This is a genomic window from Haloferax denitrificans ATCC 35960, from assembly GCF_000337795.1.
GTDB classification, from domain to species: Archaea; Halobacteriota; Halobacteria; order Halobacteriales; family Haloferacaceae; genus Haloferax; species Haloferax denitrificans.
Window position 1 is genome coordinate 1 of sequence record NZ_AOLP01000009.1, and the last position, 111,804, is coordinate 111,804.

Consider the following 111,804-nt stretch of genomic DNA (forward strand, 5'->3'; position numbering starts at 1 on the left):
CACGGTTACATAAAAGACCGTCGAACCGATGGCGCTTCGTCATGCGGTTTCATGGCGGGATTACTCATAAGATGATGACAGACTGTCGGCGATGAACGATGACTCTCGGAGGAACAGGTATCGCGCGACTGGAGGCCGGTCGGTCATCCCGCGCGTCGTACGTTCGGTCTGACCGGGTGTCGGTCGCGCAAGCAGACGCTGGTGGCGCTGTTTGAAAGGCGTATCGACTGCTCTACGACCCGTAGTGCTACGCGTGCGTACGCACGCTGAGAATAATGGCGCATGGCGCCGGTCGCGCTACTCGTCGAGGTGCTCGATACCCCTCTTTGAGACGTTCCCCTTGGTGATTTTCCCCTCCATCCAGCCGGGCTTGTCCTCGGGGGCACTGCTGTTCCACGCCCACGCATCGAAGATGTGGACCTTGTCGGTCCCCTTCTCGCGGAGTCGAATCTCGACCGCGTCCGACTTCGCCTCGTCCTCGGACCCGGCGGGGTCGAGTCGTCGGGCCGCCTTGAGCGCCGCTTGCCTCGGCATACTGCCCGAAAACACACTCGTCTCTGTACCGTCCTCCTCTCGGAGCACGAAGTTTCGCTTACCGTCCTCGCGTACCATGATTTTCCACCTCTATGCCAATGAACCACATGGCACATGATAAATATATCGACGAATTTCGACCGACGACGCCGTGTTGCTTATAAACTCGACCGATTTGTCGGGGTGCCAACCCTCACCGAAGTCGCGACGGGTTTCCCTGCGAGACGGTCCGGTTGCGGCGAAAATCACCACTCCACGGGGAGACGGAGACAACACTTATGTATTCCCTGCGGCGAACCAACGGATAGACCCCCAGATGGTCCGGAAAAAGAAGCTCAGTCCGAGTGGCGCCAAAGACGAGAACGGCGAGTACCACAACGTCCACGTCAACCTCCACGAAGACGAACTCGCGGTCGCCGGGATGGAGATCGGCGACGAGGTGTTCGTCCGCGTGCGGGACGGCAAAATCATCATCCAGAAAGCGGACCCAGACCAGGTCGAACACGACTTCTAAGCGCGTGACCCGCATCGTCTCGAACCGACTCACCCCCAGCGGAAGGCCCGACAGACAGCAATGAATCCCTACCGACTCGCCAAGCCGCTCCTGTTTTCGCTCCCACCCGAGACCGCTCACCGGACCATCCACGGACTGCTCGCGGCCGCTCGCGGCACGCCCGTCGAACCGCTCTTGGAGCGGCGCTACCGCGTCGAGGACCCCCGGCTCGCCACGCGCGCGTTCGGCCTCGACTTCCCGAACCCGGTCGGCGTCGCCGCCGGGTTCGACAAGAACGCCGAGATACCGACCGTCCTCTCGGCGCTCGGCTTCGGTCACGTCGAGGTCGGCGGCGTCACCGCGGAGCCCCAGCCCGGAAACCCGCGGCCGCGCATGTTCCGCCTCCCGGAAGACGAGGCGCTCATCAACCGCATGGGCCTCAACAACGAGGGCGCGGACGCGGTCGGAGAGCGCCTCGCCGCCGGACCGCACCCGGACATCCCGGTCGGCGTCAACCTCGCGCTCTCGGAGGTGACGCCCGCCGAGGAGGCCCCAGCGGACTACCGCTACACCTACGAGCGCGTCGCCGACGGCGCGGACTACTTCGTCGTCAACGTCTCGTGTCCCAACAGCGAGGGCTTCCGCGACCTGCAGAACCGCGACTCCCTCGAAGCGATTCTCGGGACGCTCGTCGACGCCGGTGCCGACCCGCTTCTCGTGAAACTCTCCCCGGACCTCCCGGACCCCGCCGTGGAGGACGCGCTCGAAGTCGTCGACGACCTCGGGCTCGACGGCATCATCGCCAGCAACACGACCACCTCGCGGCCCGACACCTTGCGGAACCCGAACCGCGCCGAGCGCGGCGGCCTCTCCGGCAAGCCCATCGAGGCCGAGGCAACCAACATGATTCGCTTCATCGCCGAGCGGACCGACGTGCCCGTCGTGGGCGTCGGCGGCGTCTCGGACGCCGAAAGCGCCTACCGGAAGATTCGCGCCGGGGCCGAGATGGTCCAGCTCTACACGGGCATGGTGTACGAGGGCCCGTCCATCTCCCGCGACATCAACCGCGGCCTCCTCGACCTGCTCGACCGCGACGGCTTCGACGACGTGGCCGACGCCGTCGGGTCGGGGCTGTAGCGTCGCCCGCGACGACCACTCACCGCGATAACCGACCGCCCGCGTATCGGTGTCGAACCGAAGACTGATTTTTCGGCCAATCACTTGACAAGGCGTGCGCCCGCCCTCTACTCGTGACTCCGGCGTGCTCGCGGTCCTCGTCTCGAACGCCGTCGCGCCGGTCGGCGTCCTGTTCCTCGGTTGGGCACCGGCCGCGCTCTTCGGCGTGTTCGTCGCCGAAATCGCCGCCGTGCTGTGCTGGACGCTCGTGAAGATACCCTTCGCGGCCAAGCGCCCCAACAACACCATCGGCGACGATGACCGGCTGTTCGGCCCGTTGCAGGCCAAGCGAGGGTCGGTTTCGCTCTCCGGTCCCCTCCCGGAGTGCTACCCGCGGAACGTCCCGACGCTCCTCATCGCGGCGTTCCTGCTCGTCCCGCTCGAACTCGCCGTCGCCTTCGTCGCGTTCGGCCTGACCGACCCGGTCGTCACCGACGAAGTCGCCGGGCAAATCCTGCTGGGCGGCGTGGGCGTGTTCGTCGGACGGGGCGTCGAAACGCTCACCAGCTACTTCGCGGCGGGCGGCTACCGCGACCACTCCGCGCGGTCGGTGTTGCTTCCCCCGTTCAAGCTCCTGTTCGCCGTCGGACTGCTGATGTTCGTCTTCGGCCCGTTCGCCGTCGAACTCGAAAACGACGTGTTCCTCGTGGTCCTCGTCGGCCTGAAACTCCTCTACGACCTCCGCGCGCTCCAACTCGAACGGAGCGAAAAGCGGGGCGTCTTCTACCGCCTCTACGGGAGCGAGGAGACCGAGATAGAACCGGTTCCGGTCGAGGAGCCGAAAAGAGCGCCGACCTATCGAACCACGCCCGCCCGCGCGGTCGCCATCACCGATGCGGCCTACCAAAGCCTCCGGTACACGGTCACCAGCGGCGTGCTGTGGTGCTACGGCGTCGCCGCCGCGCTCGTCTTCTTCGGCGCGTGGGCGTTCGCGCTCGCACCGCTCGCCCTCGCCGCCGCGTTCGGGACCCTCCGGGGAGCCTCGCGCTATCTGGCCTCCGGTCCCGTCGAGTTCCGGAGCTACGGTGACGTACTCGTCGTCCACGACGCGCTGTTGGACGAACCCCAAGCCCGCCTCGAACGCGACGCGGTCACCGACGTCAGCGTGTCCACAGACGCCGTCGACCGTCTGTTCGGCACGGAGACGGTGCGGTTCGAGACCGGCGTGGACACGAGTCCGGACGTGCAACTCACCGTCCCCGACCCCGAGGAGGTTCGCGACGACGACGCGAACGCGAACCACCCGATGACGGTTCCCCACGTCGAAGACGCGGCCGCGATGCTGGCCGCCTTCGACGGCGGCGGTGAGACCGAGGCTGAAACTGCGCCGGAGACCGAGGCTGAAACTGCGCCGGAGACCGAGACGGAAGCTGGGACCGAGGCCGGGAGCGAGACACCAGTGCCGAGCCGCAACGGCTGAGCCGCGGGCTGGGCGACCGAATACCGAGAAAAGAACGCGAACGAAAGCGACCGGGCGGCCGCCTCAGTCGGCGTGCTGGACGATGACGATGGCGTCGCCGGCTTCGAGCATGTCGCCGTCGCCGACGTACTCGCGGGACTCCTCGATGGTGAACATCTCGGGGTCGAGTTCGACGCCCGCGACGTGCATCACGCCGTCTTCGACCTCGTAGTCGTCGTTTTCGAGGGCGGCCTCGATGTCCGGGACCTGCGCGCCGTACTCGGGGCCGACGAGCGAGTAGTCGAGGTCGACGCCGGTGACGACCGACTCGATTTCGGGCTCCTCGTCGAGCAGTTCGAGCTCCTCGATGTGCATGACGCCGCTCACGTCCTCCTCGAAGCCGTGGATGTCGCCGTACACCTGTACGAGGTCGACCGGGGCGTTCATCGAGAGCTGGTTGTCGCTTTTGTACTTCCGGAGCGCGCCGACGACGGCCATCGCCGTCTCGCCGGCCGCGACGTCGGCGTCGAGGCCGAGCGGTTCGGGCCACGACTGGTCGTGGACGCTCGCCTCGTCGTACATGTCGCGCCACAGCTCCTCCGTGACGTGCGCGAGGATGGGCGCGAAGCAGGTCAGGAACCGCTTGTGGGCGGTCTGGAGCGTGTACGCCGCCGAGGGGTCGTCGCCCTCGCGGACGCGCTGTTTGGCGATTTCGAGGTAGTCGTCGCAGAACGTGTGCCAGAAGAAACTCCGCAGGCGGTCGCGCGCCTTCGAGAACTCGCGGTTCTCCAGTTTCTCCGTGACGAACCCGAGCTCGCGGTCGAGCGAGGCCAGAAGCCAGCGGTCGATGGCCTTCAGGTCGTCGTGGTCGAACTCGGCGGGCGCGTCCTCGGTGAGGCTCTCGACGAGCTTCGAGGCGTTCCAGAGCTTCCGCATGAGCTTCTCGCCCGCGACGAGACCCTTCTCCTGATACGGCAGGTCGTCGCCGACGGCGCTCCCGGCGGCCCAGTAGCGGGCGGCGTCGACCGGGAACTTCTCTAAGACCTCGTCGGGCGAGACGACGTTACCGACGGACTTCGACATCTTCTCGCGGTTCTCGTCGAGGACCATCCCGTTTATCATCACGCTGTCGAACGGGACCTCGCCGGTGTGCTCGTAGCACTTGACGACCGTGTGGAACAGCCAAAAGGAGATGATGTCGTGGCCCTGCGGGCGCATGTCGAACGGGTAGAGTTCGGGCCGGTCGAGTTCCATCGCCTCCGTCTCGGGGTTCCAGTCCCAGCCGCCGTTGATGAGCGGCGTGAGCGACGAGGTCGCCCACGTGTCGAACACGTCGTCCTCGGCGGCGAACTCGTCGTGGCCGCACTCGGGACAGGCGTCGACCGGCGGGTCGTCCGAGAGCGGGTCGACCGGCAGGTCCTCGCGGTCGGCGACGACGACGTGCTCGCAGTCCTCGCAGTACCAGACGGGGAACGGAATCCCCGAGGAGCGCTGTCGGGAGATGGCCCAGTCCCACTGGAGGCCTTCTATCCAGTTTTTGTACCGCGTGAACATCTTCTCGGGGTACCAGTCCATCTGCTCGCCGGCTTCGAGGTACTCCTCGCGCTTGTCGAGCAGTTTGATGTACCACTGGTCTTTGACGAGGAACTCGACGCTCGTGCCGCACCGCTCGTGGACGTTGACCGTGTGCGTGATGGCGCGCTTGTCGAGGAGCGCCCCGGCGTCGTCGAGGTCGGAGACGATGGCCTCCCGCGCCTCGTCGGCGGAGAGCCCGGCGTAGTCGTCGGCCTCCTCGGTCATCGTGCCGGACTCGTCGATGGCGACGCGGAGCGGCAGGTCGTGGGCCTGATACCACTCGATGTCCGTCTGGTCGCCGAAGGTACAGCACATGACGAGGCCCGTCCCCGTTTCGAGGTCGACGCGCTCGTCTTCGAGGATGGGCACCCGCTGACCGAACAGCGGGACCTCGGCTTCCTGCCCGACGAGGTGCGCGTTGTCGTCGTCGTCCGGGTGGACGAAGACGGCGACGCAGGCGGGGAGCAGTTCGGGTCGCGTCGTGGAGATGACGAACGACTCCTCGGAATCGGCCACGCCGAACTCGATGTCGTGGAAGTGCGAGGCCTGCTCGTCGTCTTCGGTCTCGACCTGCGAGATGGCGGTCTCACACTCGGGACACCAGATGGCGGGCGCGCGCTGGCGGTACTGCCGGCCCTTGTCGTAGAGGTCGACGAAAGAGAGCTGAGAGACGCGCTGGACCTCGGGCGAAATAGTCTGGTACGTCTGGTCCCAGTCGATTGAGATGCCGAGGTTCTGCATCTTCTCCGTGAACTCGCCTTCGTACTCCGCGGTGACCTCGCGGCAGAGCTTCTGGAACTCGCGTCGCTCGTAGTCCTGGTGTTTGATGCCGAGTTCGTCCTCGGTCAGGAGCTCCGAGGCGATGCCGTTGTCGTCGTAGCCGAACGGGAAGTAGACCTCGTCGCCGCGCATCCGGTTGAACCGGGCGACGAAGTCCTGGAGGGTGAAGCCGTAGACGTGGCCCCAATGCAAGCTTCCGGACACCGTCGGCGGCGGTGAGTCGATAGAGAAGACGGTGTCGGGGTCTACCGCACGCTCCGGGTACGCGTACAGGTCTTCGTCGACCCACCTCTCTTGCCACTTCGCCTCGACGGTTTCCGGATCGTATTCTCCGCTCGGCATTGCGTTGGCGTACCTACAGCCGGGCGGACTGTTAAACGCCTCGGTTAAGTGCCCGAGGGAACGGAATTCGGGCGCGAGAGCCGTGACTACCTACAGCACAGAAAGCGCCGACGCGAGGTCCGAACGCAGGTCGTCGACGTGCTCGACGCCCACCGACAGCCGCAACAGCGAGTCCGAGATGCCGAGCGCGTCGCGTTCGGTCTGCGAGAGCGGCGAGTGGGTCATCGTCGCCGGGTGCTCGATGAGGCTCTCGACGCCGCCGAGGCTGACCGCCAGCGGGAACTCCCGGAGTTCGCCGAGGAACTCGGCGGTCCCGTCGAGGTCGGTGTCGAGTTCGAACGACAGCACGCCGCCGAAGCCCGACTGCTGACGGGCCGCGAGGTCGTGTTGCGGATGGGACTCCAACCCCGGATACAGCACCCGCGTCACGGCCTCGTGGGAGTCGAGGAACTCGGCGATTTCCATCGCGTTGGCCTCGTGCTGGCGCATCCGTAGCGGGAGCGTCTTGATGCCACGGAGCGTCAGATAGGAGTCGAACGGCGAGAGCATCGACCCCATGCCGACGCGCTGGAGGAAGGTAATCTCCTCCAGTACGTCCTCGCGGTCGGTGACGACCGCGCCGCCGATGGAGTCGGAGTGGCCGTTGAGGTACTTCGTGGTGCTGTGGACGACCACGTCGGCCCCGAGCGAAAGCGGGTTCTGGAACTGCGGGCTGAGGAAGGTGTTGTCAACGCCGAAGACCGCGTCGCCCTCGTCGGCGACGGCCGCGATGGCCTCGATGTCGCAGAGGTGCATGAGCGGGTTCGTCGGCGTCTCCATCCAGACGAGCGCCGTCTCCTCGCGCATCGCGGCCGCGACGTTGTCGGGGTCGGTGGCGTCGACGAACGACACGTCCACGTTCAGTCGGTCGGCGAACAGCCGGTTGAGCATCGTCTTCGTCCCGCCGTAGAGGTCCTCGAACGCGACGATGTGGTCGCCCGGCCGGACCACCGCGGTCATCGTCGCCGCGATGGCCGCCGTGCCGGAGACGAACGCCAGCGCGTGGTCCGCGCCTTCGAGCGCCGCGAGCCGGTGTTCCAGCGCGTTCCGCGTCGGGTTCGACAGCCGCGAGTAGAGGTACTCGCCCGCGTCGGGGTCGAGCGTCTCCAAGTCCGCGTCGGGGTCGATGCTCGGCACCGCGTAGGTCGAAGAGAGGTGAACCGGAACGACGACGTCCTCGACGCCCGGGGCCGGACCCTGCCCGCGTTCGCCGTGGGTCACCGCCAGCGTCTCGCGACGTACATCATTATCGTTCATACAAGAAATCCGGCGACTCGCGTCCTAAAGGTTTCTATCGCGTTCTGACCAAATGCACGAAAAGAATTACTTCTGGTGTGAAATTACCCGTAGTTATCCGGATTCGGTTCGTGGACCCTCAAAAATCTGCCCCGACTCTTGTGTCAACGCCGACAATTGATGTCCCTGCCTTCTTCAGCGACTCGCGCCGCTCGCCCGAGAGAATCTGTGGCGGCTGACGATGGGCGGTGACCTCGCCGGCGACGACCCCACGATGAAGTGCGGTCCCCCGATTCTTTTTATACGAAGTTGGCATACTCAGTAAGTGGAGGCTTTGCCTCCGAAGGCACCGACCGATGCGGTTGGAAATTAAGCCATAGATGCTCCGATTTGCTTCCGGGTGCCTTCTGCGGTAAACGACACGAGAGTCGTGACTTCGAGCACGAATTCTACTCAGAGATAACCGTCCGAAACCCTACGCCAGCGACGACAGGTCGAATCTCCCACCTTTTTCCCCGACTCGCACCGCTCGTCGCGCAAAAATCTGGACCAAAAACCACCGCCCGAAGTCTACGCCAGCGACGACAGGTCGAACTCGAACGCCGCGACCGGCAGTTCGAGGTCGTGGTCGACGATGACCTTCGGATGGAGTTCGCCGACGACGCCGACTTCCTCGCCGTCGATGACGACCGCGGCGGTGCGGCCGTCGATGAACGACGGGTGATCGGTCGCGGGCGTCTCCAGTTCAACGTCGAAGTCGCGGCAGAGCGCCGCGAGGCGGGCCTTCGCGTCCTCGTAGGTCGCGTCGTGGCGCGCGAGGACGGCCGCGACGTGGCGGGCCTCGGCGACCCGGGTGTTCTCGTCGTCGTCGCGGTGGGCCACGTGGCCGATTTCCGCGAGGTCCTGCGGGTACGCCCGGTGGGTGTTGTTCTCCAGCACCATCGTCAGCGAGGGGAGCACCCACGTCCGAAGCATGGTGTAGTCCTCGCTGTACGGTTCGGTGATGGAGGCGGGCTCGCCGCCGCCGAGATACTCGGAACCGACCTCGACGTCCATGCGCTCGTAGTTCTCGCCCTCCGAAATCATGTGGAAGTTGAGCAGGTCCTCGAAGCCGAGGCCGACGAGCGAGGTGCGGACCGCGTCTTCGAGTCGGGAGCGCTCGTGGCGCTGGCCGACCGTCCCCACGTCGGGGTAGCGCGGTTCGAGGTCGTTGAAGCCGTAGGCGCGGCCCACGTCGTCAACGAGGTCGAGGGGGTGGAGCACGTCCACGCGGTACGGCGGAATCGAGACCTCGTAGACGGTTTCTTCGCCCAGTTCGGCGTTCGCGTCGAGGCCGGAGCGCTCGAACAGGTCGATGACCTCGTCCAGCTCCAACTCGACGCCGAGGACCGTCTCGATGCGGTCGTGAGAGACGTGTTTCGTCTCGACTTCGAAGTCGGGCTTCGTGACGGTGCCCGTCTCGTACTGGACCTCGACGTCCTCGATGGTCGCCCCGCGAGCGGCCAGCGCGTAGCAGATGATGTTGCACATCCGGTCGATGGTCCACTGGTCGGTGCCGGTGAGTTCGACGAGCAGGTCGCGGGAGTCCGTCGAGACCTCGGTCCGGCGGCCGTTGATGACCGGCGGGAACGAGAACAGGCCGATTTCGTCGTAGATGGCCGGGTAGCGGTCGTACTCGCTCACGAGGTCGGCGTACTTCCGGCCCGTCGCGTGCTGTTCGAGCACCTCGGCGGGCGTGAGTTCGTCGTTGGAGTCGAGCGCGACGAACGTGTCGCCGTCGGGTTCGATACCCGTGTACGTGATGGAGTTGCCGGAGGCGTTCTCCGAGAGCACGTCGCCTTTCAGCATCGTCAGGTCGTGGATGCCGATGGCTCCCTTGGCGCGCTTTCGGCCCATCGTCGCGTGGAGCTTCTCCTGCAACTGGATGAGCGAGTCGAGCGCCGCGTCGTCCAAATCGACCCCGCGGACGACCGCACCCGTGACGTAGGGGCGCTCGTCTGGCACGTCGTCGTCGACGACGAAGGTCCAGTCGGGGTCGTTCGTGTTCGGCACGGAGACGCCGCGGGCGTCGCCGTACTGGTAGCGAAGCGAGCGGGCGACGCCCTCGACCGACAGGCGGTCGAGGCGGTCGGGGCCGAACTCGAGTTGGAACGCCCCGTCGTCGGTGACGCCCTCGAACTCCAGTCCGAGCGCGAACAGGTCGTCTTTGAACTCCTCGTCGGACTTGTCTTCGTGGCCGGTCAGGCGGCGCAGTTCGTCGGGTTGAACGTCGACTACGGGCATTACTTGAGCACCTCCGTCTCGCGGAGCAGGTCGAGGTCACACATCGTTCCGTGCACGTCGCGGATGTCGTCGAAGCCGTACATGAGCATCAGCAGGCGCTCTAAGGCGAGGCCCCACGCCATCACGTCGCACTCGACGCCGAGGGGGCGAAGCACCTCTTCGCGGAACATCCCCGAATTCCCTATCTCGATGAGTTCGCCCGTCTCTGGGTGTCGGCCGAACAGCTCGAACGACGGCTCCGTGTAGGGGTTGTAGTGCGGCTTGAACTGGATGTCCGTGATGCCGAAGTGCGAGTAGAACTCCTCGAAGGTGCCCATCAGGTCGCGCACCGAGAGGTCCTCGGCCATCACCCAGCCCTCGATCTGGTAGAACTCCAGGAGGTGCGTCGGGTCGAGCGTGTCGTTGCGGTACACCTTCTCGACCGAGAAGTACCGTTGCGGCGGCTCTAACTCCCCGACCTCGTGACCGGAGAGATAGCGCATCGACAGCGACGTGGTGTGGCCGCGGAGCGCGATGGCCCGCGCGAAGTCCTCGGACCACGGCGAGTGGTAGCCGTCGCCGTCCTCGCCGACGCCGTTGAGGTGGGCGTCTCGGACGTTGTCGATGAGGTCCTCGGGGATGTCCTCCATCGGCGGCACGTCGAGGGCGAAGCGGTCCCAGTGGGTGCGCGCCGGGTGGTCCTGTGGCATGAACAGGCAGTCGTTAATCCAGAAGTCCGCGTCGGCGTGCGGGCCCTCCATCTCGGCGAAGCCCATGCCGGTGAGCACGTCCTTCACGCGGTCGGCGGTCTGCCGGAGGATGTGCTTTTTGCCGCCGCGCGCCTCGGGCGCGTCGGCCTCGACGTTGTACTCCGTGAACTCGACGTCCTCCCACTCGCCGGAGGTGAGCATCTCGGGGGTGAGGCGGTCGACCGTCTCCGCCGCCTCGACGCCCTCCATCAGCGCCGTGACGCCCTCGTCGGTGAGGGTGACCGCGCGGATGGTGCGCTCGTGGCGGACCACGAGGTTCCGCGATTCGAGCTGGTCGAGCACGTCGCCGTCGACGGACTCGCCCAATTCGAGGGCCGCGAGCGCGGCGGCCTCCTCGTCGGCGTCGGGGTCGGCGTCCGCGTCGGGCGCGAGTTCGCCCGAGTCGATGTGTCCGTAGCCCTTGCGCGCGAAGTTCGACAGCGCGATATCGACCTGCGGGCCGCCGAGGGAGGACGCGCCGATGACCTGTCCCATCGGGACCGCGTCGCCGTCGCCCGCGTCGAGCGCGGCGCGGTAGAGACGCACCTCGGGGAGGCCCTCACCGGCGTACTCGACGCCCTCGTCTGTCAGTTCGACGGACTCCTCTGTGGTCTCGGTGACCGAGACGAGTCCCTCATCGCGGAGGTCGAAGACCGCGCCCGTGACCGTCTCGGGCTTCTGGTCCGTCGCCTCCGCGAGCTGTGCAATCGTTCGTTCGTCCGTGGCGCTCGCGGCGTTCAACACCGCGACCTGTGATTCCGGAAGTCGCATCTGGTTCGTTGTGGCGTTAGCCGTCTGGTGGTCGGTTAGCAGTTTCGAAGCCTCGCCGCGCTGGCGGGGCTGACCGGCGGGGTCGGTTTCGTCCGGCGGGCGCGGTGACGCCCGGCCGGAGTCCGCCGACCTCAGGCGGTCAGAAAGAAAAATCCGAACCCGTCGGTGGTCGGTTCGCTCGCTCGCGCCCCGCGTTTGGGTTCGGATGCCATATCCGACCGATTGTGAGTGCCGAGTAAAAACGTTGCGCGTCCACGCCGAGTCAATCCGAGCGCAGATACGTTCTTGGTACCGGCCGACGGAGAGACGGCGAAGACGAATGCGAGACCTAGACGCGACCCTCTCGGCGATTCGCCTCGGCCACGAGGCGTCGCTCATCGTCAAACCCCCGCACCGCCCGGACGACAGAGACGACGTCGAGGCCGTCCTCGTCCGGGCCGCGCCGCCCTACGAGTTCGACGACGGCGAACTGACCTACCGCGTCGTCGAAGACAGAGGCGAGGGCGAGCGCGCGGGCGACACCGGCTTTCGCGTCCTCGCGTCGCGCGACGTGGCCGACCCCGTCCGCGAACTCGGCGAACTCCGCGCCGTGGTCGACATGAGCGCGTAACGCGGCGGCGGCTTCTCTCGGTCCCTCTCAGGCCACGTTCCGCTCGCGGAGCGTCTCGCCCGACTCGAACCGGTCGAGCGACAGCGCCGACACGTCCACCTCGCAGGCGTCCTCGCCGAGACACAGGTCGGCGACGGCCTCGCCGGTCGCGGGCGCGTGCTGGAAGCCGTGGCCCGAGAAGCCGGCGGCGACGACGAGGCCGGGTTCCACTGCGTCCAGAATCGCGTGGTGGTCGGGCGTCACGGCGTACAGCCCGGCCCAGCCATTTCGAATCCGCGTCTCCGGGCCGAAGTAGGCCGCGGCGTCGTCGGCCCGCTCGGTCGCCTCGACCGCCCACTCCACGTCCATCGACTCGTCGAATCGGTCGGGGTCCACGTCGGGGTCCGTCTCCGAGAAGTGCCCGCCGACGACGGCGGTCCCCTCCCGCTCCGGGCGGAAGTACGCCCCCGTGTCGAGGTCGATGGTGAGCGGGGCGTCCGCGGGGAGGTCCCCCTCGGGCTCCACGACGGCTATCTGCCGGCGGCGCGGCGCGATTGGGAGGTCGACGCCGGCGAGCGAAGCGACCCGGCCGGACCACGCGCCCGCCGCGACGACCACGGCGTCGGCGTCGATAGAACCGTCCGGCGTCTCGGCGCGCCAGCCGCCGGCGTCGGGAGTGGCCACCGCATCGGCCGAGCCGTCGTCGGAACTATCGTCGTCGGAACCGCCGTCGGAGCCGCCGTCGGAGCCGCCGTCGCCGACGCGAGCGAGGTCGGTCACCGGCGTCTTCGTCCGGATATCGACGCCGGCGGCGCGGGCCGCGTCCGCGTAGCCCTGTACCGCGGAATGCGGGTCGGCGACGCCGTCCGCGGCCGAGAACGTCGCCGCGACGAACGACTCGGTTCGGAGTTCCGGGAGGTACTCGGCGGCCTCCGCGGGCGAGAGGACGCGACTCGGCGCACCGGCCTCGGTCTGCATGGCGACGTTCTCCCGGAACGCCGCGGCGGTCTCCTCGGTCCGGGCGAGAAAGAGGTAGCCGGAGCGCCGGTAGTCGATATCGACGCCGAAGTCGTCCGCGAACGACTCCCAGACGGGGACGCTGGCGAGCGAGAGTTCGACGTTCACGCGCGTCGAGAACTGCGTTCGGATGCCGCCCGCCGCGCGACCCGTACTGCCGCCGCCGAGCGTCCCCGCCTCGCAGACGGTGACCTCGGCACCGCGGCCGGCCAGCGCGTGGGCGCAGGCGAGTCCGACGACCCCGCCGCCGACGATGAGGACGTGCATGGTCTCGTCTGATTCGCCACCGACATGAGTGTGTCTGTCACATACTGTCGAGGAACAATGTTTTCACGCGGCCGCGGAGAGTAGTCAGGGTATGGTCCGTATTCTCTCCGCTGACGCTGTCGGCGAGTTACTCTCGCTCGCGGAGCTGTTTCCGGTCGTCGAGGAGGCGTTCGTCAAGCAGGGCCGCGGCGAGGTCGAACGCCCCCCGCGACCGCACTTTCCGGTCGGCATCGACATCGACAGGGTTCGGGACGGGACCGGCGGCGAGGGAGTCACAGGCTCGGGAGAGGAACCGATAGAGCGGGACGGCCCGCTCGGCACCGGCCTCACCATGCCGGCGTACATCCACGGCCGCGAGGTGTACGCGACGAAGCTCGCCGCCGTCCACCCGGAGAACGCCGCCCGCGGCCTCCCGACGGTGAACGCGCAGGTCGCCCTCACCGACGCGACGACCGGCCTCCCGCTCGCGCTCCTCGACGGGACCACGGTCACCAGCGCCCGGACGGGCTGTATCGGCGGCCTCGCCGCGGAGTACCTCGCGGCCGACCCGATTCGGCTCGGCGTCCTCGGCGCGGGCGCGCAGGCCCGCTGGCAGAGCCGCGCCATCGCCGTCGGCTCCGCGGTCGAGTCGGTCGCGGTCTACTCCCCCAGCGACTCCCGCGAGGCGTGCGCCGCCGACCTCCGCGAGGACGGCCTCCCCGCCGAGGCCGTCGATTCCCCCGAGGCGGCCGTCGCCGGCGCGAACGTCGTCGTCACCGCGACGACCAGCGAGACGCCGGTGTTCGACGGCTCGTGGCTCGCCCCCGGAACGCTCGTCGTCGCCGTCGGTGCTTACACGCCCGAGATGCGGGAACTCGACGCCGAGACGTTCGAGCGGGCCGCGCGGGTGTTCGCCGACGTGCCCGAGGAGGTCGCCGAGATTGGCGACGTGCGCGGGGCCGACCTCGACGAGTCCGACCTGATTCCGCTCTCGGCCGTCTTCGAGGGCGACGCCGGCCGCGACGACGCCGACGAGATTCTGGTCGTCGAGAGCGTCGGGTCGGCGGTGCTCGACGCCGCGGCCGCCGAGTACCTCTACGAGAAGTCGAGCGCGCGCGGCGTCGGAGAAGAAGTGGGGTTGTGAGCGGTCGTGCGGCCGCGGGTGCGGTCGCAGTCGGGGGCGGGGGCGGGGGCGGCGGCCGCCGCTAGTGCTCGGCGGCAACGCCGTGTCGTCTTTCAGCCGCCACGAACTGCCGCCTCACTAATGTTCGGCGGCAACGCCGCGCCGCTCGGTCTCTAAGTCGATGTCCAGCGAGTCGAGGATTTCCTCGGCCTCCTCGCGTTTTTCGTGGTGGTCTTCGAGGAACTCCCGCATCATCGTCGCCGCCTGCTCCTTACAGCCGCCGCAGAGGCGCTCGCCGCCGACGCACTCGTCGTAGACCTCCTTGGCGAGTTCGTCGTCGTCGCCCGTCAGCAGGTAGGCGTACAGCTCGTACACCGGACACTTGTCGGCCTCGCCGCCGAGTTCGCGCTGTTCTTCGGCGGTGTCGCGGCCGCCGGTCGTCGCCGACTTCACCTTGTCGTAGCCCTCCTCGGGCGCGTCGAGAAGCGAGATGTGGCTCGCCGGAATCGACGACGACATCTTGCCGCCGGTGAGGCCGGTCATGAAGCGGTGGTAGATAGAGGACGGCGGGATGAAGCCGTAGCCGCCGTGGTGGGCCTCGACCTCGCGGGCGAGGTCTTCGGCCTCGTCGACGCCCATGTCGAACGCGTCGATGTGCTGGTCGTACCGGCGTTTCTCGCCCTCGATGTCCTCGATGAGCGCCTCGAACGCCTCGTCGGTCGCCTGCCGGGCGAAGAAGCGAATCCGCGGGCGGAGCGGTTCCATCCCGGCGTTTTCGAGCTTCTCGACCGCCGACTCGCGGACCGACTCGGAGACGAGCACGCCGGCCGCGTCGAGGTCGGCGTCGGCGAGCCACTCGGCCGCCTCGCCGCACCGCGGCACGTCGGCGTCCTCGGCGTACGCCTCGCGGGCGTCGTGGGCGGCCGCGACGAGCGGGCGCTCGGCGTCGGCGAGTTCGAAGCTCGCGAACGCTTCTGTCACCTTGAAGAATCGCATCCGAGTGGCGAGGTCGCGGGCGAACCGGACGTGGGGGTCCTGGTCGGGACCGACCGGGATGACCGTCGGCTTGGGGTCGTCCAACTGCGGGTAGAGGATGTCGGCCATCTGCGTGACGACAGACTGCATGTGCGAGACGTTGGTCTCGCCGTCGAAGCCGTAGATGGACTGGAACTCCGAGAAGTTGGCCTTCCCGCCGAGTTCGAACGCGAGCCGCTGGAGGCGGTCGTTGTCGGACTGTCGGTAGAGTTCGCCCTCCTCGGGGTCGAATCCGAGCGCGATGAGCGACAGCAGGTAGTCGCGGCTGTGCTCGTTGATTTCGTCCCACGGGATGCCGCGGGCGGAGTGGGCCTCCATGTCCGCGATGAGGCCGTAGGCGTCGCCGCCCTGCTGTTGATGCCAGATTATCTCGTCGAAGACGAGCTTGTGGCCGATGTGGGGGTCGCCCGTCGGCATGAACCCCGAGAGGACGGCGAAGTCGTCGCCGTCTCGCATGGCGTCGAGCACCGGCCGGTAGTCGCGGTGGCCGAAGATGACGCCGCGGCGCATCAGGTAGTGCGGGTTCGGCACCTCGTCGAGCACCTCGTCGAACTCCTCGATGCCGAACTCCTCGAACAGCTTCCGGTAGTCGGAGACGGTCGACGAGCCCCACGGGTCGAGGGCGACGTCATCTGCTCCCTCTGCTGTGCCTCCATCGGTGCGGATGCGCTCCGCGGGTTCGTCGTCTGTCATGGCGTGAGCCGACTGACCGAAAGCCAGTCTATCTCTCCGTTGTCGTCGGTCAGCGCAAAAACCATTCGCTTGCGGACACCGCCGGCGAGGCGCACGTCGAGCGAGAGGTCCCGCGGGACGAACGTGTGGTCGGGCGCGACCACGCGCACGAGGAACTCGGAGTGCGAGAGGTCCGACACCGACTCGAACTCCGTGTAGACGCGGAAGTCGGAACCGAACTTGAAGCCGCTCTTGGGGACGGTGTTTGCCCCCCGGAGCGCGGCGTACACCGCGAGTCGGCGGTCGAACCGGTCGCCCTCCACGTCGCGGCCGCGGGAGAGCACGTCGGCCTCGTCGATGGCGAGCGCGTCTGCGCGGGCGAGGTAGGCGGCTTCGAGGAGCGACAGCTGGAGCGGGCCGCTGTCGGCGTTTCTGCCGTACAGGCGCTGGCCGAAGAAGCCGCGCTGGTAGAGGCGGTCGACGCCGTCCCAGACGAGCGCGCGGTCCGAGAGGAGCTCCGCGTCGAGGTCGGTCGGGAGGTCCTCCGCGGCCGTTCCCTCGGGGGAGTCGCCCTCGGTGTCGAAGTAGGTCAGGTCGCCGTCCTCGTCGACGATGGCGAGAACCACGTCCCCGAGCGACGAGACGGGGATGCTCTCGCGCTCGCCGACGACGCGGACGCGGTGTTCGACTTCGCCGTCCCACGGGCCTTTTCCGCGGGGGTAGACGAGGAAGTCAGCGCCCGCGGCGTCGTCGACGCCGGGCCAGCCCTCGCGGGCGGGCGAGAGGTAGAACCCGCGGTCGCGGAGGTCTTTGTAGACGACGAAGTCGAGGGTGGTCCCGGTGCGCGCGAGGAGTTCGCGCAGGCCCATCCCGTCCACGCCGTCGATGTCGTCCCGCGAGAGCAGGTGGGCGGCCTCGACGGGCGCGACCTCCAAGTCGTCGCCGCCGGTGGGTCTCCCGTAGCCGCGGGAGTCGTGGAACCGCTGTCGAGCGTCGCCCGGGAGGTGGACGACGCCGTCTTCGAGGCGTCCTTGCATACCCGAATCGGGGCGCGGCGACGACAAAGGGTCTGCGATGCGGGCGGCGGGTCGGCGCGCGAACCGACCGGGCGGGTCGCCACCGCCGTCTACTCGTCGCGGCCGCGTCCGCGGATGCGCCCCGCTCGGCCGGCCGTGTCGCCAGCGACGGGGCCACGCCCGCCGCCCTTCGTTTCGGCTCCGAGGGGCCTCACCTCGGTGCCGCCGCGGGTCGTCGCGGCTCATCGGCCCTCGCAGGTCGAGTCGAGACACCGCCGACCGCGACTCGTCTCGAACGTGGGCAGGCCGCAGTCGCAGTCGTCGACGACGACGCCCGCGGGGAGCGAAAAGGCCGTCTCGCACTCGGGGTAGGCGTCACAGCCGGCGAGCAGGCGACCGCTCCGCCGGATGATTCGGAGCGGCGACCCGCAGTCCGGACACGACCACTCGCCGTCGAGCCGAGCTTTGACGTGGTCGTCAAGCGGGTCGCACTGACGGTCGATACAGACCTCGAACGACGCGCCGCGCTCGACGCGCATCAACGGCAGGCCGCAGTCGCCACAGGTCTCGTCGAGGACGGTCGCACCCGCCGGCAGGCGGTACTCGGTCCCCGAGTCGAGGGCGACGACGGACCCGTTCGTCCTGACGAGCGGGTCGCCGGTGTCGGGATGTGAGCCGACCGGGACGCCCGCGTCGCTCGCGGGGTACTCGGCGCGGCCGGTCACGTCGTTCGACTCGACGGTGAGGGTCTGGTCGCCCGCGCGGGCCAGGAGGCCGAACGACCCCGGCCCGGACTCGACGGTCAGCGAGTCGGCGCGGGTCAGCCACGCGACGGGCTGGTAGCCCCCGGCGTCGTGGACGAGGACGGTTCTGTCGGGCTTGGCCACGACGACGACCCGGCCGCGCTGGGTGCGGTCGCGGGAGCCTTCGAAGCTGACGGTGCAGTCGCCGGCGAAGACGCGTATCGAATCCATGCGGCGGGGTGGTCGCTGGTTCCGATTTGAACCTACGTGCGAGGGTTCACTGGCCATGCCGCGGCACGAAGCTCTTTGGTCGGGCAGGGCCGAGGGCGAACCATGGACGCGAACGTCGTGCTGTTCGACATGGACGGAGTGTTGGTCGATTCCGAGCAGTACTGGCACGCCTTCGAGGACGAGTGGGTGTTCGCCGACGCCATCGAGTCCGGCGACCCCGACCACGAGGAGATAACGGGGATGAACTTCCGCGAGATATACGACTACCTCGACGCGACGTACGGGACGACCGTCACGAAAGACGAGTTCATCGCGGCGTACCACGAGAACTCGGAGAGCGTCTACGGCGAGCACGTCGTCCTGATGGACGGCGCAGAAGAGCTGTTTTCGGACCTCCGCGCGGCGGGCAAGAAGCTGGCAATCGTCTCGTCGGCCCCGCAGGACTGGATTTCGACCGTCCGCGAGCGGTTCGACCTCGACCCCCTCGACCTCGTGCTCTCGGCCGAGGACATCGACGACCCCGGCAAGCCCGAACCCCACATCTACGAGCACGCCGCCGCCGAGTTCGGCGTCGACCCCGAAGAGTGCGTCGTCATCGAGGACTCGATAAACGGCATCGAAGCGGCCGTGCGGTCCGGCGCGTACACCATCGCCTACCGCGGCGGGGAGAACGCCGACCTCGACCTCTCGCGGGCGGACGAAATCGTGAACGGACCAGTGGAGTTGCGGGCGGCGTTGCTCGGCGAGGAGTAGACGAAACGCGACCAGAAATCGGCCGTCCGCGCGGGTTCTGTTATTCGACCCGAACCGTCCGCGACTCCCGAATCGGAAGTAGCGGCAGGTCGGGGAACGTGACTTCGACGACGAACTCCAGTTCGTCGTCCGTCGCGCCGAAGACGCCGACGGGGACGGTCACCTCGTCGGAGAGGTAGCACGTCTTCGCCGACATCTCCACGTCGTTGACGGTGACGCGGATGCCGACCGAGCCGCCGCCACCGTCGTTCCGCACGCGGATGTCGTGCATGTCGCTTTCGCCGCGGGCGACCGACTCGGGGAACTCGCCCCAGTCGACGTCGGGCGCGGGGAGGTCCTTCGCGCTCTCGATGACGCGCTCGGCGACGCCCTGCGAGAGGCCCGCGCGGGTGAGTTCCTTCACGCCGGCGTCGACCACGTCGGCCGGGGTCGAGAGGCCGCCGGTGGCGAGCTTTCGCGCGCGGCCGGGGCCGATGCCGTCGACGGCCGTGAGCGCCGCGGCGTCACTGCTGACGCCGTTGTCGACGCGGGCCTCGACGCGCCTCGCGAGGTTGGCCGCGCGGGCGTCCGCGAAGGTGTCGAGGAACTCGCGGAGCGCAGAGAGGAGACGGAGCGCGTTCTGCTTGATGACCCACGCGTCGCTCCGGAGTTCGCTCGGCGTCGAGTTCGCCATGCTAGCGTGGAGGATAGCGAGCACCTTCTTCGGGCCGTCTTCGAGCGTGGTCGAGACGCCCGTCAGCACCGAGTCGACGGCGTCCACCTCGGACTGGCGCGCGGACACCTGTCGGAAGTCGGCCGCGCCCGCGACGGTTTCGAGGATGTCGTCGGCGGTGATGCGGTCGCGTTGCGCGAGGTCGGCGAAGCGCGAGGCGGTTCCGAGCCGGAGGTAGTACTTCGAGGTGAGTCGCCCGAGCGGGGTCGCGTCGATGGAGAGGTCGTCGTCCATCTCGACGAAGCCGCGGGAGACGAGGCGGTCGAGCACGTCGCGGACGCGCGAGCGGAGGTCTTCGAAGTCGTAGGCCGCCGGGTTCGACTGGGCGCGGCGGTAGTAGAACGTCGTCTCCAGCCACGACATCACGTCGTCGAGGTCGCGGATGGTCCCCATGGCGATTTCGGCGTTGAGGTGCGAATCGAGGTCTTCTGCGAGGCGCGACTCGATTTCCTTGCCCTCGCGGAGCAGGCGGCGGTACTTGTTCTGGTCCGAGCGGTCGCAGACGACCCAGCCGTAGCCCACGTCGTCGTAGCCGGGGCGGCCCGCGCGGCCGAGCATCTGGAGGATGTCGAGCGGCGAGATGTCCACCTCGCCTTCGAGCGGGTCGTGGTGTTTCGTGTCGCGGATGACGACACAGCGGGCGGGGAGGTTCACGCCCCACGCGAGCGTCGAGGTCGAAAACAGGAGCTGAATCTTGCCCTCCTTGAACCACTCCTCGACGGCCTCGCGGTCGTCCCGCGAGAGGCCGGCGTGGTGGAAGCCGACGCCGTCCAAGACGCCCTTGGCGAGCGAGTCGTTGCTCAGTTCCTTGGCCTCGTTGTGGAAGTCGTAGTCGCCGCGCGCGCCGATGGGCACGTCGCGCTTTGCGAGTTCGTCGCGGGCCTTGGCGGCCGCGCGGACGGCGTCCTGCCGCGAGGAGACGAACACGAGCGACTGGCCGCCGTCGCGGATGTGCGGTTCCGCGAGGTCGAACGCCCGGTAGAGCCGGCGGTACTTGTCGGCGAAGGAGTTCTCGCCGTGGGTGTAGGTCTTGACGCCCGCGTGGAGGTCGACGGGCCGGTAGTCGTCGCCGAACTCGAAGGTCGTCTCGGCGGGCGCGTCGAGCCACGCCGCCACGTCGTCGATGTTGGGCATGGTCGCCGACAGCGCGACGATTCGGGGGTCGCAGATGCGGCGCATCCGCGAGACGGTGACTTCGAGGACGCCGCCGCGGGTCTCCGAGTCCAGCAGGTGGACCTCGTCGATGACGACGCAGTCCACGTCCTCGATGAAGGAGTAGCGCGCCGAGTCGTGTTTCCGGGTCGCGGAGTCGGTCTTCTCGGGCGTCATCACGAGGATGTCGGCGCGGGCGGCCCGCCGGGGGTTCAGGTCGCGCTCGCCGGTGACGACGTACACCGAGTAGCCGAGGTCCTCGAAGCGCTCCCACTCGGTCTCCTTCTCGGTGGTGAGCGCGCGGAGCGGGGCGATGAAAAGCGCCGTCCCCTCGTCGCGGAGCGTCCGACAGATGGCGAGTTCGGCGAGCGCCGTCTTCCCGCTGGCGGTGGGCGCGGAGGCGACGACGTTGTGGTCGGTGTCGAGGATGGCGGGGAGCGCCTCGCGTTGCATCCGGTTGAACTCCTCGAACCCGAAGGCGTCTGCGAACTCGGGGACCGCCTCGGCGACTTTCACTGGGCGCACCTCCGGGTGCGCGCTGGCGTCGGGGACGAGACGAAGACGAGCGTCATACACGAAGCCGAGTCGTCCGTGGGGAAAGGCGTTTCTCCATCCGACGCGGCGGCTCGCGGGCGTCGAACGAGCGGAAAACGGAGGGGCTGAGGTTGGTGGGTGGTAGGGGGGATTGATTGGGGGACCGAGGCGCAGGCCCGCTTACGCGGCGCCGGCGAGCGCGGCGATGAACGACCAGTTCGTCCCCGCGGTGGCCTCGTGCTTCTTCGATTCGGCCTTCGTCATGTCGCGGCGGTGTTTCCAGTTCATACTCGATAGAAGTCTTTACTCGAATATAAGTTTTTCAGTTAAGTGATATATCTAGCACGGTCGTACATGCTGTTTGATGGAAAGTCGTGATGTATTCGAGGTGGACGTTTCGTTTTCCGTGATAGAACTGTTCGTTTGAACGATTCTGAACAACGTGTGCTAACGTGGAACGTGGTTCGGCCGAACGGTGTCGTGGCGACGCTGATTCGGTCGCCTCGGGCGAGCGATTGTGCCGCCAACCCGACAGACGGCGGACCAATCCTCACGTTTTTGCCCGTCGCCCCGCAAGAACTGCCTATGCGCACGCGGCGGAAGCCAGACTGGTTGAAGATGCGACCGCCATCGGGCCGGCGTTTCACCGATATCAAATCGACGCTCCGGGACCGGAACCTCAACACCGTCTGCGAGGAGGCGAACTGCCCGAACCTCGGTGAGTGTTGGAGCGGCCGCGACGGCCCCGGCACGGCCACGTTCATGCTCATGGGCGACCGGTGCTCGCGCGGGTGTAACTTCTGCGACGTGACGACCGGCGGGATGGAGCCGCTGGACCCCGACGAGCCGGCGAACGTCGCCGACGCGGTGACCGAAATCGGCCTCGACTACGTCGTGTTGACCTCCGTGGACCGCGACGACCTGCCGGACCAGGGCGCGGCCCACTTCGCCGAGACCATCCGCGAAATCAAGCGCCGCGACCCCGAGGTGCTCGTCGAGGTGCTGATTCCCGACTTCCAGGGCGACCCCGAGCACGTCCGGAAGATAATCGACGCCGGCCCCGACGTCATCGCCCACAACATCGAGACCGTCGAGCGCCTCCAGTGGCCGATTCGGGACCGCCGCGCCGGCTACGAGCAGTCGCTTTCGGTGCTCCGGCAGGTGACAGACGAGTCCGACATCCACACGAAGACCTCCGTCATGCTCGGCCTCGGCGAGCACGCCCACGAGGTCTACCAGACGCTTTCCGACCTCCGCGAGGCCGACGTGGACATCGTCACGTTCGGCCAGTACCTCCAGCCCTCCCGGAGCCACCTCGACGTGTTCGAGTACGTCCACCCCGACGCCTTCGAGACGTGGCGGCGCGTCGCGGAGGACGAACTGGGCTTCCTCTACTGCGCGTCCGGCCCGATGGTCCGGTCGTCGTACAAGGCCGGCGAACTGTTCGTGGACGCGCTCCTCCGCGAGGGGTCGAGCGTCGAGGAGGCGCGGCAGGCCGCCCGCGCGGCCGCCGGACAGTAGGTCGCGGTCGCCGCACCACCGCGTCCGCGCGACTCAACCATCCGGGTCCGACATCCGGGTCCGACCCCGCGCCCGCCCCGAACCGGTCCTGCAATGCTGTCGATATTTCCGATTATTTCTCGGTGATGTGTGGGTTCACACTAATGAACGTCAGGAAGAATCGTTTAGAAGCGAAAATGTCCAATTTTACCCCGCGTGAGTTTACATAGCACGACGCGAGCCGCAATATTCCGAGCCAAAGTAAATTATATACGAAAACAATATAACGCCGGCGGGTGTCGATTTTGCCATGAACAGGAGGGTTCTCCCGTGAGCGTGCTTCAACGCGACCCGCAGGACCAGGTACGAGTGCTCGACGAGGACGGGACCGTCGTCGGCGAGGTCCCCGACGTCGACGACGAGACGCTCGTCGACATGTACCGCTACATGCGTCTCGCCCGACATTTCGACACGCGGGCGGTGAGTCTCCAGCGACAGGGGCGGATGGGGACGTATCCGCCGCTGTCGGGACAGGAGGGCGCACAGATCGGGAGCGCGCTCGCGCTCGACGAACAGGACTGGATGGTTCCGAGCTATCGCGAACACGGCGCGTCGTTGCTCCGGGGGCTTCCGCTGAAGCAGACGCTCCTGTACTGGATGGGCCACGAGAAGGGCAACGAGATGCCCGAGGGCGTGAACCTCTTTCCGCCCGCGGTCCCCATCGCCTCGCAGATTCCGCACGCGACCGGCGCGGCGTGGGCGAAGAAGCTCCGCGGTGAGGACGACACGGCCGTCATCTGTTACTTCGGCGACGGCGCGACCTCCGAGGGCGACTTCCACGAGGGGCTGAACTTCGCGGGCGTCTTCGACACCCCGAACGTCTTCTTCTGTAACAACAACCAGTGGGCCATCTCGGTGCCGCGGGAGCGACAGACCGCCGCCGAGACGCTGGCGCAGAAGGCGACCGCCTACGGCATCGACGGCGTGCAGGTCGACGGGATGGACCCGCTCGCGGTCTACTCCGTGACGAAGGCGGCGCTCGACAAGGCGAAGAACCCCGGCGAGGGCGAGGGCCGCCCGACGCTCATCGAGGCGGTCCAGTACCGCTTCGGCGCGCACACGACCGCCGACGACCCCACCGTCTACCGCGACGACGACGAGGTCGAAAAGTGGAAGGCGAAAGACCCCATCCCGCGGCTGGAGGCGTTCCTCCGCGAGACGGGCCGCATCGACGACGAGGCCGTCGAGGCCATCGAGGAAGACGTGAAACAGCGGGTCGCGGACGCCATCGAGGCGGCCGAGTCCGACCCGCGTCCGGACCCGAGCGACATGTTCGACTACGCCTACGCCGAGCGGACCCCGGAGATTCAGGCACAGTACGAGGAGTTCGAAGCGCTCCGCGAGAAGTTCGGCGACGAAGGATTCCTCAGAGAATGAGCAGTCAGAACCTCACCATCGTGCAGGCGGTACGGGACGGTCTCTACACCGAGATGAACCTCGACGACGAGGTGCTCGTCATGGGCGAGGACGTCGGCAAGAACGGCGGCGTCTTCCGGGCCACCGAGGGCCTGTGGGACGAGTTCGGCGACGACCGCGTCATCGACACGCCGCTGGCCGAATCGGGCATCGTCGGCACGGCCGTCGGCATGGCCGCGATGGGGCTGAAGCCGGTCCCCGAGATTCAGTTCTCCGGCTTCATGTACCCCGGCTTCGACCAAATCGTGAGCCACATGTCGCGGTTCCGCAACCGAACCCGCGGCCGCTACACGCTCCCCATGGTGCTCCGCGCGCCCTACGGCGGCGGCATCCGCGCCCCCGAGTCGCACTCGGAATCCAAGGAGATGTTCTACGCGCACGAGGCCGGCCTGAAGGTCGTCATCCCCTCGACGCCGTACGACACGAAGGGACTGCTCATCTCCGCCATCCGCGACCCCGACCCGGTCATCTTCATGGAGCCGAAGCTCATCTACCGGGCGTTCCGCGGCGAGGTCCCCGAGGAGGACTACACGGTCCCCATCGGCGAGGCCGCGGTCCGCCGCGAGGGCACGGACGTGTCCGTGTTCACCTTCGGCGCGATGACGCGCCCGACGCTCGAAGCCGTCGAGAACCTCGAAGACGAGGGCATCGACGCCGAGGTCGTGGACATCCGCACCATCTCGCCGCTCGACCGCGAGACCATCGTCGAGTCGTTCAAGAAGACCGGCCGCGCGGTGGTCGTCCACGAGGCCCCGAAGAACGGCGGTCTCGGAGCCGAAATCACGGCGACGATTCAGGAGGAAGCGCTCCTCTATCAGGAAGCGCCGGTCAAGCGCGTCGCGGGCTACGACGTGCCGTACCCGCTGTACGCGCTGGAGGACTACTACCTCCCCTCGGTCGCCCGCGTCGAAGAAGGTATTCGTGAGGCGGTGAACTTCTGAACGATGGCGCTCAAGGAATTCAAACTCCCCGACGTCGGCGAAGGCGTCGCGGAAGGCGAACTCGTAACGTGGCACGTCGCGCCGGGCGACGAGGTAATCGAAGACCAGGTGCTCGCGGAGGTCGAGACCGACAAGGCGCTCGTCGACGTGCCCTCGCCGTTCAACGGGACGGTCGAGGAACTCCTCGCCGAGGAGGGCGAGGTCGTCCCCGTCGGCAACGTCATCATCACCATTCAGGAAGATGGCGACGACGACGAGGCCGCGGCAGACGCCGAGGCCGCCGACGCGGACGCCGAAACGGCCGATTCCGAGACGGCCGAGAGCGACGACGCCGGCGATGCTGGCGACGCTGGCGACGACGGCTCCGGTTCCGGCGGGCGCGTGTTCGCCCCGCCGAGCGTCCGCCGCCTCGCCCGCGAACTCGGCGTCAGTCTCGACTCCGTCGACGGGAGCGGCCCGAGCGGCCGCGTGACCGAGGGCGACGTTCGCGCCGCCGCGGAAGACGACGGCGACGGCGACGACGAGTCCAGCGGCCCGCGGACCGTCCAGACCAACGGGAAGTCCGCGACCGCGAAGCGCGACGAGGGAACGTCGGCGTCGGCGACCGCGTCCGCCGCGTCGGCCGAGAGCGCCGACCGCGAGCAGACGCTCGCCGCGCCCGCGACCCGCGCGCTGGCCAGGAGAAGGGCGTCGACATCGACGCCGTGCCCGCGACCGAGATGCGCGAGGGCGAGGCGTTCGTCTCGCCCGAGGCCGTCGAGGAGTACGCGCAGGCCCAGCGCGAGGCGCAGGCCGCGGACGCCGAGGCGGTGGCCGCCGAGGCCGACGCCGGAACCGCGACCGCCGAGGCGACGAGCGGGTCGCCGGCCGCCGAGAGCGCCGAGGTCGAACCCGGTGCCGGCGAGCGCGTCCCCTACAAGGGCGTCCGCAAGGCCATCGGCGACCAGATGCAACGGTCGAAGTACACCGCGCCGCACGTCACCCACCACGACGAGGTGGACGTGACGGAGCTCGTCGAACTGCGCGAACAGCTCAAGCCCGTGGCCGAAGAGCGCGGCTCGCGGCTGACCTACATGCCGTTCGTGATGAAGGCGGTCGTCGCGGCGCTGAAGGACTTCCCGTATCTCAACTCGCAACTCGACGAGGAGAACGAGGAAATCGTCCTGCGCGACGAGTACAACATCGGCGTCGCGGCCGCGACCGACGCCGGCCTGCTCGTCCCCGTCGTCCACGACGCGGACCGCAAGGGTATGCTCGAACTCGCCGACGAGATGAACGAGAAGGTCGAGAAGGCCCGCAACCGCAAAATCGCGCCCGAGGAGATGCGCGGCGGCACCTTCACCATCACCAACATCGGCGGCATCGGCGGCGAGTACGCGACGCCCATCGTCAACTACCCCGAGGTTGCGATTCTCGCGCTCGGAGCCATCAAAGACAAGCCGCGGGTCGTCGACGGTGAGGTCGTGCCGCGAAAGGTCCTCACCCTCTCGCTGTCGTTCGACCACCGCATCGTCGACGGCGCGCAGGGCGCTCGATTCACGAACCGCGTCAAGGAACTGCTCGAAGACCCCAAACTGCTGGTGTTAGAATAATGGTCGTCGGAGACATCGCAACCGGAACCGAACTGCTCGTCATCGGCGCGGGACCGGGCGGCTACGTCGCCGCCATCCGCGCCGCACAGAACGGCATCGACACGACGCTCGTCGAGAAGGACGCCTACGGGGGCACCTGCCTCAACTACGGCTGTATCCCCTCGAAGGCGCTCATCACGGGCGCGAACCTCGCCCACGAGGCGGGCAACGCCGAGGAGATGGGCATCCACGCCGACCCCGTCGTCGACATGTCGCAACTGCGCGACTGGAAAAGCGGCGTCGTGGACCAACTCACAGGCGGCGTCGAGAAGCTCTGTAAGGCAAACGGCGTCAACCTCGTCGAGGGGACCGCCCGCTTCAAGGACGAGAACGCCGTCCGCATCGCCCACGGCGGCGAGGGGCAGGGCTCGGAGACCATCGAGTTCGAACACTGCATCATCGCCACCGGCTCGCGCGTCATCCAGATACCCGGCTTCGACTTCGGCGACGAGCCGGTGTGGTCGTCCCGCGACGCCCTCGAAGCCGACACCGTCCCGGAGCGACTGGTCGTCGTCGGCGGCGGCTACATCGGGATGGAGCTGTCCACGACGTTCGCCAAGCTCGGCGCGGACGTGACCGTCGTCGAGATGCTCGACGACATCCTGCCGGGCTACGAGTCCGACGTGGCCCGCGTCGTCCGCAAGCGCGCCGAGGACCTCGGCATCGACATGCACTTCGGTGAGGGAGCAAGCGGCTGGCGCGACGAGGACGACGGCATCATGGTGACCACCGAGACCGAAGACGGCGAGGAAAACGAGTACCGCGCCGACAAGGTGCTCGTCGCCGTCGGGCGCTCGCCCGTCACCGACACGATGGACATCGAGAGCGCCGGCCTCGAAGCCGACGACCGCGGGTTCCTCTCGGTCGACGAGTGCCGCCGCACCGACGTGGAGCACATCTACGCCGTCGGCGACGTGGTCGAGGACACGCCGATGCTCGCCCACGTCGCCTCGAAGGAGGGCATCGTCGCCGCCGAGCACGTCGCCGGCGAACCCGTCGCCTTCGACAGTCAGGCCGTCCCCGCGGCCGTCTTCACCGACCCCGAAATCGGCACGGTCGGCATGACCGAGGCCGACGCCGAGGAAGCCGGCTTCACGCCCGTCGTCGGGCAGATGCCCTTCCGGGCGTCCGGCCGCGCGCTGACGACGAACCACGCCGACGGCTTCGTCCGCGTCGTCGCCGACGAGGAGTCCGGCTTCGTCCTCGGGGCGCAAATCGTCGGCCCCGAGGCCTCGGAGCTAATCGCCGAACTCGCGTTCGCCATCGAGATGGGCGCGACGCTCGAAGACGTGGCGTCGACCATCCACACCCACCCGACGCTCGCGGAAGCGGTCATGGAGGCCGCCGAGAACGCGCTCGGACAGGCGATTCACACGCTGAATCGATAGCGCCACAGGACCGGACCGACTTTTTCACCCGTCGTCGAACCACCACAGCGCAAGCATCGTCCCCACGACTGCCACGGCCGCGGGAATCGACTCGTCGACGCCGAGTGTGCGGACGTCGAAGAGGACGACGCCCTCGGACAGGGCGGCGAGCGCGAGGACCACGAAGGCGAAGCCCGCCACCCAGATTTCGGGCGTGTTGACGTCGCTGATTGACATGCGCGGCGCTACGGCCCCGAATATGATAAGTGTTAGCAGACCCCAATCAGTCTACTCGTCGGCGTCGAGAATCCCGTGGCTCTCGAAGAGCTTTCCGAGTCGGTCCATGGAGGCGACGACGGCGTCGCAGGCCGGGCGGACCGCGTCCTTGGGGACGAAGCCGACCGAGAGGCCGGCGACTTCGAGCATCGGCAGGTCGTTCGCGCCGTCGCCGACCGCGACCGTTCGGTCCATGGGCACGTCGTGTTCGGCGGCGTGATTCTCCAGCGCCGTGTCCTTCGTGCCCTCGATGAGCGACCCCTCCACGTCGCCGGTGAGTCGGCCGCCCTTCACGGGCAGGCGGTTCGAGACGATGTCGTCGACCTCGACGCCCTCCTTTTCGAGCGCGCGCTCGACGCCGCGTTCGAACCCGCCGGTGAAGATGGCGACGTGGTGGCCGTAGTCGCGGAGTCGCCGGATGAGGTCGGCCGCGCCGGGGCGGAGTTCGACCTCGCCGTAGGCCTCCTCGGCGAGTTCCTCTTCGAGCCCTTCGAGGAGGCGGGCGCGCGACCGGAGGCTCTCCGCGTAGCTCATCTCGTCGTTCATGGCCCGCTCGGTGATGTCGGCCATCTCGTCGGCCGTGCCGTTCTTCTTGCCGAGGAGGACCGTCATCTCGGAGTCCGAGAGCGTGCCGTCGAAGTCGAAGGCGATGATGCGCATATCTGCCCGTCGTCGCCGCGGGGTTTCAAAGCTTCCGCGTCGGCAGTTATGCGGCGAGGGAGGGACGCTGGCGAGTCGACCGGTCGACCACCGGCGGGACACAGGGGGAGACCGCGCACAGCTATTTACCCGTCGTCTCCTTGACAAGCACGTATGGACGACCTCCACGACGCCGAACACGAGACGCTCAGCGACGTCGAAGCGGACCTGACCGACGACTTCGGCGACGAGGGCGACAGCCCGCTCCGACAGTTCGTCCGAAGCCTGCGCGACCTCGACGAGGCCGACGTGCGCGCGGTCGGCCAGTACGACGGCGAGGCGTTCGAACTGCTCTACCTCCGCGACGATATCGACGAGGCGCTCGGACCCGAGGAGCGCGGCGAGCGCGTGAAGACGCTCGTGATGAAGGCGCTCGGCGAGCCCGTCAACGAACCCGAACTCGACGGGTACGGGGATTTGAACGCCGTCATCAGGTGGTTCGACGAGGTCGTCGTCGCCATCTATCCGCACGACGAGTGGTCGGGGGCCATCGCGACGTTCGACCGGGCGAACTCGCCGCTGGTCGACCTCGCGGTGACGCATCTATCGTAAATCTGTCCTAAAAGTCCCGCTCGTGAAAACGTCCGCGGGGCGGCCGCGACGCCCGGTCAGATTCGAAGCGGCGTCCACGACCGCGGGCCGTCGTCGAGGCCGCGGACCCGGAACTCGGGGTCGCCGTCGGTGTCGCGCGTCTCGACGAAGCCGTCGAACGGCTGTTTGAGGAGCGCGAGTTCGCGCTCGTCGACGAAGCCGGTGTCGAGCGTGAACACGCCCGAGAAGTCCGCCGCCGAGATGCGACCCGTGATGACGTGCAGGAACTGGAACAGCCGCTTGAGGTCGGTGTACATCACGAGCGTCGAGAGGACGTGCAGGCCGACGCGGGCCGACCGGCTCGCCTCGTAGTGCTCCCGGAGGGACTCGGTCAGGTGGATGCCGATGCCGGTCAGGTCGCCGGGGCTGGAGACGTACCGGAGGTTCCCCCCGTCGGGGCGGTCGCCGAGGAGGTCGGCGACGCTCGTCGTGTCGATGACCTCGAACTGCTCCGGGGGCGACCCGCTGATGTACGACAGCTCCTGTGCGATGCTCGGGGCGGGCTTTTTCGTCGTCACGACGACCGTCCCCGCGTCGTCGCGCTCGCCGGGCGCGAGCATCGAGAGCATGAGCCGCCGCTTCCGCGTCATCGTCGGGCCGGCGATGAGCACGGACCCGGAATCCGGAAGCGACACCTCAGGCGATTGCATCGCCGGCGAAGCGTTCTCGGGACGGAAGACCATCTACCGAACCTATCGGACTCGGGCAGATAATACTAGTGGGCGAGCACGTCGCTCCCCCAAACCGTGCGAGACAGTCTCAATGTCACGATATCGGCCGTTGTGACAACCCTTAACCCGCGCGGGTCTGACCCTACGCGCATGAAGGTACTCGTCACGGACCCGATCGCCGACGCGGGTCTGGACCGGTTACGCGAGGCCGGTTACGAGGTAGAGACCGCGTACGATGTCGAAGGTGACGCGCTACTCGAAGCCGTCTCCGACGCGAACGGACTCATCGTCCGCTCCGGAACGCAGGTGACCGCCGAGGTGTTCGAGGCGGCACCCGACCTCGTCATCGTCGGACGCGCCGGCATCGGCGTCGACAACATCGACATCGACGCCGCGACCCAACACGGCGTCATCGTCGCCAACGCGCCCGAGGGGAACGTCCGCGCCGCCGCCGAGCACACGGTCGCGATGGGCTTCGCCGCCGCGCGCTCCATCCCGCAGGCCCACGCCCGCCTGAAGGACGGCGAGTGGGCCAAGTCCGACTACCTCGGCAACGAAGTCAACGGCAAGACCCTCGGCGTCGTCGGCCTCGGCCGCGTCGGCCAAGAGGTCGCAAAGAAGTTCTCGTCGCTCGGGATGGACATCGTCGCCTACGACCCCTACATCGGCGAGGAGCGCGCCGACCAGCTCGGCGCGGAACTCGTCGGGTTCGACGCCTGTCTCTCCCGCGCCGACTTCCTCACCGTCCACACGCCGCTGACCCCCGAGACGGAGGGGCTCATCTCCACCGACGAACTCGAAACGATGGGGAGCGGCTACCTCATCAACTGCGCCCGCGGCGGCGTCGTCGACGAGGCCGCCCTCGCCGAGGCCGTCGACGCCGACGTCATCGACGGGGCCGCAGTGGACGTGTTCGCCGACGAACCCGTCTCGCCCGACAACCCGCTTCTCTCGGTCGACGACGTGGTCGTCACGCCGCACCTCGGCGCGTCCACGTCGGCCGCACAGGAGAACGTCGCCGTCTCGACGGCCGACCAAATCGTCGCCGCGTTCCGCGACGAGCCGGTCATCAACGCGCTCAACGCGCCCTCGGTCGACGAGAGCGCCTTCCCGCGCATCCAGCCGTACATCGGTCTCGCCGAGACCGCCGGGAAAATCGCCGCCCAACTGCTCGACGGTCGCCTCGGCGAAGTCGAAGTCACGTACACCGGCGACATCGCGGGCGAGGACGTCGAACTCGTCACGGCCTCCGCGCTGAAGGGCGTCTTCGCGCCGCTCGAATGGCAGGTCAACGCCGTCAACGCCCCGCAGGTCGCAAAGGAGCGCGGCATCGAGGTCGTCGAGTCGAAGTCCCGCCAGTCGGACGACTTCCAGAGCCTCGTGACCGTCACCGTCCGCAACGGCGACGAGGAGATGACCGTCTCCGGGACGCTGTTCACCGGCGAGGACCCGCGCATCGTCCGCATCAACGGCTACCGTCTCGACGCCATCCCGTACGGCCAGATGCTCGTCGCCCGCAACTACGACAAGCCGGGCGTCATCGGCTTCATCGGGACCGTCCTCGGCGAGAACGACGTGAACATCGCCGGGATGTTCAACGCCCGCCGCGCGAAGGCCGGCGGCGAGGCGCTGACCGTCTACAACCTCGACGACGACGTGCCGGACAGCGTCCGCGAGAAGCTCCTCGCCGACGACCGCATCATCGACGTCGACCTCATCACGCTCTGAAGCGAGCGACCCGCGCCTCTTTCTAAACGAACGCCCGCACCGCCCGCACTACCGTCGGCCGAGCGCCGACGCGACCCGGTCGACCACGCGACCGACGGCGGTCCGCACCGCGTCGGCCGCGCTCGATTCGCTCCCGGAGCGGCGGGACCGGTCGTTCCGCCGGCCCGAGCGACTGTGGGCCCGCGTTCGACCGCGACCGCGGCTCTCGGCCAACAGCCGTTCGTAGCGGTCGATTACCTTCTGTCGGTCCGCGTCGGCGCTGTCGAGACGGGCACTGAGCCGGGCGTTCGCGCGGCGGAGCGCCTCGTTCTCGCGCCGGAGAGCGTCTCGGCCCCGCGCGTCGGCGGGAGGCGACTGACGGCTGTGGGGCGGCGATTGACGACCGCGAGGCGGCGCGGACGCGGATGGAGACGCGGACGTGGGTGAAGACGTGGACGCGGGTGAGGACGCGGACGAAGTCGAGGACGCGGCTGGCGACGAGGCCGCGGCCGTGGACGACCCGGTTTCGGTTCCGTCCGGGGGGTACGTTCTCGACCCGGCCCCGTCCCGACTGACGGTTCCGGTCGGCATGCTACTGAGCGACATCGTGTGGCACGACGTACCACAGAACGAAAAGAATGTGTCAGACGCGCACCCGACGCGCGTCATCGTCCGCGGTCTGACGGCTCCGCCCGTCGTCGGTCGCGGCCGTCGGCGACGGTCGATACCGGGTCGGTCGCCCTACTCGGCGAGGTGTTCGAGGACCGCCTCGGTGTCGTTCGGGACGGGTTCGGGGTCGTCGCCCGCCTCGAACGCCGCGTCGGGGTCCTTCAGGAGGTGGCCCGTCGTGAGACAGACGACCTGTTCGTCCGCGTCGACGACGCCCTCGGCGCGGAGCTTTCGGAGGCCGGCGACGGAGGCGGCGGAGGCGGGTTCGACGCCGACGCCCTCGCCGGCGAGGTCGCGCTGTGCCTCGGTGATTTCCTCGTCGGAGACGGCGACGGCCGTGCCGTTCGTCTCGCGGATGCCGGGGAGCGCCTTCGGCGCGTTGACCGGGTTGCCGATGCGGATTGCGGTCGCGCGCGTCTCGACCTCGTCCCAGCGGCGAGTCTCGTCCCAGCCGTTCTCGATGGCCTCGACCATCGGGGCCGCGCCCTCGGCCTGCACGCCGGTCAGCTTCGGCACGTCGTCGACGTCGAGCGCGCCCGACTGGACGAGTTCGCGGAACGCCTTGTAGAGCGCCGAGGTGTTGCCCGCGTTGCCGACGGGGAGGACGATGCGGTCCGGGTAGGAGCCGTAGTCCTCGTGGAACTCCTCTAAGATTTCGAGGCCGATGGTCTTCTGGCCCTCCAGCCGGAAGGGGTTCAGCGAGTTGAGGAGGTACGCCTCGCCGCGGGCGGCGAGGTCCTGGACGATGTCGAGACAGGAGTCGAAGTTGCCGTCGACTTCGAGGATGCGCGCGTCGTGGAGCGACGCCTGCGCGATTTTCCCGGCGGCGACCTTCCCGGCGGGGAGGAGCACGAGCGTCTCCATCCCGCCGCGCGCGCCGTAGGCGGCGAGCGCGGCCGAGGTGTTCCCGGTCGAGGCGCAGGCGAGGCGGCCGACGCCGAGTTCCTTCGCCACGCGGACGCCGACGGTCATGCCGCGGTCCTTGAACGAGCCGGTGGGGTTCATCCCCTCGTGTTTGACGCGGAGGGTCTCGACGCCCACGTCGGCTTCGAGGCGCGGGACCTCGTGGAGCGGCGTCGCGCCCTCGGGGAGCGAGACGCCCTCCTCGAAGGGGAGCGCGGCGTTGTAGCGCCAGACGCCGCGGCCCTCGAAGTCGTCCCACGTCGGCGGGGACGCGTAGCGGACTTCGAGGAGGCCGTCGCAGTCGTCGCAGGTGTACCGAACGTCCTCGAACGGCGCGAACTGCGCGCCGCACGCGATACATTCGAGCCAGGTGCCGTCGTCGGCGACGGATGGCTCCTCGGGGGCGGGTGCCGTGAGTTCGAGGCTCATTGCTCGGGCGGTGGCACCAGAGGGACAAAAGCGGGCGGGTTTGGGCGGCACCTGCCGGGCGACGGACTCGCCGGGAGCGCGGTCGACCGAGAGCTTACGACTCGCCGAAGGCGTCGATGCGGGCGTGAACGTCCTCCGCCCACTCGTCGAGGGAGGCGTGCATCATCTCCTTGGCCTCCGGGAGCGGCGTCGCCGTGTACTGGTAGACGTAGCCGCCGGGGTCGAGCAGGCGGCGCTTGCGCTCGGTGAGGCCCTTGTCGAGGAGCGTCGTCAGAGAGCGGTTGACGTTGCTCCGGTCGCGGTCGAGCACCTCAGCCAGTTCGGCGACGGTGCTTCCGGGGTTGTCGAGTAGTGCGAGATACGTCCGGCTCTCGTGGCTCTGGATGCCGAAGACGCACGCGAGGACCTGTCCGAAGTTCGGGTCCTCGGTCTCCATCAGTTCGCCCATGTCCGGTGCGTCGGCCATGCACACCTGTTCGCCGTGCGTCGGATTAAACCCTCACCTACAGGCGAGCGGGCGGCCGCCGCGACCGGGCCGCCGCGCCGACACGACGCTACTCCGCTTTCGCGTAGCCCATCTTCAGCACGCAGGCTCGCATCCCGTCTTCGTCCTCGTGTTTGTGGAGCGTCGTCGGCGTGTCGCAGTAGAAGACCGTCCCGTCGTGGCGGAGCGTCACCTCGTGGACGCCGCCGAGCAGTTCCGCTCGGACGACGACGCGGCGGCCATCGCGGAGCGCGTCGAGGATTTCGTCTGCGGTCAGTTCGCCGGACTCGACTCGGAGCGGCTCGGGCATACCGGAGGGTCGCGGGCGAGCGCTATCAGTATTGTCGATGGCGGTGAGTGCCGACAAAAGCGCGTGCCGGCGGCGGGCGACGAGCCGAAACAGAAGCCGGCTCAGTTCGTCGTCCAGTTAGACCGGTGTTCCTCGTCGGTCGTCGGCACCTCCACGCCCTCGACGGCCTCCGCGACCTCGGTCTCCTTCGGCGTGTCGATGTGCCAGCGGTCGATTTCGTCTTCGAAGCCCCGCAACGTCTCCGACACCATCGACTTCAGCTCGTCGTCGTTGACGTTCACCTCGAAGACGAACCGCTCGTCGCCGGTGCCGCGGCCGACCCGCTGGATGTTCGCGCTCACGAGTTCGTTGTCGAAGTAGTACGGGGCCAACTGGGTCATCACGTTGCGGTAGACCGTGTCCTCGACCTTCCGGAGCGCCTTCCGGCCGGCGGAGTCGGCCGCGCGAGCGACGTAGTTGATGGAGTCCTGCCACGACTCGACGGCCCCCTCGTTGTCGCCCTCCTCGACCCGCTCGTAAGAGCGAGAGAGCTTCTCTCCCGCCGTCTTGAGGTCGTCGTTGGGGGTCTTGCCCGCCTTCTCGCCTTCGCCCTCGCCGACGCTGGCCTGCTGGGCCGTCTTCTCGTTTACGTCCTCGCCGAGCCGCTCGTGGGACTTCGGCCGCCACTCGTCCCAGTCGTCGAAGGCGGCGCCGTCGACGTCGGCGTCGCGGAGCGCGCGGGTGATTCGCTCACCGTGTTCGACGACCTCGTCCCAGGTGCCGCGGCGTTTGAACCCGGAGATGCTCTCTTCCATTGTCGTTGACGGGAATACGCGCCAGACGGTATAAACTCTACGAGGGGACAGGTTCGCACACGGGTGAGAACGTCTAGCGCTCCCCGTAGACGAAGCGCTCGGCGGCCGCGTCGAGGCGAGACGACAGCCGACCGAGCCACGCCGCCGGCGACGCGGCCCGGAGCGCCGACGCGTCGAGTTCGATTCGGTCGTCGCCGAACGGGTCGCGGTCCTCGCTCGCGGCGGCGTCCACGACGGTCGTCATCGAACACCGGCCGCACGCCTCGCGGGGCGAGTCTGCCATGCGCCGCGCTTCGAAACCATCACGAATAAACCTTGGTTTCCGGGCGGGTCGCGACGGGCTTATACGCTCGAACGTGTTGCTCCGTCTCATGGGATATCGCGTCGTGGACGCCACCGCCGTCGAACCCGCCGAGGACCGCCCGTGCGAACTCCGCCGCATCGGCGGCGAGGGGGGCTTAGAGACCGTCGCGCTCAACCGCTTCCGGGCCGCACCCGGCGAGCAGGTGCCGCTTTCCTATCACTACCACACCGAACAGGAGGAGGCGTTCTACGTCCTCTCGGGCACGCTGTTCGTCGAGACGCCGGACGAGACGTTCGAAGTCGGCGCTGACGGCCTGTTCGTCGCCGACCCCGAGAGCCCACACCGGGCGTACAACCCCGAGGACGCGGACGAGGCCGTCGAACTGCTCGCGCTCGGCTCGCCGGCCGTGTCGGGCGACGCCGTGCCCTACGACCCCGACGAGGAATGAGGAGCGTCGAACCCGAGGACGCTGGGGGAGCCGGAGACCCGGACGGGGCGGACGGGGCGAGCGACCCGGACGCATCGACAGCCGGTCCCGCCCTCGACCGCCCCGAATGGGACGACGAGTACCTCGACCGGGTCGCCGAACGGCTCATGTACAACTACGACTTGGAGCGGGCGTACGCCGTTCGCGGCGAGCGGTTCGACCTGTTCGGCTCGATGCGGATGGAGAGCCAAAAGCAGTTCCTCCACCAGTCTATCAACTACGCCAACCACCACGCGATGGAGTACATGTTCGCGCGGCGGGTCGAGTCGGCGACGGTCGCCGAACTCGAACGGCTCGTCGAACTGGGCCACGCGCTCGCCGACGAGTGGATAGACCCCGACGAGGAGCACTACGGGACGGACTTCACCTTCGTGCTCGTCGCCGACGCGGTGCCGGAGGAAGTCCGGGCGTTCGTGTCCGACTTCGCCGACCGGACGCTCCTGAAGTTCGGCTACTACGGCCACTACGAGGTGAACCTCGCCGTCGTCGCGCCGGCCGACGAGGACGCCGTGGCGAGCCGCAACGCCGACTCGGTCGCCGCGTTCACGCTCTGGAGCGACGGCTCCCCGGCGGTCGAAGACGGGCTGTTAGCCCGGCTCCTCGGGAAGTTGCGTCGGTAAGAAAAAACGGAGGTCGGTGGTCGGTGGTCGGAAGTCGAACGGCGAACCACCGCGTGTCAGTCGTCGCTCGGTCGCGGGCGACCGCCGCTACCGCCACTGCCGCCCGAACTCCGGGCGTCTTTGATGTTGTCGTAGCCGATTTTCGCCAGTGACAGCGCCAGATAGACGAGCACCAGCGCGAGGACGATCTGGACGACCGCCGACACCATCGCGAAGGTGCCCGCCGAGTCCAGCCAGTCGGGGTTCATGAACTTCGCGTAGATGTTGTCGTGGAACGCGAGCCACAGCAGGCCGAGCGACGTGATGGTCGTCATGAGCGCCATCGGCAGGCCCGTGCTGAGAAGCTGTTTGGAGTCGTCCCAGTTGGCCAGCCAGACGGTCGCGGTCAGGAGCGCCAGCGCGGCGAGAAGCTGGTTCGCGCCGCCGAACAGTTGCCAGAGCGTCAGCCACGAGCCGCTGGTGATGAGGATGTACGCCGGGAGCGACTGCACGAACGCGTTGCCGTAGCGGTTAGTCGCGAACTCCTCGACCGGCGTCTCGGGCGTCCCGACGATTTCCTCCATCATGTAGCGACCGAGGCGAACCGCGGTGTCGGTCGACGTGAGGAGGAAACTGACCAGCACGAGGGCCATGAACGGCCCGCCGAAGGAGGTCGGGATACCGAAGCTCGACAGGATGACGCCGCCGCCCGCCGCGAACGTCGGCAGGGCGAGGCCGATGCCGCCGCCCACGTCGGGCGCGATGATGGCGACCGTCGCCAGCGCGACGGTGGCGAGGAGGCCCTCGCCGAGCATGCCGCCGTAGCCGATGACGCGCGCGTCGGACTCCTTGTTCAACTGCTTCGAGGTCGTGCCCGACGAGACGAGCGAGTGGAACCCGCTGATGGTCCCGCAGGCGATGGTGATGAACAGAAGCGGGAACAGCGGCGCGCCGGAGCGGCCGATAAAGCCGTAGTACGGTTCGAGGTTCGTCACGAGCGGTTGCGTCGGGGTCGTGAAGAGCGTGCCCACGACGATGGCGACGAGCGCGCCGCCGACGCCCGCGTACAGCAGGAACGACGAGAGGTAGTCGCGCGGTTGCAGAAGCACCCACACCGGGAGGGCGCTGGCGACCGCCCCGTAGACGAGGATGAGCGGCACCCACGCCGCGGTATTCCCGTTGAACGAACTCGCGCCGGGAAGCCACGCGCCGGAGCCGGAGAACAGGACGAACGTCTCGGCGGGCGCGCGGGCCGCGGGTTCGAACAGCGCAACCGGGAACTGAATCCCCGCGTAGACGCCGACGAACATCGCGATGACGAACGCGGCGGTCCCCGGCAGGAACGGGAGGTTCAGCTGGTAGAGGTAGACGCCGAACAGCACCGCGAGGACGATGTACACCAGACTCGCCGTGGCCGCCTCCGGATAGGCGTTGAACACGATGGCCACCACGAGGGCGAACACCGCGACGACGAGGACGATGGTGAGAAACGCGAACCACAACAGCATGTTCTTGCCGCGCTCGCCGACGTACTCGCCGATGATGTAGCCGATGGACTTCCCGTCGTGTCGCAGACTGCTCGACAGCGACACGAAGTCGTGGACGCTCCCGAGAAGCGGATTCCCGATGGCGATCCACGCGAGCGCGGGGGCCCAGCCCCACACCACGCCCGCCGTAATCGGCCCGACAATCGGCGCGCCGCCCGCGATGCTCGAATAGTGATGCCCCAGTAACACCGGCTTTTTCGCCGGAACGTATTCTTGACCGTCTTCGTATTTGTGCGCTGGCGTCTCACGACTGTCGTCGAGTTCGACGAACTGCGCGAGGTATCGGGAGTAGCCGAGATACCCGACGGTAAACAACGCAAACACCGTGACGACCATCCAAATGACTTGTACCATGGTACGCTGCCCCATTGGAAGACACGAAAATGCCCACCTTAACGATAACGATAGATAGGCATCTATCGTGTTCGAACGACAGGTTCGTTCGGAGGGGTGCGTCGAAAACTCACGCCGTACGGCTCGTTGTGACAGCTCACTGAGTATCCAGCGCGGTGTCGATGTCGAGTTCGGCCGCGACCTCGCCGAGGAAGTCGCCTTTGACCTCGGCGACCCGCGTCTCGACGGCGGCGACAAGCGGCGGTGAAAAATTCTCGCGGAGGTCGGCGAGTCGTTCGCGCTCTGTCTTGACTCGCCCGCGCAAGAACGTCGCGCCCCGGCCCGACTCGTCGGGGTCGGGTTCGGGCGTGAGGCGGTTGACCGCGAGACCGCGCACGTCGAGGCCGTAGGAGTCGAGTTGGTCGATGGCGCGCTCCGTCTCGCGGAGCGACAGTTCGTCGGGGTTCACGACGAGGAAGAACGCGGCGTCGTCCTGTAGCGTCGCCTTGGCGAACGAGAAGTCGTCGCGGCGCTGTTCGAGGCGGGCGATGATGGGGTCGCCGTCCATCATGCGCCGGGGTTCGTTGTTGCCGATAGCGGCGCGTTCGAACAGTTTGACCGACTCCTTGCGCTTGTGGAGGAGCCGCTGAATCCAGCCGTCGAGGTACTCCGGCAGGGAGAGCAGTCGGAGCGTCCCGCCGGTCGGCGAGGTGTCGAAGACGACCCGGTCGTAGTCGTCCGCCGAGCGCATCACGTCGATGAAGCGGTCGAACAGCGCCGACTCGTACGCGCCGGGCGTCTGGTGGGCCATCTCTATCTGCCGGTCTATCTCGTTGACCATCGCCGGACTCACTTGGTCGCCCATCGCCCGCTTCGTCTCCATGAGATGTTCGCGGACCTCGGTCTCGGGGTCGATTTCCATCGCGTCGAGGTTCGGCTCGCCGGCGACGGCCGCGGGCTCGTCGGTAAAGGACTGGTCGAACACGTCGCTCGTGCTGTGGGCCGGGTCGGTCGAGACGAGGAGCGTCCGGACGCCGTCGCGGGCGCACTTGACCGCGTAGGCGCTGGACATCGTCGTCTTGCCCACGCCGCCTTTGCCGCCGAAGAAGACGAATTTGCGCATGTTAGAAGTGATATTGGTGGCCCTTGCGTTCGAGGAGCGACCCGCGGTCCCACATCCGCCGCTCCCACGCCTCGAACTCGTCTTCGAGGTAGGGGAGCAGTTCGGCGGTGTAGTACGAGATGGGCGAGGGGATGCCGAACGCGTCGGGGAAGCACGCGAGCATGAACGCGTCCTCGTCGTCCTCGGCCTGCTTTTCTATCTTCTCGTAGGCGGGATGCGAAATCATCCCGTGGTAGAGGCCGCGGAGCCACTCTTCGACGAGTTCGCGGAAGGATTCGATGCGCGCGGCGAGCGTCATCAGTTTACACACTCACCCGTTTTCGGACAAAAGGGTATCGTTCACGAACGTCCGCGCTGGATACCTGCGATTTCATATGTGCGGACCCGGTAGGCCCGCTCATGAACGCGGGGGAGACGATTCCGGTGACGGTGCTCGGCGGGAGTCTCGGGGCGGGGAAGACGACGCTTCTCAACCACCTGTTGACGCACGCCGGCGACCGCGACATCGCCGTGCTCGTCAACGACATGGGCTCCGTGAACGTCGACGCCGAACTGGTCGCCGAGGAGTCCGACCTCGCGGTCGGAAACGGCGTGACCGAGCTCTCGAACGGCTGTATCTGCTGTGAGCTACAGGACGACCTCGAAACCGCGGTCGTCCGCCTCGCGCGAGAGCGGTCGTTCGACCATCTCGTCGTGGAGGCGTCGGGCGTCTCGGAGCCGGGTCCGGTCGCCCGGCTGTTCGTCACCTCGCGGGCGGCCGCCCGCTACGACGTGGCCGGTCTCGCCACCGTCGTCGACTCGCGGCTGTTCGCGGACACCTTCGGCGGCGGCGACCCCGACCGAACCGTCGCCGAGGAGGGTGACGGCTCGGTGCGCCCGCTGTCGGACCTCCTCGTCGAGCAGGTCGAGAGCGCCGACCTCGTCGTCCTCAACAAACGGGACCTCGTCTCCGACGCGGAACTCGCGGCGGTCCGCGACGCGGTCGAGGCGCTCCGGCCCGGCGCGACCGTGGTGGAGACGGCCCACGGCGACGTGGACGTGGACCTGCTCCTGTCGGACCTTCACGACCCCGACGCCCCCGTCGGCTGGCGGGCCGCGTTGGAGGACGGGACGGGCGACGGCGGGGGCGAAGACGACCACGCCGAGCACGCGGACGCAGACCGCGACGACCGCGATGACCACGGGCACGGGCACAGCGACCACAGCGACCACGACCACGACCACGACGAAACACCCCACGCCGAGGCGACCTACGGCGTCACGTCGTTCGTCTACCGCCGCCGGGCACCGCTCGACCCCGACGGCGCGGCCGCGGTCCTCGGAGACCTCCCCGACTCGGTCGTCCGCGCCAAGGGCTCGCTGTGGGTCGCCGGGGCCGAGGACGTCCACTACACCTACAGTCAGGCCGGCCCGTCGGCGTACGTCGCCGCCGCCGGCCCGTGGGTCGCCTCCCGGCCCGAGTTCGAACAGGACACCTACCGCCGCAACCACCCCGAACTCGACTGGCACGACGACCACGGCGACCGGCGGACCGAACTGGTGTTCATCGGCCGCGGGATGGACGAAGCCGCGCTCGCGGCCGCGCTCGACGCCCACCTGCTCGACCCCGGCGCGTCCGCGGACGCCGGCGACTACCCGACCGAACCCGGCGCGGAAGTCGCGCTCGCGGAGCCGACCCGGGAGCGCGAGTCGGTCCCGACCGCGGGCGCGGCCTCGGAGAGCGGACGATGAGCGGCGAGTCTGAGCGGGCCGGCGACGACGAGGGCCGCGGGAGCGATACCGAGGAGCGCGAAGCGGAGATAGAGTGGGGCGAGGGCGACCCGCGGGTGCTTTTCGTCATGAACCTCGTCCTCTCGACGGCGTTCGCGGCGGTGGTCGTCTACGGCCTGTCGTACCTCGACCTCGCGGCCTTCTCGGTCGTCAACGTCGCGTCCGCGGCGCTCGTGCTCACGGCGGTCACGTACCTCGTGACGAACTGAAACCGCCGGATGGGTCACCGACCCATTCTACGCGTGAACTACCCGCAGGCGACCGCTGGCGGCCGATAGCCGCATTTATGTCCTTCGGGAAACCGCCTTCTCAGTAAGATGCCCATCGAAGACCGAGACGACGCGTACCTCATCACGCACGCGCTGGCGAAGGACACGCTCTCGCGCCTCCGAGACGTGGAGACGACGCAGGTCGCCTTCCGGAAAGGCCTCGTCAAACTCGGCCGCATCTGTGGCTACGAGATAATCGACGGCGCGATGGAGACCGAGTACGTCACCATCCAGACCCCGCTGGCCGAGACGACCGGCGAGCGCGTGAAGGGCCTCGACAACGTCGTCATCATCAACGTGCTCCGCGCCGCGACGCCGTTCGTGGAGGGACTGCTCAAGGCGTTCCCGCGGGCGAAGCAGGGCGTCATCTCCGCCGGCCGCGACGAGGAGGCGGGGATGGACGACGACGGCGGCTTCCCCATCACCATCGACTACGTGAAGCTCCCCGAAATCACGGAGAAAGACACGGTCATCGTGGCCGACCCGATGCTCGCGACCGGTTCGACGATGTGCTCGGTCCTCGACCACATCCTCGAGAACGCGGGCGTCGACCCCGAGAAGCTGTTCGTCCTCTCGGCGGTCTCCGCGCCCGACGGCCTGCTCCGCGTCGACAACGAGTTCCCCGAGGTCGACCTGCTGACGGTCGCCATCGACGACTACCTCGACGACGACGGCTACATCGTCCCCGGACTGGGCGACGCCGGCGACCGCGCGTTCCGAACGACGTAACTCGGTCTCGCCTCACCTCGCCTCGCCTCGCCTCGCCTCGCCTCGCTTCGACGCGCGGGAGTCGCCGACGGCCGCCTCGGCCGCCGCCCCGGATTCGGGTAACGACTAAGTTACCGCCCGCGCACCTCCGACGCATGGACGAACCTCGCGCCGCCGGAGGGTGCCGACGATGAGCGACCCGTGCGACGGCTGTGGGCGGGCGGTCGAAGACGCCCTCGCCCGCGCGGTCCAGTTGCAGGTCGACGGCTCGACCGTGGACGACCAGCGGCTCTGTCCGACCTGTTTCGCCGACTGGATAACCAAGTACGAAGAACAGATGTCGCCCAAGCAGTCGTCGGGCGACTCGACGGACTCCGAGATAATCGTCGACTGACGGCACCGATTCGGGGTCGCGTCCACGATGCCTGACGGCCGGGGGCCGCGAACCGCCGTCCGAACCCCCTCTCTTCGGGTCGAAAACAGGCTTCCGGCGGCCGGTCTTTCGTTCGAGTCGAACGTCCCGAACCGCACCCCCGTAGACTACTGTGAGAGGCTGTTACAAGGGGTGCGGCGGGGTCGACACCCGACTCGCCGAACCCCTTCGTTTCGGGTCGAAGCCCCCGAGAACGGGGCGAATTCAAGGCGAGCGCGGAGAGACCGTCGCGTCGAGACCCGACCGAATCGAACCGACAGCCCGAGACTTCGGTTCCCTTTCGACCGACCAGTTCAGGGATGCACCCCGTTATCGAATTACTATTCAAAAATCGGTAATCATCTGGCAGTATCGACGGGAAATACGGGATATGCTGGCCGTTGACATGAACAGCCATAAGTACGTCTCGTGTCGAATGGGACTGTATGACTCGGAAGCTTGACCGCCGACAGTTTATCGCCGCGACAGGTGCCGTTGGCCTCGCCGGCCTCGCCGGCTGTTCCGGCGGCGGCGGCGAAGAGACGACGACGACGACCGAATCCGGTGGCGAGGAGACGACCACCGCCGCCGAGGAGACGACCACGGAATCCGGCGGTAACGGTGGCACGGAGACCCGACTCTCGTGGCACGCCGGCGGGACGGGCGGCACGTACTACCCCCTCTCGAACGAGTTCAAGTCGGTCGTCGAGGCGCAGACCGACTTCACGCTTCAGGTGCAGTCCACCGGCGCGTCCGTCGAGAACGTCGGGAGCCTCGCCCGCGGCGACGCGGACTTCGCGCTGATTCAGAACGACGTGGCCTACTTCGCCCGCAACGGCGAGGGCATCGAGGCGTTCCAGGGCAACGCCGTCGAGAACCTCCGCGGCGTCGCCACGCTCTACCCCGAGACGATTCACCTCGTCACGCTCGCCGACACGGGCATCGAGACGCCGTCGGACCTCTCCGGCGCGACCATCAACACCGGTGACCTCGGCTCCGGGACGCAGGTCAACGCCAACCAGATTCTGGAGGCGCTCGGCGTCTCCGACTACAGCGAGCAGAACACCGGCTTCTCGCAGGCCTCCGACCAGCTGAAGAACGGCGACATCGACGCCGCGTTCGTCGTCGGCGGCTGGCCGGTCGGCGCTATCGAGGAGCTCGCCGCGACCGAGGACGTCCGCATCGTCCCCATCGAGGGCGACAACCGGCAGGCCGTCAAGGACGCCGCGCCGTTCTACGCCGACGACGAGGTCCCGTCGGGCACCTACGGTCTGGAGAACCCCGCCCCGACCGTCTCGGTCAAGGCCATGATTGCGACGAACGCCGAACAGCCCGAATCGACCGTCGAAGCGGTCACGAGCGCCATCTTCGAGAACGTCGACGACCTCACCATCAAGACGGACTTCATCTCCAAGGAGAGCGCGCAAGAGGGCATGTCCATCGAGCTTCACCCCGGCGCGCAGGCCTACTTCGGCTAAGCCCGGGCGCTTCGCTCCACTTTCGAACAGCGGATTCCTACCCACCTTTCGATGCTTAATTCGACTCCCACACGTCTCCTCGTCGTAGTCGCGGTGCTGGCGGTCGCCGTCGGCGGGAGCGCCGCCGTCCCGGCCGGACAGGCGCTCGTCGTCGAAGACGCCGAGACCGGCGAGCGACTACAGACGATTCCGGTCGAAGAGAACACGACCGTCGCGCTCGAATACACCCACAGCGTCGAGAAGACGCGCGTCCTCGACGCCTACGCTGTGCAGGACGGCGAGCTCGTCATGACCAGAATGGAGTTCAAGTCCTACGGCGCGGGCCTCCCCGCTCGGGCGAACGTGACGACCGAAAACGGCTCGTTCGTCTTCGACCCCGAGGGGAGCTACGAGGACCTGTACGTCAAACCCGGCCGCATCGCCGGCCACAAGCTACACGTCGGTGAGCAGACCTACGACCTCGTGGCGCTGTCCGACGCGCGCTCGGTCCGCCTGTACGTCACGCACCGCACCGTCCTCGACGCCGCCCTCCACTGACCAACGATGAACCGAACACACGACGAGGGTCGACCCGACGACCCCGACGACGAAGACGCCTCCCGGTCCGCACCGGAGTCCGACGCGGCACCGGCCGACCCGCCGGTTCGAACCGACGGCGGCGAGCCGCCCGCGGACGACGACCGCGAGGCCGCGAGTACCGACGAAGAACTATCCGAAGAAGAGGCACAGGAGATGCTGGAGGGCATCGACCGGAAGCGGACGCTCTCGGGCTGGGCGGCGATTCTCACGTCGTTCGTGGCCATCGCGTTTTCCGTCTTCCAGTCGTGGCTGGCCGCCCGCGGCTTCGAGTTCGCCGCGACGCTCCCGCTCGTCGGCGAGGTGTCGCTCGGCGCGCTCCAACTCCTGCAGGTGAACTCGATTCACGTCGCCTTCGCGCTCGTGTTGGCGTTCGTCCTCTTCCCGCCGACGACCGGCCACGGCAGGTTCGCCACGGCGCTCGGTCGCGTGGTCCCGAGCCTCGCGTCGAGCCTCGGTGAGGACCACCCGGTCACCCGCGTTGCCGCGGGGGTCCGCCGGTACGTCCGGTGGCTCGCGGTTGACCCGGACCGCGAGCGCGTGACGCCGCTCGACGCGTTCTGCATCGTGCTCGCCGTCGCCACGGCGGCCTACATGGTGTTCGAGTGGGGCGAGATTCAGCAACTCCGCGTGTTCGGTCTCGAAGCCGGTCGGACGGTCGCCGAGTACCTCGGCGCACCGTTCGTCTGGTTGGGCGACGCGCTCGGCCCGCTCGGCTTCCTCGCCGACGCGGTCGTCGCGGTCATCGGCGTGCTCCCCTTCGCGGACGTGTCCTACCCGTTCTTCCTCGGCGCGGTCGGCGTCCTCCTCGTCCTGGAGGCGACCCGTCGCTCCCTCGGGTTCTACCTGATGGTCATCGTCGCCTCGTTCATCGTCTACGCGAAGTTCGGCTACCTCATCTCGCCGTCGACGCCGCTGGTCGGCGTCCTCTCTATCCCCGAGGGGTCGTGGGCGAACATCATCCAGAACCTCTGGTACAACACCGAAAACGGCGTCTTCGGCATCCCGGTGACCGTCTCCGTGCAGTTCATCTACATCTTCATCCTGTTCGGGGCGTTCCTGGAGATGTCCGGGGCCGGCCAGTGGTTCATCGACCTCGCGTACGCCGCGACCGGGACCCGAAAGGGCGGCCCGGCGAAGGCCTCTATCCTCGCGTCCGGCTTCATGGGGACCATCTCCGGCTCCTCCATCGCCAACACGGTGACGACCGGCGCGTTCACCATCCCGCTGATGAAGCGGTCGGGCTACCGCTCCGAGTTCGCCGGGGCCGTCGAGGCCTCCGCCTCCTCCGGCGGTCAGATTCTCCCGCCGGTGATGGGCGCGGCGGCGTTCCTCATGATAGAGTTCATCGGCGTCCCCTTCTCCGACATCATCATCGCGGCGGCCATCCCCGCCGTGGTGTTCTTCTTCGGCGTGTGGGTGATGGTCCACCTCGAAGCGACCCGGGCGGGCATCGGCGGCCTCGACCGCTCCGAGGTCGTCGACCTCGGCAAGCACCTCACCCGCGGGTGGTTCTACCTCATCCCGCTCGTGTTGCTCATGTACTACCTGCTCGTCGAGCGCCTGACGGTCGCGCGCTCGGCGTGGTTCACGCTCATCGCCATCATGGCGCTTCTGTCCGTCGTCGCGGCGTACAGCGAACGGACCCGCGTCCCCCTCTTGGGCGCTATCGCGGCGGCGTTCGTCGCGCAACTCGGCTCGTACGTCACCACCGGCGTCGGCGTCGTCGACGCGGTCACGGGCGGGAGCGGCGAACCGCTCGGCGCGACCGCCGCGCTGTTCGCCGCCGCGGGCGACCTCGGCATCATCGCCATCTTCGTCAGCCTCGTCGTGATGCTCGTCCGGCCGGCGCTCGACTCGCCGCTGTTAGAGTTCGACGAGGCGGTCGACGAGGCGGCCGACAACGTCGCCAGCGCGGTCTCGCGGCCGTCGCTGTCGGACCTGAACGTGTTCCGCTACGTGACGTTCATCGGGAAGTCGATGGACTCCGGCGCGCGCACCTCGACCGAGGTCGTCGTCGCCGTCGCCGCCGCGGGCATCATCCCCGGCGTCGTCAGCGCGACCGGCCTCGGCCCGAACCTGACCGCGCTCATCAAGGCGGTCGCCGGCGGCTCTATCGTCCTCTTGCTCCTGTTCACGGCTATCGCGTCTATCATCCTCGGGATGGGGATGCCGACGACGGTGACGTACATCATCCTCGTCTCACTGCTCGGCCCCGCCATCGCGCAGTCCTCCGACATCCCACTGCTCGCGGCCCACCTGTTCATCCTCTACTTCGGGGTGATAGCGGACATCACACCGCCGGTGGCGGTCGCGGCGTACGCCGCCTCCGGCATCGCCCGTTCCAATCCGTTCCGGACCGGGACGAAGGCGTTCTCGCTGTCGCTCAACAAGGCAATCGTGCCGTTCGCGTTCGCCCTGACGCCGGGCATCCTGCTCCTCCGCGGACGGGGCGAGGCCGCGGCGGTCATCACGTTCGCCGACGTGGCCGACATCGGCTACTTCATCCCCGAGGTGGTCATCCCGGTCGCGGGCGTCTTCGTCGGCGTCATCGGACTCGGCGCGACCGTCATCGGCTACCTCTACAGCCGCGTGTCGCGGACCGAACGCGCCCTGTTCGCCCTCTCGGCGTTCCTCCTCATGGCCCCGATGTTGCTTTTGAACGCCGCGTTCGACTTCGGGGGCTTCCTCGGCCTCGTCGGGGAGGTTCCCAACACGGTTCCCGTCGACCTCGCCATGCGCGCGGTCGGCGGGGCGCTGTTCGGCGCGCTGGCCGTGAAGAACCGCCGCGAATCGGGCGAGCGGGCCGCGCCGACCCCCGCGGAACAGGTAGAGCCGACCGACTGACTGCCGACTGACCACCGACTGACCGTCGAAAAACGGAACGTCGCGGCCGCGCTACTCGATGTCCGCGCGGCCGCTGGTCGCGCTCCGAATGCGGTCGCGGAGGTCCGGGCCGTCCTCGACGGGGACGCGGACCTCGAAAGACACCTCGGCCTCGTAGGCGGCGTCGAACTCGACGCCCGCGCTTTCTAACAGCCCGCGGACGCTCCCCGAGTCGTCGTACTCGACGGTCGCGGTGAACCGCTCGTGGGGTATCTCCTCGACGACGCCCGCCGCGTCGAGCGCCTCCTTGACGGCCCGGGAGTACGCGCGGGCGAGGCCGCCGACGCCGAGATTGGTGCCGCCGTAGTAGCGCGTCACGACGGCGGCGACGTTGCGCACGTCCTGCTGAACGAGGACGTTGAGCGCCGGTTTCCCCGACGAGCCGCTCGGCTCGCCGTCGTCGCTCTGGTACTCGCGGAGCATGACGCTCCCCCCGCCGGGGACCGACGACGAGGCCGACCCCGCGGGCACCCGGTAGGCGGGGACGTTGTGGGTGGCGTCGGGGTGGCGCTCCTCGATTTCGGCGACGAACGCCTCCGCCTCCTCGACCGTCTCCGCGGGGGAGACGTAGCCGATGAACTCCGAGCCGTTGACCTCGAAGCGGGCGTCGGCCCGGCCGGCGACGGTTCGATAGGCGTCGGTCATGCTCCCGAGTTGGCGGCGCGGCGTGGAAAAGCGTTCGCACCGTGTCGGCGGCGCGCCGACGAGGGGAACAGGCGGTATGGAGTCGCCGGGGGGCGGCGGCGGACGGCGAAGGGGCGGGGACGCAGACCGAACGGCGACGCGCTACTGACCGCAGGCGTCCGCGTACGAGGTACACCCGTTTTGGATGCAGACGCCGCAGAGGTGGCGCGTCTCGGAAATCGGCTCACCACAGCACATGCAACTGCGCATGGAACCCATACGAACACCTACCGCGGGAGGTGACAAGAATCTTATTGCCCCGTTGACAGAATATTCGCGGAGCCGACGGGCCGGCTCAGGCGATGGTGATGCGGCGGACGAAATCGAGGTTCGACAGGTCGTTGAGCAGGTCGCCGGGAATCGGCTCGTCGGTGATGATGTAGAGCTTCGGGTCGTCGGTGAACTCGGGGTCTTCGCTTATCGTCTGGCGAATCGAGATGCTCGCGTCGGCGAGTTTCGAGGTGACGGTGGCGACGATGCCGGGCTCGTCGGCGTCGGCGACCTCGACGGTGAGCACGGAGAGGTCGAGCACCGGCGCGAGGTCCATCAGGCTCGGAATCGACGAGATGTTCTGGAAGATTCGCCGAAGCTCCTCGTCGTCGAGGATGGCGTCGGTCGTCGAGTCGACGACCCGCCGGTCGACGTCGGCCTCGCGGGCGATGCCGGTGTTCGGTATCTCGATGCCGCCCGAGACGACCCGTCCCTGGTCGTTGACGGAAAAGCCCCGTTCCAAGAGGAGCCGAATGACAGCCTGCTGGCTCGGACTGCCCTCGAACTTCTCCATAATCTCGTCGAACATTCGTTGGTCGGGGGATTTGCGGGCGGGTACATTAAGTGGTCCGTCACCGGCGACGCCGCGGCCGAGGGGTTCGGGGGCGACCCCGCGAGCGGGCCACCGACCCCGCGACCGGGGAGTGGGTTTAACCGTCGGCGCGGAGACCCGTCGTCCATGCGCGAACTACGCACCTGCGACTTCTGTGGGGCCGACGCCGTCGGCGTGTTCGAGGTACTGCCACCGGCGTTGACGCCGGCCGACGACCAGCGCCGCGTCGTCCTCTGCGAGCACTGCGAAGAGACGCTGAGCGAGGTCATCGCACCGCTTCTCTCCCGGCTCGGCGTCGACGCCGACGTGAACGTGGCCGACGACGCGCGGGCCGAGACGGGCGCGTCCGCGGCACCGGAACGGACCGCAGGCGGGTCGGTGGGCGAGGCCGCCTCGGTCGACGTGAACGCGGTCGAGCCCGCGCCGACGCCGCCGGAGCCGGCGAATCACGACTCGCCGGACGAGACCGACGACTCCGACGAAACAGAACAGGCCAACGAAACAGAGCCCACCGACGAAACAGAACAGACCGACGAAGCCGACGACGAAACGGAGCCGACCGGCGACGAGTCCGCGTCGGCCACCGCGGAGGAGGCGCAATCGACCGCCGGGTCGTCCGACCGGGGCGGAGAGCCGCCGAAGTTCCGGAAGGTCATCCGCATCCTCCAGAACCGCGAGTTCCCCGTCGAGCGGGCTGAGGTCGAGGCGCTGGCGTCCGGCGCGTACGACCTCGACGACGACGAGGTCGCCGACATCTTCGACTACGCAATCGAACGCGGTCTGCTCGTCGATGACTCGGGGACGCTCCGGCGGCCCTGAGCGCCGAACGCGAGAAATCGGGGGAGAAAAAGCGGAGACTACAGTTTCCCTTTCGTGCTCGGCGTGTCGGAGCGCCGCGGGTCAACGCGGGTCGCGTCGTCGAGCGAGCGCGCGAGCGCCTTGAACAGCGCCTCGACCTCGTGGTGGGCGTTGTCGCCTTCGACGCCCGCGTGGAGCGTGAGGCCGGCGTTCATGGCGAGCGACATGGCGAAGTGCTCGGCCATGTGGCTGGTGAAGTCGCCGATAGCGGGCTGGGAGAAGTCGCCCGAGAACTCGAAGAAGGGCCGGCCCGACACGTCCACGACGACCGAGGCGACGGCCTCGTCGAGCGGGACCTTCCGGTCGGCGTAGCGGACGATGCCGCGCTTGTCGCCGAGCGCCTCGGTGAACGCCTCGCCGAGGACGATAGCCACGTCCTCGACGGTGTGGTGGTCGTCGATGTGGAGGTCGCCGTCGCACTGGACGGTCAGGTCGAACAGGCCGTGTTTGGCGAAGGCCTCCAGCATGTGGTCGAAGAATCCGATACCGGTGTCGACGACCGCGTCGCCGTCGCCGTCGATTGACAGCGTCACGTCGATGGTCGTCTCGGACGTCTCGCGGGAGACGGCCGCGCGTCGGTCGGCGTCGCTCATGTCGCGTTCGAGGCGGGCCGCGCATATAGGGATTCTCGTCGCCGCGCGGGGCGATTCTCGATGCCGACGCGTCAGACGCTCGTCTGACGGACGTTCATGGTTTTGGACGCGTAGGGTGGGGTATGCATCGAAAGGGAGCGCTGGTGGTGGGGTACACCATCTGCGTCGGGGGGCTCCTGCTTACCGCGCGGTCCGGGGTCGCTGTCGCGCTCGGCGTCGCGCTGGTGACGCTCGCAATCGCGGCGGCGGTGATCGGCGGGGGCGTCTGACATGACGGGGAGCGAATCGACGCGGCGGGAGCCGAGTCATCCGGGGGCGAGCGACTGATGCGGCGCGGAGCGACCGCCAGCCCGAAGCGGGACGTCGTGACGGTCAGCATGCTCGTCCTCGCCGGCCCCTTCCTCGCGACCTCGCGCCCCGTGACCGTGGTAATCGGCGCGCTGTTCGTCGCCGTCGGCGTCTACGGAACCGTCGAGAGCCTCGTCGCGGCCGTCGGCGCGTATCTCGACGTGTAGTGCCGCGGGGTCGTGCGGGGTTGCGCGGCGTCTCGGCGTCTCGGCGTCTCAGACGTGTCTCGGCGCTGAGCGCGTGAGGCGGGGGCGACGCGGCTACGCCTCCATGGCTTCTTCGAGCGTGAACCGACCCTCGTAGAGCGCGGTCCCGACGACGGTCGCCGCCGCGCCCGCCTCGCGGAGCGCGCGGACGTCGTCGAGCGAGGCGACGCCGCCGGAGGCGACGACCGGGATGTCGACCGCGTCGACGACCGCCGAGGTCGTCTCGAGGTGGACGCCTTCGAGCTGTCCCTCCACGTCGACGTCGGTAAAGAGGATGGCCGCCGCGCCGAGTTCCTCGTACCGGGCGGCCGCCTCGGCGGGGTCGAGGCCGGTGCCCTCGGTCCAGCCGGAGACGACGACCTCGCCGTCTTTCGCGTCGAGGCTGACCATCACGCCGTCGGGGTAGTCGGCGGCGAGTTCGGCCACGATGTCGGGGTTCTCGACGGCCGCGGTGCCGAGGATGACGCGGTCGACGCCGCGGTCCAAGAGGTCGCGGGCGTCGTCTGCGGTGCGGATGCCGCCGCCGAGTTGGAGCGGCACGTCGACCGCGTCGAGGACGGCGTCGACCGCCGGGGCGTTCTTCCGCTCGCCCTCGAACGCGCCGTCGAGGTCGACGAGGTGGAGCGTCTCCGCGCCGGCGTCGACCCAGCGGCGGGCGGCCTCGACCGGGTCGCCGTAGGTCTTCTCGGTGCCGCGTTCGCCCTGCACGAGTTGGACGACTTCGCCGTCTTGCATGTCGACCGCGGGGACGACTTCGAACTCCGGGAACATACGCCACCGTGGGCGAGCGACGTGCGTAAACGCACCGGATACGGCGACAGGGTGGCCGGATACAGCGGCCCGGAGACCGGAGACGGCGACTCGGATGCGACACCCCGAATACGGCACCCCGGAGTGGGCGACGCCAATCGGGCGACGAACGTAACAACCGAACCAACAGTTCGGAACGGCTTTGTCGCGCCGGGGTTCACACACACTCAATGAAACTCTTCGGTTCCAGCGGCACCCGCGGCGTGGTGGGTGAGAGCCTCACCCCGGAGTTCGTCCTCCGCGTCGCCAAGGCCGCCGGCACGGTCTGGAACGCGGACCGGGTCGCCATCGCACGGGACACCCGAACGACGGGCGAGATGTTCGTCAACGCCGCCGAGTCCGGGCTGGCGAGCGTCGGCGTCGACGTGGACGACCTCGGCGTCGTCCCCACCCCCGCGGCGGTCCGCTACTGCGAGAACCAGTCCGTTCCGGGCGTCGTCATCACGGCCTCGCACAACCCGCCGGAGTTCAACGGCGTCAAGCTCGTCGGCGACGACGGCGTCGAACTCGCCGTCGAGGAGCTAGAGCGCATCGAAGACCACATCCTCGCCGAGGAGTTCGACGTGGCCGAGTGGGACGCCGTCGGGAGCGTCCGGTCGGTCGGGACCGCGAACGACGGCTACCGCGAGGACCTCCTCGCCAACGTCGACCGCGAGAAAATCGCCGCCGCGAACCTCACGGTCGCGCTCGACCCCGGACACGGCGCCGGGTCGCTCGTCACGCCCGACTTCCTCCGCGAACTCGGCTGTGAGGTCCGCACCGTCAACGCCCAGCCCGACGGCCACTTCCCCGGTCGCCAGTCCGAACCGGTGTCCGAGAACCTCCGCGACCTCGAACGCCTCGTCCGCGCGACCGACGCCGACGTGGGAATCGCCCACGACGGCGACGCCGACCGGGCCGTCTTCGTGAACGAGCGCGGCGAGTGCATCTCCGGCGAGGCGTCGCTGGCCGCCCTCGCGGCCGCCGCGCTCGAACCGGGCGACGCGACCGTCTCCGCGGTGAACGTCTCCCAGCGCCTCGTCGACGTCTGCGAGGAGGTCGGCGCCGACCTCGAACTCACGCCCATCGGCGCGACGAACCTCATCACCCGCGTCCGCGAACTCTGGCGCGAGGGCCGGAACGTCCCCGTCGCGGGCGAGGGCAACGGAGGGGTGTTCTACCCCAACTACCGCCTCGTCCGCGACGGCGCGTACATCGCGGCGAAGTTCCTCGAACTCGTCGCCGAACGCCCGCCGAGCGAACTCGTCGCGCCCTACGAGGACTACTACAACGTCCGCATCAATCTCGAATACGACGAGGAAGCCGAGTTGACGGCGATGCTCAACGCCGCGGCCGACTACGCCGAATCGGCCGACGCGACGCCGAACACGACCGACGGCTACCGCCTCGACTACGGCGACGCGTGGGTGCTCGTCCGCCCCTCCGGAACCGAGCCGAAGGTCCGCGTCTACGCCGAGGCTCGCTCCGAGGAGCGCGCGACCGAACTCGCCGAGGACGCCGCCGACGCGCTCCGAAGCGCGGTCGCGACGCTGTAACTCGGCGACAGAACCGACGAAAAAGAATCTCTTTTCGCGCGCCCTTCACAGGCTAATCGCCGCGAACAGGAGCGCCAGCGCGCCGAACACCAGAAGCATGAAGCCGCGTTCGAGGTCGTCGCCGTCGAGTTCGTCGTCCGGCGGGTCCTCGCGGGTCGGGTCGAGGACGAACTCCGGGTCGTCGGAGCGGGCGACCCGGCGGGCGGCCGCGGCGCTCTTGAGCAGTCGGCCGCCGAGGGCGAAACAGCTCAGCCCCACGACGATGGCGACCAGCGAAATCGGACTGACGTTCACCATCGCTCCGGGAACTCGGTCATCGGTGTGTCGCCGCGACGGTCGAGGCGGTCGCGGCGGTCGCGGTGGTCATCCCGGTCGCCGCGCCGGTCGGTGTCGTCATCGGTCGGCTCGCATCGGTCACTCGTCGTCGTAGACCGCGTCGGGGTCGAAGACGCGCTCGCCGACGTGCTCGCCCTCGACGGTGCGGTAGAAACACGACCGGTGGCCGGTGTGGCACGCGCCGACGTTCTGGTCGACGAGGTACAGCAGGGTGTCGGCGTCGCAGTCGACGCGGACCTCCCGAATCTCCTGTGTGTGGCCGCTCGAAGCGCCCTTCTCCCAGAGTTCGTCGCGGCTCCGCGAGTAGTAGTGCGCCCGGCCCGTCTCGATGGTCCGGTCGAGCGCCTCCGGCGAGACGTACGCCAGCATGAGCACCTCTCCGGAGTCGGCGTCCTGCGCCACGGCGGGGACGAGGCCGTCCTCGCCGAAGTCGACATCGACGGTCATGATTCGGGCCACGCGGTGGCGGGGGTTATCTCTTGTGCGTCGCCGCGGGGAAGGCGCGCCCGCCCGGCGCTCCGCGGCGGCTCAGACGATACCGAGCGCGCCGAGGACGCCGAAGAGGACGTCGCCGTAGACGAACGCGACGACGAGGCCGACGAACATCGGGACGAGAAACGGGATGCCCGGCGAAATCCACACCGACTCGCGGGACGTCACGAGGTCCAGTCCGCCGCGGAGTTTCTCCGGCGACGTGCCGTAGGCGGTTCCCTCGATGCTGTCGAGGAACCGGGCCGCGCCCCACGGGTCGTCGGACGACGCGTCAGGCTCGGCTTCGCGGCCGTCGTCTCCGGGAGCGTCTCCGCCGGCGGCGTCCACGGTCTCGCCGTCGCCGTCGAAGTCGGCCGACGTGCCGCCGTCGGTGGCCGCGCGGTGAACCGCGCCGTCGGTCGGGTCGAACGTCTCGTCGATGCTCGCGGGGTCGCGGAGGGCCTCGGGGTCCGCCAGCAGGTCCGCGAACGTGAGGCCGCGCCAGCGGAGGTACATCCGGAGCGCGTCGAGGTCGAGGCCGTTCCGCGTGACGCCCTCGGGCGACTCGAACAGGCGGCCGTGGGCCGTCGAGAGCGACGCCACGGAGACGCGGCGGCCGACGAACGAGATGGGGAACTCGAACTCGCCGTCGGCGAGGTTCCGGACGGCGAGGAAAAGCGGGTACGCGAGGCCGACGATGACCGTGTTCGTGAGAACCGTCATCGAGAACACGCCGAGGCGGGTGGCGGCGAGCGGGAACTCCGTCCCGGCGAGCGTGTAGCTTGGGAACGTCGGGAGCAGGACGGCGAACACCATGAGCGCCTTCGCGTCCGCGCCGCCGAAGCCGCCGAGCCGCCAGAACAGGTACGAAAGCGGGACGACGAGACAGACGCTCACGCCGACGCGAATCAGGTAGAGTCGGTCGAAGACGGTCTCGGGCGGGAGGTGGCCGACCAGTTCCCACGCGAGCAGGACGAGACCCAGCGCGGCCAGCGGATACCAGACGACGTTGGGGACGCGGCGCGTGCGAACGTCGCGTACCGCGGTCCACGCGAGGACGGGGAGCACCGCCAACCGCAGGAGGTCGGGGAGCGTGCCGATACCGAACATACCCGCAGACTGGGGGCAGGGGAGTTAGGTGTTCGGGACGGGTATCAATCCTGAAACCGACCCCGACGACGGGTCAGAACGCCGCGAGTTCGACGAACGCGACGAGTCGAATCGAAAGCGAGAACAGCGCCATCGCGGCCGCGGGAACCCACACCGACGCCGAGCGGTGGTAGCCGAAGGCGGCGATCCCGAACGCGAGCGCCCGCAGGACGTGCTCAATACCGCCGGGAACGTCGGCGAAGGCGGTTCCGAGCGCGACCACGCCGAGCAGTCCGAAGGCGAAGACGGGAGCGAGCACCGGCCGCGAGAGCGGTCGAAGCGACCGCTCGACCGCGCTTCGATACGTCACGCCGGCGGCGACGCAACCGCAGACGGCGGCGACGAGGAGGAGGGAAACGATGGTGACCCGCCACGGTTTCGGAAAGACGACGAGCGTGAAGGCGGCGTCGCGAAGCACCGAGCGAAAGAGCGTCGCGAGCGCGGCCGTCGCGGCGACCGCGCGAGCGGGCGAGAGGCCGACCCGCGACGAGACGAGGTCGAACACGACCGCGACGAGGAGTCCGAACCCGAGCCCCGCGAGCGCCACGTCTTCGGCGACCTGAACTGCCGCCGTTACGACCGACGCCTCGGGGTGGTACGTCCACCCGACGAGCGCGGCGAACGAGGCGTCGAAGCCGACCGCGAGGAGGGCGCTCGCGGCGACGACGGCGAGCCCCGGCGCGAGGGCCGTCGCCAGCGCGTCGGCGATTCGGGAGCGCTCGGGGAGACCGAACGGGAGCGAAACGCCGCGATAGTGCGCGTAGACGAGCGTCGGAACCGCGAGTCCGGCGACGTTCGGCGACGAGAGCGCGCCGACTACCGGGACGCCGAGGAGCCTGAGTGCCACCCAGTAGCTGACCGCGCTCGCCACCGTGAGACAGGCGAGAAACAGTCCGATTCGGCCGAGTTCGGTCGCTTCGGTCGGGAGGGGTAGGTCGGCGCGGAGCCCGCGGGCGGCGGTCGTGAACCTCGACACGAGAAAAGCGACTGCATCGCGGGACAAATCGCTGTCGGCCTCGCGGTTCGCGGGGCGGACAAACGGCGTACCCGCGGGTCACGGGTCGGCGCGTCGAAAGAAATGTGCGGGTGGGCGCCTCAGATGACGCGGTTCTGGAGGTAGTCGAGGTGCTTCGCGTTGTAGACGATCTTGACCTCGTCCTCGATGGGCGAACCGATGCAGGTGAGACGGACGTTCTTGTCGTTGACCTCCTCGTCGGAGAGGATCTGCTGCATGTCCATGTCGATTTCGCCCTCTTTCAGAATGGCCGCGCAGTTCGCACAGGCACCTGCGCGACAGCTGAAGGGCCAGTCGTAGCCCTGAGCCTCGGCGGCTTCCAGGATGTACTCGCCCTGGTTGACTTCCATCTCACCGTAGTCTTCAGCGTCGAGACCGGCGTCAGCCGCCTCTTCGAAGAGGTCGTCGTCGTCGAGGTCCCAGCCGTTGTCGTCGAGAACTTCGTAGTTGAGGTAGGTTACCGTGGGCATCGACAGAGGATTCGAAGGCCACCCCATTAGACTTTGCTGTTCCGTGCGCCGAATTCGATTCGCACCGCGGCGATGGCCGCCCGTTTGTTTCATTGTTGACCGTGATGGTTTCGGATCGGCCGACGCGGCGGGCGAGCGCGTCAGATAATGTCAGCCGAGAACAACGCGTACGACGCGATGGCCGAAAGCGAGGGCGTGAGCATCCAGAAGAAGATGACGCGACCGGTCGTGCCGGGGTCGAACAGGTCCTGTGCGGAGAGTTCGTCCGGCGCTTCCTCGCCCATCTTCGGGACCTCGTCCTCTCGCTCGGCGGCGAGCGCGTTGACAGACACCTTCGGGGCCTCGCCGCCGCTCAGGGCCTCGCCGATGGTGACGGTGCGGGTCGCCCGGCCCCAGCCGAGGCCGACGATGCACATCGTCGCGCTCACGGCGAGGCTGGCGGGGATGCCGATGGCCGACAGGAAGGAGATGAGCGACGCGCTCACCGTCTCGACGATGAGCGCCGCGAGGATGGGCAGTTGCGTGAGGTCGTTGCCGACGGTGTCGAGCGTCCGGCGGGCGATGGTGAACGCGCCGAGGCCGATCGCGCCGCCGGCGATGAGGATGCCCGTGTTCATTTCGAGCGCGCCGTTGCCGACGAGCGGGGCGACCGCGTTGGCGACGTTCGACGCGCCCGCGGAGAACGCCATGTAACAGGCGACGACGACGACGAGGACGGTGCTTCCGAACTCGCGGTAGGTCGTGTTCGGTCCGAGTCGCGGCCGCGGAACGCCGCCGTTTCGGTCGAGCGCGACCAGCGCGCCGGGACTCCGGTCGAGTTTGAGCCACGCGTCGAGATAGGGGTAGACGTACCGCCCGATGACCGCGCAGACCCAGAAGGCGATGACGGGCGCGACGATCCACCACGAGATGATTTCGAGCATCACGCCGGCGTCGAGCGACCCGTGGGCGAGGCCGAGACCCGCGATGGCCCCGACCGCCGTCATCGACGTGGAGGCGGGGACGCCGAAGGTGTTGGAGACCAACAGCGCGAGGCCGACGAAAAAGAGGACGGCGACGCTCGCCGCGAGAGTGAACTCGTTTTGCGGGACGATTTCGCCGCCCATCTTGGCGACGACCTCCCTCCCGAGGGTCCACCCGCCGAGGAGCGCGAACCCGGTCATCAGGGCCGCGGCGGCGAGTTTCCCGAGCACGTCGCTCCCGACCGCGGGGCCGAAGGCGACCCCCGTGGACGAGCCGCCGATGTTGAACCCGACGAACACTGCCACCAGGAGACCGACGAAGAGGAGTGCTTCTACCACGCAGTCACCTACTGGCGCGGGAATAAAAGGAACGGCGGTCGGTCGCCGGTCGGTCGCCGGTCGGTTCGCCGACGCGGCGACCGGGAACGACTCGCCCGAGGCGGGCGCGCTCAGTTCGACGCGGCGCGAATCGCCTGGTCGAGGTCGTCGATGATGTCGTCGACGTCCTCGATGCCGACCGACAGGCGGACCATGTCGGGCGTGACGCCCGCGGCGGCCTGCTCGTCTTCGGTGAGTTGCTGGTGGGTCGTCGACGACGGGTGGATGACGAGCGTCTTCGCGTCGCCGACGTTGGCGAGGAGCGACGCGAGTTCGACGTTGTTGACGGTGCCCTTGGCGGCCTCGTAGCCGTCGGTGAGGCCGAAGGTAATCATGCCGCCGTAGCCGCCGTCGAGGTACTTCGAGGCCTCCTCGTGGGTCTCGTGGGATTCGAGGCCGGGGTAGTTCACCCACGACACCTTCTCGTGGTCGTCTAAGAACTCCGCGACGGCCTGCGCGTTCTCGCAGTGGGCGCGCATCCGAAGCGGGAGCGATTCGAGCTTTTCGAGCGTCTGCCACGCGTCGAACGGCGACTGGGCGTTGCCGAGGTCGCGCAGGCCGCGGGCGATGGCGGCGTAGGTGAAGCCGGCGGGGCCGAACGTCTCGTCGAAGTTGACGCCGTGGTACGCCGGGTTCGGCTTGGCGATTTCGGGGTAGTCGTCGGCGTACTCGTCCCACGGGAAGGTGCCGCCGTCGACGAGGATGCCGCCGATGGTCGTGCCGGCCCCGTGAATCCACTTCGTCGTGGACTGCCAGACGAGGTCCGCGCCGTGTTCGATGGGGTTGCAGAGGTAGGGCGTGGCGAACGTGTTGTCCACGAAAAGCGGGGTTCCGTGGTCGTGGGCGACCTCGGCGATGGCCTCGATGTCGGGCGTCACGAGCGCCGGGTTGCCGATGGTTTCGAGGTGGACGAACGCGGTGTCGTCGTCGATGGCCTCCTCGTAGGCGTCCACGTCGAGGGTGTCGACGAACCGGGTCGTGACGCCGCGGCGCTCGACGGTGTGGGTGAGGTAGGTGTAGGTCCCGCCGTACAGCGACGACGCGGAGACGATGTTGTCGCCGGCCGAGGCGAGCAGGAAGGTGGCGAGGTCGAACGCGGCCATCCCGGACGAGGTGGCGACCGCGCCCACGCCGCCTTCGAGCGAGGCGAGGCGCTCCTGCAACATCCCGACGGTCGGGTTCATCAGCCGCGAGTAGATGTGCCCCGGCTTTTCGAGGGCGAACTGCGCGGCCGCGTCGGCGGCGTCCTCGAAGACGTACGAGGTGGTCTGGTACAGCGGCGGGGCGCGCGCGCCCGTCGCTGAATCGGGGCTCTGTCCGGCGTGGAGGCTCCGCGTGTGGAAGCCCGGTCTGTCGTCGTCGCTCATACCCGAACGTCGAATCGAACGGGCGTAAATCGCGGTGGCGGTCGCAATTCCCGCCGGCTTCTGCGACGCGGTAGCGTCCCTCGTGTGAAATCCCCGAAAACCGAGGGGCCGCGCACGACTCGCCCGCGTCTCAGCGCGAGAACAGCGAGGAGTGGACCGGGGCGAAGTCCTCGTCCTCGTCGGATTCGCCGCCGTCGGGCGCGGTGTCGGTCACGGCGCGACCCGCGACGCCCTCGTCGACGAAGTCGCCGAGCGGCGGCCCGACCTTCTCGGGTTCGACGAGGAAGGCGTCGTGGCCGTGGTCGGACTCGACGACGTGGTGGGCGACCGGCACGTCGACGCGGCGGAACGCGCCCGCCAGCGACTCCGACTGCTCGGTCGTGAAGTGCCAGTCGCCGGTAAAGGAGACGAGGAGCGATTCGCCCTCGAAGGCGGCGAGCGCGGCCGCGTCGGACTCGTAGCCCTCCGAGAGGTCGAAGTCGTCCATGGCGCGCGTGAGGTACAGGTACGCGTTGGCGTCGAAGCGCTCGGCGAACTTCTCGGCCTGATAGTCGAGGTAGGACTCCACCTCGCGGTACGGGAAGAAGGACGCCGCGGGGTCCGAGGGGAAGGCGTCGCCGCGGTCGCCGCGGCCCGCGGAGCGCCGGCCGAACTTGCGCTCCATCGAGTCCTTCGAGAGATACATCAGGTGGCCGAGTTGGCGGGCGAGGCCGAGGCCCGCGTCGGGCGAGGGGCGCTCTTCGCCGTAGTAGTCGCCGCCGTTCCAGTTCGGGTCCGAGGTGATGGCGCGGCGGGCGACGGCGTCGATGCCGAGACACTGCGAGTCGAGGCGGGCCGCCGAGGCGACGACCGCGAGGCGCTCCACGTCGTCGGGGAACTGCACGGCCCAGTCGAGGGCGTTCATGCCGCCGACGGAGCCGCCGACGACGGCGTGCAGGCGACCGACGCCGAGGTGGTCGAGCAGGCGGCGCTGGGCGCGGGTCCAGTCGTGGACGGTGACCGGCGGGAAGTCCGTCCCCCACGGCTCGCCGTCCGGACCCTCACTCGCCGGGCCGCTCGTTCCGTAACACGACCCCGGGACGTTCACGCAGATGACGTAGTAGTCGTTCGTGTCGAGCGCCTTGCCCGGCCCGACGATGTCGCCCCACCACGCGCGGGCCTGCCCGGAGACGCCCGAATCGGTGCCGTGGCCGGCGACGTGCTGGCTCCCGGTGAGACCGTGGCAGACGAGGACCGCGTTCTGCCCGTCGAACTCGCCGTAGGCCTCGTAGGCGACTTTCAGGTCGGGCAGTATCTCGCCCGACTCGAACTCGTGTTCCCCGATATCGATGATATCGGATTCGACCCGGCGACCGGGCGTGGTTCGTGTGCGGCTCATGTATCCTCCGAGTCCCCGTCGGCCTGCTGACCCAAGGCGTGTTCGATTGCCCGGTCGAGGTCGGCGATGATGTCGTCGGCGTCCTCGATGCCGACCGACAGCCGGAGCATGTCGGGCGCGACGCCCGCGGCGCGCTGTTCGTCCATCGAGAGCTGGGCGTGCGTGGTCGACGCGGGGTGGATGAGAAGCGACTTCGCGTCGCCGATGTTGGCGAGGAAGCTCACGAGGTCGACCGACTCGCAGACGGTTTTTGCGGCCCCGTAGGCCGCCTCGTCGTCCTCGCCGTCGAGGCCGAAGGTGACCATGCCGGCGTAGCCGCCCTGCAGGTACTCCGAGGCGAGGTCGTGTGTCTCGTGGTCCTCGAAGCCGGGGTAGGTGACCCACGCGACCCCGTCGCGGTCGCGGAGGAACTCGGCGACCTGCCGGGCGTTCTCGCAGTGGGCGCGCATCCGGAGCGCGAGCGTCTCGACGCCCTGCAAGGTCTGCCACGCGTCGAACGGCGACTGGCAACTACCGGTGCTCCTGACGGCGCGCTGGCGGACCGCCTCGGCGAAGGCGCGCTCGCCGAACCGCTCGACGAAGTCGACGCCGAACGCGGGGTTCTCCCCCGAGAGTTCGTCGTAGTCGGCCGCGTCCCACGGGAAGGTACCGCCGTCGACGACGACGCCGCCGACGGTCGTGCCGGAGCCGTGGAGCCACTTCGTCGTCGACTCCCAGACGATGTCCGCGCCGTGTTCGATGGGGCGGCAGAGCGCGGGCGTGGCGAACGTGTTGTCCACGACCAGCGGGACGCGGTGCTCGTGGGCGACCTCGGCGACGGCCTCGAAGTCCGGCGTCTTCAGCGAGGGGTTCGCAACCGTCTCGACGTGGACGAAGGCGGTGTCGTCGTCGATGGCTTCCTCGTAGGCCTCGATGTCGAGCGTCTCGACGGTTCGGGATTCGATGCCGCGCCTGACGGCGGTCTTCGAGAAGTACGAGGCCGTGCCGCCGTACATGTCCTCCGAGAGCACGACGTTGTCGCCGACGGACGCGAGGACGGTCGTGAGCGCGTCGAGCGCGCCCATGCCCGAGGCGGTGGCGACCGCGTCGACGCCCGATTCGAGGGCGGCGAGGCGGCGTTCGAGGATGCGGGTCGTCGGGTTGGAGATGCGGGAGTAGACGTCGCCGTCGGCTTCGAGGGCGTACAGGTCCGCGGCGTGGTCCGCGTCGTCGAAGACGTACGACGTGGTCTGATAGAGCGGCGGGGCGCGGGCCCCTGTCGCCGGGTCCGGGTCCTGTCCGGCGTGGAGGCCGAGCGTGCGGAAGCCTCGATTCATGTATCAGGTGCATAATCTTGGACGGAGGAATAACCGTCAGTTACGGCAAGCGTTGCCCGTGGTTTGAGGTGGCGACGCAACGACGGTTCGGGCGACTGGCATCGTCGCGGCCCGTCACGCCATCTATCCACCGCCACCCCGGAGCGTTTACCCGCCGTCCGGCCGACACCCGAACCAATGAGCGACGCCGACGTCGACGCCGAGTCGAACCCCTATCTCCGCGACCCGCCGACCGAGTTCGAACCCGCCGAGTCGCTCTCGCGCGAGGCGGCCGAGGAGCAGGCCGCGCTCCTCCGCGAGGCCGTCCGCGAGCACGACCACCGCTACTACGTCGAGGCCGACCCGCTCGTCTCCGACGCGGCCTACGACGCGCTGTTCTCCCGGCTCGTCGCGCTCGAAGGCGCGTTCGACCTCGACACGACGAACAGCCCGACGAACCGCGTCGGCGGCGAGCCCATCGACGCGCTGGAGACGGTCGAACACGTCGCGCCCATGCTCTCTATCGACCAGAGCACCGAGGCCGCCGACCTCCGGGAGTTCGACGAGCGCGTCCGCCGCGAGGTCGGCGCAGTCGACTACGTCTGCGAACCCAAGTTCGACGGCCTCTCGGTCGAAGTCGTCTACGAGGGCGGCGAGTTCGTCCGCGCGGCCACCCGCGGCGACGGCCGGCGCGGCGACGACGTGAGCGCGCAGGTGAAGACGATTCCGACCGTCCCGCTGTCGCTCCGCGGCGACCACCCCGAGCGACTCGCCGTCCGCGGCGAGGTGTACATGCCGAAGTCCGACTTCAGCGACCTCAACGCCCGGCGCGTCGAGGCCGGCGAGGACGCCTTCGCCAACCCCCGGAACGCGGCCGCCGGGACGCTCCGCAACCTCGACCCCTCGGTCGTCGCCGACCGCCCGCTCGCGGTGTTCTTCTACGACATCCTCGACGCGAGCGCGCGGCCCGACAGCCAGTGGGCGGCCCTCGACCGCCTGCGCGACTGGGGCCTCCGCGTCGCCGACCGCATCGAGCGCGCCGAGGACGTGGACGGGGCCATCGACTACCGCGACCGGATGCAGGCGGCCCGCGACGACCTCGACTACGAAATCGACGGGACGGTCATCAAGGTGGACTCGCGGGACGCCCGCGAGCAGTTGGGCGAAAAGAGCCGCTCGGTCCGCTGGGCGTTCGCCTACAAGTTCCCCGCGCGCCACGAGGTGACGACCGTCCGCGACATCGTCGTGCAGGTCGGGCGGACGGGTCGGCTCACGCCGGTCGCCATCCTCGACCCCGTGGACGTGGGCGGCGTCACCGTCTCGCGGGCGACGCTCCACAACCCCGACGAGATAGCCGCCCTCGGCGTCGCGGTCGGCGACCGCGTCCGCGTCAAGCGCGCCGGCGACGTGATTCCGCAGGTGGTCGAAGTCACCGAAGACGGCGGCGGGAGCTACGAGTTCCCCGACGAATGCCCCGTCTGCGGGAGCGCGGTGGACCGCGACGGCCCGCTGGCGTTCTGTTCGGGCGGGCTGTCGTGTCCGGCCCAGCGGGAGGCCTCCATCGGCCACTTCGCGGTCAAGGGCGCGATGGACATCGACGGTCTCGGCGAAGAGCGCGTCGCCCAACTCGTCGACGCGGGCCTCGTCGAGACCGTCGCCGACCTCTACGACCTGACGGCCGACGACCTCGCCGAGTTGGAGGGATGGGGCGAGACGAGCGCCGAGAACCTCGTGGCCGCCGTCGAGAACGCCAAGCATCCCTCTCTCGACTCGTTTCTCGTCGGCCTGAGCATCCCCGAAGTGGGCGAGGCGACCGCCCGCGGCCTCGCCCGCGAGTTCGGGGCAATCGAGGCGTTCCCCATCGAGGCCGACGCCGAGGGCGACGAGTTCGACGCGTTCGAAGAACGCCTGACGACGGTGCCCGACGTGGGCGAGACGGTGGCGCGTCGCGTCCGCGACTTCTTCGAGAACGAGGACAACCGCGCCGTGATTCGCGCCCTCCTCGACCGCGGGGTCGACCCCGAAGCCGTCGAGTCCGGCGGCGACGAACTCGACGGCCTGACGTTCGTCGTGACCGGGGCGCTCGCCGCGAGCCGGGGCGACGTGAAAGAGCTCGTCGAATCGCACGGCGGCAACGTCACCGGCTCGGTCTCGGGCAACACCGACTACCTCGTCGTCGGCGACAAGCCCGGGCAGTCGAAGCGCGACGACGCCGAGGCGAACGACGTGCCGACGCTCGCGGAAGCCGAGTTCGAGGCCCTGCTCGCCGAACGCGGCGTGGCGTACCCGCCGGAATAGAACAGTCGGAAGTCGGCGTCGCCGAGGCGGTCGCGCCGGCGACCGACTCAGGGTCAGTACGTCGGCCTCAGAGGTCAGCCTTCTCGAACGCCCAGTAGCCGAGGAGCGGCGGGACGACAATCCACGCGAGGAGGATGGCGAGGATGAACGGCCCGCTGAAGTAGAACGGAAGCGACTCCGAGAACGCCGACTGAACGGTGAGTCGCTCGGCGAGACCGGCCTTGAACAGGCGGGCGGCGACCGCGGGGCCGTACAGTTCCGCGACCAGCGTCTCGTAGGCCCGAAGCGGGTTCAGGTACTTGATGAACAGTCTCATCTGGACGATTTGCGGCGCGGTCAGCGCGGTGAGACCGAGCTGTTCGACGACCCAGTTGACGAGCCGCGGGACGCCCGTGGCGACCGTCGACCAGAGGACGGCGAAGATGAAGTACAGCCCGACGGTGCCGAACAGCGCCTGCCGCTGGGAGGCAGAGGTCGCCGAGAGCCAGACGCCGATGGAGACGAACGCCGCGGCGAGGAGTCCCGAGAGGGCCACCTGCCCGGCGTAGGAGACGAACATGACCTGCCCGCCGGTGAACAGCATCGCAAAGAGGGCGACGACGAAGCCGACGAGCATCGAGACGAGGACGACGAGCGTGCGGCCGACGAGCTTTCCGAACACCACGTCGCGCCGGGAGTTCGGAAGCGACAGCAGGAGCTTGATGGTGCCCGACTCGCGCTCGTCGATGAGCGAGCCGTGGGCCGTCACGAGCGCGATGAGCGCGAGGACGAACCCGAGCATGCCCGCGTACGAGAAGTTGAACAGCCCGCCCGGCGCGGTAGTGAGGCCGAACAGCGTCTCGGAGTTCGCGCCCGAGCCGGAGAGCAAGACGCCGTAGAACAGCGCCGTCGACCCGCCGATGAGGAGGGCGAAAAACAGCGTCAGACCGAGGAGCCACCGCGACCGGAGGGCGTCGCGGAAGTCCTTGCGCGCGACCGATTCGAGCGTCACGCCGCCACCTCCGATTCGTCGGCCGGGTCGTCGCCCTCGGTGTACGCGAGGAAGATATCTTCGAGCGACGCCGAGTCGGTCTCGAAGTCGGCGACGGTCGCGCCGCCGACCTCGACCGCCTCGATGACGCGGGTCTTGGCGTCGTCGGTACAGCCCACGACGAGGCGGTCGCCGTCGGTTTCGACCGACGAGACGCCGTCGAGCGCGCGGACCGCGTCGAGGTCGGCGTCGCCGTCGACGTCGATGCGGAGAGTCGCCTCGGCGTCGACGCGGTCGCGGAGGCCCTCGATGGTGTCCTCGGCGATGAGCCGGCCGTCGCGCATGATGCCGACGCGGTCGCAGACCGCTTCGACCTGCGCGAGGACGTGGCTGGAGAAGAACACCGTCGCGCCGCGGTCGGCCTCGGCGCGGACGATGTCGCGCATCTCGCGCGCGCCGGCGGGGTCGAGACCCGAGGAGGGCTCGTCGAGGACGAGGAGGTCGGGACTGCCGGCGAGCGCCATGGCGAGCGCGAGGCGCTGGGACATCCCCTTGGAGTAGCCGCCGGCGCGGCGGTCCGCCTCGTCGGGGGCTAAGCCGACGCGGGAGAGCAGTTCGTCGGGGTCGTCGTCGGCTTCCTTGGACTCGATGGCGAACTCGACGTGTTCGCGCCCGGTGAGTCGGTCGTACACCTCGTAGCCCTCGGGGAGCACGCCGGTCCGACGCCGGACGGCCACGCTCTCGGCCTGCGCGTCGTGTCCGAGCACGCGGACGGACCCGCCCGTCGGGCGCACGAAGTCGAGAAGCATGTTGATTGTCGTCGATTTTCCGGCACCGTTGGGACCGAGGAACCCGAAGACCTCCCCCTCAGCGACGGAAAACGAGAGGTCGTCGACGGCGGTGACGGTGTCGGGTTCGGACGACGGGAGGAGGGAATCGAACAGTCCCTCGTCGTCTTCGAACCGTTTCGTCACCCCGTTCAGTTCGATGGCGGCCATGGGCGGGCCTGCGTCGCACTGCCTTAAAGTGTTTTAGGTGCGAAAATCACGGGCGATAACATTCCGGAGAGGACTCGACGGTCGCCGGGCGCTCACCTCGCCGCGGTCGGGCGGTCCGGTCCCCTCGTCGGCTCAGACCTCGTCGTCGGGCTCGTGGGAGTCTGCCATCTTCGTCGCCTCCGCCGCGTACCGCTCCCGGAGGTCGTCGTCGGTCACGGGTTCGAGGTTCTCCGTCGGCGCGTCGATGGCGGCGGTCACGGTCATCCGGCGCTGGTGCATCACGGCCGCGGCGAGCTCCTTCCGGAGCTCGTGCTCGCCGTCGGGCGTCGCGTAGATGAGGATGATGAGGTCCCGGTCGTCGTAGGACCGCTCGACCAACCAGAGCCGCGTCGTGTCGTCGTCGCTCATGGGCCGTGGTTCGGTCGGGGTTCCCTTACGCGTGCCGGCATCGAATCGCGGAGCGTGCCGCGGCGTCCCCGCCGTTTATTCGCGCCGCGAGCGTACGGTTCCGGCATGTTGGAGACGTTGCTCGGCGACGACGTGGAGTCGTCCGGTCGGTACCTCCCCGAACTCATCTACGGCGCGAACGACGGCATCGTCACGACGTTCGCCGTCGTCGCCGGCGTCGCGGGCGCGTCTTTGAGCCCGGGCATCGTCATCGTCCTCGGGTTCGCCAACCTCTTCGCCGACGGCTTCTCGATGGGGATGAGCAACTACCTCGCCGAGCGCTCGGAGGAGGACTACCACGACGCTCGCGGTGAAAGCCACGCCCGGACGGACGGAAAGACGCCCGTCAGGACCGCCGCCGCGACGTTCGCCGCCTTCATCGTCGCGGGATGGGCACCGCTGTTTCCGTACGTGTTCCGGGTCGAGCCGCTGTTTCCCGTCTCCATCGCCGTCACCGCCGCGGCGTTCTTCGCCGTCGGCGCGAGTCGGAGCCTCGTGACGAACCGCTCGTGGCTCGCTAACGGCGTCGAGATGTTCGTCGTCGGAATGGCGGCCGCCACGGTCGCCTACGCGGTCGGGAACCTCCTCGCCGGCGTCGCCTGACGCGGACGCGCGTCCGAGTCACGTCAGGCAGACCGGCTCCCGGACAGTTCCTCGACCTCGGTGGCGAGCGACGACAGCGCCCGCGTGCTCTCGTCGGTCGCGGTGACGATGCTGTCGACCGCGCCCTCGGTCTCGACGGTCCGGTCGCGCACGTCCTCGATGGTCGCGGTCAGTTCCTCGACCGCCTCGGCCTGCTCGTCGGTCGCGCGGGAGACCTCGGCGACGCCGTCGGCGGCGGTGTCGATGGAGGCGGCGATTTCCTCGAACGCCGACAGCATCTCGGAGATGCGCTCGTCGGCGTGCTCGATGCGGTCGTTGGACTCCGTCGCCGCGTGGACCGCCTCGCCGGTCTGCGACTGGATGTCCTCTATCTGCGTGGTGATGTCCTCGGTGTGCTGGCGCGTCTCGTCGGCAAGCGACTTGACCTCCTCCGCGACGACGGCGAAGCCGTCGCCGTCCTCGCCGGCGCGGGCGGCCTCGATGTTCGCGTTGAGCGCGAGCAGGTTCGTCTGTTCGGCCACCTCGGAGATGACCTCCACGACCGCCTCGATGTCGTCCATGCGGCCGCCGAGTTCGGTCACGCGCTCGACGAGTTCGTCGCCCATCGTGACGACGCTCTCCGTGGCCTCGCGCGCCTCGCTGTTGGCCTCGCGGCCCTCGGCGGTCGCCTCGCGCGCCTCCGAGGCCGCCGTGTCGACCTCGTCTGCGGTCGCGGCGACCTCCTCCATCGTCGCGCTGAACTGTTGCATCTGGGTCGCGCCCTCGTCGAGGAGGTCGCGCTGTTCCTCGACGTTCTCGACGATTGCGTCGGCCGCCGACGCCGCCCGCGTGACCGCCGCGGTCGCCGTCTCCGTCTCGTCTTCGACGTTCGACGCCAGCGTCGAGAGGTTCCGCGCCGTCTCGTTGACCGCGTCGACGACGAGATACAGCTGGTCGTCGACGGTGCCGCGCTCCGCTATCGTCGCCCGCGCGTCGAGGTTGCCCCGGCTCAGTTGGGTCAGCGTCGACTCGACCTCGGAGACGAGCGCGGCGACCTCGCGGTGGCGCTCGACCTCCGCCGTCCGGTTGCGGACGGTCTGGAGGACGCCGACGAGCTCGTCGCCCTCGTAGAGCGGCATCGCCGTGTGCCGGGCGTGGCAGTCGTCGCCGTTCGCGTCCGCGAACGTCTCTTCTGCGGCGTAGAGCAGGCGGTCTGAGTCGTCGAGTTCCACGCCGTCGAGCGACGCGGCGTCGCGGGGGTTGTCGAGGACCTGCCCCGCGAGCACGCGGGCCGCGGCGTTTCCGTAGAAGGTCTCACCGAGGTCGCGGCGGCCGAGCGCGGCGTCGGCGGGCGTGCCGGTCAGCGACTCGACGCCCGAGTTCCACGCCGCGATGCGGCCCTGTTCGTCGAGGACGAACGCCGGAAGCCCGACGCCGTCGAGCAGTACGTCGTCGTCGACGTTCAGGTCCGGCGCGTCGGTGGCGGAGCCGGCGACGATTCCGCCGTCCGGTACCGGGGCCTGCGAACCGAACCACGAGCGGACGCGAGAGAGTATACCAAGTGACATTAGAGGCCACGTTTCAGAGCATCACAGGAGTATCTTTCGAGTGTATTATCAAAACAGATAATTGAGGGACTGCGAGGCGGCGACGCGCCCGACGCGTCAGCCTCAAGCCTCTCGCGCGGTAAGCCACCCCAGATGGACCCTGCCGCGGTCAGCGAACGAGCCAGCGCACTTCCGGCGGACCCCGGCGTGTACCAGTTCGTCGCCGGTGACGCGGTGCTCTACGTCGGCAAGGCGGTCGACATCCGCGCGCGGGTTCGGTCGTACGCGGACCCCCGCTCGGAGCGCATCTCCCGGATGGTCGCCCGCGCGGAGCACATCGACTTCGCCGTTACCGACACTGAGACGCAGGCGCTCCTCCTCGAAGCCAACCTCATCAAGCGCCACCAGCCGCGCTACAACGTCCGCCTGAAAGACGACAAGTCCTACCCGCTGGTCCAGCTGACGGCCCACGCGGTCCCGCGGGTCGAGGTCACCCGCGACCCCGAGGACTCGGCGACCGTCTTCGGGCCGTACACCGACAAGGGCCGCGTCGAGACGGTCGTGAAGGCGGTTCGGGAGACCTACGGCCTCCGCGGCTGTTCGGACCACAAGTACGCGAACCGCTCGCGGCCGTGTCTCGACTACGAGATGGGCCTGTGTACGGCCCCCTGTACCGGCGAAATATCGGAGCGCGACTACCGCGAGGACGTCGAGTCGGCGGTCCGCTTCTTCGAGGGCGAGACGGGCGTCCTCGCCGACCCGCTCCGCCGGGAGATGGAAGCCGCCGCGCAGGACGAGGAGTTCGAGCGCGCCGCCAACCTCCGCGACCGGCTGGAGGCCGTCGAATCGTTCCACGGCGCGGGCGAAGACGCCGTCTCGTCGCAGTCCGACGAGCGCGCCATCGACGTGCTCGGCGTCTCGCTCCGCGGCGACTCGGCGACGGTCGCCAGACTCCACGCCGAGCGCGGCCAGCTGGTCGACCGGACCCGACACCACCTCGACGCCCCGGAGGGCGAAGACCGCACGGCCGCCGTCCTCTCGGCGTTCCTCGCGCAGTTCTACGCCGAGCGCGACCTCCCCGACGCGGTCGTCCTCTCGGAGCGCCCCGACGACGAGGACGTGGTGGCGTGGCTCGAAGCCGAGGGCGTGGGCGTGCGCGTCCCCGGCGCGGGCCGCGAGGCGAAACTGGTCGAACTCGCGCTGAAGAACGCCCGCCGGCGCGCCGGCCGCGACGACGGTCTCGCCACGCTCGCCCGCGAACTCGACCTCGACGTGCGCCGCGTCGCCCGCATCGAGGGCTTCGACGTGAGCCACGCGCAGGGCAAGGCCGTCGTCGGCAGCGACGTCTGCTTCGTCGAGGGGAGCGCCGAGACCGCGGACTACCGCCGGCGGCGACTCCCCGAGCGCAACGACGACTACGCGAACATGCGCGAACTCGTCCGCTGGCGAGCGACCCGCGCGCTGGAGGGCCGCGACGACCGCCCGGACCCCGACCTGCTCCTCATCGACGGCGGCAAAGGGCAGTTGAACGCCGCGCTCGACGCCCTCGACGAGACCGGGTGGGACGTGCCCGCCGTCGGCATCGCCAAGGACCGCGAACTGGTCGTCACGCCCGACCGGACGTTCGACTGGCCGGACGACGCGCCGCACCTGCACGTCCTCCAGCGCGTCCGCGACGAGGCCCACCGCTTCGCCGTCCAGTACCACCAGACGCTCCGCGACGAGGTGAAGACCGTCCTCGACGACGTGCCCGGGGTAGGTCCGAAGACGCGACGGGCGTTGCTGACGCGGTTCGGGAGCGTCGAGGGGGTGCGCGAGGCGTCGGTCGAGGACTTGACCGACGTGCCCGGCGTCGGCGAGAAGACGGCCGCGGAGCTGAAACGGCGGCTCTGAAGCGGCGGCTGTGACGGGGCTTACGCCTCGAACGCCGGCGAGCGAACCACGAGCACCGCGGCGACGACCACCCACGGAACGACGGCGACTGCGCCGACGGCGGTCGGGCCGAGTAACGACGGCGCGCCGGCCGTCGCAAAGAGAGTCCCGAGGCCCGCGAAGGCGTTGAACATCCCGTGGCCGAGCGCCGCGGGCCACACCGAGTCGGCGCGGAGCGCGACCCACGCGAGGAAGACACCGACCGCCGTCGTCATCCAGACCATCGCCAGAAAGCCGGTCCACGGCGCGCCGGGGTAGCCGAAGCCGTAGTTGTAGCCGAGCGCGATGAGCGGCCAGTGCCACGCGCCCCAGACGACGCCCAAGAGGAGGACGGCCCGGCGGGGACCGAGCGGGAGGAGCTTCTGCAGGAGGTACGCCCGCCAGCCCAACTCCTCGCCGAAGGCGAAGGCGGTGTTCACCGTCGCGCCGAGGACGAGCGCCTGCGCGACCTGTGCGACCAAGACGAGTTCGAGCGACGTGCCCGCCGGGAGCACCCCGCGGAGCGCCGTCGCGTCGGGGTCGAAATACGCCGGAAAGAGCGCGAAAAACAGCGCCGCGCCGACGGCGATGAACAGGCCGGGGACGAGCCACGCGAGGAGGTAGGTGCCGAGGTTCGACCGGAGCGCGGGGCGAATCCGCAGGTCGGCCCATCCCTCGCCGGTGACGAGCCGGGTGACGACGTTCGCGACCGACGGCGAGAACATGTAGCACGTGCTGACGAGCACGAGCCAAAGCGGGAGTCCGAATGCGACCGACGGCGAGTTCGTCAGGCCGCCGGTGAGAGACACGACGAGCGCGGTCGCGCCCGCGAGGCCGAAGGCGACGAGGAGGAAGACGAAGACGCGGCGGGACTCGAACGACTCGGCGCGCGCGTCCGGGTCCGTCCGACCGCCCCCAACTGTAGACATACGAGAACTATCGACCGGCGACGAGATAACGGTTGACGCCGCGGAGACACGCGTGTCGGCGGGAGGGGTCGCCGAACCGCAAAAAGTCGGTGTGTCGAGAACCGGACCGAGTTACGCGATTTTGTTGTACTGGTCGCGGAGCTTCTCGGCCGCGTCGTCCATGAGGTCGGCCTCGTAGTCGTCGAGGTCCCACTCGACGACCTCCTCGATGCCGTTCGAGCCGAGCTTGACGGGGACGCCGAAGGCGGTGTCCTCGTAGCCGAACTCGCCGTCGAGGACGAGCGAGCCGGGGAGCACTTCGCCGGTGTCGTGCAGGACGGCCTCGACCATGTGAGCGACGCCGGTCGCCGGACCCCACTGGGTCGCGCCCTTGCGCTCGATGACGTCCATGGCGGACTCCTGAAGGTCGCCGAGAATCTCCTCTTTCTCGTCGGCGGAGAAGGCGGGGTCGTTGCCGTCGACGCGGACCTTCGAGAAGACCGGCACCTGCGCGTCGCCGTGCTCGCCGAGGATGGTCGCGTCGACGTTCTTGACGGGCACGTCGAAGCGCTGGCTCAGCACGTAGCGGAAGCGGGCGGAGTCGAGGCGGCCGCCGAAGCCGATGACTTTGTGGCGGTCGCGGTCGCCCGTCTCGTAGAGGTGGCGGTTGAGCAGGTCCACGGGGTTCGACGTGGTGATGGAGACGAAGTCGTCGTTGTGCTCCGCGAGCGAGGAGCCGATGTCGTCCATGATGGGGGCGTTGTCGCCCGCGAGGTCGATACGGGTCTGTCCCGGCTGGCGCGGGATGCCCGCCGTGATGACGACCACGTCGGAGCCGGCGGTGTCCTCGTAGCCGCCCTGCGTCACGACCGTGTTGGAGTCGTAGGCGATGCCGTGGTTCGTGTCCGCCGCCTGTCCGACCGTCTTGTCTTCCATCTTCGGGATGTCGACGAACACGAGTTCGTCACAGACATCGCGAAGCGCGAGGTTGTACCCAGCCGCGGCACCGACCGTGCCGGCCGCACCAATCACGCTAACTTTCGTCATGCCACATTAACGACGCTGTGGATTCCGAGTAAACGTTTCGGAACGGGCACCGTCGCGCGGTCTGTCGATTTCGCATTCGTCAGTCGTCGAATTTCGGGCGACTGCGCCGGGGTGCCGTCGGCGGCGAGAGCCGGTGAGACCGCCGGTGACGGAATCGACCGAGCGACGCCGTGGGGTTTTTCGACGCACGTCGCGTCCACACCCACATGAGCGACTTCGACAAGGAAGCAGAGCGCCAGCGACTTCGGGAGAAGTACGAGCGAGACGAGACGAAGCGACGGTCGACCCAACGGATGAGCGAGTTGCTCCTCAAGGGCGCGACGATGACGAACAAGCACTGCGACAACTGCGGCGACCCGCTGTTCCGCTACGAGGGGCAGGTGTTCTGTCCGACCTGTCAGGCCGAGGGACAGGCCGCGGCGAACGCCGACCAAGACGCGGAGCGGGCCGCCGAGGCGGCCGTCGAAGCCGACGCCAACGAGGGCGAGGGCGAGGCCGCGTCCGGCGGGGCGACCGCGTCCGCAGAGAGCGTCGATGCGGCGGCCGGTTCTGCGACCGCCAACGCCGAAACAGCGGGAACTGAGCGACCGCAGGCCGGAGCGCGACAGCCCGAGCAGGCCGGAGGAAACCGCGTCGCCGACGAGGCGCGCCGCGACACTGCCGGCTCGAACGGGCGGGTCCCGTCGGCGACACAGTCCCGAACCGCGGGCGAGCAGGGGACGACCGAGCGACGCGCGCCCCGCGAGGTCGCCGGCGACGTGACCGCCGCGCGCGAGTCGCTCGTGCGGACGCTGACGTGGGCCGCCGAGCGCGCCGAGGCGACCGACGACCCGCGGCGGGCGACGGAGTTCCTGACCGCCGCGCGCGAGGCCGCCGAGGCCATCTCGGCGCTCGACCGATAACCGACCGACGCGTCGTCGCGTCCTCGCGTCGGCCGTCGCTCCCGGCGGTAGAACTTACCGCCCCGCGGACCCTCTGTTTCGTATGGACGTACTCATCCCCATCGACGGTACCGACGCCAGCAAGCGCGCGCTCGACTTCGCCATCGAGATGGTCGTCGGGATGGGCGGGAGCCTCCACGTCGTCCACTACACGAACAACCAGACCGACGCGACGGAGGCCATCCTCGACGACGCGCGCGGCAGGCTCGAAGCGAGCGATGTCGGCGGCGAACCGGAACTCTCGACCCTCACGGTCGACGTGTGGACCGCCGACCGCGTCGGCGAGGAGATTCTCGACACCGTCGAGCGCGGCGGCTTCGACCACGTCGTCATGGGCCACCACGAAGACGGCATCGTCGAGCGAACCGTCTTCGGGAGCGCCGCCGAGACGGTGCTTCGGGCCGAGGCCGTTCCGGTGACCATCGTTCCCTGACGCGCTCCGGGCGGTGACCGCGGCTCAGCGGTACTCCGAGCCGACGACCTCGCGGATTCGTTCCGCGGTGACTTGGCCGACGCCGCGGACCTCTCTGAGGTCGTCCTCGTTTGCGGTCATGACCGCCTCGACGCTCCCGAACGCTTCGAGCAGGGTCCGCGCCGTGACCGGGCCGATGTCGGCGATGGCGGAGACGACGTACTCCTGTTGCTCGTCGAGCGTCTTCGCGCTCTTGCCGCCGTGGACGCTCACGGTGCGCTCGCGGTCCGTCTGCTCGCGGGTGGCGATGGTCGCCAGCATCTCCGCGGTGTCGTCTTCGTCCTCGGTGAAAAGCACGCTCACGTTGAAGTCGACCGCGACCGACGACAGCGCCCCGCGAATCGCGCCGGGGTGGATGTTGCGCTCCTCGTAGAGGCCGCGCCCCTCGATGACGAGAAGCGGCCGGGCGTAGTGGCGCGTGAGGTCTGCGACCTGCTCGAATATCGAGCGGTCGCCGCCCGTGAGCGTGTCGAGGAAGTCCGAGACGCTCTTTCGCTCGACCGCGACGCGGTCCGAGAGGACGTAGTCGCCGACCGCGAGCGTCTCCAGTCGGGTCGTCAGGTCCTCGCGCTTCGAGAGGGTGCGGGCGATGTTGGAGTCGAGTTCGCGCTGGTCGACGACGATTTCGACGGTCTCCTCGTCGTCGGTTCCCGCCGCGGCGACGGTGGCCGGGTCGTCCGCCTCGTCGCGCTCGGGGGAATCGCCGTCGCTGTCGTCGCGGTCGTCGCCCTCATCGCCCTTATCGCCCCCGTCGCCGTCGTCCGCCCGCGCCAACTCCTCGTCCGAGGGACCGAAGTCGGCGAGGCCGGACTGCCCGTCGGGGTCGGTCGCGGCGGCGGCCGCGGTCTCTCCGTTCGAGGCGGACGACCCGGCGGCCGACGCCTCGTTCGCACCGCCCTCGCTCGCGGCGTCAACCCCCTCGTTTCCGGTGGAACTCCCCGCGTCACCGGCGGAATTCCCGTCGTCTCCGGCGAACGCCGAGAGGTCGCGCTGGGAGGGGTCGAGTTCGGCTTCGAGGTCGTCGGCCGCGCCCTTGAGGTCCCGAAGCTCGTTTTGCATCGTCTTCTCGCGGCGGCGCGATATCCAGAAGTACGCCTCGTCGCGAGTGTCCTCGGCGAGGAGGACGACCACGCGGCCGTCGGCCTGCCGGCCGGTCCGGCCCTTCCGCTGGATGGACCGAATGGCCGTCGGCACGGGTTCGAAAAAGAGCACGAGGTCGACCTCGGGCACGTCGAGGCCCTCTTCCGCGACGGACGTCGAGACCAGCACCTCGAACTCGCCGTTTCGGAACTTGTCGAGGGTCTCCTGCTGTTCGTTCTGGGTCATCCCGTCGGAGCCCTCGCGGTCGCCCTGTCCGACGAACCGCCGGACCGAGAAGCTCTCCGAGAGGAACTCCGTGAGCGCCTCGGCCGTGTCGCGGGACTCGGTGAAGACGATGACGCGCTCGCCGTTCTGGATGCCGAGCGTCTCCGCGAGGAGGATGCGCGTCTTCCTGAACTTCGGGTGGAGGCCGTCGAACGACTCGGCTTTCCGCATCGCCTCGCGGACCTTCGGCTCGGCGACGAGTCGCTGGCTCGCCTTCGACGCGCCCGACGACCGGGCGGCGTTGCGCTGGCGCTCGAAGTACCGCCGGACCGACTCGACCGACTGGGTCTCGACGAGTTCGACCGCCCGGCGGAGCTTCATCACCTCCGCGTGCGTGGACATCCCCTTGTAGCCCTCCGACTTGTCGGCGTTCATCAGCCGCTGGAGCTCCGCGCGCATCCGGTTGAGCTTCTTCTGGGAGATATCGGGCTTCGTCGACTTGGTGACGCCCAACTGCTTGAGCTTCTCCAGCCGGTCGGTGATGACCTCGTTGAGGGCGTCGCGTATCTCCAGAATCTCGTCGGGGAGCTGGATGCGGTTCCACTCGACGTCCGTGTCGTGGGTGTACTCCGACACGTCGGCGTCCTCCTCGGTCATCACCTCCACGTCGACGATACCGAGGTTCTCACAGACTTCGAGGATGGCCTCCTCGTCGCCGCCGGGCGAGGCGCTCATCCCCGTGACGAGCGGGTCTTCGGCGTCGGCGTGGTAGCGCTCGGCGATGTAGACGTAGGCGTAGTCGCCGCTGGCGCGATGACACTCGTCGAAGGTGAGGTGCGTCACGTCCCGAAGCGAGATGCGGTTGCCGATGAGGTCGTTTTCGATGACCTGCGGCGTGGCGATGACGATTTGGGCGTCCTCCCAGAGCGCGGCCCGGTCGTCGGGCCGAACGTCGCCGGTGAAGACGACGATTTCGTCGTCCGGGACGGTCAGCGCCTCGCGGTAGAAGTCGGCGTGCTGTTGGACGAGCGGCTTCGTCGGCGCGAGAAACAGCGACTTCCCGCCCACGTCGTAGAGCCGCTGGGCCGTGACGAGCAGGCTGACGGTCGTCTTCCCGAGACCGGTGGGGAGACAGACCAGCGTGTGGCCGTTGCGCGCGGTACCGGCGAGGCGAATCTGATAGAGCCGCCGCTCGATGAACGACGGCGCGAGTAGCGGGTGGTCCACGTACGCAACGTCCTCAGAGGCCGACATCGGTGACGATTGCTCGCCCTCGCCGATAAGGGTTCGCAGAGCAGGGTGAAACTAAAGGAGTCCGCCGGAAGCGACCGCGGCGGTCGTTACCCAGCGCTGTCGGCGGTATCGAGGTCGGGGTCGTCTGGTCGCGCGGTCGGGAGCGACGCTCCGAGGAGCGACGCCCACTCGGCGACCTTCTCGTTGTGCGGATTGGACATAGCGCTTCCCCAAGGAGATATACTCTCAACTATCGTATATAACGGTTGTGCCGATTCGACGGATGGACTCGTACGAGCGAGACCGGGAGACCGTCGCTCCACCGGAAACAGTGGGGTCGAGCGCGGTCGGCCGCGGGAGCCGCGGTCAGTCCTCGCTGTTGCCGGGACCCCACGAGTCCGGGACTTCGATGACGTACCGGCCGTCCTCGCGGAGCGAGATGATGTACTCGCTTCGGTCGTACAGCTCCATGAGGTTGAGCTCGTACTGACCGGGATTGACGATTTTGATGCTCTCGAACTGGTCGTTGAGCTCCTCGCGGAGCTGGTCAAGGTCGGGTCGCTCGTCGGACGACGGCTCGATGACCGTGCCGTCGGCGTCCGTGGGCGCGGCGTCCGCGGGCTGGCCGGCCGCCGCGTCGGGGGCAGGAGGCACGTCGGGGTCCGAAGGCGCTTCCGACGGCGTCTCCGCCGCCGAACCGCGTCGGTTCGCATCGGCCGCGGCGAGTTCCTCCGGCGTGACGATGTCGCTTCGGGCGCTCTTCTGGGAGTTGTCCTCGTCCGTCTCGCGCGCGTTGATTGTACTGGGGTCTCGATTCGAGGGCGATGACGAACGCGGCGAGCTATCGGACTGACCCGCCGCGGGCTCCCCTCGGGGTTCGTTCCGCGACGCCGGTGGCTCTTGGGGGTCTGCCCCCGGCGACTCGCCGGGCGCCGACGGCCACTCACCCCACCCGCGGGGGTCGGGTTCGGGTCCGCTCCCCGTGTCGGCCGCGTCACCCGCGTCGCTCGACCCGGTCGCCTCGGTCGGCGACGGCTCGCTTCGGGTCGAACCCGCGGCGTCGCCGGTCTCGGTTCGCTGTGGGGCGTCGGCGTTCGCGTTCGCCCAGTCGCTGACGGTCATCGACTCCTCGTCGGTCGAGTCGGGATGGGACTGTTGCTGTGCGCGGTCTCGGACGGCGTCGGCCGCCGAGGAGGTCAGGTCCCGCGTTCCGGCGCCGCCCGCCGACGGCGTGTTATCGCTTGCGCTCGCGGGAGCGCTCCCGCTCGACGCGGGCTTGAACTGAAACTTGTTGCCGCCGCAGTTCGGGCACCCCGAAAGCATCTCCTTCGAGCCGTCGGGGAACACCTTACCGCACGTGGTGCATTGATGTGGCATTGGTGGATGGTAGCGCCGGATGGCGCGTGAGGGCGTTCGTGGGACCCCCTATTTTCGGGAGACGAGCGCGCTGATGAGGTTCTCGTCCTTGTGGAGCGTCTGAATCTGGTTCGCGGGACCGATGACCGTGAGCTTCTGGGTCGACTGTCGGCCCATGAGCCGGTCGAGGAAGCTCTGGTCTGCGGTCTGCGAGCGCGGATACGTCTCGATTTCGATACCGTTGAACTCGTCGGGGCTTATCTCGGCCATCGTGACCTCGATGAGCTTCGACTCCTCGTCGGGCGAGAGGCCCTCTTCGAGGATGACGATGTTGCCGTCGCGGACGCCGTCGAGGATGAGCCGAATCTTCTCCATGCTCGTGAGATTTGCCATCCGATTCCCGCTGAAGAGGTCTATCTGGACCCCGTCGGTGCCGTTGTCGGAGGCGGTTGCTTCAGGCATGGTGAATCACGCGAAGTACTCCGCGATTTTGGCGTACACTTCGTCCATGTTCTCCCCTTCGAGCGCTGACAACTCGACTGTTTCGTGCTGGGGGTACGCGTTCGCGATGCGCTCGACGTTCGCCTCTTCGAGGTCGATCTTGTTCGCGAAGATGAGCACGGGCAGGTCCTGGCTCTCGATGATGCCGATGAGCATCGTGTTGACCTGCGAAATCGGGTCTTTCGTACTGTCGAGCACGTAGATGACGCCGTCGACGTCCTCGCGGAGCCAGTGCATGGCCTCGGCGACGCCCTCGGTCGCCTCGCGGGACCGGCGGACGGCGTCGTCCTTCTCCATGTCGTGTTCGAGGAACTCCTTGTAATCGACTTTCGTCGTGACACCCGGCGTGTCGACGATGTCGATGGTGACTTTCTTGCCGTTCCGCTCGATTTCGACGTTCTCCTTCCGCCTGGCGCGGCGAGTCTCGTGAGGGATGTGGCTCTCGGGACCGATGGCGTCACCGGTCCAGTCACGGGCGATACGGTTTGCGAGAGTCGTCTTCCCGGCGTTGGGCGGGCCATATATACCGATCCGCTTCGGCTCGCTCTCCGAAAAGAGCCGGTCGACGACTCGTGAGATGCTGTCTCTTAAATCTGTGAGCAGTCCCATCCTGGGCCTCCCGCACCTCCCGAACGCGTCGTGGAGGGCGTATGGAGGTATCACCCAACCGGACTCACTTAAGCACTACGTCAGACACCAGTCACGTGGGAGACAAGACGACAGAAAGGAACGGCGAAACGGCGGCCGACTCGGCGAGCCGGCATCGAGCGGAGGAGATTCGGCCTGCGGACGTCCGGTTGCGGCGTGTCGAACGGTCGACGTGAAACCGGGCGACGTCGGGGTCGGAGTTGTAGGTCGGAGTTGTAGTTTTGTGGTAACTGTTACTTCGGGCGTACACGTGCGTCCCCCGAACCAACGGGATGAGCGTCATCTGCATCGTTCTCCAGTGAATCCCGAACGTTCTCCGGCGAACCTCACACGGTGCCGGACGGCATTCGTGAAACGCGAACAGCGTTCGCGAAGCCACTGAATCAGTTCGACTCGGAATGACCGCACGCCGGGAGTCGCAGACGCGACACGGCGTTGGGGGGGGTTCCGACGGACGCGAAACACTCTACCCGGTAACACCCCCACCCCTTCGTTTCGGGTGGAACGGCTCGAAGGGGTGGGTGGGGGGAGACCGCTAGACGGCGGTGAGACGTTAATTGAATCCTAGGTGTGGGTAATAATATAGTATTTCTCTCTACTACGGATATGGTACGGATACATTTGTGATAAAACCACCCCTTTTTCAAGAATCGCCGAGACCCCCTCCCCACCGATTCACGGCTCCACCCGAAACAAAGGGGTGTGGGGCAATCGACACCCAGGCGTTTCCCGTCGAACTGGAGAACCACCACTTAATTGCACAGGAAACCGAGGGGTTAGACAGCGACGAGAACCGTTCTATCTCCCGATTTTTCGAAAAGCGCGTTTCCGGCGTCTCCACTCGAAACAGAGGGGTTCGACCCACCGATTTTTCTCGTCGGACGCCACCCACACGCTGAGTTCCACTCTGACTGCCTCCGATTGTCGGTTCGCGTGGACCGCAGACTCGACTCGGAACCGTCGGTCGTCAGAGCCGAGAACAACTCTGACGGCTCGACCCGTCTCGACTTGGTGCGACTCGGCGCGTCTTTGTTCGACCCGCCGTGGTTCGTTCGACTAGTGCGTCTTTCGTTCGTCTCGTTCGACCCGCCGTAGTTCGAGAAGGTTCTCGATTCGATGACCAACCTCACCCACATGTCTCCTTCGTCCGGTCGCTCGGCGACTCCGCAACTGAGCGTTCGTCTATTCGCTTCTCGGTCAACCGACGGACGCCCACTTACTACAGCCGTCGCGTCCGACGATATCGCGACTGTTCGTGTTGAAACGGTCCCGACCCCCCGAGTTCCGGTCGAACGACGGCAGACGAGTCGGAGAAGTAAGATTTTTGTACCGACTGTTCGTTTGGTTCCTTTGCATCATCTGGAATCGCCTTCTTCGGCGTGGTGTGAAAATGCCGACTATCTCCGGCTTCACACACCCTATGCGCCGGTTTGGGGCGGCAATTCCACTTGAAACAAAGGGGTATTCACGATGGACGAGGAAGAGAATCCGAGAGGCGGCACACGAGAGGGAGCCGGGGACAGCAGGTCGGACGACATCGTCGCGGACGCCGACCCCGGCGCACCGAGTACCGACGCGTCCGACGGCGACGCGCCTGCCGACGGCTCTTCCGCCGCGGACGACGTATCCTCCGAAGAGAGCGTCTCCCCCGAGGACGACGAGGACGTGTCTCCCGAAGACATCGACATTCAGGCGAGCATCGGCCCCGACGCCGACGCGCCCGACGGGGACCTCGACCAGCACAAAGACCCCGACGTCGGCCTCGACAAGGTCGTGCTCAACGACGACGAGGGGTCGAAGGGGCTGTTCGACGACCTCCTCGCCGGCGAGCCGATCTTCGAGAACAAGGAGGTCCTCCGCCCGTCGTACACCCCGCACGAACTCCCCCACCGGACCGACCAGATAAACCAGATGGCGACGATTCTCGTCTCCGCTCTGCGCGGGGAGACGCCGTCGAACATCCTCATCTACGGGAAGACCGGGACCGGCAAGACCGCGAGCGCGAAGTTCGTCAGTCAGGAGCTCGAATCCACCTCCCAGAAGTACGACGTGCCCTGCGAGGTCGAGTACATCAACTGCGAGGTGACCGACACGCAGTACCGCGTGCTCGCCCAGCTCGCCAACAAGTTCATCGAGAAGAACGTCGAGCGCATCGAGGCTGAACAGGAGCGCCTCGACGAGATGCGCACGCGGGCGACCGAAGACCCAAACGCTCTCGCGGACACGCCGTACGACTCCATCGCCGAAATCGACGAGCGCGCGGCGGAACTCGACGACGACGCCGACGAGATGGAGACGGTGCCGATGACCGGGTGGCCGACCGACCGCGTCTACACGACCTTTTTCGACGCCGTCGACTACAAGGAGCGGGTGGTCGTCATCATGCTCGACGAAATCGACAAACTGGTCGAGAAGTCGGGCGACGACACGCTCTACAACCTCTCGCGGATGAACTCCGAACTCGACAACTCCCGCATCTCCATCATGGGCATCTCGAACGACCTGAAGTTCACCGACTTCCTCGACCCCCGGGTCAAATCGAGCCTCGGCGAGGAGGAAATCGTCTTCCCGCCGTACGACGCCAACCAGCTCCGCGACATCCTCCAGCACCGCGCCGACGTGGCGTTCAAGCCCGGCGCGCTCACCGACGACGTGATTCCGCTGTGCGCCGCGTTCGCCGCGCAGGAACACGGCGACGCCCGGCGCGCGCTCGACCTGCTCCGCACGGCCGGCGAACTCGCGGAGCGCGGGCAGGCCGACACCGTCGAGGAGGCCCACGTCCGGCAGGCGCAGGACAAAATCGAACTCGACCGCGTGGTCGAGGTCGTCCGCACCCTCCCCACGCAGTCGAAAATCGTCCTCTTCGCCATCATCCTCCTGGAGAAAAACGGCGTTCGCAACATCAACACCGGCGAGGTGTTCAACATCTACAAGCGCCTCTGCGAGGAGATCGACGCCGACGTGCTGACCCAGCGCCGCGTCACCGACCTCATCTCGGAACTCGACATGCTCGGCATCGTCAACGCCGTCGTCGTCTCGAAGGGTCGCTACGGCCGGACCAAGGAAATCAGCCTTTCTGTCCCCATCGACGAGACCGAGGCCGTTTTGCTGACGGACTCCCGACTCGGCGACATCGAGAGCGCACAGCCGTTCGTGCAGGCGCGGTTCGACAACTGAGACTGAAGAACGAAGTCCCGAAGTCCGACGCCGACGCTGTTACTTTTCCCGCGTCACGCCGCGAGCGCGTCGGCTCGCGCCGATGTCTCCGATGGTTCCGACAGCTCCGGCGGCTCGACCTGAAGCGGTGCCGTCGTCGCCGGCGCGTCGCCTCCCGCCGCGTTCGTTGTCGACACGTCGGGAGCCGCCGTCTCCATCGTCGTCACGTCGACGTACTCGACGGGGGCGGGCGCGACCTGCGTCGTCGTCGCCATCGAGTTGGCGAGCGTCAGTCGAACCCACCCGAGAAGCGGGATGCGGATTCGCGCGACGCCTTGGACCCACTCGGGGCGGACCGGGTCGGCGATGCCGCTCACCTGGTCGTACCGCGGGTTGTTGTCGCCTTTCGTGATGAAGCCGGCGTACTCGGCGGGGCAGTTGGCGAGTTCGCGGCAGTTGTCGGCGGCCATGTACTCGGGGTTCGCCCTGTCGTACCAGTTCTCTCCTTCGTCGACCCAGAACATCGCCCGGTGGATGATCGGGGGGCCGCCAGCGCCGGGGTCGTCGTAGACGATGACGCTCCCGGGGCCGCCGAACTTCCGGTAGTCGACTTCGGAACCCGTTTCGGCCGTGACGACGGCGGTTCCCTCGACCGCCGAGTCGGGGGCGTATCGCTCCGGCCCCGTGATGAACACGAGGTCGCCTTTGTGCATGTGCGGTTCCATGCTCCCGCTTTCGACGGCGACCATCGGCGGCCACACGCCGCTCACCGCGAACAGGAGCAACCCGACGGCCAACACGGCGAGCGCGCTCGTCAGGATTTCGCGGACGAACAGAAGCGGCCCCTCCTCTGCCGTCCGAAGCCGAGTTAGCACGCCTTCGTCGGAGGCGGAACCGCGCCGCGGGTCGGGGGAGGGAGGGCGGCCATCGTCGTCACTCATCACTCCCAGTTTACCCGGACCGGGTTTCAACGTTCTGGGTTTCGGCATCCTTTTTGCCGCGTGTCGCACACTCCGGGTGTGCCACTGGAGACGCCGGCGCGCATCGTCCGAGCGCTCGTCGGTCGCGGCTACAACGCCGAGCGCGAGGCCGTGACACTCATCGCCGGCTCCGACGACCCCGGCCGCACCCTCGCCCGCGTCGTCGAAGCCGCCCCGGACGACGCGCTTCGCATCACCGCCGACCACGTCCGCGAGGTGCTCGCCTCCGCCCCCGCCGCGGACCCGCCGGGAACCGCACCGACGGGGCCGACCGCCGCGGACGCCGCCGCCGCATCCGACGCCGTCGCGTCCCACACCGCCGCGTCAGACCCCTCCGCTTCTGGTGCAACATCGCACGACAACGCGGCTCACACCTCTCAATCGACTCCAGCCGAAGCGAAGGTGGGGTCGGGCGGCCGGAACGTCGACCCGGCGCTTCGGTCCCTCGAAATCGCCAACGACATGACCGGCCAGTCGACGGGGACCGGCGAGTACGACGACTTCGTGAAGGTGTTCCGCGACCGCTACGAGAAGCTCTCGAAGATGCTCCGCGGGCGCGTCAACCACCGCCCCGCGAAGGCCATCTCGAACATGTCCGGCGGCGAGGACGCGGAACTCATCGGCCTCGTCGACGACGTTCGGTCCACCAAGAGCGGTCACTGGATTATCGACCTCGAGGACACGACGGGGACGTTCCCCTGTCTCGTGATGAAGGACAAGGACATCGCGGGCTACGTCGACGAACTCCTCATGGACGAGTGCATCGCGGTGCAGGGGACGCTGTCGGGCGACGCGGGCATCCTCTTCGTCGACTCGATGCACTTCCCCGACGTGCCGCGGAGCCACCGCCCCAACACCGCCGACAGGGACGTGCAGGCGGCGCTCATCTCGGACGTGCACGTCGGCAGTCAGGAGTTCATGGCCGGCGCGTGGAATCGCTTCGCCGACTGGCTCCACACCGAGGAGGCAGAGCGCATCGAGTACCTCCTCATCGCCGGCGACATGGTCGAAGGCGTCGGCGTCTACCCGAATCAGGACGAGGAACTCGACGTCATCGACATCTACGAGCAGTACGAGGCGTTCTCCGAGCACCTCAAATCGGTCCCCGGCGACCTCGACATCGTGATGATTCCGGGCAACCACGACGCGGTCCGACTCGCGGAGCCCCAACCCGGCTTCGACGACGAACTCCGCGATATCATGTCGGCCCACGACGCCCGCATCACGAGCAACCCCTCGATGGTCACCCTCGAAGGCGTCAACGTGCTCATGTACCACGGCGTCTCGCTCGACGAGGTCATCGCCGAACTGCCGGCGGACAAGGCGAGCTACGACGAGCCGCACAAGGCGATGTACCAGCTCCTGAAAAAGCGCCACGTCGCGCCGCAGTTCGGGGGTCACACCCGCCTCGCGCCGGAGGAACTCGACTATCTCGTCATGGAGGACGTCCCCGACATCTTCCACACCGGCCACGTCCACAAGCTCGGCTGGGGCAAGTACCACAACGTCCTCGCCGTCAACTCCGGCTGTTGGCAGGCCCAGACCGACTTCCAGAAGTCCGTCAACATCGACCCCGACGCCGGTTACGCGCCCATCGTCGACCTCGACACGCTGAACATGACGGTCCGGAAGTTCTCCTGAGCCGGCGACCGTTTCACTACTGACGACCGTTCGACTCAGCGGTGCTCTCCCGCAGATATGCGCCCTGATAGCACGCCGGATGTGCGGCGACCGGGACCATTCCGCCGTCGCTTTTTACCCGCGACGCGCACAGAACCGGTGATGACCGACGACGCGCTGTTCGACGCGACGAGCCTGAACGACCTGTCGCTTTCCAACCGAGTCGGGCTGGCACCGATGACGCGCATCAGCGCCACCGACGAGGGGTTGGCGACAAACGAGATGGCTCACTACTACCGGAAGTTCGCCGACGGCGGCTTCGGCTTTCTCGTCACCGAGGGCGTCTATACGGACGACGCGTACAGTCAGGGCTACCTGAACCAGCCGGGGCTCGTCACCGGCGACCACGTCGAGGCGTGGACGAACGTCACGGACGCCGTCCACGAGGTCGACACGCCGATTTTCGCGCAGTTGATGCACGCCGGGGCGCAGTCGCAGGGGAACCCCCACCTCGACGGCGACCGGACGCTCGCTCCCTCCGCGGTCCAGCCCGACGGCCAGAAGGCCGAAGCCTACGGCGGGAGCGGGGAGTTCGCGGTCCCGAAGGCGGCCGACGAGACCGACCTCGAAACCGTCCGCGAAGGATTCGTGCGGGCGGCGCGGAACGCGGTCGAAGCCGGCTTCGACGGCGTGGAACTCCACGGCGCGAACGGCTACCTGCTCAACGAGTTCCTCGCGGCCGACGCGAACCGACGCGACGACGAGTACGGCGGCGGTCCCGAGTCCCGAGTCAAATTCCCCGCCGAGGTCCTTTCGGCGGTCGCCGACGCGGTCCCCGAGGAGTTCGTCGTCGGCGTCCGCGTCTCGCAGGAGAAAGTGACCGACGGCGACTACGAGTGGCCCGAGGGCGAGGAGGCGGCCGCGGTCTTCTTCGAGGCGCTGTCGGCCGCCGGAGCCGACTACGTCCACACGACCGAGACCGACGCGACGGGTCCGACTTTCGGCGCGGACGGCCCGTCGCTCGCGGAGGCCGCCGCCGAGTACGTCGCGGACGACACGGTCGTCGTCGCCAACGGCGACCTCGGCGACCCGGACGCGGCGCGGGCCGCCGTCGACGCCGGCGCGGACCTGTTCACGCTGGGGACGAGCGCGCTCGCCAACCCGGACTGGCCGGCGCGCGTGGCCGCCGGCGACGACCTCGACGCGTTCGACCCCGCGAAGTACCTCGCGCCGACCGCGGGACTCTCGGACCACGAAGTGCCGTCGGAGCCGCCGCTCGCCGACGACTGACGCACGTTCGACGCCGAACTCTCTGACGCTGAACCGACCACCGAACCCCTTCGCTTCCACTCGAACTCTCGTTTCACAACTCCTCGACGCCGCCGTATTCGGCCGCGCTGACTCGATTCGACTACCCGAGCGTCACGTCGAGGTAGAGCATCACGACGACGCCGAGCATCGTCCCGAACGTCGCCACGCGCTCGTGACCGTTCGAGTGCGTCTCGGGGACGATTTCGTCGGAGATGACGAACAGCATCGCGCCGGCGGCGAAGCCCATCGCGTAGGGGAGCAACGCCGCGGCGTACTGGACGGCCCACGCGCCGAAGACGGCGAGCGGAATCTCCACGAGGCCGGCGCGGATGCCCGCGAACGTCGCGTAGGTCGTGTTCCGGAGGCCGGCGTTGACGGCGGCGATGGAGACGGCCAGCCCCTCGGGGATGTTCTGGATGCCGATGGCGAGCATCAGCGGGATGGCGGTCCCGAGGTCGCCGGAGCCGAAGCCGACGCCGACGGCGAGGCCCTCGGGCATGTTGTGGATGGTGATGGCGACGATAAACAGGATGACTGAAGCCATCTTCTTGTCCGTCTCCGGGGCGTCCGCTCGGGTCTTCCCGGTCACGAGGATGTGGACGTGCGGAATCCACAGGTCGGCTTGGTCGAGGACGACGACGCCGATGACGAAGCCGGCGAGGACGGGAATCGGGTTCCCGCCCGCCGCCTCGATGCCGGGGAGGATGAGGCTCGTGAAACTCGCGGCGAGCATGACGCCGGCGGCGAAGCCGAGGAGCGTGTCGAGCGAGCGCTTCGAGGGGTCGCGCCAGACGAGGATGAGGAGCGCGCCCAGCATGTTCATGCCGGCGATGACGATGCCCCCGAGGAGGCCCTGCATCACCGGGTCCGAGCCGGCGAGCGAGACGAACAGCTCTTCGGCCGCGGTCACGGTCGTCTCACGCTCGGCGGTCGGTTTCCGCGTCGTTCGGTCATGGGCCACCTGACGGGCGGGAGGTATGTATTCCCTCCGTCGGTTCTCGCCGCCCGCGAGGACCGACTACCCCGTCTCGTCGAGGACGTACCGGACCGTCGGTGACCCCTCGAACCGCGGACCGTGGCCGACGCGGTCGAAACCGGCGTGCTCGACCGCATCGCACAGCGGCGTCTCGGATTCGAGGACGAGCACCTCGACCGGCAGGTCCTCGGCGCTGGCGAAGCGGAGCGGCTCTTCGAGCAGTCGCCGCACCGCCGTCTCGGTCCCGCCGAGCCGGGTGACGTGGAGGACGCCGTCGCGGACGTCGAAGCCGACGAACCCGAGCACCGGTTCGTCGTCCGCCGGCGCGTCGGCGTGGGGGTCCGACCCCGTCTCGGCGGTGGCGAGGCGGACCGTCCGGTCGCGTATCAGCCGACGCATCGCCCGTATCGGCGCGTCGGCGACGGCGGCGAGCGCCTCGGCGTCGGTGTCAACGGCGTCTCTGACATCCATACCCGAACCTTCCGCGGCTTCGGTGATAAATCTCCGCCCGCGAGGCGTCGGTACGGGCCGTCTCAGCGCCGGATTCGCGGGTGACGGCAACGGTTGAATCGGAGGACATAGTTATACGTCCCCCCGCGTTAGCCCCTCGCATGTTTACCAACGAAGCCCCGAAGCGACGCGACGCACCGGAGGGACGATGCGCGTAGTCGCGAAGTTCGGCGGCACCTCGCTCGGTAGCGGCGACCGAATCAACCGCGCCGCGGACTCCATCGCCGCGGCCGTCGAACACGGTCACGAAATCGCCGTCGTCGCCTCCGCGATGGGCTCGACGACCGACGACCTCCTCGACGAGATCAAGTTCGAGGCCGACGACCGCGACCGCGCGGAAATCGTCTCGATGGGCGAGCGGACCAGCGTGCGCATGCTCAAGGCGGCGCTGGCCGCCCGCGGCGTCAACGCCTTGTTCGTCGAACCCGGCACGGACGAGTGGCCGGTCATCACGAACGACCTCGGCGAGGTCGACGTCGAGGCGACCAGAGAGCGGGCCGCGAAGCTCGCGGCCGAACTCGACGGCGTCGTCCCGGTCATCACCGGCTTCCTCGCGCAGAACCACGACGGCGAAATCACGACGCTCGGCCGCGGCGGCTCCGACACCTCCGCCGTAATGCTCGGCAACTACATGGACGCCGACGAGGTCGTCATCGTGACCGACGTGGAGGGCGTCATGACCGGCGACCCGCGCGTGGTCGAAGGCGCGCGAAACGTCGGCCGCATCACCGTCGACGAACTCCGAAACCTCTCGTTCCGCGGGGCCGAGGTCGTCGCGCCGTCGGCGCTGTCGTACAAGGACGCGGCGCTCGACGTTCGGGTCGTCCACTACCAGCACGGCGACCTGCTCACCGGCGGGACGCTCATCGAAGGCGAGTTCCACAACCTCATCGACATGCAGGAAGAGCCCCTCGCGTGTCTCACCGTCGCCGGGCGGGCGATTCGCAACCGACCGGGCATCCTCGCGGACCTCTCGGCCGCCCTCCGAGAGGAGGACATCAACGTCGACTCGGTCGCCTCCGGGATGGACTCCATCACGTTCTACGTCCTCGAAGACGACTCCGACCGGGCCGAGGCCGTCCTCCACGACCGCGTCATCGCCGACGACGCGCTGTCCTCGGTCACCGTCGAAGACGACATCGCCGTCGTCCGCGTCACCGGCGGCGAACTCCCGAACCGCCCCGGCGTCATCCTCGACATCGTCCAGCCGCTGTCCGACGCCGGCATCAACATCCACGACGCTATCACCTCCGCGACCTCCGTCGCCATCTTCGTGGCGTGGGACGACCGCGAGGAGACGCTCGGCATCATCCAAGACGAGTTCTAACTCGACCCCGCCCCGTACCTCTCGACGCTGTTTTCGCGCGACTGCGTCCCCGCCAGCGACGCCAACGGCCGGTGAGCCACGACGGCCGCCGAGGTCGGTTCGTGGCGGTTCGTGGCGAGAGCGGAACAGCCGGCGACACCGATGCACACACCCGTCCACGAGCGCCGGAAACCGGGCGTCGTCCCTCGATTTTCCGCCTGCCGATTACTTCACATTCGCGGGCCTATTGCGGGCATGAAATCGTACAAGGCGAAGATGGTCGAGCCCATCGAACTCCCCTCGCGCGAGGAGCGCGAGGCCGCCCTCGAACGGGCCGGCTACAACGCGTTCAACCTCGACGCCCGCGACGTGTACATCGACCTCCTGACCGACTCGGGGACGGGAACGATGTCCGCCGAGCAGTGGGCGGCGATGATTCGCGGCGACGAGGCCTACGCCGGAAGCGAGTCGTTCGCCCGGCTCGCGGAGTCGGTCCGCGACGTGATGGGCTTCGAGCACGTCGTGCCGACCCATCAGGGCCGCGGCGCGGAGAACGTCCTCTACGGCGTCCTCTTGGAGGACGGCGACGTGGTGCCGAACAACTCCCATTTCGACACGACCCGCGCCCACGTCGTCAATCAGGGCGCGGAGCCGGTCGATTGCCCGTCGCCCGCCGCTCGGGACCCCAACTCGACGGAGACGTTCAAGGGCAACTTCGACATCGACGCGGGTTACGCGCTCGTCGAGGAGGTCGGCACCGACGCGATTCCCGTCGTCGTCCTCACCATCACGAACAACTCCGTCGCCGGCCAGCCCGTCTCGATGGCGAACATCCGCGCCACCGCCGAGTTCGCCCGCGACATCGACGCCATGTTCGTCATCGACGCCTGCCGGTTCGCCGAGAACGCCCACTTCATCAAGACCAACGAGGCGGGCTACGAGAACCGCTCGGTCGCCGAAATCGCCCGCGCGCAGTTCGAACACGCCGACGCCATCACCATGTCCGGCAAGAAGGACGCCCTCGTCAACATCGGCGGCTTCGCCGCGATGCGCGACGAGACGGTGTTCGAACACGCGAAACAGCGCGCCATCCTCTACGAGGGCTTTCCCACCTACGGCGGTCTCTCGGGCCGCGACATCGAGGCGATGGCCGTCGGCCTCCGCGAGGCCGTCACGCCGCCGTACGTGACCGACCGCGTCGAGCAGGTGGCCGAACTGGGCGACCTGCTGGTCGAAGCCGGGGTCCCCGTCTATCAGCCGACGGGTGGCCACGCGGTCTACCTCGACGCCGGCGAGGTGTTCCCGCACGTCCCGAAAGACGAGTACCCCGGACAGCAACTCGTCTGCGCGCTCTACCTCGAAGGCGGCGTCCGCGGCGTCGAACTCGGCGGCTTCGCGTTCCCCGGCACCGACCGGCCGGACCTCGTGCGCCTCGCGCTCCCGCGGCGCACCTACAGTCGCGAACACCTCGAACACGTCGCCGAGACGGCCGCGAAAGTGATGGACTCCGCCGGCGAGTACGGCGGCCTCGAAATCGTCGAGGAGCCGCCGATGAAGGAGCTTCGCCACTTCTCGGCGCGGCTCGAACCGGTGTCGAACTAACCCGACCGCGCCGTTCCGTTCTTCTCTCGTCTTTTCTCCTCTTTTCTCGTCTTTTCTCGCCTACTGCCCCTCGTACAGCCGACTCGCCAACCGCTCCGGCAGGCCGACCTCGCGCACGCGCTCCGCGACGCGGTCGATGTCGTAGCCGACGCGCTCCGCCTCGATTTCCATCGCGTCGAGGTCGGCGACCGCGTAGGCCGCCCGCGGGTCGCCGTCGCGGGGCTGGCCGACGCTTCCGGGGTTCAGGACGATTCCGTCGTCGTAGATTCGGTGGCCCTGCACGTGGGTGTGGCCCAGCACCAGCAGGTCCTCGCCGTCGAGGAGCGACGGCGAGAAGTCGTCGGGGTAGGTGTAGCGGTCGGGGTCGCTCGGGTGGCCGTGGGCGAGTTTGACCCGGCCGTCGGCGACGTGCCGCGTGTTCGGGAGCGCGGAGAGCCACTCCATCGACGCCGGAGAGAGCGCGTCGCGGGCGTAGTCGACGCCCGCGGCCGCCATGCTGTTGAAGCGGAAGCCGGTCCCCGACGTGACCGCGCGGTCGTGATTCCCCGAGACGGTCGGCACGTCCCGCTCGACGAGTTCGGACACGCACTCCTCGGGCCACGGGTTGTAGCCGACCACGTCGCCGGCGCAGACCAGTCGGTCGACCGGCGGCATCGATTCGAGCACCGCGTCGAGTGCCGGGAGGTTCCCGTGCACGTCCGAGATGACGCCCAGACGCATGGCTCGGTGTACGGGAGCGCGGCTGAAAAATCTCGGGCCGAGGCGGCGTTACTCGCCGTTGTAGAAGGCGGTCTCGACGGCGTCGCCGACGGTCGCGGCGGCGGCGCAGACGGCGTGTTCGAACTCGTGGTCGTACAGTTCGCGGGCCGCGTCGGCGGCGGTCTCCGCGTCGAGGTCGAACGCCCGCGGGTCGTCTTCCTCGTAGGTCGCCACGAGCGTGGGTTCGGAGACGGCTTCCACGACGAGGGCGTCCTTGCGGACGATGCCGATGAAGGCCTCGTCGTCGCCGACGACGCCCGCGATGCGGGGCGTGTCGTAGTCGTCCTTCTCGTAGTCGAGCGCGAGCAGAATCTCCGCGAGGGCGTCCCGCGGCGGGTAGCCGAGGTCGAGTTTCTCCGCGATGGGGTCGACCTGCGAGCCGTTGCCGACGACGACGTAGTCGCCGCCCTCGCGGACGCAGTTGTAGGCGATGTAGGGGTTGTCGGTCTCGGGGGCGTCGGGCGTCGGTCCGACGGTCAGGGCGTCGTCTCGGTCGACGACCTGTCGGTTCGGGAAGGACCGAGAGGAGACGCGATACGCACCGATTCCGGGGCCAACGACGACGAAACGTCCGACGTACATACACGACAGTGGATAGAATAGGGGCAAATAGTTGGCGGTTTATGCACGTCTGTCCGTCGCCGTGCGACGAAATCCCACGGCGGAATCGACACGCAACGTTTACAAATACCCGCGAAGTACGAACTGATGCGAAGTCCCATGGGGTAGTGGCCAATCCTGTTGCCTTCTGGGGGCAACGACCCAGGTTCGAATCCTGGTGGGACTACTTCTCAGCGTTCTACTCTCGACGAGGCCGCGCCGTCCCCCTGTTCTCCAGTTGAAACGAAGGGGTAGGTTTCAGAAACCAAAGGGGTCCGTTTCGAGTGGAGTTTTCCATTATGGACTCTCAGACACCTGAATACGGGCGATAGGGGACCGCGAAAATCGTTTAGCGGTCGACCGCGAGGAGCGCGACTCGCTCTCTGACCAGCGCGGGGAGGTCGCCGTCGGCGACGCGCAACTCCGTCTCGCCCACGTCGAACACCTCGCGGACGAGCGCTTCGTCGTAGTCGCCGAGGGTGTCTGCGGGTTCGAGGTCGAGTCGGTCGAACAGCGCGGCCTCGGCGTCGGCCTCGTCGCCGCCGTCGACGAGAATCACGACGGGGAGCGTCCCCTCCGAGACGCCGATTTCGAACGCGCGGTTAATCTGCCGGCGGCCGCTGGCGTAGAGGAGGATTTCGACGGCGCGGTCGCGGGCGATTTCGTTGCCCCGGGCGATGGCTCGGTCGGCGAGTTCGGTCGCCCGTTCGAGGTGCTCGCGGTCCACGACGTACCGGGCGTCGAACGCCTGCACCGTCGCGCCCGTCTCGTCGGCCACCTCGCCGACTGCCGCGATGAACGAATCGAGGTCGGAGACGGTCGCCTCGGCCTCGACGAGCCTCATTCGAAATCACCCAGACTGGCTTGCTGGTCGGCGCGCTCTTTGGCCGTCTCGAAGCCGGTGTCGTCGGGAACGGCGTCGTCCGGCGCGTCGTCTTCGTCCACTGCGTCCATCGACGGGTCCTTTCGCCCCGCGGCTTCGAGGATGTTCTCCGCGGTCTTCCTGCGACCCCGGAGGGCGGCGAGGACGCGCGATTTCTCGGCCTCCCGGAGGTCGGCCCGGCTCTCGACGCCGGCCTCGAACAGCCGGCGGGCGCGCTTTCGGCCGACGCCGCGGACGCCGGCGAGGTCGAGCAGTTCCTCGCGGACGCCGTACTCGACGCGCTTTTTCGCCTCGCGGACCGCGTACACCGAATCGAGGTCGAGTTCGGAGGCGAGTCGCTCGGCCGCGCCGAGGAGCCACTCGGCGGTCTCGACCTTCCCGCGGATGTCGCCGGGGCCGACGCCGTAGCGCTCGGTGATGCGGTCCTCGTCGACCTCGCCGACCCAGTCTTCGAGGAGCTTCGCGGTCTTCAGCGCCGACAGCCAGTCCTCGAACGCCACGTCCTCGTACTCGGAGGGGACGCGCCCGAGGAACTCCGGTTCGCGCTCGTAGCACAGCTCGGTGTACGTCTCGCGGTCGCCGGACTTCAGGTAGAGCTGATACATGTCCGGCGTCCGGCAGACGAGGTGATAGAGGCCGAGCGGCGTCGGATACGTCCGGTCCGTCTCGAACGCGTCGGCGTCCCCGTCGCCGCCGTCTGTGTCGTCCGCGCCGTCCGAGCCGTCCCCGTCGTCGCCGCCTCCACCGCCGCCGTCGTCGGCGACCATCTCGCTGGCCCGCTGGAAGCCGCCGGGTTCGTTGTCGGATTCGCTCCGGTCTCGCTTCGGCTTCTCGGGCGTCTCGCCCGCGAGCGCCCGGAGCTTCTCGGTTCGGTGGTCCGCCGCCCATTCGAGGCCGTCGATGATTTCGGCGGCGCTCATCGGGTCGAGGTAGAGCCGCGAGACGGTGTGGCCGACGGGCGTCGCCTGAATCGTCTCTCCGTCGAACTCGACGAACCCGTTCACTTCGAGGTAGTCGAGCACGCGGTCTGTCACCTGTCCGAGTCGCTCGGGGTCGTCGGTCTGGGTCGCATACAGCGTCTGGTCTAAGAATTCGAGCAGTCCCTCGCGGGTGTGGGCGAAGCCGGAGGCGACCGTGGCGAGCAGGTGCGTCCGCAGGGCGGGCTCGGCCGCGAGCTTCGACCGCACGTCCTCGGCGTCGGCCCAGATGTACCGCTCGAACAGCTCGTCGCGGGCGTCCGCGTCCTTCGCCAACAGCACCGCCTCGCCGTAGGGGTCGAGGCCGGGGCGGCCGGCGCGGCCCATCATCTGGTGGACTTCGAGCACGTCCAGCGGTTTCATCCCGCCGTAGTCGCCGTCGTAGCGTTGCCAGTCGCGGACGACGACCCGGCGGCTCGGGGTGTTGACGCCGGCGGCGAGCGTCGGCGTCGCGCAGATACATTTGATGAGTCGGTCGCGGAAGGCGTCTTCCACGAGGGTGCGGTGCTCCGCGGCGAGCCCCGCGTGGTGGAACGCCGCGCCCTTGGCGACCGCCTTGGCGAGGTCCTCGGAGGTCTCGGTGTCGGACACGTCGCGTATCTCGGCGGCGAGTTCCGCGAGGTCGCTCCGCTCGTCGCCGGTGAGGTAGCGCTCCGTCACGTCGGCCATGCGGCGGGCCGCGGACTCCGCGTTGCGCCGCGAGTTCACGAAGACGAGCGAGGAGCCCTGGTCGCCGTCGTCGTCGCCCTCCAACGCGTCGGCGACGAGCGCGGGCGTCTGTCGTTCCCCGCGGCCGACCGGCACCTCGCGTTGGCTCCCGTCGGCGAAGGAGACGGCGTTGCCGTAGTGGACGCCCATCTTGAGGTCGATGGGTCGCCAGTCGGACTTGACGAGCTCCGCGTCGAGCCAGTCGGCGACGACGCCCGCGTTGCCGACGGTCGCCGACAGCGCGACGACCTGCAGGTTCGGGTTGAGTCGGCGGAGCTTCGCCAGCGTGACCTCCAGCGTCGGCCCCCGATGGCGGTCGTCGACGAGGTGGACCTCGTCGGCGACGACGCAGGTGAGTTGGTCCATCCACGCCGCGTTGTTCCGGACGAGCGAGTCGACCTTCTCGCTCGTGGCGACGATGATGTCGCGCGAGGAGAGCCACTCGCCGTCGGACTCGTAGTTGCCGGTCGAGACGCCGACGTCGATGCCGTACTCCTCCCAGCGCTCGAACTCGGCTTTCTTCTCGGAGGCGAGCGCCCGGAGCGGGACGATGTACAGCGCCTTCCCGCCGCGCGCGACGCTCGACAGCATCGCCAGTTCGGCGATGAGCGTCTTCCCGCTCGCGGTCGGGACGGCGGCCACGAGGCTCTCGCCGTCCGTCAGGCCGGCCTCGACGGCCTCGGCCTGCGGCGGGTACAGCTCCTCGATGCCCTCGTCGCGGAGGGCCTCGGGAATCCCCGTCGGCAGGCCCGTCAGGTCCGCAGTTCGCATTGCATCCCCCTTGGACCGTCCCCCGGTTTAAGCCATCGGGTCGGGTCGGTCGCGGGGGCGTCGCCGTCGGCGGTGTCGACCGCGCCGTCACGGCGCTCGTCGCCGCCGCCGAATCGGGGTCCCGCGTCGGCAGGGCTTTGTACGGCCCGGCGGTACGATTGCCCATGAAAGTCGAGTACGACCGCGACACCTGCATCGGCATGTTCCAGTGTGTCGACGAGTGGGAGGGCTTCGAGAAGAACGTCGACGACGGCAAGGCCGACCTCGTCGACGCCGAGGAGACCGACGACGGCGTCTTCGTCCGCGAGGTTCCCGAGGACGCCGAGTTCGACGCGAAGTTCGCCGCCCGCGTCTGCCCCGTCGAGGCCATCCGCATCCTCGACGACGACGGCGAACAGCTCGTCCCCTGACCGCGACGCCGAGGAGCCTGCTGTTTTCTCTCGCGTCCGCGACGCGACCGGACCGTGTGACCGTCGCCCGTGGGGCGCGTCCCCGAACCCCCCCGTTTCGACTGGAGATTCGCCCGACGACAGAGTGTAACAGTTAAGCGGCGGGCGTCTAATCGTGCCACTATGAGCCAAGCGACGAAAATCGTGCTCGGTACCGTCGGCGTGTCGGCCCTGCTGGCCGTCGTGTTCATCGGGATGAGCATCGCCTGAGCGGATGTTCGAGACGCGCACCCTGCCGTCGGACCTCGAATCGGTCCGCGACGAGTACGCCTCCGGCGCGCTCGTCTTGGACGTGGCCGGCGACTTCGACACCATTCCCCCGGAGGCCGCGGAGAACCTCGGGCTGGTGGTCGAGTCGCTCTCCCCGGCGGCGTACCCCGCCGAGTGGCTACCAGACGACGCGCCCCAACAGCTCCGGCGCTACGCGTCGTCCGACTTCACCATCGGGATGCCCGGCGACGGCACGGTGACGTGGTCTCGGCAGACCACGCCGCCGGTCGTGCTGGTGAAGTACCGCGCGAAGGGGACGCCCGACGACTTTCTTGATTTCCTCGTCGCCGAGGCGTTCGTGCAGGCCGGTAACGACGAGATTCCCGAACAGTTCCTGCCCTTCTTCGGCGAGCGCTACCGCGACCTCGCCGCGGCGACGCCGCTCGGCCCGAGCGAGACGTATCAGGTCGCCGCCGCGCTCTACGAGGGCTGGGTCGGCCTCCACACCCGCGAGGCGTTCGCGTCGTGGGAGGGCCGATACGACCGCCTCCACGAGGCGTGGGTCGACGCGGGCGGCCGGCTCGACGACCGACTCGAAAACCTCCCGCGGCTCGTCGCGCTCGGCAGGCTCTCGTTCGCCGAGGCGACCGAGTTCGCGTGCTCGGCCGTCAAACACGGCCGCGACCTCCCCGCGCCGTTTTCGGCGCTGGACACCGCGGCGTACCGCGACCACGGGCCGAGCTACGCGGTCAAGTGGGCCGAAAAGACGTTCGAGCAACTCGCGGCGGACGATGACACGGCGTCGGGCGGCGACGCCGACCCGACCGCCGCCGACGACGCGGACCCGGCGTAGCCGGTCGCCTCGCGGCCCGCCTCAGAACTCGGTCGTGACGGTGCCGTCCTCCTCGAGGTCGACGACGCCGTCGAACAGCTCGCGGAAGCGGTCCAGCGTCTCCTGGTCGTGGACCTCCTTCGAGAGGTGGAACAGCCCCACCGCGTCGAACTCGTCGAGGAGTTCGAGAATCTGCTTCGTCGCCTCGAATGCGCCGTCCTCGTCGGCGTAGTAGGCCATCTCCGTGACGGAATCGACGCTGAGCCGGAGCTTTCCGTCGTGACCTTCGAGGAACTGCCGGGTCTTCTCGACGATGGCGTCGAGGTCGTCGGGGGCCGCGACGTAGTGGATGTTGTCCGAACTGCGTCGGGAGTAGCCGCGCTCGATAGACAGCGTGTCGAGGATGGTGGCGCTGGACTCGTCGACCTCGTAGTGTTCCAGCTTCTGTTCGACCTCGCGCGCGGTGGTCCGCGTCGAGATGACGAGGAAGTGGTCGGTGTCGACCTTGAAGAAGTCCGTGTCGATGCGGTCGGTCTCGCCGATGCTCGGGTGAAGGAGCAAGATACCTGTGCCGCCCGGAATCGTCTCGGGCGCGTCTTCGATGGCGAGCTCGTAATCCATACCCCAAGCAGTTACCCTGCCGACTTAATCCTTCATGCCGTTTGGGCGGCGTCGTCCCGGAATCGTAACGTATGTTCACGCCTCTCGGCGAGGTCAGAACAGCGAGTCGGCGGTGGCCGCGCCGATGACGCTGAACACCGCGCCGACGCTCGTCGCCTTGAGCGTGATGCGGAGCACCGCGAGGTCGACTTCGTAGCCGAGGGCGATGATGAGGCGCTGTCCCGACACGTCAGAGAGGAACGTCCCCGGCGCGTCGAACGCGAGCGCGAGGATGAACACGGAGAGATACGAGACGGAGATGAGCGAGATGAACCGGACGGGAATCCCGCCGACCTCGCGCTCCCGGTCGGGGTCGCGGTCGTCGGCCTTGTAGAGCGCGCCGTAGCCGACCGCGAGCACGATACAGAGCGTGAGAAGCGCCTGCGCGAACGACATGCTCCGCGCGAGCACCCACACCTCCTCGGTGACGACGAACGGCCCCGCGAGGAGGAACCCGCCGACGACCTGCTGGGCGGTGTCGGCGAGCGCGAACCGGCGGCGGACTCCGACCATACACCGGTCGTCGTGACGGCGGCAATTAAAAGGCGCGACGGGGGACGCGACCGAGTCGTCGCCGGATTCGCCGCCCGTGCGGTCCGGTCCGAACGCATTTTCACTCCGGCGCGCGAGGCCCCGGTATGAGCGTCCGCGACGAGTTCGACGCCTGGGCGGCCGACGGCCGCGACAAGGGCATGGAGGACCGACACTGGCACACCGCGAAGCACGCGCTCGCGCGGATGCCCGTCGAGGAAGGCGACACCGTCGTCGACCTCGGGACCGGAAGCGGCTACGCCCTCCGCGCGCTCCACGACACGAAGGGTATCGGCCGCGGCTTCGGTCTCGACGGCTCGCCCGAGATGGTCCAGAACGCCCGCGAGTACACCGACACCGACGACCTCTCGTTTCTCGTCGGCGACTTCGACGACCTCCCGTTCGAGGACGACAGCGTCGACCACGTCTGGTCGATGGAGGCGTTCTACTACGCCGCCGACCCGCACCACACCCTCGAAGAGGTCGCGCGTATCCTCAGACCGGGCGGCACGTTCTACTGCGCGGTGAACTACTACGAGGAGAACGTCCACTCCCACGAGTGGCAGGACCTCATCTCCATCGACATGACCCGCTGGTCCCACGCGGAGTACCGCGAGGCGTTCCGCGACGCCGGTCTCCACGTCGCCGAACAGGACTCCATCGCCGACCTCGACATCGACATCCCGGCGGCCGCCGAGTTCCCGACCGACGACTGGGAGAGCCGCGAGGCGATGGTCGAGCGCTACCGGACGTTCGGCACGCTCCTGACCGTCGGCGTCGCGCCCTGACTGACCGGCGCGGAAAAACGACCAAACGACCGCCCCGCGCTACTCGACGATGTGGGCCGCCGCCGGGTCGAATCCGACCTCCATCGTCGTCCCGACCTCGAACCCCGCGCCCGACTGTTCGCCGCCGTCGTCGACCGCCACGACGAGTTCCGTCCCGCCCCAGTCGAGTCGCACCCGCGTCGTCGCCCCCTGAAACTCGGTGTCGACGACGGTCCCGCGAATCCGGTTCGTCCCCGCGTCGGCCCGGAGCCGTTCGGGCCGGACGCAGAAGGTGAGTTCGTCGCCGGGTTCGGGACGCGCGGGCCGGTCGCCGTCTCTCCCGTCGTTTTTAGCGCGTTTGTCGGAGACCGCCCTCGCCCGCCCGAGGACGCGTCGCCCTTCGGCGAGCGTGAACACCGCGTCGCCGACGCCGACGCGAATCCCCCCCGTTTCCGGTCGAGACTCGACGACCGCGTCGAGGACGTTGTTCTCGCCGAGGAACTCCGCGACGAACCGCGTCCGCGGTCGGTGGTAGAGTTCGCGGGGGTCGCCGACCTGCTCGACGCGGCCGCGGTTGAGGACGGCCACCCGGTCGGAGACCGCGAGCGCCTCCGACTGGTCGTGGGTGACGTAGACGGTCGTCACGCCGAGTTCCGACTGGATGCGCTTTACCTGTCGGCGGAGGCGGTCGCGGAGGCGGGCGTCCAGCGCCGACATCGGCTCGTCGAGGAGGAGCAGGTCCGGGCCGGGAGCGAGCGCGCGGGCGAGCGCGACCCGCTGTTGTTGCCCGCCCGAAAGCGAGTCGGGGTCGCGGTCTTCGAACCCCGCGAGGTCGACGAGGTCAAGCAGTTCCGCGACGCGGTCGTCGCGGGTGCCGCCGCCCGGCGGGTCGGTAAACCGGAGGCCGTAGGCGACGTTCTCGCCGACGCTGAGATGCGGGAACAGCGCGTAGTTCTGGAACACGACGCCGACGCCGCGCGACTCGGGCGCGACGCCGGCCATCGACTCGCCGTCGAAGCGGACGGTCCCCTCGGTCGGGGCCTCGAACCCCGCGATACAGCGGAGCGTGGTCGTCTTCCCACAGCCAGAGGGGCCGACGAGCGTGAAGAACTCGCCGTCGTCGACCGACAGCGAGACGGAATCGAGCGCCGTCGCCGACCCGTAGCGTTTGGACACCGCGTCGAGTTCGAGTCTCACGGGTTCGCCTCCGAAGTCACGTGCTCCCCTCGCCGGCGGACGGGCATAATTCTCACTTCCCGTCTCTCTCCGGTTCCCACCGCCAGTCCCCTCACAGCTCGCCCCACCGGCCGCCGAAGCGGTCCACGACGAGGAAGCTGGCGGACGTGACGAGAAGCAGGAGACAGCCCATCGCCGTCGCGGGGCCGAGCCGCCGGCCGAGGAACCGCTCGACGGCGACGGGCATCGTGTAGCTCCCCGCCCCCTCCGCGAGGATGATGGTCGAGTCGAACTCGCCGATGCTGATGGCGACGGCGAACGCCGCGCCCGCGACGACGCCGGTCCAGACGAGGGGCAGTTCGATGTCCACGAGCGCGCGGGTTCTGGTCGCGCCGAGCGACCGCGCGGACTCCACGAGCCGGCCGTCGAGTCGGGCGAAAAGCGGCGCGACGTTCCGGGTGACGAAGGGGTACGCGCCGACGGCGTGGGCCGCGACGATGGCGAGCGCGCCGGTGACGCGGATTCGCGTCCCCAACACGTCGACGCCGAACACCAGCCCGCGGAGCAGGCCGAGGCCGACGACGATGCCCGAGACGGCGAAGGGGGCCATCGAGAGCACGTCGATGAGGCCGCGCCCGCGGTACCGGCGGGTCGTGAGGACGGCCATCGTCACGCCCATCGGGACGGCCACGACGAGCGTCCCCGCGGCGAAGACGAGCGAGTTCAGGATGGCCGGGAGGGGCTTGACCTGAAAGCTCGCGCCGGTCGCCTGCCGCTCGGCGAGGAAGGCGTAGTTGGCGAGGGTGAGGCCGCCGTCGCCGCCGGTGACGCTCGCCAGAATCATGCTGGCGATGGGGACGACGAACACCAGTCCGACGACGAGGGCGTAGCCGGCGATACCGACCGTCCGGAGCGTCGATTTCGGCGTCCAGTCGGCGGGGAGGACCGAGCGTCGGGGAAGCGGGTTCGCCGCGCCGCCGGCCGACCGCTGGCTCGCCTCGTATCGGAGGTAGACGGCGGTCAGCGTGATGGAGACGGCCGTCTCGACGACCGCGAGGCTGGCGGCCTCGGCGTACGCGAGGTCTCGCACCCGCGAGTAGACGAACACCTCGATGGTCGCCAGTTGGAAGCCGCCGAGCGCGAGGACGATGGGGAACGACGCGAAGGTGAAGATGAACGTCAGCGTCGCGCCGACGCCGATAGACGGCAGGAGTTGCGGGAGGACCACGTCGCGGAAGGCCCGCCGCGGGCTCGCGCCGAGCGAGCGGGCGGTCTCGACGGTTCGGGCGTCAACGCTCTCCCACGCCGCGGTGACGACGCGGGCAACGAGCGGGGCGTTGTAGAACGCGTGGGCGACGACGATGGCTTCGAGCGTGAACAGCAGTTCGACCGGCGGGAGGCCGACGAGCGAAAGCGCGCGGTTCAGCGTCCCGTTGCGGCCGAACGTCGCCACGAAGCCGATGGCGACCATGATGGAGGGCATGACGAACGGGAGGATGGTGAGAGAGCGGAGCGTCTCGCGGCCGCGGAACTCGAAGCGGGCGAACAGCCACGCGGCGGGGAGGCCGAGCGCGAGGCTGGCGAGCGTCGAGTAGAACGCCTGCTTCGCCGTGAACCAGATGATGTCGACGAGGTAGAACTCGCTCGTCAGCACCGCCGCGATGGGTTCGACAGTGAGTCGGCCGTCGGCGAGGACGGCGTCGGCGAAGACGGTGGCGACGGGGTAGTAAAACAGGACCAGAAGGACGACGGCGGTGAGCGCCGCGACGAGGGTGAGCAGTCGCTGTTCGAGGGCGCGGGCGGCCCGTCGAACCGAGGCCGAGGCGCGGCTCACCGGCTCACCTCACTTGCTGGCGAACTCGCGGGCCCACGCGTCGGTCCAGTCACTCAGGTTGTTCTGAAGCCGGTCGTAGGTGAACGTGACGGCTTCCGGCGGCTCTTGGGCGTACTGCGCGAACTCCTCGGGGAGTTCGGCGGTGGTCGTCGCCGGGAACTGGACGTTGCGGACGGCGATTTCGGCCTGCACCTCGGGGCGGAGCACGAAGTCCATGAACTCGGCGGCGAGGTCGGGGTTCGACGCGTCGGCGAAGGGGGCCATCCCCTCGGGGTTGGCGTAGCCCTCGTCGTTCAGGAAGCGAATCTGGTGTCTCGCCATGTCCTCGCCGGACTCGGCGGCGTACACCTGGTCGGTCGAGTACGAGACGACCATCGGGGCCTCCCCGTTCGAGTAGGCGTTGTAGGAGTCCTCCCAGTTGCCGAGGACGCGCACGTCGTTTTCCTTCAGGCTCGCCCAGTAGTCGAGGTAGCCGTCTTCGCCCTTGGCGTCGATGGTGTGGAGTAAGAACGCCTGCCCCGTCGCCGACGACGTGGGGTTCTGCGCGAGGAGCGCGCCCGCGTATTCGGACTCCAGCAGGCCGTCGAACGTCTCGGGGGCGACGAAGTCGCCGTCGCCGTAGGTCTCGTCGTAGACGAGCGAGATGTAGCCCGTGTCGTAGGGGACCGCGCGGCCCTGCGGGTCGAAGTTCAACTGCTCGTTCACGTCGCCGAGTCGGGACAGCCCCTCGGCGGGCGAAAACAGCGCGTCGTCGAGGTTCTCGTCGATGCGGACGAGCATCTGCGCGTCGAGGCCGACGTAGAGGTCCGCGCCGGACTCGACGCCGCGGAGCGCGCGCTCGATGTAGTAGTTCACGCCCGAGTCGGGCGTCTGCCACTCCAGCGCCGCGTCGAACTCGGATTCGAACGTCTCTTTCAGCCACGGGCCGGGGCTCGAACTCGGCGCGTCGACGAACGAGCCGTAGGTGCCGACGGTGAGCGTCGGCGACTCGCCGCCCGCGGTCGTTCCTTCGGTCGTCGTCGCGGTCGTCTCGGTCGCGTCGCCCGAGGCCTCGGTCGTCGCCTCGTCGCCGCCGGTCCCGGTACAGCCGGCGAGGAGCGCGGAGACGCCTCCCGCCCCCGCGGCCTTCAGGAAGCTACGTCGTCTCATTACTCGGTTGTTGTACTCTGTGGTACTTAACGGGAGTGATGTTCCCGGGGGTGGTACCCTGCCGAAACCGTCGGGTTCGAGGCTCGTCGCGGGAGAACGACTTTACCCTCTGCCGGAGTATCATCGGAGGTGACTGCTTCTCGTCCGTACGTCTTCGGCGGCGTGCTCGCCCTCTTCGCGCTCCTCGCGGCGGTCATGCTCGCGAACGTGCTGGCGACGGTGTTTTTCGCCATCACCGTCGCCTACCTGCTCGTCCCGCTCAGGCGAGGCCTCGAAGCGCGCGGGGCCTCCCGGTGGGTCGCCAGCCTCGCCGCCACCGTCGTCGCGGCGGTCGGCGTCGTCGTCGTGCTCGCGCCGCTCTTCGTCATCCTCTTTCTCCGGCTGAGCGACATCCTCGAACTCGCGGCGCTCCTCCCCGACGTGGTGACCGTCGAGTTCCTCGGGATGGTCGAGACGGTGACGCTGGACGACGTGGTCGCGGTCGGCCTCGGCCTGCTCCAGTCGGTCGGCCGCGCCGCCGCCACCGCCGCGCCCGTGGTGCTCATCAAGCTCACGCTGTTCGGCTTCCTCGTGTTCGCGCTCCTCCTCAGCGGCGACGCCGTCGGCCGAACGCTCCTCGCGCTGGTCCCGGCCGACTACCGGGACGCGGCGACGGCGCTCAACGAGCGGGCCCGCGAGACGCTGTTCGCCATCTACGTCCTGCAGGCGGCGACCGCCGTCGGCACGTTCGCCATCGGCCTCGTCGTCTTCTGGGCGCTCGGCTACGACTACGTCGTCACGCTCGCGACAGTCGCGGCCGTCCTCCAGTTTATCCCCATCGTCGGCCCGAGCGTCCTGCTCGCGGCGATGGCGGCCTACCACGTCGCCGTCGGCGACCTCGTCGCCGCCGCGCTCGTCGTCGCCGTCGGCGGCTTCGCGGTCGCGTGGCTCCCGGACATCCTGATTCGCCCGCGGCTCGCCAAGGAAACCGCCGACCTGCCGGGGAGCCTCTACTTCGTCGGCTTCGTCGGCGGCCTGCTCAGCCTCGGCCCGGTCGGCATCATCGCCGGCCCGCTAGTCGTCGCGCTCCTCGTCGAGTCCGTGGACCTGCTCGGCGCGGAGTTACGCGTCGATGGGGGTGGCGGCGTCGGTGGGGGCGGCGACGATGGCGGCAAGAGCGACGGAACCGCCGGGACCGCGGGCGGTGACGCCGCCGACTCGCTCCAGTCGTGACCCTGCTCGTCAGTCCTCGACGACCGCGCCGTCGCGGGCCTCCCACTCGGTGAGACTGCCCTCGTAGAACGCCACGTCGTCGTAGCCGAGATGCGAGAGCACGACGTAGGTGTGGCTGATGCGCCGGGCGGTGTTGCAGTAGAGGACGACCCGCCGGTCCGGGGTGACGCCCGCGGCCTCCAGAATCGAGTCGAGTTCGTCCCGCGGCTTCAGCCCGCGGGTCTCGTCGTCGACGAGCTCGCGCCAGTCGAGGTTGACCGCGCCGGGGAGGTGCCCCTCCTCGTACTCCGCGGGGTCGCGGGTGTCCACGATGACTGTCTCGGAGTCGTCGAGCGCGGCCTCGACCGCCTCGAAGTCCACGAGCGGCGTCTCGGCCGGCTCGGTTATCTCGTAGACCGTTCCCTCGACTTCGGTCGCCTCCGTCGTCGTCTCGCGCTCGCGGTTCCACGCGCTGAAGTCGCCGTCGAGGAGGTGGAGTTTGTCGGGGTCGTGCCCGTAGAGGAGCGCGGTCACGAGAAAGCGGGCCGCGAACACGCCGTGGGTGTCGTCGTAGGCGACCACGTCGTCGTCGGCCGCGACGCCCGCGCCCGACAGGAGGTCGGTCCACGCGTCGCGGCCGGGGAGCATCCCCACGTCGCCGTCGGCGCTCCGGAATCTGTCGAACGGTATCGAGACCGCGCTGGGGAGGTGCCCGATGCCGTCGAACTCCCAGCCGTCGCGCACGTCCACGACGCGCACGTCGCCGAGCCGGTCCGCGAGCCAATCCGAAGAGACCACGTCTACCATGACCCCATGTTTCCGGGCCGCGGATTTAGGTCCGCCCCTCCTCGCACCCCTCGCCACGTGTCCGGGGTAGCGGACGTTGTTGCTGGTTCCGTCGGATACCGGATTCAGACAGCGCGTGACGGCTGTTCTCCGAGTCGCTTTCGCCGTCTCCCCCGACATATGCAGGTCAATATTGCCGCATCACCCGAGGTCAGGCCGTACATGCCGTCGCTGTGAGAGTTATGGGCCTTCCTGTTGTACGGGGAAACGCGATGTCAAACTCCGATTACGCGAAGGACGTACTCGTCTCTGCGGACTGGGTGGAGAGCCACCTCGACGAGTTCCAGAGCGACGACGCGGCGTACCGACTCGTCGAAGTGGACGTGGACACCGAGGCGTACGACGAGAGTCACGCCCCCGGTGCCATCGGGTTCAACTGGGAGTCCCAACTGCAGGACCAGACGACCCGCGACGTGCTGACCAAGGAGGACTTCGAGGACCTCCTCGGCTCGCACGGCATCTCCGAGGACTCCACGGTCGTCCTCTACGGCGACAACTCCAACTGGTTCGCCGCCTACACCTACTGGCAGTTCAAGTACTACGGCCACGAGGACGTTCACCTCATGAACGGCGGCCGCGACTACTGGGTCGACAACGACTATCCGACGACCGACGAAGTCCCGTCCTTCCCGGAGCGAGACTACACCGCCAAGGGTCCCTTCGAGGACATCCGCGCGTACCGCGACGACGTCGAGAAGGCGGTCGACAAGGGCCTTCCCCTCGTCGACGTTCGCTCGCCCGAGGAGTTCTCCGGCGAGATTCTCGCGCCCCCGGGACTGCAGGAGACCGCCCAGCGCGGCGGCCACATCCCCGGCGCGAGCAACATCTCGTGGGCCGCGACCGTCAACGACGACGGCACGTTCAAGTCCGCCGACGAACTCCGCGACCTCTACGCGGACCAGGGCATCGAAGGCGACGAGTCCACCATCGCCTACTGCCGCATCGGCGAGCGCTCGTCCATCGCGTGGTTCGCCCTCCACGAACTCCTCGGCTACGAGAACGTCACCAACTACGACGGCTCGTGGACGGAGTGGGGCAACCTCGTCGGCGCGCCCGTCGAAAAGGGTAACTGAGACGCCTCGTTTCGGTTCGATTCGACCGACCGTACGGTTCTTTTTGCGGCTTACATCGGGAGGACGCTGATTCCGACAGCGACGATGACGCCCGCGCCGAGAAGCACCATCACGCAGTAGCCCATGATGTCGCGGACCGACAGGCCGCTGATGGAGAGAAGCGGGATGGCCCAGAAGGGTTGAATCATGTTGGTCCACGCGTCGCCCCACGAGGCGGCGACGGCGACTCGCGGGATGGACTCGCCGGACGCCTTCGCGGCCGTGACGAGCGTCTCGCCGATGACCGCCCACTCGCCACCGCCCGAGGGGACGAAGAAGTTCACGAGGCCGGCGGTGAAGAAGGCGAAAGCCGGGAGCGTCCCGTCGGGCGCGACGGCGACCATGCCCTGTGCGATCTGCGTGGCGAGGCTGACCGACCCCTCGGGTGCGTAGGCCATGATGCCCATGATGCCCGCGTAGAAGGGGAACTGGAGGATGATGCCCCAGACGTTCTCGACGGCCTCGACGATGGCCTCGATGTACGCCTTGGGCGTCCCGTGGAACAGCAGGCCGAGGAAGAGGAAGCCGAAGTTGACGATGTTCAGGTTGAGGTTGTTCCACGGCATCGTCCCGTTCTGGATTCCCTCGACGAAGTACAGCCCGACGGCGAACAGGCCGACGAGGCCGATTGCCACGCCGATGCCGAGCGAGTGCTCGATGCGCGTGGCGAGCGAGGCGTCCTCGGGGACGGACGTGGAGGCCCACCCACCTGTCGCCTGTTCGCCGCCGTCGGCCGCCGCCTCGAACTCCGCGGGGTCGATGGGCGTCTTCTTCGCGTCGTCGGTCGGGTACATGAGCGCGAACAGCGCCGGCAGGAAGAGGAAGCCGACCGCGACGACCAACGCGAGGTTGGCGACCGTGAAGATGGTCCCGCCGGTGCCGAACGTCGCGTCGAGGATGCCCGCTTCGATGAGGAAGTTATCCTCGGTGTTCAACAGGAGCGGAATCGACCCCGCGAGGCCGCCGTGCCAGACGACGAACCCGGAGTACGCGCCGGCGACGACGATGGGGAAGTCGATGCCGCGCATCTCGGTCGCTATCTTCCGGGCGAAAAGCGCCCCGACGACGAGGCCCAGCCCCCAGTGGACGAACGACGCCGCGGCGGCGACGACCGGCACCATCGCGGCCGCGCCGCGCTCCGTGTTCGGGACGCGCGCGAGTCGCGTCAGGAGCCAGTCCACGGGCTTCGTCTGCGCGAGCGCGTAGCCCGTCATCAGGATGAGCGTCATCTGCATCCCGAACGAAAGCAGGTTCCAGAATCCGCCGTACCAGCCGTCGAGAAGCAGGTTCCCGGCGTGTCCGACGACGCCGGTCCCCTCGCCCGGAGCGACCGATACCAGCGCCAGCACGAACGCCACGCCCGTCAGAATGATGGCGAACAGAAACGCGTCGGGGAGGTACTGTTCGACCAGTTTCGAACTGCGCTCCGCCGCCTGCCTGATAGCGTTTGTCATAGCCTGAGTTATTTCATGATAATACGATACATAATGTTTAATATTCGGACAGGTTCGGCTCGGTTGAATGTCACGTACCGGCCGGCGGTTGACTCGTCGTTCGTCTCCGCGGCCGTCGCAGACTCGCGCCGGACTCGCCGCCGCCGATGGGTACAAACCCGAGACGACCATACGGGGCCGTATGACCGAACTCCTCGACACCCTCCGCGACGACCACGAGACGCCGCTTTCCCGACTCGGCTCCTCGAAGGCGCTGTACGCCGTCACCGGCGGCGAGATGGACGGCGACGCGGTCCGCGCGGCCGCCGCCGCCGAGGCCGCCGCCGCCGCCGACCTGTTCGACTGGTGGGCCGACGACGAACCGAACGACGAGGCCGCCGCGCTCTTTTCGGACCTCGCCGACACCGCCCGCGACCACGCCGAGGCCGTCGGCGCGGAGCCGGACGGGTCGAAGCCGAACGTCTACGACGTGCTCGCCGAGTTCGAGACCACCGACGGTCGCCTCGGCGGCGCGCTCGCCCGCGCGCTCGTGTCGCTGAAGACCGTCGAGCAGATGGTCGGCTTCTTCGTCGGCGACGCGGACCCGATGGCCGCAAACGACTTCCGCACGCTCAAGTCCGACCTCAACGACCAACTCGACACGCTCGACGCCGCCGTCTCCGACCTCGTCGAAGACGACGCCGTCGCCCGCGAGGCCGCCGACGCGGTGGTCGAAGCCGCCTACGACGAGTACGTCGAGACGCTGGAAGGCATGGGCGTCAAGCCGAAGAACGTCTGCTAACTCGCGTTTTCACACTCGGGGTCGCGGGGCGACCCACTCGGCGCGAAATCCGTCTTCGCTCACCGAGTGCCGACAGTGGCGAATGGCGGGCTAACGGGTGAGTTCCAGTAGAAACGAAGGGGTTTGTCAGCCGGTCGTCAGACGCCGGGGACGCCCTTGCGGTATTCGAGGACCTCGCTTCGGGCCTCGCGGACCGTCTCGGCGACGTCGCCGTCGAGTGCTTCGGCGAGGTCGTGGAGGACCGTCATGTGACGGGCGAGTCGCCCGTGGTCCGGTCCCTGCTCGCGCGTCGCCAGCTTCGCCAGCTGGTCGGACTGTTCGTAGAGTCGCTCCTGTACGTCGCCGTCGGTCGCCTCGGCGGCCTCCTTGAGCAGGTTGCTCGCGCGTTCGAGTTCGGCTCGGGTCATACCGGATTGTTCGACAGCCCGCCCCAAAACCGTTCCTCCGGCGACAAGCACCGCCTCGCTCAAGTACGCCGCGACCCAAGGACGGGCAATGAGCGAGTCCGGTCCCCTGTCCGCCGACAGACCCGACGCAGACCGCGAATTCCGCGTCGACGCCCCCTTCGACCCCGCGGGCGACCAGCCCGAGGCAATCGAGGCGCTGGCCCGCGGCTTCCGCGAGGGCGCCGACGTACAGACCCTGCTCGGTGTCACCGGCTCCGGCAAGACCAACACCGTCTCGTGGGTGGTCGAGGAGATTCAGAAGCCGACGCTCGTCCTCGCGCACAACAAGACGCTCGCCGCCCAGCTGTACGAGGAGTTCAAGGGGCTGTTCCCCGACAACGCGGTCGAATATTTCGTATCGTACTATGACTATTATCAACCCGAAGCTTACATCGAACAAACCGACACCTACATCGACAAGGACATGTCGATAAACGAGGAAATCGACCGGCTCCGCCACTCCGCGACCCGGTCGCTTCTCACCCGCGACGACGTCATCGTCGTCGCCTCGGTGTCGGCCATCTACGGCCTCGGCGACCCGAAGAACTACACCGACCTGTCCCTGCGGCTGGAGGTCGGCCAGCAGATGGACCGCGACGAACTGCTCGGCGCGCTCGTCGACCTCAACTACGAGCGCAACGACGTGGACTTCCGGCAGGGCACGTTCCGCGTCCGCGGCGACACCGTCGAGGTGTTCCCGATGTACGGCCGCTACGCCGTCCGCATCGAGTTCTGGGGCGACGAAATCGACCGGATGCTGAAGCTCGACCCGCTTGCGGGCGAGGTCAAATCGTCGGAGCCGGCCGTGCTCGTCCACCCGGCGGAGCACTACTCCATCCCCGAAGCACAGCTCGAAGGAGCCATCTCCGAAATCGAGGAGCTGATGGAACAGCGGGTGAAGCACTTCCAGCGACAGGGCGACCTCGTGGCCGCCCAGCGCATCGAAGAGCGAACCACCTTCGACATCGAGATGCTCCGCGAGACGGGCCACTGCTCGGGCATCGAGAACTACTCGGTCCACCTCTCGGACCGCGAACCCGGCGACGCGCCCTACACGCTCCTCGACTACTTCCCCGACGACTTTCTCACCGTCATCGACGAGTCGCACGTCACGCTCCCGCAGATTAAGGGCCAGTACGCCGGCGACAAGTCCCGAAAAGACTCGCTCGTCGAAAACGGCTTCCGCCTGCCGACGGCCTACGACAACCGCCCGCTCACCTTCGAGGAGTTCGAAGAGACCGTCGGACAGGCGCTTTTCGTCTCGGCGACGCCCGGCGACTACGAGCGCGAGCACTCCGACCAAATCGTCGAGCAAATCGTCCGCCCGACCCACCTCGTGGACCCGAAAGTCGAGGTGACGGAGGCGACCGGGCAGGTCGACGACCTGATGGCCCGCATCGACGAGCGCATCGACCGCGACGAGCGCGTGCTCGTCACGACGCTCACGAAGCGGATGGCCGAGGACCTCACCGAGTACCTCGAAGAGGCCGGCGTCGACGTGGCCTACATGCACGACGAGACCGACACGCTCGAACGCCACGAACTCATCCGGTCGCTCCGCCTCGGCGACATCGACGTGCTCGTCGGCATCAACCTCCTCCGGGAGGGCCTCGACATCCCCGAAGTTTCGCTCGTCGCCATCCTCGACGCCGACCAGCAGGGCTTCCTACGCTCCGAGACCACGCTCGTCCAGACGATGGGCCGCGCCGCCCGCAACGTCAACGGCGAGGTCGTGCTCTACGCCGACGAGATGACAGATGCGATGGAGGCCGCTATCTCCGAGACCCAGCGTCGCCGCCGCATCCAACAGGCGTTCAACGAGGAACACGGCCACACGCCGACGACCATCGAAAAGGAGGTCGGCGAGACGAACCTGCCGGGGAGCAAGACCGACACCCGCGGCGTCTCCGGCGACGAACCCGCCGACGCCGACGAGGCGGCAGAACAGATAGCCTTCCTCGAAGACCGGATGCAGGAGGCCGCCGACAACCTCGAATTCGAACTCGCCGCCGACATCCGCGACCGCATCCAGAACCTCCGCCGCGAGTTCGACGTGGACGCGCTCGAAGACGGCGTCGCGCCCGAGTACCCCGACGAACGCGACGGCGAGGGCGACGACGGCCTGACGCCGCCGGACGAGTTCTGACCGTGGTGTCGTCGACGACTCCGACCCTGACGTTCGCGGCCGGCGGCCTCCTCCGCCGCGACGACGGCCGGCTCTGTCTCGTCCACCGGCCGCGCTACGA

104 protein-coding genes, 1 tRNA gene and 1 pseudogene (1 of these 106 only partly in view) are annotated in these 111,804 nt (G+C 68.3%); 46 read left to right on the plus strand and 60 right to left on the minus strand.

What is annotated here, in order from left to right; all coding sequences use genetic code 11:
* Positions 1-297 precede the first annotated feature (297 nt).
* The gene (locus C438_RS07100; protein WP_004968662.1) at positions 298-612 is read right to left on the minus strand and encodes a non-histone chromosomal MC1 family protein; all 315 of its coding nucleotides are present in this window, start codon (positions 610-612) and stop codon (positions 298-300) included.
* A 238-nt stretch (positions 613-850) separates the two neighbouring features.
* Here C438_RS07100 and C438_RS07105 point away from each other — a divergent pair, with 238 nt between their 5' ends.
* From C438_RS07105 to C438_RS07115, 3 genes are all read left to right on the plus strand, one after another.
* Positions 851-1,048, plus strand: coding sequence for a hypothetical protein (locus C438_RS07105; RefSeq protein WP_004044784.1), 198 nt, complete (start codon positions 851-853; stop codon positions 1,046-1,048).
* A gap of 60 nt (positions 1,049-1,108) precedes the next feature.
* The gene (locus C438_RS07110; protein ID WP_004968665.1) at positions 1,109-2,164 is read left to right on the plus strand and encodes a quinone-dependent dihydroorotate dehydrogenase; all 1,056 of its coding nucleotides are present in this window, start codon (positions 1,109-1,111) and stop codon (positions 2,162-2,164) included.
* 94 nt (positions 2,165-2,258) lie between these two features.
* Positions 2,259-3,623: a DUF6498-containing protein gene (locus C438_RS07115; RefSeq protein WP_275039875.1), complete on the plus strand. Its 1,365-nt coding sequence runs from the start codon at positions 2,259-2,261 to the stop codon at positions 3,621-3,623.
* Positions 3,624-3,686: 63 nt separating this feature from the next.
* Here C438_RS07115 and C438_RS07120 read toward each other — a convergent pair whose 3' ends face one another.
* From C438_RS07120 to pheS, 4 genes are all read right to left on the minus strand, one after another.
* Complete coding sequence (locus C438_RS07120) at positions 3,687-6,299, minus strand: valine--tRNA ligase (RefSeq protein WP_004968668.1); 2,613 nt, start codon at positions 6,297-6,299, stop codon at positions 3,687-3,689.
* Positions 6,300-6,389: 90 nt separating this feature from the next.
* Positions 6,390-7,595: a trans-sulfuration enzyme family protein gene (locus C438_RS07125; protein ID WP_049917849.1), complete on the minus strand. Its 1,206-nt coding sequence runs from the start codon at positions 7,593-7,595 to the stop codon at positions 6,390-6,392.
* Between the two features lie 549 nt (positions 7,596-8,144).
* The gene (pheT, locus tag C438_RS07130; protein WP_004968671.1) at positions 8,145-9,857 is read right to left on the minus strand and encodes a phenylalanine--tRNA ligase subunit beta; all 1,713 of its coding nucleotides are present in this window, start codon (positions 9,855-9,857) and stop codon (positions 8,145-8,147) included.
* Entirely contained in the window at positions 9,857-11,356 is a 1,500-nt protein-coding gene (gene pheS, locus C438_RS07135) for a phenylalanine--tRNA ligase subunit alpha (RefSeq protein WP_004968672.1), read from the minus strand. Before pheS ends, pheT begins: the two co-directional genes overlap by 1 nt.
* A 319-nt stretch (positions 11,357-11,675) precedes the next feature.
* On the opposite strand from pheS, the gene C438_RS07140 reads away from it, so the two are divergent.
* On the plus strand, positions 11,676-11,966 hold the full coding sequence (locus tag C438_RS07140; RefSeq protein ID WP_004968674.1) for a hypothetical protein: 291 nt from the start codon (positions 11,676-11,678) through the stop codon (positions 11,964-11,966).
* A 27-nt stretch (positions 11,967-11,993) separates the two neighbouring features.
* On the opposite strand, the gene C438_RS07145 is transcribed toward C438_RS07140, so the two are convergent.
* Positions 11,994-13,229 (minus strand): NAD(P)/FAD-dependent oxidoreductase, encoded by a 1,236-nt coding sequence (locus tag C438_RS07145; RefSeq protein WP_004968675.1) that lies wholly within the window; start codon positions 13,227-13,229, stop codon positions 11,994-11,996.
* A gap of 91 nt (positions 13,230-13,320) precedes the next feature.
* On the opposite strand from C438_RS07145, the gene C438_RS07150 reads away from it, so the two are divergent.
* Complete coding sequence (locus C438_RS07150) at positions 13,321-14,352, plus strand: ornithine cyclodeaminase family protein (RefSeq protein WP_004968676.1); 1,032 nt, start codon at positions 13,321-13,323, stop codon at positions 14,350-14,352.
* A 117-nt stretch (positions 14,353-14,469) separates the two neighbouring features.
* Here the strand turns inward: C438_RS07150 and C438_RS07155 are convergent, their stop codons facing one another.
* The 3 genes from C438_RS07155 to C438_RS07165 all read right to left on the minus strand — a co-directional run bounded on the left by C438_RS07155 (position 14,470) and on the right by C438_RS07165 (position 18,028).
* Positions 14,470-16,059, minus strand: coding sequence for a tryptophan--tRNA ligase (locus C438_RS07155; protein WP_004968677.1), 1,590 nt, complete (start codon positions 16,057-16,059; stop codon positions 14,470-14,472).
* Positions 16,056-17,075 (minus strand): tRNA-intron lyase, encoded by a 1,020-nt coding sequence (endA, locus tag C438_RS07160; protein WP_004968678.1) that lies wholly within the window; start codon positions 17,073-17,075, stop codon positions 16,056-16,058. The genes C438_RS07155 and endA overlap by 4 nt, the downstream gene beginning before the upstream one ends.
* A 221-nt stretch (positions 17,076-17,296) precedes the next feature.
* A complete protein-coding gene (locus C438_RS07165; protein ID WP_004968679.1) occupies positions 17,297-18,028 on the minus strand; it encodes an Sjogren's syndrome/scleroderma autoantigen 1 family protein in 732 nt (243 codons plus the stop codon).
* Between the two features lie 102 nt (positions 18,029-18,130).
* On the opposite strand from C438_RS07165, the gene C438_RS07170 reads away from it, so the two are divergent.
* Positions 18,131-18,781 (plus strand): HAD family hydrolase, encoded by a 651-nt coding sequence (locus C438_RS07170; RefSeq protein WP_004968680.1) that lies wholly within the window; start codon positions 18,131-18,133, stop codon positions 18,779-18,781.
* Positions 18,782-18,821: 40 nt separating this feature from the next.
* Here the strand turns inward: C438_RS07170 and C438_RS07175 are convergent, their stop codons facing one another.
* On the minus strand, positions 18,822-21,161 hold the full coding sequence (locus C438_RS07175) for a DEAD/DEAH box helicase (protein ID WP_004968681.1): 2,340 nt from the start codon (positions 21,159-21,161) through the stop codon (positions 18,822-18,824).
* A 603-nt stretch (positions 21,162-21,764) separates the two neighbouring features.
* Here C438_RS07175 and lipA point away from each other — a divergent pair.
* The 5 genes and pseudogenes from lipA to lpdA all read left to right on the plus strand — a co-directional run bounded on the left by lipA (position 21,765) and on the right by lpdA (position 28,115).
* Positions 21,765-22,700 (plus strand): lipoyl synthase, encoded by a 936-nt coding sequence (lipA, locus tag C438_RS07180; RefSeq protein WP_049917851.1) that lies wholly within the window; start codon positions 21,765-21,767, stop codon positions 22,698-22,700.
* Positions 22,701-23,009: 309 nt separating this feature from the next.
* Positions 23,010-24,116 (plus strand): pyruvate dehydrogenase (acetyl-transferring) E1 component subunit alpha, encoded by a 1,107-nt coding sequence (gene pdhA / locus C438_RS07185; RefSeq protein ID WP_004968683.1) that lies wholly within the window; start codon positions 23,010-23,012, stop codon positions 24,114-24,116.
* A complete protein-coding gene (locus C438_RS07190) occupies positions 24,113-25,096 on the plus strand; it encodes an alpha-ketoacid dehydrogenase subunit beta (RefSeq protein ID WP_004968684.1) in 984 nt (327 codons plus the stop codon). Before pdhA ends, C438_RS07190 begins: the two co-directional genes overlap by 4 nt.
* 3 nt (positions 25,097-25,099) lie before the next feature.
* Positions 25,100-26,688: pseudogene (locus tag C438_RS07195) on the plus strand (dihydrolipoamide acetyltransferase family protein).
* Positions 26,688-28,115: a dihydrolipoyl dehydrogenase gene (gene lpdA / locus C438_RS07200; RefSeq protein WP_004968685.1), complete on the plus strand. Its 1,428-nt coding sequence runs from the start codon at positions 26,688-26,690 to the stop codon at positions 28,113-28,115. The pseudogene C438_RS07195 and the gene lpdA overlap by 1 nt, the downstream one beginning before the upstream one ends.
* A 24-nt stretch (positions 28,116-28,139) precedes the next feature.
* On the opposite strand, the gene C438_RS07205 is transcribed toward lpdA, so the two are convergent.
* Positions 28,140-28,331, minus strand: a complete 192-nt coding sequence (locus tag C438_RS07205) for a hypothetical protein (RefSeq protein ID WP_004968686.1) — start codon at positions 28,329-28,331, stop codon at positions 28,140-28,142.
* 51 nt (positions 28,332-28,382) lie between these two features.
* Positions 28,383-29,030: a phosphoserine phosphatase SerB gene (gene serB / locus C438_RS07210; protein WP_004968687.1), complete on the minus strand. Its 648-nt coding sequence runs from the start codon at positions 29,028-29,030 to the stop codon at positions 28,383-28,385.
* A gap of 153 nt (positions 29,031-29,183) precedes the next feature.
* Between serB and C438_RS07215 the strand changes: the two genes are divergently transcribed.
* Positions 29,184-29,621: a hypothetical protein gene (locus tag C438_RS07215; RefSeq protein WP_004968688.1), complete on the plus strand. Its 438-nt coding sequence runs from the start codon at positions 29,184-29,186 to the stop codon at positions 29,619-29,621.
* A gap of 56 nt (positions 29,622-29,677) precedes the next feature.
* On the opposite strand, the gene C438_RS07220 is transcribed toward C438_RS07215, so the two are convergent.
* Positions 29,678-30,343: a DUF7504 family protein gene (locus C438_RS07220; protein WP_004968689.1), complete on the minus strand. Its 666-nt coding sequence runs from the start codon at positions 30,341-30,343 to the stop codon at positions 29,678-29,680.
* Between the two features lie 138 nt (positions 30,344-30,481).
* Between C438_RS07220 and serA the strand changes: the two genes are divergently transcribed.
* Positions 30,482-32,059 (plus strand): phosphoglycerate dehydrogenase, encoded by a 1,578-nt coding sequence (gene serA, locus C438_RS07225; RefSeq protein WP_004968690.1) that lies wholly within the window; start codon positions 30,482-30,484, stop codon positions 32,057-32,059.
* A 48-nt stretch (positions 32,060-32,107) separates the two neighbouring features.
* On the opposite strand, the gene C438_RS20000 is transcribed toward serA, so the two are convergent.
* From C438_RS20000 to C438_RS07255, 6 genes are all read right to left on the minus strand, one after another.
* A complete protein-coding gene (locus C438_RS20000; RefSeq protein WP_049917854.1) occupies positions 32,108-32,644 on the minus strand; it encodes a hypothetical protein in 537 nt (178 codons plus the stop codon).
* Between the two features lie 135 nt (positions 32,645-32,779).
* The gene (thrC, locus tag C438_RS07235; protein WP_004968691.1) at positions 32,780-34,039 is read right to left on the minus strand and encodes a threonine synthase; all 1,260 of its coding nucleotides are present in this window, start codon (positions 34,037-34,039) and stop codon (positions 32,780-32,782) included.
* Positions 34,040-34,133: 94 nt separating this feature from the next.
* Positions 34,134-34,505, minus strand: a complete 372-nt coding sequence (locus C438_RS07240) for a helix-turn-helix domain-containing protein (protein WP_004968692.1) — start codon at positions 34,503-34,505, stop codon at positions 34,134-34,136.
* 88 nt (positions 34,506-34,593) lie between these two features.
* The gene (locus C438_RS07245; protein ID WP_004968693.1) at positions 34,594-34,833 is read right to left on the minus strand and encodes a hypothetical protein; all 240 of its coding nucleotides are present in this window, start codon (positions 34,831-34,833) and stop codon (positions 34,594-34,596) included.
* A gap of 101 nt (positions 34,834-34,934) precedes the next feature.
* Positions 34,935-35,627 carry a DUF5828 family protein gene (locus C438_RS07250; RefSeq protein WP_004968694.1) on the minus strand — a complete coding sequence of 231 codons (693 nt, stop codon included), beginning with the start codon at positions 35,625-35,627 and terminating at the stop codon, positions 34,935-34,937.
* A 73-nt stretch (positions 35,628-35,700) separates the two neighbouring features.
* Positions 35,701-35,910 carry a hypothetical protein gene (locus C438_RS07255; RefSeq protein ID WP_004968696.1) on the minus strand — a complete coding sequence of 70 codons (210 nt, stop codon included), beginning with the start codon at positions 35,908-35,910 and terminating at the stop codon, positions 35,701-35,703.
* An 88-nt stretch (positions 35,911-35,998) separates the two neighbouring features.
* On the opposite strand from C438_RS07255, the gene C438_RS07260 reads away from it, so the two are divergent.
* Together C438_RS07260 and C438_RS07265 are read left to right on the plus strand one after the other, a co-directional pair.
* Positions 35,999-36,379, plus strand: coding sequence for a cupin domain-containing protein (locus C438_RS07260; RefSeq protein WP_004968698.1), 381 nt, complete (start codon positions 35,999-36,001; stop codon positions 36,377-36,379).
* The gene (locus tag C438_RS07265) at positions 36,376-37,038 is read left to right on the plus strand and encodes a hypothetical protein (RefSeq protein ID WP_004968699.1); all 663 of its coding nucleotides are present in this window, start codon (positions 36,376-36,378) and stop codon (positions 37,036-37,038) included. Before C438_RS07260 ends, C438_RS07265 begins: the two co-directional genes overlap by 4 nt.
* A 56-nt stretch (positions 37,039-37,094) precedes the next feature.
* On the opposite strand, the gene C438_RS07270 is transcribed toward C438_RS07265, so the two are convergent.
* The 3 genes from C438_RS07270 to C438_RS07280 form a co-directional block, all read right to left on the minus strand.
* Positions 37,095-38,918 carry a carbon starvation CstA family protein gene (locus tag C438_RS07270; protein WP_004968700.1) on the minus strand — a complete coding sequence of 608 codons (1,824 nt, stop codon included), beginning with the start codon at positions 38,916-38,918 and terminating at the stop codon, positions 37,095-37,097.
* 136 nt (positions 38,919-39,054) lie between these two features.
* Positions 39,055-40,020, minus strand: a complete 966-nt coding sequence (locus C438_RS07275) for an ArsA family ATPase (protein ID WP_004968701.1) — start codon at positions 40,018-40,020, stop codon at positions 39,055-39,057.
* 1 nt (position 40,021) lies between these two features.
* Entirely contained in the window at positions 40,022-40,318 is a 297-nt protein-coding gene (locus C438_RS07280) for a hypothetical protein (RefSeq protein ID WP_004968702.1), read from the minus strand.
* Between the two features lie 101 nt (positions 40,319-40,419).
* Here C438_RS07280 and C438_RS07285 point away from each other — a divergent pair, with 101 nt between their 5' ends.
* The 7 genes from C438_RS07285 (at position 40,420) to C438_RS07315 (ending at position 48,080) form a co-directional block, all read left to right on the plus strand.
* Positions 40,420-41,751 carry a CobW family GTP-binding protein gene (locus C438_RS07285; protein ID WP_004968703.1) on the plus strand — a complete coding sequence of 444 codons (1,332 nt, stop codon included), beginning with the start codon at positions 40,420-40,422 and terminating at the stop codon, positions 41,749-41,751.
* Positions 41,748-41,999 carry a hypothetical protein gene (locus tag C438_RS07290; RefSeq protein WP_004968704.1) on the plus strand — a complete coding sequence of 84 codons (252 nt, stop codon included), beginning with the start codon at positions 41,748-41,750 and terminating at the stop codon, positions 41,997-41,999. Before C438_RS07285 ends, C438_RS07290 begins: the two co-directional genes overlap by 4 nt.
* A 108-nt stretch (positions 42,000-42,107) precedes the next feature.
* The gene (upp, locus tag C438_RS07295) at positions 42,108-42,788 is read left to right on the plus strand and encodes a uracil phosphoribosyltransferase (RefSeq protein ID WP_004044864.1); all 681 of its coding nucleotides are present in this window, start codon (positions 42,108-42,110) and stop codon (positions 42,786-42,788) included.
* Between the two features lie 169 nt (positions 42,789-42,957).
* On the plus strand, positions 42,958-43,161 hold the full coding sequence (locus C438_RS07300) for a DUF7569 family protein (RefSeq protein ID WP_004968706.1): 204 nt from the start codon (positions 42,958-42,960) through the stop codon (positions 43,159-43,161).
* 464 nt (positions 43,162-43,625) lie between these two features.
* On the plus strand, positions 43,626-44,657 hold the full coding sequence (locus C438_RS07305; protein WP_004968707.1) for a TAXI family TRAP transporter solute-binding subunit: 1,032 nt from the start codon (positions 43,626-43,628) through the stop codon (positions 44,655-44,657).
* Between the two features lie 51 nt (positions 44,658-44,708).
* A complete protein-coding gene (locus C438_RS07310) occupies positions 44,709-45,194 on the plus strand; it encodes a DUF1850 domain-containing protein (RefSeq protein WP_049917857.1) in 486 nt (161 codons plus the stop codon).
* 6 nt (positions 45,195-45,200) lie between these two features.
* A complete protein-coding gene (locus C438_RS07315; RefSeq protein ID WP_004968709.1) occupies positions 45,201-48,080 on the plus strand; it encodes a TRAP transporter permease in 2,880 nt (959 codons plus the stop codon).
* 51 nt (positions 48,081-48,131) lie between these two features.
* Here C438_RS07315 and C438_RS07320 read toward each other — a convergent pair whose 3' ends face one another.
* Positions 48,132-48,764 (minus strand): IMPACT family protein, encoded by a 633-nt coding sequence (locus C438_RS07320; protein ID WP_004968710.1) that lies wholly within the window; start codon positions 48,762-48,764, stop codon positions 48,132-48,134.
* Positions 48,765-49,098: 334 nt separating this feature from the next.
* Positions 49,099-49,602, minus strand: coding sequence for an ACT domain-containing protein (locus C438_RS07325; protein ID WP_004968711.1), 504 nt, complete (start codon positions 49,600-49,602; stop codon positions 49,099-49,101).
* A gap of 150 nt (positions 49,603-49,752) precedes the next feature.
* On the opposite strand from C438_RS07325, the gene C438_RS07330 reads away from it, so the two are divergent.
* Positions 49,753-50,445 (plus strand): hypothetical protein, encoded by a 693-nt coding sequence (locus C438_RS07330; RefSeq protein ID WP_004968712.1) that lies wholly within the window; start codon positions 49,753-49,755, stop codon positions 50,443-50,445.
* Positions 50,446-50,483: 38 nt separating this feature from the next.
* Here the strand turns inward: C438_RS07330 and hisB are convergent, their stop codons facing one another.
* A complete protein-coding gene (gene hisB, locus C438_RS07335; protein ID WP_004968713.1) occupies positions 50,484-51,077 on the minus strand; it encodes an imidazoleglycerol-phosphate dehydratase HisB in 594 nt (197 codons plus the stop codon).
* A 122-nt stretch (positions 51,078-51,199) separates the two neighbouring features.
* Between hisB and C438_RS20005 the strand changes: the two genes are divergently transcribed.
* Positions 51,200-51,346 carry a hypothetical protein gene (locus tag C438_RS20005; protein WP_239640666.1) on the plus strand — a complete coding sequence of 49 codons (147 nt, stop codon included), beginning with the start codon at positions 51,200-51,202 and terminating at the stop codon, positions 51,344-51,346.
* A 57-nt stretch (positions 51,347-51,403) separates the two neighbouring features.
* Positions 51,404-51,592 (plus strand): hypothetical protein, encoded by a 189-nt coding sequence (locus tag C438_RS07345; RefSeq protein ID WP_004968714.1) that lies wholly within the window; start codon positions 51,404-51,406, stop codon positions 51,590-51,592.
* 93 nt (positions 51,593-51,685) lie between these two features.
* Here the strand turns inward: C438_RS07345 and hisA are convergent, their stop codons facing one another.
* Complete coding sequence (gene hisA, locus C438_RS07350; protein ID WP_004968715.1) at positions 51,686-52,402, minus strand: 1-(5-phosphoribosyl)-5-[(5-phosphoribosylamino)methylideneamino]imidazole-4-carboxamide isomerase; 717 nt, start codon at positions 52,400-52,402, stop codon at positions 51,686-51,688.
* Between the two features lie 209 nt (positions 52,403-52,611).
* Here hisA and glmM point away from each other — a divergent pair, with 209 nt between their 5' ends.
* Positions 52,612-53,976: a phosphoglucosamine mutase gene (gene glmM / locus C438_RS07355; protein ID WP_004968716.1), complete on the plus strand. Its 1,365-nt coding sequence runs from the start codon at positions 52,612-52,614 to the stop codon at positions 53,974-53,976.
* Positions 53,977-54,021: 45 nt separating this feature from the next.
* Here glmM and C438_RS07360 read toward each other — a convergent pair whose 3' ends face one another.
* The 9 genes from C438_RS07360 to C438_RS07400 all read right to left on the minus strand — a co-directional run bounded on the left by C438_RS07360 (position 54,022) and on the right by C438_RS07400 (position 62,818).
* A complete protein-coding gene (locus C438_RS07360) occupies positions 54,022-54,273 on the minus strand; it encodes a hypothetical protein (RefSeq protein WP_004968717.1) in 252 nt (83 codons plus the stop codon).
* Positions 54,274-54,390: 117 nt separating this feature from the next.
* Entirely contained in the window at positions 54,391-54,759 is a 369-nt protein-coding gene (gene hisI / locus C438_RS07365; RefSeq protein ID WP_004065947.1) for a phosphoribosyl-AMP cyclohydrolase, read from the minus strand.
* An 81-nt stretch (positions 54,760-54,840) separates the two neighbouring features.
* On the minus strand, positions 54,841-55,893 hold the full coding sequence (locus C438_RS07370; protein ID WP_004968718.1) for an A24 family peptidase: 1,053 nt from the start codon (positions 55,891-55,893) through the stop codon (positions 54,841-54,843).
* Between the two features lie 73 nt (positions 55,894-55,966).
* Positions 55,967-56,908: a hypothetical protein gene (locus C438_RS07375; RefSeq protein ID WP_004968719.1), complete on the minus strand. Its 942-nt coding sequence runs from the start codon at positions 56,906-56,908 to the stop codon at positions 55,967-55,969.
* 119 nt (positions 56,909-57,027) lie between these two features.
* Positions 57,028-57,417, minus strand: a complete 390-nt coding sequence (fer, locus tag C438_RS07380) for a ferredoxin Fer (RefSeq protein WP_004968720.1) — start codon at positions 57,415-57,417, stop codon at positions 57,028-57,030.
* 140 nt (positions 57,418-57,557) lie between these two features.
* The gene (locus C438_RS07385) at positions 57,558-58,679 is read right to left on the minus strand and encodes an inorganic phosphate transporter (protein ID WP_188423619.1); all 1,122 of its coding nucleotides are present in this window, start codon (positions 58,677-58,679) and stop codon (positions 57,558-57,560) included.
* Between the two features lie 149 nt (positions 58,680-58,828).
* Positions 58,829-60,124 carry an O-acetylhomoserine aminocarboxypropyltransferase/cysteine synthase family protein gene (locus C438_RS07390; RefSeq protein WP_004968722.1) on the minus strand — a complete coding sequence of 432 codons (1,296 nt, stop codon included), beginning with the start codon at positions 60,122-60,124 and terminating at the stop codon, positions 58,829-58,831.
* Between the two features lie 130 nt (positions 60,125-60,254).
* Positions 60,255-61,502, minus strand: a complete 1,248-nt coding sequence (gene metX / locus C438_RS07395) for a homoserine O-acetyltransferase MetX (RefSeq protein WP_004968723.1) — start codon at positions 61,500-61,502, stop codon at positions 60,255-60,257.
* A complete protein-coding gene (locus C438_RS07400; protein WP_004968724.1) occupies positions 61,499-62,818 on the minus strand; it encodes an O-acetylhomoserine aminocarboxypropyltransferase/cysteine synthase family protein in 1,320 nt (439 codons plus the stop codon). Before C438_RS07400 ends, metX begins: the two co-directional genes overlap by 4 nt.
* A 177-nt stretch (positions 62,819-62,995) precedes the next feature.
* Between C438_RS07400 and ligA the strand changes: the two genes are divergently transcribed.
* Positions 62,996-65,095: an NAD-dependent DNA ligase LigA gene (ligA, locus tag C438_RS07405; RefSeq protein ID WP_004968725.1), complete on the plus strand. Its 2,100-nt coding sequence runs from the start codon at positions 62,996-62,998 to the stop codon at positions 65,093-65,095.
* Between the two features lie 67 nt (positions 65,096-65,162).
* Here the strand turns inward: ligA and C438_RS07410 are convergent, their stop codons facing one another.
* The 3 genes from C438_RS07410 to C438_RS07420 all read right to left on the minus strand — a co-directional run bounded on the left by C438_RS07410 (position 65,163) and on the right by C438_RS07420 (position 67,471).
* Positions 65,163-66,086: an ABC transporter permease gene (locus tag C438_RS07410; protein WP_004968726.1), complete on the minus strand. Its 924-nt coding sequence runs from the start codon at positions 66,084-66,086 to the stop codon at positions 65,163-65,165.
* On the minus strand, positions 66,083-67,063 hold the full coding sequence (locus tag C438_RS07415) for an ABC transporter ATP-binding protein (RefSeq protein WP_004968727.1): 981 nt from the start codon (positions 67,061-67,063) through the stop codon (positions 66,083-66,085). The genes C438_RS07410 and C438_RS07415 overlap by 4 nt, the downstream gene beginning before the upstream one ends.
* A gap of 132 nt (positions 67,064-67,195) precedes the next feature.
* Positions 67,196-67,471, minus strand: a complete 276-nt coding sequence (locus C438_RS07420) for a hypothetical protein (protein ID WP_004968728.1) — start codon at positions 67,469-67,471, stop codon at positions 67,196-67,198.
* A 105-nt stretch (positions 67,472-67,576) separates the two neighbouring features.
* On the opposite strand from C438_RS07420, the gene C438_RS07425 reads away from it, so the two are divergent.
* Positions 67,577-68,113: a VIT1/CCC1 transporter family protein gene (locus tag C438_RS07425; RefSeq protein WP_004968729.1), complete on the plus strand. Its 537-nt coding sequence runs from the start codon at positions 67,577-67,579 to the stop codon at positions 68,111-68,113.
* Between the two features lie 23 nt (positions 68,114-68,136).
* On the opposite strand, the gene C438_RS07430 is transcribed toward C438_RS07425, so the two are convergent.
* Positions 68,137-69,660: a methyl-accepting chemotaxis protein gene (locus tag C438_RS07430; RefSeq protein ID WP_004968730.1), complete on the minus strand. Its 1,524-nt coding sequence runs from the start codon at positions 69,658-69,660 to the stop codon at positions 68,137-68,139.
* Positions 69,661-69,792: 132 nt separating this feature from the next.
* Between C438_RS07430 and C438_RS07435 the strand changes: the two genes are divergently transcribed.
* Positions 69,793-71,532: an excinuclease ABC subunit C gene (locus C438_RS07435; protein WP_004968731.1), complete on the plus strand. Its 1,740-nt coding sequence runs from the start codon at positions 69,793-69,795 to the stop codon at positions 71,530-71,532.
* A gap of 20 nt (positions 71,533-71,552) precedes the next feature.
* Here the strand turns inward: C438_RS07435 and C438_RS07440 are convergent, their stop codons facing one another.
* Both C438_RS07440 and mdh read right to left on the minus strand, forming a co-directional pair.
* A complete protein-coding gene (locus C438_RS07440; RefSeq protein ID WP_004968732.1) occupies positions 71,553-72,479 on the minus strand; it encodes a CPBP family intramembrane glutamic endopeptidase in 927 nt (308 codons plus the stop codon).
* 111 nt (positions 72,480-72,590) lie between these two features.
* On the minus strand, positions 72,591-73,505 hold the full coding sequence (mdh, locus tag C438_RS07445; protein WP_049917861.1) for a malate dehydrogenase: 915 nt from the start codon (positions 73,503-73,505) through the stop codon (positions 72,591-72,593).
* A gap of 206 nt (positions 73,506-73,711) precedes the next feature.
* Between mdh and C438_RS07450 the strand changes: the two genes are divergently transcribed.
* Positions 73,712-74,407 (plus strand): Sjogren's syndrome/scleroderma autoantigen 1 family protein, encoded by a 696-nt coding sequence (locus C438_RS07450; RefSeq protein ID WP_004968734.1) that lies wholly within the window; start codon positions 73,712-73,714, stop codon positions 74,405-74,407.
* 82 nt (positions 74,408-74,489) lie between these two features.
* A complete protein-coding gene (locus tag C438_RS07455; protein WP_004968735.1) occupies positions 74,490-74,879 on the plus strand; it encodes a universal stress protein in 390 nt (129 codons plus the stop codon).
* A 24-nt stretch (positions 74,880-74,903) separates the two neighbouring features.
* Here the strand turns inward: C438_RS07455 and C438_RS07460 are convergent, their stop codons facing one another.
* The 4 genes from C438_RS07460 to C438_RS07475 form a co-directional block, all read right to left on the minus strand.
* Positions 74,904-77,477 carry a DEAD/DEAH box helicase gene (locus C438_RS07460; RefSeq protein WP_004968736.1) on the minus strand — a complete coding sequence of 858 codons (2,574 nt, stop codon included), beginning with the start codon at positions 77,475-77,477 and terminating at the stop codon, positions 74,904-74,906.
* A gap of 345 nt (positions 77,478-77,822) precedes the next feature.
* The gene (locus tag C438_RS07465; RefSeq protein WP_083899983.1) at positions 77,823-78,833 is read right to left on the minus strand and encodes an OapC/ArvC family zinc-ribbon domain-containing protein; all 1,011 of its coding nucleotides are present in this window, start codon (positions 78,831-78,833) and stop codon (positions 77,823-77,825) included.
* A 48-nt stretch (positions 78,834-78,881) separates the two neighbouring features.
* A complete protein-coding gene (locus tag C438_RS07470; protein ID WP_049917862.1) occupies positions 78,882-79,274 on the minus strand; it encodes a DUF2073 domain-containing protein in 393 nt (130 codons plus the stop codon).
* Positions 79,275-79,280: 6 nt separating this feature from the next.
* Positions 79,281-79,922, minus strand: coding sequence for an Era-like GTP-binding protein (locus C438_RS07475; protein ID WP_004968740.1), 642 nt, complete (start codon positions 79,920-79,922; stop codon positions 79,281-79,283).
* Positions 79,923-81,431: 1,509 nt separating this feature from the next.
* On the opposite strand from C438_RS07475, the gene C438_RS07480 reads away from it, so the two are divergent.
* A complete protein-coding gene (locus C438_RS07480) occupies positions 81,432-83,138 on the plus strand; it encodes a Cdc6/Cdc18 family protein (protein ID WP_004968741.1) in 1,707 nt (568 codons plus the stop codon).
* Positions 83,139-83,191: 53 nt separating this feature from the next.
* On the opposite strand, the gene C438_RS07485 is transcribed toward C438_RS07480, so the two are convergent.
* On the minus strand, positions 83,192-83,992 hold the full coding sequence (locus C438_RS07485; protein WP_004968742.1) for a S26 family signal peptidase: 801 nt from the start codon (positions 83,990-83,992) through the stop codon (positions 83,192-83,194).
* A gap of 144 nt (positions 83,993-84,136) precedes the next feature.
* Between C438_RS07485 and C438_RS07490 the strand changes: the two genes are divergently transcribed.
* Together C438_RS07490 and C438_RS07495 are read left to right on the plus strand one after the other, a co-directional pair.
* Positions 84,137-85,738 carry a DNA-directed DNA polymerase II small subunit gene (locus tag C438_RS07490; RefSeq protein WP_004968743.1) on the plus strand — a complete coding sequence of 534 codons (1,602 nt, stop codon included), beginning with the start codon at positions 84,137-84,139 and terminating at the stop codon, positions 85,736-85,738.
* Positions 85,739-85,879: 141 nt separating this feature from the next.
* Positions 85,880-87,007: an oxidoreductase gene (locus tag C438_RS07495; protein WP_004968744.1), complete on the plus strand. Its 1,128-nt coding sequence runs from the start codon at positions 85,880-85,882 to the stop codon at positions 87,005-87,007.
* A 121-nt stretch (positions 87,008-87,128) separates the two neighbouring features.
* Here the strand turns inward: C438_RS07495 and C438_RS07500 are convergent, their stop codons facing one another.
* Both C438_RS07500 and C438_RS07505 read right to left on the minus strand, forming a co-directional pair.
* Positions 87,129-87,938, minus strand: a complete 810-nt coding sequence (locus tag C438_RS07500; protein WP_049917916.1) for a ZIP family metal transporter — start codon at positions 87,936-87,938, stop codon at positions 87,129-87,131.
* A 108-nt stretch (positions 87,939-88,046) separates the two neighbouring features.
* Positions 88,047-88,475: a hypothetical protein gene (locus tag C438_RS07505; protein WP_004968746.1), complete on the minus strand. Its 429-nt coding sequence runs from the start codon at positions 88,473-88,475 to the stop codon at positions 88,047-88,049.
* 187 nt (positions 88,476-88,662) lie between these two features.
* Here C438_RS07505 and C438_RS07510 point away from each other — a divergent pair, with 187 nt between their 5' ends.
* On the plus strand, positions 88,663-89,841 hold the full coding sequence (locus C438_RS07510; RefSeq protein ID WP_004968747.1) for an aspartate kinase: 1,179 nt from the start codon (positions 88,663-88,665) through the stop codon (positions 89,839-89,841).
* 234 nt (positions 89,842-90,075) lie between these two features.
* Positions 90,076-91,422, plus strand: a complete 1,347-nt coding sequence (locus C438_RS07515; protein WP_004968748.1) for a tryptophanase — start codon at positions 90,076-90,078, stop codon at positions 91,420-91,422.
* Between the two features lie 60 nt (positions 91,423-91,482).
* On the opposite strand, the gene C438_RS07520 is transcribed toward C438_RS07515, so the two are convergent.
* Both C438_RS07520 and C438_RS07525 read right to left on the minus strand, forming a co-directional pair.
* The gene (locus C438_RS07520; RefSeq protein ID WP_004968749.1) at positions 91,483-92,142 is read right to left on the minus strand and encodes a metallophosphoesterase family protein; all 660 of its coding nucleotides are present in this window, start codon (positions 92,140-92,142) and stop codon (positions 91,483-91,485) included.
* Between the two features lie 48 nt (positions 92,143-92,190).
* Complete coding sequence (locus C438_RS07525; RefSeq protein WP_004968750.1) at positions 92,191-92,763, minus strand: IMP cyclohydrolase; 573 nt, start codon at positions 92,761-92,763, stop codon at positions 92,191-92,193.
* Positions 92,764-92,895: 132 nt separating this feature from the next.
* Between C438_RS07525 and C438_RS07530 the strand changes: the two genes are divergently transcribed.
* Positions 92,896-92,968, plus strand: a tRNA-Gln gene (locus C438_RS07530).
* Positions 92,969-93,130: 162 nt separating this feature from the next.
* On the opposite strand, the gene cgi121 is transcribed toward C438_RS07530, so the two are convergent.
* Positions 93,131-93,625: a KEOPS complex subunit Cgi121 gene (gene cgi121, locus C438_RS07535; RefSeq protein ID WP_004968751.1), complete on the minus strand. Its 495-nt coding sequence runs from the start codon at positions 93,623-93,625 to the stop codon at positions 93,131-93,133.
* Positions 93,622-96,120, minus strand: coding sequence for an ATP-dependent DNA helicase (locus C438_RS07540; RefSeq protein WP_004968752.1), 2,499 nt, complete (start codon positions 96,118-96,120; stop codon positions 93,622-93,624). The genes cgi121 and C438_RS07540 overlap by 4 nt, the downstream gene beginning before the upstream one ends.
* A 164-nt stretch (positions 96,121-96,284) precedes the next feature.
* Here C438_RS07540 and C438_RS07545 point away from each other — a divergent pair, with 164 nt between their 5' ends.
* From C438_RS07545 to C438_RS07550, 3 genes are all read left to right on the plus strand, one after another.
* The gene (locus C438_RS07545; RefSeq protein ID WP_004968753.1) at positions 96,285-96,530 is read left to right on the plus strand and encodes a ferredoxin; all 246 of its coding nucleotides are present in this window, start codon (positions 96,285-96,287) and stop codon (positions 96,528-96,530) included.
* A gap of 162 nt (positions 96,531-96,692) precedes the next feature.
* Positions 96,693-96,779, plus strand: coding sequence for a hypothetical protein (locus tag C438_RS20315; protein ID WP_424008935.1), 87 nt, complete (start codon positions 96,693-96,695; stop codon positions 96,777-96,779).
* A 4-nt stretch (positions 96,780-96,783) separates the two neighbouring features.
* Positions 96,784-97,632: a DUF7089 family protein gene (locus tag C438_RS07550; protein WP_004968754.1), complete on the plus strand. Its 849-nt coding sequence runs from the start codon at positions 96,784-96,786 to the stop codon at positions 97,630-97,632.
* Positions 97,633-97,653: 21 nt separating this feature from the next.
* Here C438_RS07550 and C438_RS07555 read toward each other — a convergent pair whose 3' ends face one another.
* Positions 97,654-98,232, minus strand: coding sequence for a DUF7090 family protein (locus C438_RS07555; RefSeq protein WP_004968755.1), 579 nt, complete (start codon positions 98,230-98,232; stop codon positions 97,654-97,656).
* A gap of 93 nt (positions 98,233-98,325) precedes the next feature.
* The gene (locus tag C438_RS07560; protein ID WP_004968756.1) at positions 98,326-98,784 is read right to left on the minus strand and encodes a DUF2391 family protein; all 459 of its coding nucleotides are present in this window, start codon (positions 98,782-98,784) and stop codon (positions 98,326-98,328) included.
* Between the two features lie 125 nt (positions 98,785-98,909).
* Between C438_RS07560 and C438_RS07565 the strand changes: the two genes are divergently transcribed.
* Entirely contained in the window at positions 98,910-99,590 is a 681-nt protein-coding gene (locus C438_RS07565; protein ID WP_004968757.1) for a class I SAM-dependent methyltransferase, read from the plus strand.
* Positions 99,591-99,629: 39 nt separating this feature from the next.
* On the opposite strand, the gene C438_RS07570 is transcribed toward C438_RS07565, so the two are convergent.
* From C438_RS07570 to C438_RS07580, 3 genes are all read right to left on the minus strand, one after another.
* Positions 99,630-100,766 (minus strand): ABC transporter ATP-binding protein, encoded by a 1,137-nt coding sequence (locus tag C438_RS07570; RefSeq protein ID WP_004968758.1) that lies wholly within the window; start codon positions 100,764-100,766, stop codon positions 99,630-99,632.
* A gap of 91 nt (positions 100,767-100,857) precedes the next feature.
* Positions 100,858-102,579, minus strand: a complete 1,722-nt coding sequence (locus C438_RS07575) for an ABC transporter permease (protein ID WP_004968759.1) — start codon at positions 102,577-102,579, stop codon at positions 100,858-100,860.
* A 9-nt stretch (positions 102,580-102,588) separates the two neighbouring features.
* The gene (locus tag C438_RS07580; RefSeq protein WP_004968760.1) at positions 102,589-103,728 is read right to left on the minus strand and encodes a thiamine ABC transporter substrate-binding protein; all 1,140 of its coding nucleotides are present in this window, start codon (positions 103,726-103,728) and stop codon (positions 102,589-102,591) included.
* A gap of 129 nt (positions 103,729-103,857) precedes the next feature.
* Between C438_RS07580 and C438_RS07585 the strand changes: the two genes are divergently transcribed.
* A complete protein-coding gene (locus C438_RS07585; RefSeq protein ID WP_049917866.1) occupies positions 103,858-104,940 on the plus strand; it encodes an AI-2E family transporter in 1,083 nt (360 codons plus the stop codon).
* 9 nt (positions 104,941-104,949) lie between these two features.
* On the opposite strand, the gene C438_RS07590 is transcribed toward C438_RS07585, so the two are convergent.
* Complete coding sequence (locus C438_RS07590) at positions 104,950-105,726, minus strand: sulfurtransferase (RefSeq protein WP_004968762.1); 777 nt, start codon at positions 105,724-105,726, stop codon at positions 104,950-104,952.
* 251 nt (positions 105,727-105,977) lie between these two features.
* On the opposite strand from C438_RS07590, the gene C438_RS07595 reads away from it, so the two are divergent.
* On the plus strand, positions 105,978-106,838 hold the full coding sequence (locus tag C438_RS07595; protein ID WP_004968763.1) for a sulfurtransferase: 861 nt from the start codon (positions 105,978-105,980) through the stop codon (positions 106,836-106,838).
* A 50-nt stretch (positions 106,839-106,888) separates the two neighbouring features.
* On the opposite strand, the gene C438_RS07600 is transcribed toward C438_RS07595, so the two are convergent.
* Complete coding sequence (locus tag C438_RS07600; protein WP_004968764.1) at positions 106,889-108,331, minus strand: short-chain fatty acid transporter; 1,443 nt, start codon at positions 108,329-108,331, stop codon at positions 106,889-106,891.
* A 181-nt stretch (positions 108,332-108,512) separates the two neighbouring features.
* Here C438_RS07600 and C438_RS07605 point away from each other — a divergent pair, with 181 nt between their 5' ends.
* Complete coding sequence (locus tag C438_RS07605) at positions 108,513-109,112, plus strand: hypothetical protein (protein ID WP_004968765.1); 600 nt, start codon at positions 108,513-108,515, stop codon at positions 109,110-109,112.
* A 137-nt stretch (positions 109,113-109,249) separates the two neighbouring features.
* Here C438_RS07605 and C438_RS07610 read toward each other — a convergent pair whose 3' ends face one another.
* A complete protein-coding gene (locus tag C438_RS07610) occupies positions 109,250-109,519 on the minus strand; it encodes a DUF7553 family protein (RefSeq protein WP_004968766.1) in 270 nt (89 codons plus the stop codon).
* Positions 109,520-109,607: 88 nt separating this feature from the next.
* Here C438_RS07610 and uvrB point away from each other — a divergent pair, with 88 nt between their 5' ends.
* Both uvrB and C438_RS07620 read left to right on the plus strand, forming a co-directional pair.
* A complete protein-coding gene (uvrB, locus tag C438_RS07615; protein ID WP_004968767.1) occupies positions 109,608-111,704 on the plus strand; it encodes an excinuclease ABC subunit UvrB in 2,097 nt (698 codons plus the stop codon).
* Positions 111,705-111,709: 5 nt separating this feature from the next.
* Positions 111,710-111,804 carry the 5' portion of an NUDIX hydrolase gene (locus tag C438_RS07620; RefSeq protein ID WP_004968768.1) on the plus strand. Its footprint extends 328 nt past the window's final position, so only the first 95 of its 423 coding nucleotides appear in the window; it begins with the start codon at positions 111,710-111,712; its stop codon lies off the right edge, out of view.

Excerpts from the sequence above, each read along its gene's own strand:
- C438_RS07100 (WP_004968662.1), bottom strand. The coding sequence starts at position 612 with ATGGTACGCGAGGACGGTAAGCGAAACTTCGTGCTCCGAGAGGAGGAC.
- C438_RS07105 (WP_004044784.1), top strand. The coding sequence starts at position 851 with ATGGTCCGGAAAAAGAAGCTCAGTCCGAGTGGCGCCAAAGACGAGAAC.
- C438_RS07110 (WP_004968665.1), top strand. The coding sequence starts at position 1,109 with ATGAATCCCTACCGACTCGCCAAGCCGCTCCTGTTTTCGCTCCCACCC.
- C438_RS07120 (WP_004968668.1), bottom strand. The coding sequence starts at position 6,299 with ATGCCGAGCGGAGAATACGATCCGGAAACCGTCGAGGCGAAGTGGCAA.
- C438_RS07125 (WP_049917849.1), bottom strand. The coding sequence starts at position 7,595 with ATGAACGATAATGATGTACGTCGCGAGACGCTGGCGGTGACCCACGGC.
- pheT (WP_004968671.1), bottom strand. The coding sequence starts at position 9,857 with ATGCCCGTAGTCGACGTTCAACCCGACGAACTGCGCCGCCTGACCGGC.
- pheS (WP_004968672.1), bottom strand. The coding sequence starts at position 11,356 with ATGCGACTTCCGGAATCACAGGTCGCGGTGTTGAACGCCGCGAGCGCC.
- C438_RS07140 (WP_004968674.1), top strand. The coding sequence starts at position 11,676 with ATGCGAGACCTAGACGCGACCCTCTCGGCGATTCGCCTCGGCCACGAG.
- C438_RS07145 (WP_004968675.1), bottom strand. The coding sequence starts at position 13,229 with ATGCACGTCCTCATCGTCGGCGGCGGGGTCGTCGGACTCGCCTGCGCC.
- C438_RS07150 (WP_004968676.1), top strand. The coding sequence starts at position 13,321 with ATGGTCCGTATTCTCTCCGCTGACGCTGTCGGCGAGTTACTCTCGCTC.
- C438_RS07155 (WP_004968677.1), bottom strand. The coding sequence starts at position 16,059 with ATGACAGACGACGAACCCGCGGAGCGCATCCGCACCGATGGAGGCACA.
- endA (WP_004968678.1), bottom strand. The coding sequence starts at position 17,075 with ATGCAAGGACGCCTCGAAGACGGCGTCGTCCACCTCCCGGGCGACGCT.
- C438_RS07165 (WP_004968679.1), bottom strand. The coding sequence starts at position 18,028 with ATGGATTCGATACGCGTCTTCGCCGGCGACTGCACCGTCAGCTTCGAA.
- C438_RS07170 (WP_004968680.1), top strand. The coding sequence starts at position 18,131 with ATGGACGCGAACGTCGTGCTGTTCGACATGGACGGAGTGTTGGTCGAT.
- lipA (WP_049917851.1), top strand. The coding sequence starts at position 21,765 with ATGCGCACGCGGCGGAAGCCAGACTGGTTGAAGATGCGACCGCCATCG.
- C438_RS07190 (WP_004968684.1), top strand. The coding sequence starts at position 24,113 with ATGAGCAGTCAGAACCTCACCATCGTGCAGGCGGTACGGGACGGTCTC.
- lpdA (WP_004968685.1), top strand. The coding sequence starts at position 26,688 with ATGGTCGTCGGAGACATCGCAACCGGAACCGAACTGCTCGTCATCGGC.
- C438_RS07205 (WP_004968686.1), bottom strand. The coding sequence starts at position 28,331 with ATGTCAATCAGCGACGTCAACACGCCCGAAATCTGGGTGGCGGGCTTC.
- serB (WP_004968687.1), bottom strand. The coding sequence starts at position 29,030 with ATGCGCATCATCGCCTTCGACTTCGACGGCACGCTCTCGGACTCCGAG.
- C438_RS07215 (WP_004968688.1), top strand. The coding sequence starts at position 29,184 with ATGGACGACCTCCACGACGCCGAACACGAGACGCTCAGCGACGTCGAA.
- C438_RS07220 (WP_004968689.1), bottom strand. The coding sequence starts at position 30,343 with ATGGTCTTCCGTCCCGAGAACGCTTCGCCGGCGATGCAATCGCCTGAG.
- serA (WP_004968690.1), top strand. The coding sequence starts at position 30,482 with ATGAAGGTACTCGTCACGGACCCGATCGCCGACGCGGGTCTGGACCGG.
- C438_RS20000 (WP_049917854.1), bottom strand. The coding sequence starts at position 32,644 with ATGTCGCTCAGTAGCATGCCGACCGGAACCGTCAGTCGGGACGGGGCC.
- thrC (WP_004968691.1), bottom strand. The coding sequence starts at position 34,039 with ATGAGCCTCGAACTCACGGCACCCGCCCCCGAGGAGCCATCCGTCGCC.
- C438_RS07240 (WP_004968692.1), bottom strand. The coding sequence starts at position 34,505 with ATGGCCGACGCACCGGACATGGGCGAACTGATGGAGACCGAGGACCCG.
- C438_RS07245 (WP_004968693.1), bottom strand. The coding sequence starts at position 34,833 with ATGCCCGAGCCGCTCCGAGTCGAGTCCGGCGAACTGACCGCAGACGAA.
- C438_RS07250 (WP_004968694.1), bottom strand. The coding sequence starts at position 35,627 with ATGGAAGAGAGCATCTCCGGGTTCAAACGCCGCGGCACCTGGGACGAG.
- C438_RS07255 (WP_004968696.1), bottom strand. The coding sequence starts at position 35,910 with ATGGCAGACTCGCCCCGCGAGGCGTGCGGCCGGTGTTCGATGACGACC.
- C438_RS07260 (WP_004968698.1), top strand. The coding sequence starts at position 35,999 with ATGGGATATCGCGTCGTGGACGCCACCGCCGTCGAACCCGCCGAGGAC.
- C438_RS07265 (WP_004968699.1), top strand. The coding sequence starts at position 36,376 with ATGAGGAGCGTCGAACCCGAGGACGCTGGGGGAGCCGGAGACCCGGAC.
- C438_RS07270 (WP_004968700.1), bottom strand. The coding sequence starts at position 38,918 with ATGGTACAAGTCATTTGGATGGTCGTCACGGTGTTTGCGTTGTTTACC.
- C438_RS07275 (WP_004968701.1), bottom strand. The coding sequence starts at position 40,020 with ATGCGCAAATTCGTCTTCTTCGGCGGCAAAGGCGGCGTGGGCAAGACG.
- C438_RS07280 (WP_004968702.1), bottom strand. The coding sequence starts at position 40,318 with ATGACGCTCGCCGCGCGCATCGAATCCTTCCGCGAACTCGTCGAAGAG.
- C438_RS07285 (WP_004968703.1), top strand. The coding sequence starts at position 40,420 with ATGAACGCGGGGGAGACGATTCCGGTGACGGTGCTCGGCGGGAGTCTC.
- C438_RS07290 (WP_004968704.1), top strand. The coding sequence starts at position 41,748 with ATGAGCGGCGAGTCTGAGCGGGCCGGCGACGACGAGGGCCGCGGGAGC.
- upp (WP_004044864.1), top strand. The coding sequence starts at position 42,108 with ATGCCCATCGAAGACCGAGACGACGCGTACCTCATCACGCACGCGCTG.
- C438_RS07300 (WP_004968706.1), top strand. The coding sequence starts at position 42,958 with ATGAGCGACCCGTGCGACGGCTGTGGGCGGGCGGTCGAAGACGCCCTC.
- C438_RS07305 (WP_004968707.1), top strand. The coding sequence starts at position 43,626 with ATGACTCGGAAGCTTGACCGCCGACAGTTTATCGCCGCGACAGGTGCC.
- C438_RS07310 (WP_049917857.1), top strand. The coding sequence starts at position 44,709 with ATGCTTAATTCGACTCCCACACGTCTCCTCGTCGTAGTCGCGGTGCTG.
- C438_RS07315 (WP_004968709.1), top strand. The coding sequence starts at position 45,201 with ATGAACCGAACACACGACGAGGGTCGACCCGACGACCCCGACGACGAA.
- C438_RS07320 (WP_004968710.1), bottom strand. The coding sequence starts at position 48,764 with ATGACCGACGCCTATCGAACCGTCGCCGGCCGGGCCGACGCCCGCTTC.
- C438_RS07325 (WP_004968711.1), bottom strand. The coding sequence starts at position 49,602 with ATGTTCGACGAGATTATGGAGAAGTTCGAGGGCAGTCCGAGCCAGCAG.
- C438_RS07330 (WP_004968712.1), top strand. The coding sequence starts at position 49,753 with ATGCGCGAACTACGCACCTGCGACTTCTGTGGGGCCGACGCCGTCGGC.
- hisB (WP_004968713.1), bottom strand. The coding sequence starts at position 51,077 with ATGAGCGACGCCGACCGACGCGCGGCCGTCTCCCGCGAGACGTCCGAG.
- C438_RS20005 (WP_239640666.1), top strand. The coding sequence starts at position 51,200 with ATGCATCGAAAGGGAGCGCTGGTGGTGGGGTACACCATCTGCGTCGGG.
- C438_RS07345 (WP_004968714.1), top strand. The coding sequence starts at position 51,404 with ATGCGGCGCGGAGCGACCGCCAGCCCGAAGCGGGACGTCGTGACGGTC.
- hisA (WP_004968715.1), bottom strand. The coding sequence starts at position 52,402 with ATGTTCCCGGAGTTCGAAGTCGTCCCCGCGGTCGACATGCAAGACGGC.
- glmM (WP_004968716.1), top strand. The coding sequence starts at position 52,612 with ATGAAACTCTTCGGTTCCAGCGGCACCCGCGGCGTGGTGGGTGAGAGC.
- C438_RS07360 (WP_004968717.1), bottom strand. The coding sequence starts at position 54,273 with ATGGTGAACGTCAGTCCGATTTCGCTGGTCGCCATCGTCGTGGGGCTG.
- hisI (WP_004065947.1), bottom strand. The coding sequence starts at position 54,759 with ATGACCGTCGATGTCGACTTCGGCGAGGACGGCCTCGTCCCCGCCGTG.
- C438_RS07370 (WP_004968718.1), bottom strand. The coding sequence starts at position 55,893 with ATGTTCGGTATCGGCACGCTCCCCGACCTCCTGCGGTTGGCGGTGCTC.
- fer (WP_004968720.1), bottom strand. The coding sequence starts at position 57,417 with ATGCCCACGGTAACCTACCTCAACTACGAAGTTCTCGACGACAACGGC.
- C438_RS07390 (WP_004968722.1), bottom strand. The coding sequence starts at position 60,124 with ATGAGCGACGACGACAGACCGGGCTTCCACACGCGGAGCCTCCACGCC.
- metX (WP_004968723.1), bottom strand. The coding sequence starts at position 61,502 with ATGAGCCGCACACGAACCACGCCCGGTCGCCGGGTCGAATCCGATATC.
- C438_RS07400 (WP_004968724.1), bottom strand. The coding sequence starts at position 62,818 with ATGAATCGAGGCTTCCGCACGCTCGGCCTCCACGCCGGACAGGACCCG.
- ligA (WP_004968725.1), top strand. The coding sequence starts at position 62,996 with ATGAGCGACGCCGACGTCGACGCCGAGTCGAACCCCTATCTCCGCGAC.
- C438_RS07415 (WP_004968727.1), bottom strand. The coding sequence starts at position 67,063 with ATGGCCGCCATCGAACTGAACGGGGTGACGAAACGGTTCGAAGACGAC.
- C438_RS07420 (WP_004968728.1), bottom strand. The coding sequence starts at position 67,471 with ATGAGCGACGACGACACGACGCGGCTCTGGTTGGTCGAGCGGTCCTAC.
- C438_RS07425 (WP_004968729.1), top strand. The coding sequence starts at position 67,577 with ATGTTGGAGACGTTGCTCGGCGACGACGTGGAGTCGTCCGGTCGGTAC.
- C438_RS07430 (WP_004968730.1), bottom strand. The coding sequence starts at position 69,660 with ATGTCACTTGGTATACTCTCTCGCGTCCGCTCGTGGTTCGGTTCGCAG.
- C438_RS07435 (WP_004968731.1), top strand. The coding sequence starts at position 69,793 with ATGGACCCTGCCGCGGTCAGCGAACGAGCCAGCGCACTTCCGGCGGAC.
- C438_RS07440 (WP_004968732.1), bottom strand. The coding sequence starts at position 72,479 with ATGTCTACAGTTGGGGGCGGTCGGACGGACCCGGACGCGCGCGCCGAG.
- mdh (WP_049917861.1), bottom strand. The coding sequence starts at position 73,505 with ATGACGAAAGTTAGCGTGATTGGTGCGGCCGGCACGGTCGGTGCCGCG.
- C438_RS07450 (WP_004968734.1), top strand. The coding sequence starts at position 73,712 with ATGAGCGACTTCGACAAGGAAGCAGAGCGCCAGCGACTTCGGGAGAAG.
- C438_RS07455 (WP_004968735.1), top strand. The coding sequence starts at position 74,490 with ATGGACGTACTCATCCCCATCGACGGTACCGACGCCAGCAAGCGCGCG.
- C438_RS07460 (WP_004968736.1), bottom strand. The coding sequence starts at position 77,477 with ATGTCGGCCTCTGAGGACGTTGCGTACGTGGACCACCCGCTACTCGCG.
- C438_RS07465 (WP_083899983.1), bottom strand. The coding sequence starts at position 78,833 with ATGCCACATCAATGCACCACGTGCGGTAAGGTGTTCCCCGACGGCTCG.
- C438_RS07470 (WP_049917862.1), bottom strand. The coding sequence starts at position 79,274 with ATGCCTGAAGCAACCGCCTCCGACAACGGCACCGACGGGGTCCAGATA.
- C438_RS07475 (WP_004968740.1), bottom strand. The coding sequence starts at position 79,922 with ATGGGACTGCTCACAGATTTAAGAGACAGCATCTCACGAGTCGTCGAC.
- C438_RS07480 (WP_004968741.1), top strand. The coding sequence starts at position 81,432 with ATGGACGAGGAAGAGAATCCGAGAGGCGGCACACGAGAGGGAGCCGGG.
- C438_RS07495 (WP_004968744.1), top strand. The coding sequence starts at position 85,880 with ATGACCGACGACGCGCTGTTCGACGCGACGAGCCTGAACGACCTGTCG.
- C438_RS07505 (WP_004968746.1), bottom strand. The coding sequence starts at position 88,475 with ATGGATGTCAGAGACGCCGTTGACACCGACGCCGAGGCGCTCGCCGCC.
- C438_RS07510 (WP_004968747.1), top strand. The coding sequence starts at position 88,663 with ATGCGCGTAGTCGCGAAGTTCGGCGGCACCTCGCTCGGTAGCGGCGAC.
- C438_RS07515 (WP_004968748.1), top strand. The coding sequence starts at position 90,076 with ATGAAATCGTACAAGGCGAAGATGGTCGAGCCCATCGAACTCCCCTCG.
- C438_RS07520 (WP_004968749.1), bottom strand. The coding sequence starts at position 92,142 with ATGCGTCTGGGCGTCATCTCGGACGTGCACGGGAACCTCCCGGCACTC.
- C438_RS07525 (WP_004968750.1), bottom strand. The coding sequence starts at position 92,763 with ATGTACGTCGGACGTTTCGTCGTCGTTGGCCCCGGAATCGGTGCGTAT.
- cgi121 (WP_004968751.1), bottom strand. The coding sequence starts at position 93,625 with ATGAGGCTCGTCGAGGCCGAGGCGACCGTCTCCGACCTCGATTCGTTC.
- C438_RS07540 (WP_004968752.1), bottom strand. The coding sequence starts at position 96,120 with ATGCGAACTGCGGACCTGACGGGCCTGCCGACGGGGATTCCCGAGGCC.
- C438_RS07545 (WP_004968753.1), top strand. The coding sequence starts at position 96,285 with ATGAAAGTCGAGTACGACCGCGACACCTGCATCGGCATGTTCCAGTGT.
- C438_RS20315 (WP_424008935.1), top strand. The coding sequence starts at position 96,693 with ATGAGCCAAGCGACGAAAATCGTGCTCGGTACCGTCGGCGTGTCGGCC.
- C438_RS07550 (WP_004968754.1), top strand. The coding sequence starts at position 96,784 with ATGTTCGAGACGCGCACCCTGCCGTCGGACCTCGAATCGGTCCGCGAC.
- C438_RS07555 (WP_004968755.1), bottom strand. The coding sequence starts at position 98,232 with ATGGATTACGAGCTCGCCATCGAAGACGCGCCCGAGACGATTCCGGGC.
- C438_RS07560 (WP_004968756.1), bottom strand. The coding sequence starts at position 98,784 with ATGGTCGGAGTCCGCCGCCGGTTCGCGCTCGCCGACACCGCCCAGCAG.
- C438_RS07565 (WP_004968757.1), top strand. The coding sequence starts at position 98,910 with ATGAGCGTCCGCGACGAGTTCGACGCCTGGGCGGCCGACGGCCGCGAC.
- C438_RS07580 (WP_004968760.1), bottom strand. The coding sequence starts at position 103,728 with ATGAGACGACGTAGCTTCCTGAAGGCCGCGGGGGCGGGAGGCGTCTCC.
- C438_RS07590 (WP_004968762.1), bottom strand. The coding sequence starts at position 105,726 with ATGGTAGACGTGGTCTCTTCGGATTGGCTCGCGGACCGGCTCGGCGAC.
- C438_RS07595 (WP_004968763.1), top strand. The coding sequence starts at position 105,978 with ATGTCAAACTCCGATTACGCGAAGGACGTACTCGTCTCTGCGGACTGG.
- C438_RS07600 (WP_004968764.1), bottom strand. The coding sequence starts at position 108,331 with ATGACAAACGCTATCAGGCAGGCGGCGGAGCGCAGTTCGAAACTGGTC.
- C438_RS07605 (WP_004968765.1), top strand. The coding sequence starts at position 108,513 with ATGACCGAACTCCTCGACACCCTCCGCGACGACCACGAGACGCCGCTT.
- C438_RS07610 (WP_004968766.1), bottom strand. The coding sequence starts at position 109,519 with ATGACCCGAGCCGAACTCGAACGCGCGAGCAACCTGCTCAAGGAGGCC.
- uvrB (WP_004968767.1), top strand. The coding sequence starts at position 109,608 with ATGAGCGAGTCCGGTCCCCTGTCCGCCGACAGACCCGACGCAGACCGC.